We start from the raw sequence: 112,907 nt of genomic DNA, 5'->3' as shown, positions 1-112,907 counted from the left end.
TCGTCACGGCTCGGCCGCTGTCGTTGTGCTGTATAGACGCGGATGAGGTACCGGCCGAATGCACTCCGGCCCGACACGTACATGTCGCGCTGTCGTTTGGATTTCGAACCCTTTGGCCGTGAGCCGACATAAGCGACGCGCGCCAGCGGGGCACGCTCCTCTGGCGGCACCGCCCACGGTTCACGCAAGTGCTGCTCGGACAGCAGCTGCGTGGTCCGGAATCCGGGCTCTGTGAGATAGGGAACGTCGATAACAAGAAACCGGCGTAGCTCGTCGAGAAGCGACGCGGCGACCCGGCCGCGGAAGACACCATCGGCGTTGCGCAGCAAGTGGTGCGTCCCGGACCATAGGCTCTCGTCGGCGGCGACCTCGTCAAGACGCGCGTAGCCGATGCGCAACAATCCCGTCTGCTCGAGGTTCGGCATCGTGACCCGCCAGCCTCGCTCCAGGTCGAGGTATAGCCGGTACCCCACGGTCTCCCGCAGGGCACGGAAAGCCTCATCGCGCACGTATTTGCCCTGCGACTCTTCACGGGCAAACTCAGTCACATCGAGATCCAGAGCTTCGGTAACACGCTGGGCGAGCACTTCGTGACCAAGGCCGTCGGGTTCGTCGCGCATTGCGCGGTAAAGCGCGCTGCGCAGCTGTGCCACCTGCATCAAGTCGTTGAAGTGACCCGCTTGCAGCGATGCGTCCTGGCGAGCATCCACAAACGCGAGCAACTTCTTGGCCTCATCGTCCAGATTGGAGCCGACCTCACGGAGCGAAGAGACCACGCTGGTGCTGATGATCGATACGGCCGAGCTACGCCCCTCGGCAGAGAGTTTCGCCAGCCTACCGAAATCCTGACTGCCTGACTGTTCGTACGAGACTTGACATTGAAGGCAGAATGGCAACGGACTACGGATGAACGCGGCCGCCGTGCCTTCGTCCCCGAAGTCCTGCCGTCCGTCCGACGCAACGCGCAGCGACTCGGGAAGATGTCCTGCTTTGCCGGGCAGCAGCATCGGTGCACCCGTCGCATCGGCAGTTACCCAGGTATACGGCAGGCGTCCATCAGCCAAGACCACATCGACTGATGTGGGCCACGGCGCGTCCGTACTGATGTAGAGGTAGCCGATCTGCGTCTCATCGCCGCCATGGTCAGTGTCCCGCCGCGCCTCGAAAATCGTCGTGCCGGACTGACGACGGCGCCGCACTGACAGGTACTCCTGGCCACACTCTCGGCAGAACGCGAACGGCACGAGAATCTTGGCGGGTGCGCCGACGATCGGCGCGAGCCGCTGGTATTTGCTGGTGATATGCCGTTGGTCGGGAAGCTCAAGTGTGCCGAAGACGTCGTCGCCTTTGGAGAGGAACTGATGCAACCGAAAAGCGAAGACAGGACGGCCGGTTTCCGGGTTTTCGATGGCGGCCCCGGCCTGCAGGACGCCGGTAATCGCGTGCTGACATTCCTGCTCTGCAAGTCCAGTGGTCTGGGCTAGCCGACGAGTCGCCTCGGGCATCGTCAACGGGGTACGGCGCCGGATCGGCGACCGGTTGGCGAGCTCACCATCTTCGAATCCGAGAGTCTGCTCGACCCAGGCTGTCAAGGGATCGATGACGAACGAGTCGAAGGTATCGGGCGGCGTGCCTCGACGTACCGCAGCGATCAAGGCCGCCGCTTCGACAGCATTCTCGTCGGTTACTCGGGCCAGCGTTTCCCCGATGACATGTTCACCCTTGACGGGTGTGCCGAATAGACGGCCGGCGATGAACGCCACCTGCTCACGCTGACTCTCCTGGTCGCCCTCTGTGGTTATCGTGGCTGACGTGCCTACACACTGCACGTCGTCCGCTCGGCACGCCTCACGCAAACGTCGCACCAGGAGCGCGACGTCGGCGCCCTGCCGCCCGCGGTAGGTGTGCAGTTCATCAAGGACGAGAAACCAAAGGTCCCGTGCCGCTTCGATCAGTCCGCGGTCTCTGGTGCGGGTTAGCACAAGATCAAGCATCACGTAGTTGGTCAGGAGGATGTCCGGCTTGCTTTCGATAATTCGTTGGCGATCGCCATCGCTCTCCTGGCCAGTGTATCTCTCGAAGGTAACCGGTGCGCCATCGGGAAAACCCAACTCGAGGAACTTGTGCAGCTCACGGTATTGGCTATTCGCCAACGCGTTCATTGGATAGACAATGATGGCCTTGATGCCTGGTTGGTAGGCACCCTCAGAACGCGCTCGAAGGATCCGGTCCACGATGGGGATCAAGTAGGCGAGACTCTTGCCGGATCCGGTGCCAGTGGTCAGCACATAACTGTGCCTACTGCGGGCGATCTCGATGGCCTCCCGCTGGTGCTGATGGAGCCGGAGCACCCGGCCGCTGCCCGACTCATCCTTCAGTCGAAAGATCCGCTCGCAGTCGGGGTGCAAGTCCTCCGCCGCGACCAGTTCGGTGATGGTGCGCCCGGAAGCGAAGTTGGGGTTCAGCGACAGCCAGGGGTCTGGCCATTGATACCCTTCGGCCATTCGTGCACTCACGTGGCCACGAATGCCGTCGTCCCGGATCTCGACGAAGCTTTCGGTGAATTCGCGGTAGTCGCACACAAGCTCGTCGCGAACCTTGAACACATCCATCGCACCGTCCTGCTGTTTCCCTCGTTATGGCTGCGACCAGCTTGCGCGCTCAACATGAGCCAACAAGACCCGCGCAGATTCACACGTACGAGGCTATCGGGTCAACGCCCCTTCTGGTTACACGCGAGGGTCTCCGAGTATCGGGCAGTTGCAGAGAGTAGTCGCTCGCGCGGATGTACCTCTGCTGGCCTTCACGGTTGCGCGAGAGAATGAACTGAACCACTCACCACGACCGTGACGCCTTCAGGGAGGTTACTTGCCCAGCGCATCCACGCCGGCCTGGGCGAACGACTCGTCCTGGGCACCCGACGGCGCACCCGCGACGCCCACCGCCGCGATCGGGGTGGAACCCGCCGCGAACGGCACCGCGCCCGCCAGGAACAGCGTGCCGTCGATGTCCTTCAGCGTCGGGTTCTGCTGCAGGCGGCCGACCAGCTCCGACGTCTTCGCGTTCCACGAGACCGCCGTGAACGCCTTCTGCTGCGCCGAGCTGTAGGACTGCGGGCCCGCGCCGTCGCCGCGCAGTGTCAGGACGGTGTTGCCGTCGCGGTCCACCACCGCCACCGACACGTGCTGGCCCGCCTTCGTGGCCGCGTCCAGCGCCGCCTGGGCCGCCTTCTGCGCGGCGGCGATCGTCAGGTGTGACGTCTGCACGAGGTTCCGGGCCGGCGCGGGAGCCGCGACGGCCGGGGCCGCGACCGCCGAAACGGCGGCGAGACCGGCGGCAACGGCGGCGATCCGGGTGCGGGTCGAGATCATGGTGCGCTCCTTGATGTCGTGGGGTTCGATGGCTCCAGCTTCACCCCGCGACCAGGTCGTTCCGGTCATCGTCCCGGCCGACACCGAGGTCATCCGATCGGCTGATGCGCGGACCGCAAGCCCGGTTGACGCTGGTGCCGAGAGAGGAGGAAACCGGCATGACGACCGACACGCGGTGGCTCGCCGCGGCCATGCACTCGGCCTTCTTCCTGCTGGTGCTCGGCTCCGCGGTCCGCTTCCTGACGCGGCACGAAGGCACCGCGCTGGCGCCGTGGGTGATCGCGCTGACCGCGGCGCTCGTCCTCGCCTACAGCGCGGGCCTGCTGTTGAAACCCGGCCTGGCCTGGCTGCTCGTGGTCCTGCTCTTCTGGGTCGTCCTGGTGGTGCTCGCGCCGAGCTTCGCCTGGTCGGCGATCCCGCTCTTCGTCACCGGCCTGCGCACCCTGCCGACCGGCCCGGCCCTCGCGCTGGTCGCCGTGGTCACCGCGCTCGTGGTCGTCTCGCAGAACCGGCTGTCCGACGGCTTCGACCCGAACCTGACCGTCGTGCCGATCGCCATCGCCGTGGTCACCGCGGCGGTGATCACCTTCATGCGGCGGCAGGCCGAGCGGCTGCGCGAGTCCGAACGGCAGGCGGGCGTGCTGGCCGAGCGGCACCGGGTGTCCCGGGAGATCCACGACGCTCTCGCGCAGGGCCTGTCCAGCCAGGCGATGCTGCTGCAGGCCGCCGACCAGGCCTGGGACCGGCCCGAGCTGGCCCGCGAACACCTGCGGTCCGCGCAACGCGTCGGCGTCGGGAGCCTTTCGGAAGCACGCCGGCTCGTGCAGGACCTGGCGCCCGCCGACCTCGCCGACGCCACCCTCGAAGAGGCGCTCCACGCCGTGGCCGGGCGGCAGGCCGAGCTGCCGGTCGAGGTGCGGGTCGATGGAACCGGGCGGCCGCTGCCCGAGCGCGTCGAGTCCGCACTGGTCCGGATCGCCCAGGGCGCGCTCGCCAACGCCCTCGAGCACGCCGGCGCCGGACGCGCCGTCCTCACCCTCACCTACCTCGACGACCAGGTCGTGCTCGACGTCGCCGATGACGGCCGGGGGTTCCACCTGACGGAAAACGACCCGGGCGAACGAGGTCACGGGCTTCCGGCCATGCGGGCCAGGGCGCAGCAGCTCGGCGGCCGCCTCACCGTCGAATCCGCCCCCGGCCAGGGCACCGTGATCTCGGCCGCCATCCCGTTGGAGACTGCCTCATGAGCATTCGTGTCCTGGTCTGCGACGACCACGCCGTCGTCCGCGCCGGGCTGCGCGCCCTCCTGGCGGGCGCGGACGGCATCGAGGTCGTCGCGGAGACGGCGACCGGGGAGGAAGCCGTCGCGACCGCGGCCACCACGCATCCGGACGTCGTGCTGATGGACCTGCAGCTCGGCGCCGGCATCGACGGGATCGAGGCGACCCGGCGGATCCGCACGGGTCCCGGCACGCCCCGGATCCTCGTGCTGACCACCTACGACACCGACGCGGACATCACCCGCGCCATCGCGGCCGGCGCCACCGGGTACCTGCTCAAGGCCGGGTCCGCCCACGAGCTGTACGCCGCGATCGAGGCCGCGGCGGCCGGGCGCACCGCGGTGTCGCCGCCGGTCGCCGACCGGATGATGGCGCAGCTGCGCACCCCGCGGCCCGCGCTCACCGATCGTGAGCGCGACATCCTGCGGCAGCTCGCGCAGGGCCTGGGCAACCGCGAGATCGCCCGTGCGCTGTTCATCAGCGAGGCGACGGTCAAGACCCACCTGAGCCGGATCTACGGCAAGCTCGACGTCGACACCCGGTCCGGCGCGGTCGCGGTGGCCAAGGAACAACGGCTGCTCGACTGATCACGCCCACCGCGCGCCGTAGGCCATTCCCGGGGTGAGGTGCTGGAACCGCAGGTGCACCTCCCCCGCCGGGTCGACGTCGTGGCGGCGTCCGCGATAACCCGAGTCGGACACGTCGCGCTGGAACGCCCCGTCCAGGGCCCACACCTCCCGCGGGCGCTCGGGGCCGAACCGGACCCGCAGGTCGAACACGTCACACGCGTGCCGCGGCACCGACACCATGTACGGCCGCAGGGACGGCGGCCGGAACAGGATCGCCACCTCCCACGACTCGCCGCGTGACAGCGGCCGGGGCAGCTCCAGGCCGTAGCCCCACCGGTCGGTCGCCTCCATGCCGCGGTCCACCAGCGTGCCGCCGTACAGCACGGTCACCTCGAGGTCCGCGCGCCCGGCGGGGAGGGAGATCGCGAGGTCGAGCGACCGGAGGCCGTCCTGGTCCGCGACGATCTTGCGTTGCTCCAGCACCGACGGCCGCGGCTGGTCGAGCACCATCGCCACCGCCAGCGACGTCGTGTGCCAGCGGTCGGCCGGCACAACGACCGGGGCCTCCGGTGATCCCGCCGCCAGCTCGGCGAGCAGGTCGATCGCCTCGTCGACGCGTCGGCGGACCGTGCGCGGGTCGCGGTCGACGCGGCGCGCGGCCCAGCGGACGCGGTCCTGGTACAGCGGCTGGTTGGCCTCCGCGGCGATCGCGAAGGCCGCCAACGCCGCCAGGCGCAGGTCCTCCGGCAGGTGTGCGGCCAGCTCGGACAGCCGGCCCGCCACCTTGTTCCGGATCGCCACCAGGCCGTCTTCCTCCGAAACCGAGCACGCCGTGCGGAGACCCGGGCCCACCCGTTCCTCGATCCGGCCCTGCAGGCCACGCCCTTTGCGGAGGGTCTTCAGCTCCTGAACCAGCTCAGAACGCTCCACGATGGTCTCCTTCAGTGCGTTTCCATGACGTCTCCTCTCCGCGCAGGGTGCGTTCGGCCGGTGGACGGGAAGTGGACAGAACGTGCATCACCGACGCGATCAGCGCGGTTCCCATGCGGACGCCGTCGCGGCCGAGGTAGGTGCGGTAGGTGCCGATGCGGCCGAGCGCGTCCTCGTCCGCGTCGCCGACGCCGAACGCGACCACGTGCGGGCGGCGCGCCCACGCCGGGTCGTCGAGCGTCGCGAACGCCGCCGGCCAGGTCACCGGGTCGGTCGGCTGGCCGTCGGACAGGAAGAACACGACCGGGCGGCGCACCCGCATCCGGTGCTTCTCCAGCGCGCCGACGTCGCCGTCGATGACCTCGCGCAGGAACGTGAACGCCGGTCCGAAGTTGGTGCCGGCGCACGCGCGGGGCGCGGGGAGCTCGGCGAGGTCGTCCATCGGCAGCAGCGACTGCACCACGTGCGGTGTCTCCCCGAAACCGACCACGCTGCAGAGGACCCGGCCGGTGACCGACGCGTCGGCGTGCACCGCGCCGCGGAACTCCCGCAACCCGGTGTTCAGCTCGTCGATGTGGTCGGCCATCGAAAGCGACACATCACAAGCGACGTAGCACGGCAACACATCGGACCCCATTCCGGTTTCTCCTTCACGCCCCTGGTTCACCGGTGCAGGGTGGCAAGCCGGTGTGTATCGAACGTGGAAGAAATGCGGATTTTCGAAACCCTTACGGCCGATTGCGCGATGTCAATCACGGACAGCAAGCTGACGGCCGGGGAGGCTGCGTGGAGTTTCGGATGCTCGGCCCGCTGGAGGCGTGGCACGACGGCGTCCCGGTGCCGCTGGGCGACCAGCAGCAGCGGTTCGTCCTCGTCGTGCTGCTCCTGAACGCGAACAAGCCGGTGTCGACCGCGCGGCTCACCGAGATCGTCTGGACCGGCCGGGAAACCAAGCCGACCCTGGTGCGCGGCTACATCAAACGCCTTCGCGACGTCGTTCAGGACACCGACGTCACCATCGAGACCACGCCCACCGGGTATCTGCTGCGGATCGGCGACGCCCAGCTCGACACCATCCGGTTCGCCCGGCTCCGCGCCGAAGCCGGGCGCACCGACGACCCGCGGCGGAAGATCGAGCTGCTGCGGGAAGCCGTCGGCCTGTGGCGCGGGACCTTCCTCGAGGACATCGACATCGATCGCGTCGGCGGCCCGGAGGTCGTCTTCCCCGAGGAGAGCCTGCCCGACGCCGTCGGTGACCTGGCCGAGCTGGAGCTGGAAACCGGCGACCACCGCTCGGCGCGTGACCGGCTGCGGCCGCTCGTCCGCTCGGACCCGGCCGGGCAGAAGCACGCCGAACTGCTCATGCGCGCCCTGGTCGCCGGCGGTGACCGGGTCGGCGCGCTGCGCGTCTTCAACGGCACCCGCGACGCCCTCGCCGAGCTGCGGATGGAGCCGGGTCCGGTGCTGCGCAACCTCGCCGCGCGGGCCGAGCACGGCGAGCCGCCGAGCTCACTGCCGTCGCGGCCCGGCGGGTTCACCGGCCGCGCGGCCGAGCTCGCGGCGATCGAGACGGCCGCCGCGACCGGGCGCCGCGCGGTCTGGGTCAGCGGCGCCCCCGGCGTCGGCAAGTCCGGGCTGGCGATCGAGGCCGCCCATCGCCTGCGCGACCGGTTCCCCGACGGCCAGCTCCTCGCCCGCCTGAACGGCTTCACGCCGGGAGTGGCCCAGACGAGCGTCGGCGACGCGCTCACCGAACTGCTCGTCGAGCTCGGCGTGCCGGCCGAGCAGATCCCGGCCACCGTCGGCCGGAAGGCCACGCTTTACCAGACGACATTGTGGGGCACGCGCACGATGATCGTGCTGGACAACGCCGCGACACCCGAGCAGATCCGGCCGCTGCTGCCCGAGGCGGACGGCTGCCTCGCCGTCGTCACCAGCCGCCGGATGGGCGACGCCGACACCGGCGACTCCGTCCGGCTTTCCCCGCTTTCACCCGAAGAAGCCGTCGACCTGTTCCACGCGCTGACCGAGCCGCAGCGGGTGCGCGGCCGGGCGGCCGCGGTCGCCGAGGTCGTCAAGCGGTGCGGGTACCTGCCGATGCCGATCCGAGTCGCCGCCGCGCTTTTCCGGCGGCACAGCGGATGGCCGCTGGAGCACCTGCTCCACCTGCTCGAAGAGAGCGGGCCGTGGGGCGAGGACGACGGCATCGCCGCCGTGCGGGTGTCGTTCCAGCAGCTCGGGGAGCCGCAGCGGGTGATGTTCCGGCTGCTCGGCAGCCTGCCGGGGCCGGATGTCGACGTCACCGGCGGCGCGGCCCTCGCGGGCTGCGACGTCGGTGAGGCCCGGTCGCTGCTCGACGACCTGCACGAGGTCAGCCTCCTGGAGGAGGCCGCGCCCGAGCGGTACCTGATGCTCGACCCGCTCAAGGAGTTCGCCGGCGCCGAGCCGGCGTCCCGGCAGGCGCTGGTGCGGCTGCTCGACTTCTACCTGGTCACGCTGGCGGCCGCGGTCGGCGCCGCTTATCCGTTCGACCGGGCTCAGCTGCCGGAGACGGACCGGACTTCCCTGGTGACGCCGGTGTTCGCCGACCCCGCGGCCGGACTGCGGTGGATCGTCGCCGAGCGCGACAACCTCGTCGCCGCGATCCGGTACGCCGCCAAGCACGAGCTGCCCGAGCACACCTGGCGGCTGGCGGTGCTGCTGTGGCGGTACTTCAACACGACGAACCAGTTCGAGGACTGGATCGGCACGCTCGAGCTCGCGTGGGAGACCGTCGCCGCCGACGCGGGCAACAACTACGGCCAGGCACACGTGCTGCTGCGGCTGGCGACCGCGAACGACCGGCGCGGGCAGCTGTCCGAAGCCCTCGAACTCGCGGCCCAGGCCCTGCCGAAGTGGCGCCGCCTCGGTGACGTCCGGGGTGAGGCGGCGACGTTGTGCGCGCTCGCCATCCCGACGATGGAGCTGGGCCGCCACGACCAGGCGATGGCCCACCTCGAGGCCGCGCGCGAGAAGTACGAGCAGACCGAGGACCGGCGGGGCGAGGCCCACGCGCTGAGCATGCTCGGGTACCTCAACGAGCAGCACGGCAACTTCGCCGTGGCGCTGGAGCAGAACGCGGCGGCCGCGCGGATGCTGCGCGAGGTCGGGCACATCCAGGGCGTCGCGCACGCGCTGAACAACCTCGGTGCCGCGCAGGAAAAACTGGGGTTGCTCACGGAGGCACTGGCCAGCTACACGGAGGCGCACGGCCACGCGGCCGAGGTCGGCGACCACTGCGTCGAGGCGTACGCGCTCAACAACATCGGCAACGTCCACCGCCAGCAGGGCCGGTTCACGAACGCCGTGCGCTACCACGACAAGGCCCGCGAGGTGGCGGCGAACGTGCCCGACGCCGACCTGCGCACCCAGCTCTACCTCGACCGCGGCGCAACGGCGTTCGCCCAGGGCGCGCATCGGGACGCGCTCAACGCCGGCAAGTCGGCACTGGACCTGGCCGCGGGCCATGGGAACCGCGCTTATGAGGCTCGCGCGCACCACGACGTCGCCAAGACGTTGCATGCGATGGGTGCGCACGAAAAAGCTGTGACGCATTGGGCGTCCGCCGAAACGCAGTTCGCCGAGCTTGATCTGCCCGAGGCGGTTCAGGTGCGTGCCGAGCGCGCCGCTTTGGGGTGTGCCTGCGGTGACGTCAGGGCCGGTGCAGGACGCGGCTGAGCTCGGGGTAGATCTCGCGGACGGTGTGGTGGCCGCGCCAGCGGCTCAGGCAGCGGCCCAGCTCCCGCAGGTCGGTGCGCACGGTCGCGGAGTCGACCTGCGAGACGTCGTTGATCGTCTCGGCCAGCGTCCGGCAGCTTTCGTCGATCTCGCCGTCCAGCGCGTGGGCGAGTGACCGGCGGACGCCGAACCTCGCCCGGGTGCGGCGATTGCCGATCGGGACGCGGGCAAGCTCGTCACCCAGCAGCGTTGCCGCTTCACCGGCTTGGCCGAGATCGGCCAGCGACCAGCCGCGGGCGAGCGCAAGCGGATCCGGCGCGGTCGAGCCGAGCACCGGGTACCCGTCGGCTCCAGTGTCCACAGTGGACTCCGTGGCGCGGTCCATCGCGCGTTCGAAGGCGTCGCGGTCGCCGGCCAGCGCGTGGCCTTGCGCTTCGCGGCGGGCGGCCAGGCCGTACGTCCGCGACCCGGCGCGGCCGAGCTTCTGCGCCTGCTGGGCGAGGCCGATCGTGCCGAGCGCGTCCTGGCGGTACAACGCGAGCCCGGCCTCCCGGACGTAGGCGTAACTCGCGATTTCCCGGTCTCCGGCGGCCCGGCCCAGCTCCGCGGCGTGGCGCGTCCACTTCAGCGCGTCCTGCTCGTGGCCGGCTTCCTGGCTCAGCCACCCGGTGTACTCGGCCATCCGCGCGGCGAGCAGCAGCAGGCGTGTCCGGACCGGCTCCGGGTTGCCCCGCGCCAGGCCGTGCACGGTGTGCGTCTGGGTGACGACGGATTCGAGGATCACCGCGGGGCTGGTCTGCATGCCGAGCGTGCGCAGGTGCTCGAAGGACGCGCGCAGCCCGGTGACGACGTGGTCGTCGAGGATCGGTCTCGGGCCGCCGGACAGCGCGATGCCGAGCACCGCCCCGCCCGCGCCGGCGAGCATCTGGCGGCGGTCCAGGGTGTTGGCGGCCCGGCTCCGCGCTATCACCTCCTGCGCCGAGTCGACGAGCGCGCCGCCGGCGTCCAGCACGCGGTCGCAGAGCCGGGCCAGCGTCGCGTTCGGCGGTTTGAGGTCGTTTTCGATCTTGCTGATGTAACTCTTGCTGTAGTTGACCCGCCTGGCCAGTTCCCCCATCGAGATCCCGGCCGAAGCCCGGCATTCCCGCAACTGCGCGCCGAATGTCCCGGCCATGCGGACCTCCATTCCTGCCACCTCCGAGTACACCATTTTCGAGTCCTATACGCAATTACCGGACCGGCCGTGAACCCGGCACGGCCGGCCCGGTGACGCGTCAGCCGTGCCAGGGGTTGCCGTTGGTGCCCGCCGGGGGCGGCGTGCTGGTGGTGGGCGGCGGCGGGGTGCCACCGTCGCCGTCCGCGTACGCCGAGGTCGCGCCGATCACCGGGGCCGCCGCGAGGATGCAGAGGGCGAGGATCGGACCACCGATTTTGGCCAGCTTTTTGGACATGGCGAATCCTCCTTGGAGAGGGTGATTGTTCAGGGCTTTCGCGGTATTTCCGCGCCCTGCAACCAGGATTCGTCATGCGCTATTCGACAACAAGGAGTTGACCGTTTCCCGCTGCGGTGGGAAACGGTCAACGCACAAAGAAGGCCGCGTTCCCCCTCGGAACGCGGCCTTCTCCGTCAGCGACCGTCGCGGGCCCGGTCGAGTACCTCTTCCAGGCGCAACGGGCTGGGTGGGTGGTGGCTCAGGCACAGCGGGGCCCGCATGATGCGGAACCCGAAGGTCTCGCCGGTGACGTAGAACTGCCCGCGTTCCAGCCGCGAGATGTCCCCGACGGTGCTGCCCTTGGCCCTCGCCATCTCGTTCGCCGCGGCGACCTGGGCCGGGCTGTTCAGCCGGCCGAAGAACTGCGTCGTCGCGTTGCCGGTGACCTGGTTGTGCAGGCCTTTCGGCGCCTGGGTCGCGAGCAGCAGGCCGAGCCCGTACTTGCGGGCCTGCGACGCGAGCAGGATGGTGCTCTGGGTGCTGGCCGTCCGGCTCCCGGACGGGGCGATCGTCTGGGCCTCGTCCATGACGAACAGCCCGCCGAGCGGCCGGTCGGCCGCGGGGTGGCGCTTGATCCAGGCGAACACCTCCAGCTGCAGCTGGCTGACAAAGCCCTGCCGCTGCTCTTCGGAGGCCAACCCGACAAAGCTGACGACCGAGATCCGCGCCCGTTTGCCCGGCGACGGCGTCAGCAGCACGGCGGGATCGGCCGGTTCACCGCTCCCGCCGAGCAGCGGATCGTTGACCATCGCGGCCCGCAACGTCTCGGCCAGGTCGGCGGCGGTCTTCGTGCCGGTGGCGAGCTTGCTGACCCCGACGGGCAGGTCGGCGAGCAGGTCGACGAACCCGGACAGGCTGCGCGACTCCTGCTGCGCGAAGTGCGTGAGCGCCTCGCGGAGGACGGCCTGCCCACGAAGGGCGCCTTTGGTGCTGCCACTCAGCCGGGCGTGCGGCACAAGCCGCGCCACAGCCGCCTCGACAGCGGCGGTGAACTCGTCTTCGTCGTCCCGAACGCCGGCGAAGTCCGGCAGGGGGTGGAAACTGAGCGGCCGCCCCCCGGCGCGTCCGGGAGTCCAGATGACAACTTCGGTGTGCGCGAGGTAGTCGGCGGCACTGTCGGCGTCCCCGGCCCGCCACCCGTCGGGTGCCTGCGGCCAGGCATCCCCGAGCCGCGCGAGGTCGTTGTTCGGATCAAGCACGATGGCGGAAACCCCGTGGAGGGCGCACTCCTCGATGATCCTGCGGAGGAGGACGGTTTTGCCGGTGCCGGAACCGGCGAAGATCACGGCGTGCTTGCGGAGGGACTCGAGCTCGATGCGGATCTCACCGTCGAGGCCGAGAGTGAAAGCGTTCTCCTGGTGTGCCACCGGTTCCGGCTGCAACTGCCGCCTCGCAGCGGGCTCCTGCTCGGTCGCCTTCGGAGCTTGTACTTTCGGCGATTCCGGCGGAGGGCGGGTCTCCCGCTGATTGCTGCGGCTCTGTCCGGAGTCGGGGAGAATCTGCCGCAGCAGACCGGTCCGGCTGGCCGGTTTCCGGGCAACGAGCCAGTTCAGCAGCTCGAAGCTCTGCTTGGTGAGCAGCTGCCTGAGCGCCCAGAACGTCCTGACATCGTCATCTTTGATCTCGACCCGCGGACTGCCCACTCGAGCCAGATCACCGACCAGCACTCGGGTTTTGCCACCGGTCCAGCCTTTTGTGCCGTGGTGGATCAGCACCAGGTGCCGGTTGCGCACACCGTCGCGGATACCGGCGGCCTCCTTGGCATCCCGGATCCGGCGCAGGATCCCGTTGCCGTGCCGGGGCGCGATAGCACGGAACGCCCAGCGCTCGGCGATGTCCCGTTCTTCGTTCAACACCCGTCGCAACCCCGCGTGGAGCTGAACACCGCCGTCGGGGGGCGGCTCGGTCGCCCACGACTGGTCGTCGTTGCCGACCTCGGTGATCCACGACCACAAGCCCGCGTGCAGCAGCTCGGGCATGATGTCGTCCTCGGTGTGCTGGTTCAGCGCCGCGTTCACGTCGGCGCTCTTCCACAGCTCTTGGAACTGCCGGTCGAACTCCGCGAAGTAGTCCGGCTCCGAATCGACCGGCCGGGGCGGCTCGACCGGCTCGACCTTCGCCTCCGCGAAGGATTCGAGCTCGTGGATCTTCCCGTTCAGGCAAGCTTCGGCGTGCTCCTGCACCCTCCTCAGCAGCTGCCTCGGGGTGTAGGTCTGCCAAGCTTGGCCGAACGCGCCGGGCGCGACCGGCCAGGTGGAGTGCGGTGGCACGAACCCTTTGCGGTCGTAGATCGTAGCCAGCCACTTCGCCACCAGAGCCTTACCGAGCTGCGGGTCGGCGATGGCACCCAGGAGCGGGGTCCTCATGAATCGGTCGGAGACCGTGCTGGTGATCACGGAGTTGAGCTTGTCCCAGGTGTCGGGCAAACACGCGACGAGCGACAGAGTGCGTCGTGTCGTCTCGCGCAGCTGCATCAACCCGTCGGCGATCAGGGTGAGCTCGCCGGCTGTCTCCGCGTCCACCTGTTCACCGAACGCGGAGTTCGCCTTGTTGACCAAGGAGTCGAGCTGGTCGATCGCGGCCACGCTGTACCCGGTGAGCGCGAGCACCCGCGAGATATCCTTGACGAGCGTCCGGTGTGACTTCGGCCGCGGATGTACGTTCCAAACTTGCCGCTCGCCCTCAACCGCCTCCGCCAGACCCGTCAGATAGTCGGTTCCGATCTTCATCTGCTTGCTGTCGAGAGCCGCGTAGAGCACAAGTGCACGAATCGTATCCGCGCACTCGACTGCGACCTGGGCGTCAACCCGACGTAAGGCCCCGACGAACCCGTGCAGGTCGTCGGCGGTGAGCGACGTGCGGCCGAGGATCGCTGCGGCCACCGGCTCGGACACCTCTGCGGCCTCGCACAACCTCTGCAGCAGCTTGTTCAGTTGGAGCTCACCGTTGTCGTCCTTGCGCAGCAGTTCGCCGCGCATCGCGCGAGCGACGTCCTCCCAGAACGCGGCACCGGTGGTGAGATCGATCAGGAAGAAGTAACCACCGTCTCGTTGCGCGGCCTGCCTGATCCTCCCCAGCAGATGCGTCTTGCCGACTCCTTTCTGTCCCTGCAAGGTGAGCCCGACCGGACTCGGCCCCCGGCTGGCCTTCGCATCGGACATGCTCGCGTGGATGCGCTGCTCAGCTCTCGTGTGCAGCCCTTCGACGTGGAACGGCGACACGGTCCAGACGTCATCCGGGGTCTCGGCGGAGTTGAACCGCACGGCGGCGAGCGCCTGACGCAGTTCCCCGGTCATGATTCCTCGATCGCCACGAGATGCTTGTCCTCGCTGCCGATCCGGATGGCGGCGGCGTGGTCGTCCTCGGACAGGGCCTTGCGATTGGCGGACTGCGCGAGATGGACCAGCCCCGTCCTGGTCATGGCGAGCAGCGTTTCGTCGACCTCTTTCCGGCCGGCGCCGTTCAGCTTGGGACGCAGCTTGGCCAGCCGCACCCAGTCCTGCGGCTCATCCGAGAGTTCCCTGTACGCGGCACGAATCATGGCCTCGAGGCCGCCGCCGTTCCCGTTCAGTACAGAGCGAAGGGGAATCTTCTCGTCCCGCAGATAACACGCGATGCTCCGGAGCCACTCGAAGCCCACCCGAGCCAGCGCACTTACCCTCGCCGGTGTCTCGATCGTCGCCAGTGCCTCTTCACACCAGTTCTCCCCAGCCGAGGTGATCTCATGGACCAGCGGCCTGCCCGGCCGGGTCACAAGCAGGCCGTCCTTGTTCAGCTTGGCGCGGCCGGCCGGAGTCAGCTCGATTCCGTGCACCTTCCTGAGTTCCGGGTTCGGAATCGCCCTTCCTTCGACCAGCAGCACCAGGAGCGCCGCCCGCTCTTGTGGTCCGTACTTATCCACCATTCCTCGCTCCTCACTTGGTGAACACGCCGATCCGACGGTCGAGCCGGGCGATCAATGCGTCGATCTGCCCGCGCAGCCCGAACGGCGGCCCGAAGTGGGCACCGTTCGCACGGACGTCGTTCAGCAACTCCAGATCGACCGTCAAGTCTTTGAGAGACGGCACATCACCGTCGTCCAGCGCCGTGGTCATGTCGTGCACGGTCTGCTCGACGATCGCCCAGCGTCCGTGGTGTGCCAGCTCCTCGGGCACCTTGCGCAGCGCGGCCGCAGCCTGCTGCAACACCGCTTGGCCGGTGTCGGCGCGGCGCGGCGATCCGTTCGTGATGATGTCGTGGAGCTGTTGCGCCACCTGCGGAGGCCGCGAGGTCACGTCCAGTTCGAACAATCGGAGGTTCTTCAGGAACGACGGCAGCCGCTCCCGGTCCGTCCGGCCTGTCAACACGCAGAACAGCTGCCGGTCACCAGCGTCGAGAGCGTGCCGGAGGAAGCGCTCAGCCTCCGTAGCCTGCCAACGACTTACCTCGCCGTCGACGACGAGGCACAAGTGCTCGGCTGGGTCACTGCTCTGTTCGAGCAATTCGGGATCACCGGACATCGACCGGTCGACCCGCAGACCGAGCGCCGTCAGTTCCTTGATGAGCTGGATTGCCGTCCGCTGTGCTGGACGTGGGCTCGATACCAGCAGGTCGAGGCTGTACGAACGGCGGTGCGAGCGTGCCGCGGCAACATACGCGTCCCGGTTGTCGGCGAGCAGCGCAGTGCGGTCGAACTGGTGTGCGAGCACCGCCGCGACCGTCTCGAGCGAGAACGAAACCTGGTCCGCCGAAGGCGAAAGCTCTTCAAGCACCGGCAACTGCTCACCGAAGCTCCAATAGGACACATAGGGAACCGTTGTGTGCCTGAGCATGAGCTCCTGCAGCACACTCTTGTCCAGCCAGTTCCGGTACAACGACGCAGTGGCTTCGGCGCACCGTTCCTGCCACGCTTCGGCTCGTTCGTACTCCACCCGGTTGTCCAGCCGGGACAGGATCGGCAATACGAGGTGTGATGGCCGGTCATAGGGCAGGCGGTCGCGAGCGACGTCCGCACGCCGAGCGATGTCCACGACGCCATCGACGCTCTGCTGGTTGGCTGTGAACAGCAACACCAGCCAGTCGGGCAGGTGTGCGGTGCAGATGCCGGCGCTGTCCGAAATGCCCGTCCGGCTGTCGATCAGCACGAAGTCGTAGTCTTCGGTCCATTCGGCGCGGCACCGCTCCAGAAACTCGGCGAAACCCTGGCGGTACAGGGCCTCCCAGTCGAGGGCCTGCACTCGGCTCGTGTAGCCCGGGTCGTCGCGGCCCGCGGCCAGCAGTGCCACCGAGCCGTCCCCGGTCAAGTCCAACGGGACCGCATGGCTGTTCGGCCGCTCAGCACCGGCCAGGAAGTCGTCGGCGAGGTCGATCACCCCTCCGCGGGGTGTCATCGGCAGCAGCGATCGAAAGTAGTGGTGGAGGCCCGGCGCTTCCAGGTCCCAGTCGACAGCGAGCACCCGGTGCCCCCACCGCGCGAGGAGAACGGCGACATTGGCCAGCGTGAAGCTGCGCCCGACGCCGCCCTTGTAGGAGTAGAACGTCACGACAGTCCCGGTCATAATCCGAACCTCGGAATCGGCGGCGCCGGCATCAGAACCGGATCGGGACGCTCGACGTCCGGCCAGTCGGACTGCCACGGCGGCACCTGCTTGATCAGTTCCGACAGGTCCTTCGCGAGCTCGAGCACGGTGTGGTGGAACATGGGCCAGTCCCGGCTTTCCTGGAAGACAGGCTCAGGCATCGAAAGCTTTTTGAAATCCCACCAAGAGCGCCGAAGGCCCTCCTCTTCCGGGAAGTTTTCGGAATCCGAATACAAGATCGGATAGATCAGTCCTTGCGGCCGCTCGGAACTGGCCAGGCCGAGCTGCCGTTCCCGGGCACGCATGCTCCGCAGCTCCGCCATGCACCACGCCGACTCGAAGTAGCGTGGCGTGAGCACGGCAATCATGATCCTGCTACGACGCAAGGCTCTTTCCAGCGCGGCCGGCCAGTCGACCGCGCGTTCCATGGCCTTGTCCATGAAGATCTTCGGCGTGGATGTCATATGGTCGGTCAGACAGTCTTCGACCTTCGGGTAGAAATGGTTCTTCAGCCACTTCGGCGCACTTCCATGACGGCTGTAGCTGATGAACACGTCGTACTCGTATCCCGGCACGCGGACGATGATAAGCAGGCCGAACAGTGCGGCACCAGGACAAAAAAGTGGCCAATAACCGCGGGAATGTCCAAAAACGGGCTAAAAAGTGGACACGATCGCCGCGCCGGCTGCGAGTGCCGCTGCGGCGACCGGGAGGGCCCAGCCTGTGGGTGCCAGGGCTCCCAGGATCGCCACGCCCAAGGCCGCGCCCGTCTGGCGGGATGCGTTCAACGCCCCTCCCGCGGTGCCGGCCAGCTCTGGTGGGGCTGAGCCGACCACTGCGGTCAGCAGTGCTGGGATGGCCAGCGAGACCCCGAATCCCAGTGCGGCCAACGCCACCACCGACAACGCCGGGGCGAACGCTTGAAGCAGCGTGCCCAGCGCCATCAGGAGGAAGCCGGACACCGCTGGGGTGCGGGGTCCGATTCGGGCCACCAAGCGGCCGGTGAAGATCGGGTTGAACGCCGTGGGGATCGTCAGCGGGAGGAATGCCAAGCCCGTCGCCGATGGGGAATAGCCGCGCGTCTCCTGGAAATACAGCGACAGTACGAACAGCACTCCCGACAGTCCGAAGTTCACGATCGCGCCCGCCAGGAGGTTTCGGGAGACCAGACCTGGCGGGAGCATGGCGACCGGGCGACGCTGGGAGATCACCAGCACCGCCGCTGCCAGCGCCGTCGGCGCCAAGGCCCACCAAGCGTGCTCCACCAGCGCGTATGTCAGTGTCGACAAAGCGACTATTGCCGAGAGCTGGCCGGTCAGATCAGTGCGGGTCGGGCGAGCCGGCGTGCGTGGGGCCGCGAAAGACAGAGCCAGGGCCATCAGGGCCACCGGGACGTTCACCAGGAAGATCGCCCACCAGCCGAACGCCTCCGTCAGGACGCCGCCCAGCAACGGGCCCGCCACCAGGCCTGTTCCGCTCAGCGCCGCCCACACCCCCATCGCTTTCGCGCGCGACGCCGGTGCCGGGTACGCCGCGGTGATCAGGGACAGCGACGAAGGCGCCAACAGCGCTCCGGCGACTCCCAGCAACGCTCGCAAGGCGATCAGCATCGCGGCGGAAACCGACAGCGCCGACAACAGAGACAGCGCCGCAAACGAGATCAGGCCCGTGAAGAACATCCGGCGGGCGCCGAAGCGGTCGGACCACGCTCCCGCCGTCAGCAGGAACGCCGCGAACGTCAGCGTGTAGCCGTTCGAAATCCATTGCTGCGCCGCCAACGAGGACGACAGCGACGGGAGCGCCACCGTCACGATCGTCGTGTCCAGCATGACCAGGAAGTAGCCCAGGGAAAGGCCGATGAGGAGTCTTGCCACACCCCAACCCTGGACGCTCCGTGACAACGACGGAAGCAGGGAGTTACGATGACGAGTATCGGGAACTCCGATGGGGGACACCATGGAACTGCGCCACCTGCGCACCTTCCGCGTCGTCGCGCGGACGCTCAACTTCACCCACGCCGCGGCCGAGCTGCACTACGCGCAGTCCAGCGTCACTGAACAGATCCAGGCCCTCGAGGCCGAGCTCGGGTCGAAGCTCTTCGAACGCGGTCGACGGCTGCGGCTCACCGCCGCCGGGGAACGGCTGGTCGGGTACGCCGGTCAGGTGCTATCGCTCGTCGAGGAAGCCAAGGCCGCCGTGGACGAAGAACGCGGTGAACCTGAGGGCGACCTGACCGTCGGCGCACTCGAAACCCTTTGTGCGCACCGGATGCCCGGGCTCCTCAGCGCCTACCGGGACCGGTGGCCGCGCGTGCGGCTCTCCCTCAAGGAAGGTGGACGCGGCGAGCTCTACCAAGCCGTGCGAACGTCCGAAATGGACGTCTGCTTCACCTTCGGGGACGCGCCGGACGATCCCGCGCTCGCCAGTGCGACGCTCGGTGACGAGCCACTGGTTGTCATCGTTCCGCCCGCGCATCCCTTGGCGGGCAAAGAAGAAATCCGGACGAGCGATCTCCGCGGAGTCGGCTTCCTGGCCACCCCGCAGGGCTGCGGCTTCCGGGAGATGCTCGACCGGCTCGACGGGCCCGTCGTCGACACCGAGGTCGGCAGCCTCGCCGCGCTCGCGCGGTGTGTGGCCGCCGGGATGGGGTGCGGGATCGTGCCCGCCGTCGTCGACCACCCGGGGGCGGTCGCCGTGCCGCTGGCGGGCGAGACGACGACCGTCACCATGACCTGGCGACGGCGCGACGAGCACAAGCCGAGCATCGCCGCGCTGCTCTCCTACGCGTTGTCCAATATGGACAGCTGCTCGTCCGAAAGCTCCAAAGTGAACGCCGGGGCGATCGAAACGTAGTGTTCCCAGGTGCGCGGGCCGATCAGCGGGATCACTCCCTTGTGAAGCAACCAAGCCAGCGCCACCTGGTTGCCCGTCGCCCCCAACGATGACGCCACCTTGGCCACCGCGGCCAGCCGCGCCTCGGAATCCGGTCCGGCGTACGCGCGCCACACCGGCGTGGATTCGCGATAGGCCGCGTCGTCGTAAATTCCGCGCAGCAAAGCGGAGTACGCCGCGAGGGAGACGTCCGAGTGCGCCGCCAGCCAGTCCAGTAGCTCGCCGCCCGCGATGGACGACGTGTCGCCGCCGGTCGGGCGCAGGTACGAGTGCTGGACCTGGACCGCCACCGGCGGTGACCACCCGTGGGTCAACGCCAGTGTGTGGATCTGCTCCAGGCGCCACGTGCGGACGTTGCTCCAGCCCGTGTAACGGACCTTGCCGTCGCGCACCAGAGTGTCCAAAGCGGACAGTGTCTCTTCCAGCGGCTCACGCCGGAGGTCGACGTGGATGTAGTACAGGTCGATGTGGTCCGTTCCCAAGCGCCGCAGGCTTTCCTCCACCGAACGCCGGATCACCGCGGCGCTCGCCCCTTCGTACGTGCGCTCCCGTGCTTCCCAGTCCGTCGTGCCGTCCGGGCGGGCCGCCGCGCGCGCCGCCGGGAGGTCCGTGGGCTGCGCCGACACCTTCGTCGTCAGGAAAACGCGGTCCCGGCGGCCCTTCAGGAGACGGCCGAGGAGAGCTTCACTCTCGCCGCCGGTGAACGAAGGGCCCGCCCACCACGAGTAGCAGTTCGCCGTGTCCAGGAAGTCGCCGCCGGCGTCGAGGTAGGCGTCCAGGATCCGCGCCGAGGTCTGTTCGTCCGTCGACGTCCCCATCGTCATGCAGCCCAGCGACACCTGGCTCACCTGCTGCCCGGTCCGGCCCAGTTCCACCTTCTTCATACCGAAAACGCTAACCAAGAATCGGTCCGGTACTACAGTCCAATCCTGTGGCTGGATCACAGACCAATTGGGACGTCCTGTTGGACCTGAGCGGGCCAGGACCAAAGCACGACCGGCTCGCCCGCGCCCTGCGCCGGGCGATCCGCGGGCTCGACGACGGCGTCGCCGTGCCGCCCAGCCGGCAGCTCGCCGCCGACCTCGGCTGTTCGCGGTGGGTCGTCACCCAGGCCTACGCCCAGCTCGTCGCCGAGGGCTACCTCGACGGGCGCACCGGGTCGGCCACCCGCGTGCGCCGCGTCGCGAGTGAACCGCCGCCGAAAGCCCCCGCGAGGAAAGCGCCGCCGCCGCGGTACGACCTCGCGCCCGGACTGCCCGACCTGCGGCACTTCCCGCGGCAGCGGTGGGCGGACGCCGTGCGCGGGGTGCTCACCACCGCGCCGCACGCCGACTTCGGGCTCCCCGACCGGGCCGGTCACCCGCGGCTGCGCACCACCCTCGCCGGGTACCTGCGGCGGGTCCGGGGCGCCGAAACGGACGACGTCGTGATCTGCGGCGGCGTCACGGACGGCGTGACCCGCGTCTGCCGGGCCCTGCAAGAGAACGGCGTCACGCGGCTGGCCGTGGAAGATCCCGGCTGGACGCGGTTGCGGCACGCGGCCGCGGCGACCGGGATGACGATCGACCCGGTGCCGGTCGATGAAGAAGGTATCGATCCCGGACGGATCCCGCGCGGGACGCGGGCCGTGCTCGTCACGCCGGCGCACCAGTTCCCCACCGGCACCGTCCTCTCGCCGCGACGGCGTGCCGAACTCCTCACCTGGGCGCGGGACGTCGACGGGCTGATCCTCGAGGACGACTACGACGCCGAGTTCCGGTACGACCGGCGGCCGGTCGGCACCGTCCAGGGCATGGATCCGGCGCGGGTCGCGCTGCTCGGCTCGGTCAGCAAGACGCTCAGCCCGGCGCTCGGGCTCGGCTGGGTCGCCCTCCCTCCACAGTGGACGGTCCAGGGTCACGCGCCGCCGGTGGTCGACCAGCTCGCGCTCGCCGCGTTCGTCGAGAGCGGCGGCTACGACCGGCACCTGCGGGCCGCGCGGCTGCGGTACCGCGCGCGGCGCGACCGGCTCGTCGAGGCGCTCGGGCCCGCGCGGCTTTCCGGCGTCGCGGCCGGGCTGCACCTCGTGCTGCACCTGGAGCGCGACGCCGGCGCGGTGGTGCGCAAGGCCGCGGAAACCGGCGTCAAGGTGGCGGACCTCGACGGCTACCGCGTGGCTCCCGGCGAGCCCGCGCTGGTACTCGGATACGGCAATCTCGCCGACAACGCTGTCAGTGACGCTGCCCGGTTACTGCGCGAAGCGGCCGGTTGAGGGCTTCTCAAACGCCCATCGAGGTGGAAAGCTGCTGACCGGACCGAGGGCCTGACCAAAGGTCCGCTTCTGACAACGTTGTCATCTCCTGGGAGGTGCGCCCATGTGGTCGCAGAGCAGACGGTTGGCCGCCGCGGTGGCCGCGGGGGTGGTGGTCGCCGGCCTGGCGCCCGCCGTGGCGCAGGCCGCGCCCGCGCCGGTGGATCCGGTGAGCCTGGTCAACCCCTTCGTCGGCACGCAGAACTTCGGCAACACGTTCCCCGGCGCGAGCGCGCCGTTCGGAATGGTGCAGGTCAGCCCGGACACCGGCGGGCAAGGCGGGTACGACTACCTGCAGAACGCGATCTACGGCTTCAGCCAGACGCACCTCTCCGGCGTCGGCTGCGGTGTGATGGGCGAACTGCCGATCATGCCGACCACCGGCGCCGTCGACAACGTTGACAAAGACGCCTACAAGTCCGAGTACAGCCACGACGACGAGCACGCCGAGCCCGGCTACTACCGCGTCGGCCTCAAGAAGTACGGTGTGAACGCCGAGCTGACGGCGACCGCGCGCACCGGCTGGCAGCGCTACACCTTCCCCTCGACCGGCCAGGCGAACGTCCTGTTCAACACCGGTCAGGCCAACCAGTCCGTGAAGGACTCCGAGATCCACGTCGTCGGCGACCGGACGCTCGAAGGGCGGGTCAAGGCCGGCGGGTTCTGCGCCGGGCACGACGAGCACACCGTCTACTTCACCGCGACCTTCGACCGGCCGTTCAGCTCGTACGGCACCTGGCGCGGCTCGACGCGCACCGAAGGCAGCCGCGACGCCGCGGGCACCGGCGGCAACGGCGCCTGGGCGAGCTTCGACGCGTCCACCGATCACGACGTCGTCCTCAAGGTCGGCCTGTCCTACACCGGGCTCGACGGCGCGCGGAAGAACCTCGCGGCGGAGACCAAGGACTTCGACTTCGACGCCACGAAGGCCGCGCTGCACCAGCAGTGGGCCGACCGGCTCGGCGCGATCAAGATCGGCGGCGGCACGACCGAGCGGCAGACGGCGTTCTACACGGCGCTCTACCACTCGCAGCTGCACCCGAACCTCGCCGGCGACACCGACGGCGCGTACACCGGCTTCGACGGCAAGGTCCACACGGCGAGTGGTTACACGCCGTACCAGAACTTCTCGCTCTGGGACACCTACCGCCCGCAGAACCAGCTGCTCGAGATGCTCGAACCGCAGGTCGCGCGGGACGTCGCGCTGTCGGTCGTCGCCATCGGACGCGACGGCGGGTGGCTGCCGCGCTGGGCGCTGGCCGAGAGCGAAACCAACATCATGACCGGCGACCCTGTGACGCCGTTCCTCGTCGAGGCGTGGTCGAAGGGCCTGCTCGCCGGGCACGAAGAAGAGGCGTACGGGCTGCTCAAGAAGAACGCGACGAGCACGCCGCCCGCCGATTCGCCGTACAACGGGCGCTCCGGCGTCAACTACTACAACGACCGCGGGTACATCCCGAGCGGCCTCGTGCTCGGGAAGGACTGCGCGGCCAAGGGCGGCGACAACGACTGCGAGCACCCCGCGTCCGCGACGATGGAGTACTCGGCGGCCGACGCGGCACTGGCGCTGATGGCCCGCGGGTTGAACCACCAGGCCGACGCGCGGATGTTCGCCGACCGCGGCCAGTGGTACAAGAACCTCTGGGACTCCTCGACGCAGCAGTTCCGCCCGCGCACGACCGAGGGCACGTTCCTCACGCCGTACAACCCGGTCGACGCCGACCACCAGTTCCACGAAGGCGGCGCCTACCAGTACCAGTGGCTCGCGCCGCAGGACCCGGCCGGGCTCGTGTCGCTGATGGGCGGCAAGAAGACGACCGAGAAGCGGCTCGACTCCTTCTTCGCCTACGGCAACCTGCTGAAGGACCCGGCCGGCACCGCGCGCAACGACTGGATCTCCAGCCCGTACGACTACTACGGCAAGGCGACGTACAACCCGAACAACGAGCCCGACCTGCTCGCGCCGTACATGTACAACTGGGTCGGCGCGCCCGCGAAGACCGCGACCGTCGTCCGCGCGGCGATGACGCTGTTCACCACCGGTCCCGACGGCATGACCGGCAACGACGACCTCGGCACGATGTCCGCGTGGTACGTCTTCTCGTCGCTCGGGCTGTACCCGACGATGAGCGGCGCGAACTTCCTCGCGGTGTCGAGCCCGCAGTTCGAGTCGGCGACCGTCCGGATCGGACAGTACGGCCGGTCGCAGGGCGGCACGCTGACCGTGAACGCGCCGGGGGCTTCGGACACGAACCGGTACGTCCAGAGCGTGTCGCTGAACGGCCGGGACGTCCGGCAGCCGTCGCTCGACTGGTCGGCCGTCGCGCACGGCGGTGTCCTGAACCACAAGCTCGGGTCGAAGCCCTCTTCGTGGGGGATCGGTTCCGAGCCGCCTTCGGTGAACAACGCCGTCGGTGACCTGCGGCGGCACGTCGACGCGTCGCTGCGGCAGACGTCCGTGGTGATCCCGGCGGGCGCGGCGCAGCAGGTGCACCTCGACCTGGACGTCCTCGCGCAGAACCCGCTCCTGCAGCCGGTGACGATCACCGCGACCGCGCCGGCCGGGTGGAAGACCAAGGTCCAGCCGGTCGACGTGATCTGGTCGGGACGGCTGCCGGTGCAGAAGACGGTGCCGATCACGGTGACGGTGCCCGCGGGTGCCGCCGCCGGGACGTACCCGGTGCAGGTCAAGGTGTCCGGGCTGGGCGCGAACAGCGTTTCGCGATCGGCGACGATCGAGGTGCGGACGCCGTCGGCGTGCGTGACCTCGGGGACGCAGTGCGCGGTCGACCTCGGCCGCGACTACAACCACGACGGCACGGCAACGGTAGCGGCGTCCACCGAAGGCAACTTCGACGGCGGCGGCTGGAGCTACGACGCGTCACTCCTCCCGGCGGCCGGCCCGGTGACCTGGGACGGCGTCACGTACGCGGCCCCGGACGCCTCGGGGACGGCGGCGAACTTCGTCGAAGCGCGCGGGCAGTCGCTGCTGCTCCCGGCGGGACAGCACACGGCGCTTCGGCTGGTCGGGTCGTCGCACAACGGACCGGTGACCACAACGCTGACGGCGCACTACACCGACGGCACGAGCGCCGACCTGGCCGCAACGTTCGGCGACTGGGCCGGCTCGGGTTCCCCGGTGGTGCTCGACATGCCGCACCGCATCAAGGCGGGCAGCGGCGTCGGCGGCCCGCCGGTCCGGCTGTTCGGCATCTCGGCGGCGCTGGACGGCGGTAAGACGCTGCAGTCGGTGAGCCTGCCGAACGACCCGCGGGTCGAGGTCTACGTGCTCACCCTGGCGTGATGGTTCGGTTCGCCGGGGCGCCGGCGAACCGTTCCACCAGGTCAGGGAAGCGTTCCGTAATGATTCGCTACCCCGCGTAGCATGTTAACTAGCATGCGAACTAGCATGTTCGCTGACATGGTGCCGGCGCGACGGAGCAGAGGGTGCAGGACGAGGAACTCGTCGAGATCGTCGACAACCTGCGAGCTCTCGGCAGCGACGTCTCCGACGTCGAGGTCAAGAAGGCTGCAGGAGGCCTCCCCCGGTCGGCGCGGGAATCGCTCGTCGCGTTCGCCAACACGCGGGGCGGCACCTTGATCCTCGGCCTGGACGAGCAGGCCGGCTTCGAAGCGACCGGCCTGTCCGACCCGGCGAAGATGTCCGCGGATCTCGCCGACATGTGCTCCGCCGAGATCGAGCCGACCCTACGCCCGCACATCGGCATCCACGAATTCGAGGGCGCCCGCGTACTCGTGGCGGAGATTCCCGAGCTCCCGCCGGACCGCAAGCCTTCCTTCAGCCGCGGCGCCGGAATCAGCCAAGGCAGCTTCGTCCGCGTCGGCGACGGCGACCGGAAGCTCACCAGCTACGAAGTCCACCTGCTGCTGGCGAACCGCGGCCAGCCGCACGAGGACGAGGCTCCCGTGCCCGGCACCGGCACCGCCGACTTGGACCCGGCCTTGACCGGGGCGCTCCTGAGTCGCCTTCGTGCTCGCCGCCCGTACGCTTTCGGCACGCTGGACGACATCTCCGCGCTGCGAAGGGCGAAGGTTCTGGTCCTCGACGACAACGGCGCCGATGTCGCGAGCGTGGGCGGACTGCTTGCGCTCGGCCAGTACCCCCAGGAGCACTTCCCGCAACTGATCCTCACCTTCGTGCACTACCCGACCCCGGACGGCGCGGATCTCGCGACCGGCGAGCGGTTCGTCGACAACGTCGTGGCCGAAGGGCCGATTCCCGTGATGGTCCGCGACACCCTCCTCGCGGTGCGCAAGAACATGACACGACGATCCGTGGTGCACGGCGCCGGTCGGGCGGACATCTGGCAGTACCCCGAAACGGCCCTTCGCGAAGCCATCGTGAACGCACTCGTCCACCGGGATCTTTCGCCCGACGCGCGCGGAACCCAGGTGCAGGTCGAGATGTATCCCGACCGGTTGACGATCCGAAACCCGGGCGGCCTCTTCGGTCCGGTGACCGAGGAACAACTGGGCGTCGAGGGAGTTTCGTCGGCCAGGAACGCGAGTCTGCTCCGCATCCTCGAGGACGTGCCGCTGCCGGGAGAAACCCAGACGATTTGCGAGAACCGCGGCTCGGGCATCCGCACCATGATCAGCGCACTCCGAGCCGCGCGCATGAGCCTGCCGGAGTTCAAGAGCCGCATCAGCACCTTCACCGTCACCTTCCCGAACCACACCCTGCTCGGGGACGAGACGATCGAGTGGATCAACTCCCTCGGCGAGCACGGACTGTCCGAGAGCCAATGCGTCGGGCTGGCCATCCTGCGGGACGGCGGTCACCTCGACAACCAGGCTTACCGGACGGAGACCCGCGTCGACTCCCGGGTGGCGACCCAGGAACTGCGGGACCTCCTCGCCCGCGAACTGGTGGTCCAGACCGGCAATCGGCGGTGGACGAGGTACCAGCTCACGCCCGCACTCCTGCCCGGCTCCGGCCTGACCGCGAGCTCCGCCCGGCGGCGCGCGAACCGCCGCGGAGAGGTACTGGCCGCTCTCGGCGACAGCGAAAGGTCAAGAGGAGAACTCGCGAAAGCGACCGGTCTGACGGACCAGACGGTGGCCAGGTGGTTGCGCATCCTCAGGCACGAGGGCTTGGTCGAGACGACCGAAGACAACGTCCGGAACCCCGCCACGAGGTACCGCCGCACCGGCCAGATCGCGCTCGACGAGTAGCCGGCCACCTTCAGACGCGGCCGGCGAACCGTTCCACCAGGTCAGGGAAGCCGAAGACGGTGATCCGCGCGATGCCGCCGCCGGCCAGTGTCAGCACGGCGATGCCGTATGGCTCGCCTCGGTAGCGGGTCACCACCGCGGGCTGGCCGTTCGCGCGGGTCGGGGTCATCTGCCAGTCGCCCCGCGAGCCGATCACGTTCTTCAGGAACGCAACACACGTCCGCTTCCCCGACCTCCGCCGCCGGGAACGCCAGGACCTCGCGCAGGATCAGCACCGCTCGCTGCCTCGGCGGGAGCAGCTGCAGGCCGGCGCTACAGCCACGACCGCACCGACGCGGCCCTCGAAAGCGTCGAACGCCCGCCAGGCGCGCAGGTGGGTCTCCTGGACGACGTCCTGGGCCTCGTCGGGCGTGCCGAGCATGCGGTAGCAGTGCGCGAGCAGCTACACCGGTACGGCTCGAAATCCACGGTCACCTTCCTTCGACCGGCCGGGCGGGCAAAAGGAATCGGTCAGGCGCGGACTTCCGGCGCCTGCGGTGGCCGGTCGAGCTTGCGGAACTCCACCCACTGGCGGCTGGCGTCGGCCCAGGTGGTCTGGTGCCGGTCGAAGTACTCCTCGAGCCGCTCGCGGGTCAGCTCGGCCGTCGGGGTCCCGACGAGGTAGTAGTCCATCTCGTCGCGGATGCGGTTGAGGTTGTAGCGGGTCTCCTCCATCAGCACCCAGCGCGAGCGCCAGTTGAAGAACGTCTCGAGCCCGCCGAGCACGGTGACCAGCGCGACCATCGGCAGCGCGATCGACGCCCGGGCCGGGATCTCCTGGATGCCCAGCACCACGGTCGACGCGGCGGTGAGCAGCAGCGCGGCCACCCGCACCGCCGACGCGCGCCGGCGGAACCGGCGCTTCCGGCTGTCGGCCCAGTCCATGTCGGCCGAGACCAGGTCGCGGAACCCCAGGAGCTGGTCGCGCAGCGGGCGGTCCGGTTCCCGCCCGGCGACTTCGAGGAACCCGCGTTCGGAATCGAGAGGGGACGCCATGGCGTCAGGTTGGCGGAGCCGCGGCCGCCGCGGCAAGCCTCAGGCGACGATGCGGGGTTCCGACGCCAGCCGCGAAAGCACGTTCGTGAGCCGCCGGGCCGCGACGTCCCACTCCTCCAAAGCGCTGCCGCGGCCCAGCGCCGCCGTGCGCAGGGAGCGCCTCAGCTCCGGGTCCGCATACCAGCGGTGCAGCGCGTCGGCGAGCGCGAACGGGTCGTTCGGCTCGACGAGCAGGCCGGGCACCTCGCCGTCGGCGTCCACGCCGAGCGCGTCGTAGACCCCGCCGACCTCGGTCGCCAGCACCGGGATGCCCCGGGCCAGCGCCTGCGCGACGAACATCCCCGGGGTCGCCGCGCGGGCCGGGACCACCAGCAGGTCCGCGGCGTTGTACGCGGCGCCGAGGTCCACCGAGTCGCCGGCCAGCGTGATGCGGCCGCCCAGGCCGAGGCGTTCGATCGACCAGCCGAGCTCGTCGACGAACCCCGGGTCCGCCTCCAGCGACCCGGCGAACACGCAGGACAGCGCCAGGTGGTCGATCTCGCCGAGGGCCTGGACCAGCAGGTCGTGGCCGTTGCGGCGGGTGACGTCCCCGACGCACAGCAGCCGCGACACGCCGTCGGCGCCGGCCGCCAGCGGGGCCGCGTCGGTGCCGGGCTTGGCGACGAAGACGCGGCCCGGGTCCAGGTCGTGGCGGTCGATCAGCAGCCGGGCCAGCCACGGGCTGGTCGCGACGACCATGCCGGCCATCCGCAGCGTTTCGCGCTCACACGCGTCCAGCTCGGCGGCGTGCGCCGGGTCAAGGCCGGGCTCGTCCGCGAGGGCCTGGTGCACCAGCACGGCCAGGCGCAGCCGCCGCGCGTGCGGGACGACGATCTCTGGCACGCCCGAAGCGATCGTGCCGTCGAGCAGCACGACCGTCCGGTCCGGCAGGGCGGCCAGGGATCTCGCCAGCCGGCGCCGGGACGTCGCGTCCGGCGCCGGCCAGTCCCCGGCGATCGGCAGCTCCAGCACCGGCTGGCCGACGGCCGGGAGGTTCTGGCACATCCGCTTGTCGTAGGTGTCACTGCCCGGCGGCGCGGCCGGGAGGATGAACACCATCGGGTCGGCGGGCCTCATCGCGCGCGCCCGAACAGGGTGGGAACGGACACGGCTACCTCCAGCGCGGGTCGACGGCGGTGACGGCTCATACGTCACACGCGCCCCGGCGCCGAACGGTTCAGTTCTGCGCGTCGATCATCCAAACACCGTTCACCTGGACCATGGTGAAGGTGTCGTTCTCGGCGTTGCCGCCGTCGTAGACGACGTGCGCCGTGACCCGGCCCGGCCCGGCTTCCTTGACGCTGGTCGCGGTCACCACCTTGTACCGGCCCCAGAAGCTCGTGTACTTCTCGTACGTCTGGCTCCGCGACGCCTTGAACTTCTCGGTGAGCAGCTTCCACGCCTCCGCAGGGTTGCCCGGCAGCAACGCGTAGTAAGCGGACAGCGCGTCCGCGGCGGACTTCGTCTGGGCGACGGACGAGACCGTCGGTGACGTGGTCGGCGGGGCCGACGAAGGGGACGGAGAGGGCGACGGCGTCGCGGACGGGGTCACGGAAGCCGAAGTGGAGAGCACCGGCGAGGCCGGCGGGGCGGCGTTGTCCTGCGGGGGTCTCTGGCGCACGACCAGCAGGATCGCGACGACGACCGCGACGCACAGCAGCGCCGCGCCCGCCCCGACGGCGATCATGCCCTTGCGCACGCCCGGCGACACCGCGCTGACCTGACCCTGCCCGGCCGGCACGGTGACCGCGGCCGGCACCGTCGGCATCAGCACGGGGGCCGGCGCGACGTCGGCGTCCGGGACCGTCGGCGCGAGCACCGACTCCCCCGGCTCGGCGTCGTTCAGCAGCGCGCGCAGCTCGCGCTCGACCTCGTCCATCGACGGCCGCCCGGCCGGGTCGGTGGCGAGCATCCGCTCGAGCAGCGGGGTCAGCCGCTCCGCCTTGGCCGGCGGCTCGATCTCGCCGCTGGAGGCCTTGTAGAGCAAGGCGATCGGGTTGTCCGCCGTGCCGTACGGCGGCTGCCCCTCGACGGCGGCGTACAGCGTGGCGCCGAGGGAGAAGACGTCGGAGGCGAAGTCCGCGTCCTCGCCGCGGGCCACCTCCGGCGCGAGGTACGCGGGGGTGCCCGCGATCTCCCCGGTGGCCGTGAGCTTCACGTCACCGATCGCGCGGGAGATGCCGAAGTCGGTGATCTTCGCCGTGCCGTCGTCGGAGACGAGGATGTTGGCCGGCTTCACGTCGCGGTGCACGATCCCGGCGCGGTGCGCGCCCGCCAGCGCCGAGCTGATCTGCGCGCCGACGCGGATCGTGTCGTCGACCGAGACGGGCTCCTCGCCGATCACGACGGCGAAGCTCTTCGACGCCAGGTACTCCATCACCAGCCACGGCCGGTCCTCTTCTTCGAGGACGGCGAACACGGTGATCGCGTGGGAATGCTGCAACCGGGCGGCGATCCGCGCCTCGCGCATCGCGCGGTTCTTCGCTTCTTCGGTGCGGTGCTCGTCGTGGTCGTGCGGCAGCAGGAGTTCCTTGATCGCCACCGTGCGGTCGAGCCGTTCGTCCTGCGCGCGCCACACCGTGCCCATCGCGCCGCCGCCGATCGGCTCGATCAGCCGGTACCGATCGCGGATCCGGCGACTTTCCACGAGCATCCACCATTCTCCGAAGCGGCCGAGATCCGGTCAGCATGCCAGGCTCACGCGCCGACCGGTACCAACGTAACCGAAAACCTTGCGCGGACAGCGCAATCGCGCGCTGTGGCGCTGCCCACCGTGTACCCCGGAAGCTTAACGAACAACCCCGTACGCACGATCAAGCGCGTCCACGATCTCCTTGCGCAGCCCGGCGCCGACGGCGATCGTCGCCGACGAACCCACCGTGTGCTCGCTGCCGTCGCGGTCGACGACGGCCCCGCCGGCCTCGCGCACGAGCAGCACACCCGCCATGGTGTCCCACGGTTTGTTCGCCAGGATCAGTGCGGCGTCGAGCTTTCCGTCCGCGACCCAGGCGAGGTCGACCGCCGCGCTGCCGTACATCCTGATCTTCTGCGCCCGCGCGCCGAGATCGGACAGCAGCAGGAGCCGCGCGCGGTTCTTCTCGTCGGCGAGCTCGCCGATCGCGAAGTCACCGACGGCGATCATCGCGTCGGACATTTCCGTCGCCGTCGAAGCGGCGATCCGCTTTCCATTCGCGAAGGCGCCTTCCCCGCGTGACGCCGTATACGTGACGTCGAGGTACGGCAGCGTGATCGCGGCGACCGTGCTGTGCTCACCGTCCACCAGGGCCAGGGAAATACCGCAGAGCGGAATTCCGCGGGCGAAGTTCGCCGTCCCGTCGATCGGGTCGAGCGCCCACCAGCGCCCGCCGTCGTCCCCGCTGCGGCCGCGCTCCTCGCCGAGGATCCCGATCTCCGGCGTCTCGGCCGCGAGGAACTCGCGCAGCGCGTCCTCGACCGCCATGTCGACGTCGGTCACCAGGTCACGATCGCCTTTGGCGGAAACGGAAAAACTCGGGCGCGACCGGATGATCGCGGTCGCCTTCGCCACGGCTTCGCGCGCGACGTCGAGTAGTGCGGCATGCTCGCTCATGGACTCCAACCTAGTGAAGGGACGTGCGCATGACCGACCTCTTCCCGCTCGCGACCACCGAAGACGAGCGGCGGCGGGGCGCGGCGGTCGCGGTGCTGCCGGTCGGCAGCTTCGAGCAGCACGGCGCGCACCTCCCCCTGGTGACCGACACGGTGATCGCGGCGACCCTGGCGAAAGCCATCGCCGCCGCCTACCCCGTCCTCCACCTGCCGCCGCTGCCGATCTCCTGCTCCCAGGAGCACGCCGCGTGGGCCGGCACGGTGAGCATCTCGGCCCGCACGTTGCACGCGGTGGTCACCGACGTCGCCGCGTCGCTGAAGGCGTCCGGGATCGACCGGCTCGTGCTGGTCAACGGCCACGGCGGCAACTACGTACTGTCCAATGTGGTCCAGGAGGCGGCCGGGTCGATGGCCCTGTTCCCCGGGGTCGCGGACTGGCAGGCGGCGCACACGGCGGCCGGCCTGCGCACGTCGCTGGACGACGACATGCACGCGGGCGAGCTGGAGACGTCGATCCTGCTGCACGCGCACCCGCACCTGGTGACCCCCGGCTACGAGACGGCCGACCACGTCACCGATCGGGACCACCTGCTGACGCTGGGCCTGCGGGCGTACACGGAGTCGGGGGTGGTCGGCCGTCCTTCGCTGGCAAGCGCCGCGAAGGGGCACGTCGTGCTGGACACGCTGGTCCAGCGCTTCGCCGGGGTGCTCGAGGTGGTCACCGGGATGTCGTGAGTGGTAATTCGGGTTAGAACCCTAATTACCACTCACGACGTCAGGTGCGGGAGCAGGTGGTCCATCCGCTCGGCCTTCGTCCGGAGGTAGCGCAGGCTCTCCGGGTTCGGCGGAACCAGCAGCGGGACCTGCTCACTGATCCGGATTCCGTAGCGGGTGAGCTGTTCGACCTTCTGCGGGTTGTTCGACAGCAGCCGCACCGACCGGACCCCCAGGTCCTGCAGGATGCCCGCCGCCGCGTGGTAGTCGCGGGCGTCGACCGGCAGGCCGAGCGCCACGTTCGCGTCCACCGTGTCGAGGCCCTCGTCCTGCAGCCGCATCGCCTTGAGCTTCGCGAGCAGGCCGATCCCGCGGCCCTCGTGGCCCTGGACGTACACCAGCACGCCCGAGCCCTCTTCGACGATCCGCTCGAGCGCCGCCGCCAGCTGGTCGCCGCACTCGCAGTGCGTCGAGCCGAAGACGTCGCCGGTCAGGCACTCGCTGTGCACGCGGGTCAGCGTCCCCAGCTCGGCGATCTCGCCGTAGACCAGGGCGACCTGCTCGGTGCCGGCGCGGTCGAGGTACCCGACCGCGCGGAAGACCCCGTGCCGGGTCGGCAGCCGGGTGTCGACCACCCGCTCGACCACGGGCCGGTGCGGCAGACCCCCCGCAAGGTCGGTGACGTCGCTTGCTGTCATGCCTTCCACCTCTCTAACCCGCAGCTTTCACGTGAAAGCTCCGGGCTGGTCGTGCGGAGCTTTCACGTGAAAGCTCCGTCCGGCGCATCGCGGCGACGCTCCGGACGAGCAGGACACCGGCGCCGGGCAGGCTCGCGACGAGCGTGAGCACGCCGTAGACCACGGCGACGGTGACACCTTGGGCGGCGCCCAGACCGGCCGCGCCGAAGAGCAGGGCGCAGACGCCCTCGCGCGGGCCGAAGCCGCCGACGTTGAGCGGGAGACCCATCGCGAGCAGCGCGAGGATCATCAGCGGCACGAGCTGCCCGACCGGTGCGTCGACCCCGGCGACGCGGGCGGCGACGACGAACAGCGCCAGGTGCCCGGCCAGCGTCGCGGCCGACAGGAAGCCCACGCCGGGCCAGGTCTCGCGGGTGAACAGACCCAGCCGCAGGTCGGCGAGGGTGACGGCGAAGCCGCGCCGGACCCTCGACTCGCTGTGGATCCAGCGCCCGCCGAACAGCCGGCCGGCGACCAGCGCGGCGACGGTCACGAGCACGACGACGATCCCGGCGATGGTCACGACCTCGCGGAACGCGCCCGGCACGACCTCCGGCGCGGCCAGCACGACGGCGACCGCGGACGCGATCAGCACGAGCTGCCCGGCGGTGCGCTCCAGGACGACGGCGCGCACGCCGCGCGGCACGTCCCCCGAGTCGCGGCCGTGCTGCACCGCGCGGTGGACGTCACCGAGCACACCCGCGGGCAGCACGCCGTTGAGGAACAGCGCGCGGTAGTAGTCCGCGACGGCGGTGCGCAGGGAAAGCCGCAGGCCGAGGCGGGTGGCGACGATCTGCCAGCGGCCCGCGCTGAACAGCGTCGTCGCGAACCCGATGCCGAGCGCGGCCAGCACGCCGACGGTGTCGATCCGGCTCAAGCCGTCGAGGAAGGCGCCGCTGCCGAGCTGCCGGACGAGCACCCCGAGGATCGCGAACGCGCCGAGGATGCGCAGCCACGCGAACAAGCGCTTCACGCCGCCACCTCCAGGCTCGGCGGCAGGACCAGCAGGTCGCCGTGGTGGATCACCGCGTGCAGCTCGCCGGCCGTGGCCATTTCCCGCCGTCGCTGCAGGTAGACGTCGGCGGCCGGACGCAGCTCCGGCAGCTGCTCGACGGCGGCGCCGACCCAGCCTTCGAGCCACTGCCGCTGCAGTTCGGCCTGGTCGGGCCCGAGCCGCCACGCGCTCTCGGCGCGGACGACGGTGGCGCCGAGCCGGCCGAACGCGGTCGCGGCGACGTCCACCGCGGTGGGGCCGAGCAACCGGCGCCCGCCGGTGAGGCGGCGCTGGTGGGCGTTGAACGACGCGCAGACGGTGGGGTCGAGCGGGTCGGCGGGCGAGAGCTCCACCCGGCCGGTGACCGAGAGCATCAGCAGCGCCGCGCAGCCCGCTTCGACGATCGCCGTGGCCAGCGTCGTGACCTCGTCCCTGGTCAGCAGGTCGAGCAGCGCGGACGCGGTGACCAGCGACGTGCCGGCGAGGTCCGCGGCGCGCAGCGCGGTGACGTCCCGCTGCTCGGCGACGACGTCGACCGGGCTGCCGTCGAGCGCGGCCACCGGCAGGCTGGCACGGGCGCGGGTCAGCAGCTCGGCGTCCTCGTCGTGCAGGATCCAGCGCTGGGCGCCGGGCAGCCGCGCGACCAGCCAGCGGCCGAGCGAGCCGGTGCCGCAGCCGAGGTCGCGGATGACGAGCTCGTCTTCCGGGAGGTGCTCGCGCAGCGTGTCGACGAGCTCGGTGGCGCGGGCCGCGGCGTCGGCGGGTTCCCGCAGGTAGAGCCAGTCCGGGGCGAACGCGGTCATGCCGCCGCCTCCTGCCGCTGCAGGATCTCGGCGATCCGGCGGGCGGTGTCGTCCCAGCCGGTCAGGGTCTCGCGGCGCAGCTTCGCCGACGCGCGCAGCCGCGTCCGCAGGGCCGGCTCGGTCAGCCAGCGGCGCAGGGCCGCGCCGAGCGCGGCGACGTCGTCACCGGGCACGAGCATGCCGGGCACCGAGCCGTCCGGCGCGACGCCGACGGTGTCCGGCAGCGCGTCGACGTCGGTGGTCAGCACCGGCACGCCGTGGGCGAGGGCTTCGGTGACGACCATGCCGAAGGTCTCGGCGCGCGAAGGCAGCACGAGCAGGTCGGCGGTGTGGTAGGTCGCGGCCAGCGCCGCGCCGGTGCGTGGGCCGGTGAGCGTGAAGCGGGCGCCGAGCCGGTGCTCGCGCAGCCGCTCGACGTACTTGGTCTCGCGGCGGATCCCGCCGACACATTCGCAGGTCCAGCGCAGGTCGGCGACGGTTTCGAGGGCCTGGGCGAGCACCCCCTGGCCCTTGCGCGGGGTCACGTTGGCCACGCAGACCAGGCGGGACACCCCGTCGGTGCCGATGGCCGGCGGGACGGGGTCGACCCCCGGCGGCACGGCGTGGACGCGGTGCGGCGCGAGGCCGTGGTGGCCGATCAGCCGGCGCGCGGCCCACTCGCTGGTCGCCACGACCGAGCCCACGGCGTTGAGCGTCTCGCGCTCGAGGGCGTCGAGCTCGGCGGCGAGCGCGGGCGGCAGGCCGGTCTCGTCGGCCAGCGGCAGGTGCACCAGGACCGAGAGCGAGAGCCGGCGCGCCTGCGGGACGATCACCTCGGGGACACCGCACGCGACCAGGCCGTCGAGCAGCACCGCGGACCCGGTCGGCAGCTCCGAGAGCAGGTGCCCGAGCACCGCGCGGGCCTCGGTGTCCGGCCGCGGCCAGCTGCCGGAGACGGCGATCTCGTGCACGTCCAGGCCGGCTTCGGTCAGCCGGTCGCACATCCGGCGGTCGTAGGTGTTGCCGCCGCTCGGGACGGACGTGTCGTCGATGTCCCCGGGGAGGACCACGTAAAGGCTGTTCACAGCGCACGCTCGTAACTCGCCCAGGCGACGTGCGACTCCTTCAGCGAGACGGCGATGCCTTCGAGGCCACGCGCGCCTTCGCCGAGGCGTCCGGCGTGGACGGCGTCGGCGAGGCGGTCGGCGATGACCTTCGCGAGGAACTCGGTCGAAGTGTTGATGCCCTTGAACACCGGCTCGTCGTCGAGGTTGCGGTAGTTCAGGTCGCTCAGCACCGCCCCGAGCTCTTCCGTGGCCTTGCCGATGTCGACGACGATGTTGTCCTCGTCGAGGTCGGTGCGGCGGAAGGTGGCATCCACCACGAAGGTCGCGCCGTGCAGGCGTTGCGCGGGTCCGAAGACTTCTCCGCGGAAGCTGTGGGCGACCATCACGTGGTCACGGACGGTGATGCTGAACACCCAGACCTCCGATGCGTTCGGGTGGACGTGGTCACTGCGGCTGATACATGACACGGAGGCAGAGGGCGGAAAGTTCATTCGCGGCCAGCCGGGGTAACACGGCCGGAAGATCTTCAAACCCGCACTCGGCGCTGACCAGTGCTTCGAACGCCGGATCGGCGAGCAGCTCCAGGGCGACGCCGAGCCGTTGGGCGTAACTGCGGTCCGGACGCGCGACCGTCCCGACCTGGCTGCTGCGGATCGTCAGCCGCCGCGAGTGGAAGTTCTCACCGAGCGGCACGCTGACCTTCCGATCGCCGTACCAGGACAGCTCGACGACCTCGCCCTCCGGCGCGAGGAGCTCGAGGGCTTTCGCGAGCCCGGCTTCGCTGGCGCTCGCGTGCACCACGAGGTCACAGTCGGTTTCCGCGGCTTCGGGGGTCGAGAAGCCAACGCCGAGGGCTTCCGCGGTCTCGGCTTTCGCCGGGTCGACGTCGATCAGCTGCACCCGCGTGGCCGGGAAGCCGCTGAGGAGTTTCGCGACGCTGCAGCCGACCATGCCGGCGCCGATGACGGCGATGCGGTCGCCGAGCCGCGGCCGCGCGTCCCAGACGGCGTTGACCGCGGTCTCGACGGTGCCGGCGAGGATCGCGCGGCTCGCCGGGACCGCGTCGGGCACCAGCGTCACGGCGCTCGCGGGGACGACGTACGCGGTCTGGTGCGGATAGAGGCAGAAGACGGTCTTGCCTACGAGGTCGTCCGGGCCGGCTTCGACAACACCGACGTTGAGGTAGCCGTACTTGACCGGCCCGGGGAAGTCGCCCTCCTGGAACGGCGCGCGCATGACGTCGTGCTGGCTCGCCGGGACCCCGCCGCGGAAGACGAGGGTTTCGGTGCCGCGGGAGACGCCGGAGAAGAGCGTGCGGACGCGGACTTCGCCGTGTTCCGGCTCACGAAGCGTCACGGGCCGGAGCGCGCCTTCGTCGGGACTTTGAACCCAGAAAGCCTGTTCCACGTGTTCTCCCTTGCAGGCGACCGGAGGCTGTGTCGCCGCCACCCTATGAGCAGCCGTGCCGATTCACGGAGTAAAAGATGATCAAGAACGGACTTCTCCTGCGCTCGGCGGTCCCGGCGTGGGCGCTCGCCGCCGGGGCCGGGTTCCTTTCCCCGCTCGCCTGGACGACCGGGGCCGTGTACGGCGTCGCGCTGGTGCTGCTGACGGGCTGGGGCCTGCGGCAGAGCGGCCGCGGCAAGTTCGGGCCGGCGGACTGGATCACGTTTTCCCGGGCGGTCCTGGTGGGGTGCGCGGCCGAGCTCATCGCCGACGGCGGGCACCCGCTCTGGCTCCTGGTCGGCCTGACCGCGGTGGCACTGGCGATGGACGGCTTCGACGGCCAGGTCGCCCGCCGCACGGGCACGGCGTCCGAGTTCGGCGCGCGCTTCGACATGGAGGTCGACGCGTTCCTGATCCTGCTGCTGTGCCTTCAGGTGTCCCGCACGCTGGGGCTGTGGGTGCTGGCGATCGGCCTGATGCGGTACGCGTTCGTCGCGGTGTCGTGGGCGCTGCCGTGGCTGACCGCGCCGCTGTACCCGAGCATGGCCCGCAAGACGGTGGCGGCCGTCCAGGGTGTGGTCCTGGTGGTCGCGGTGTCCGGGCTGCTGCCTTCGGCTCTGGACTTCGCCTTCGTGGCGGCGGCGCTGGCCGCGCTGGTGTGGTCGTTCGGCCGCGACGTCGTGTGGCTGGCCCGGCACCGCGTCAAGGTGCCGGTGCGGTCCACCGCCCCGGCCCAGATCGTGGACATCAGCCGCGCGACGCTGCGGCGGTCGTTCGGCGCCGGAACCGCGCGGCACGGCCACAACCAGGCGGCCTAGCGGCTCAGTCCGCTTCGCGAGCCGCCCTCGCGCGCCGCTTGCCCTCGTGCATCGCCACCACCCGGGCGATCGGGATCGTGTGGCCCTCCGCCACCAGGTCCTCCGGCAGCACGAACGGCTCCGGCATCTCGTCGGTCCACGGGTCACCGTCGGCGAGCAGGTCCGTCGCCGTGTGGACCGTGAAGTCGGCGGGCTTCACTCCCTCGAGGTCGGCCCAGCGGACCGGGAACGACACCGGGACGCCCGGGCGGTGGCGGGGGCTGTAGACCGACACCACCGTCGCGCCGCCCGCGCGGGTCGAGTCCAGGAACACCTTGCCCTCGCGGCGTTCCTTCACGAACTCCGTCGTCCCGCGGGACGGGTCGATGCGCTCGGCGCGGGCCGTGAGCGCGCGGGTGGCCGCCGCGATGTCCTCGGTCGACTGGCCCGGCGCCAGCGGCACGAACACGTGGAGACCCTTCGAGCCGCTGGTCTTCACCGCGCCGTCGAGGCCGTCGTTGCGCAACGCCTCGCGCACCAGCTGCGCGGCCGCGATGGCCAGCGAGAACGCGCCGTCCTCGGGCGGGTCGAGGTCGAGGATCAGGTGCGTCGGGCCGTTCTCGGGCTCACCGCGGTACAGCGCCGTGTGGTACTCGATCGCCCGCTGGTTGCCGAACCACATTAGCGTGCGCAGGTCGTTGCACAGCGCGTACGACACGTCCCGCTTGGACGAGTACGACCACATCGTGGTCCGCTCGACCCAGTCCGGGGTGTACTTCGGCAGGTTCTTCTGCATGAACGGCCCTTGCCCGCGCAGCACCCGCAGCACGGTCAGCGGCCGGTCGCGCAGCTCCGGCAGCATCCGGTCGGCGACGGCTTCGAGGTAGTCAAGCAGCTCGCGCTTGGTGACTCCGGCGTCCGCGAAGATTTCCTGGTCGAGGCTGCTCAGCTTGACGCCGTGGCGCTGTTCGTCGCTGCTCATCGGCCCACCTTCGCGTTCCCGCGCGAAGCGGTCAACTCTCAGAAAGGCAGCTGCGAGCGCAGCCGGTCCAGCCAGCGCTCGACGGTGTCCTCCGCGCGGTCCCGGTCGTTGACCTGCCGGGCCGCGTCCGCGCTGGCGCGGACGTGTTCACCGATCGTCGACGCGTACTGCGGCAGCGCGTAGACGTCCTGCCAGTACCCGGCGCGCATCTCGACCGTCGCGACCTCCTGGTAGCCCGCGGTCGCCGCGGCGAAGTCGAAGCCGTAGCGCTTGCCGACCGGGTCCGGGCCGTTCGCCGTCACGACGATCACCGTCGGCCGCGCCTGCATGACGACCTGGGTCGGGTCGGCGCCGCGGGCGATCGCGGCGTCGTTGAGGCCGATGTAGTCGATCGACCGCCAGCCGCTGTAGTACGGGATCGCGCCGGCGTCGGTGACGGCGAGGCTGCGGGCCGGCGCCGGGACGTCGGCCTCGGCCAGCCCCTTGCCGATCGCGATGTGCGCGCGCTGCAGGTCGGGCCCGTAGTTGGCGATCACGCCGAGGTCGGGCGCGGTCGCGCCGGCGACGGCCGACCAGCCGACGGCCACCAGCCCGAGCAGCGCGCCGAGGACGCGCGGCGCGAAGGTCCCGGCGGCGAGCCCGGCGCCCAGGCACAGGACGGGGATCGCGTGGTCGGCGAAGCGGTCGAGGTAATCCATAGTCGGGCCGGAAACGGCATAGGTGACGTACGTGACCGCGACGGTCACCACCAGCAGCGCGCCCATCGCCCGCGTCGCCTTGCGGAACACCAGCGAGAGCGTCAGCAGCAGGAGCGGGAGGAGCAGCAGCGTCGTGTGCTTCGTCCACACCCAGCCGGAGTCGAGGTTGCCGAACTTGACGTAGAAGGTGTTCGGCAGCAGCTGGCCGTAGTACTGCCAGCGCCAGACGAAGTACCCGGCGCCGACGACGACCGCCGCGCCGCTCCACCACCAGCGCGCCGGCCCCCGCGTGCGCGAGAACCAGAGCAGGAACACCGGCAACGCGGCCAGCACGCCTTCCGGCCGGAGCATGCCGAGCAGGAGCAGCAGCACCGGCGGCTCCCAGACGCGCACCCGCTCGCCGTTCAGCACCCGCAGCCCGAGCACGACGACCCGCAGCAGCACCGCGGCGAACGCGGCCGTCTCCAGGCCCGCGGTGATGTGGAAGTAGGTCGGCAGGAACACGACGTACGCGCCCGCGCCGACCAGGACACCGGTGAGCCCGGCGCGCTTGTGGCCCTCGCGGATCAGCAGGTACAGCGTCCCCAGCCCGAGCAGCAGCGACGTCACCTTGGTGAACAGCGGCAGCGCGACCCCCAGCACCGCGCCGAGGCCGGACCAGACCACCCAGGCGAAGTTGGTGAAGCCTTCGACGCGCGGCCCGTCGACGTTCCACACCGGCCCGTGGCCGTCGGCGAGGTTCGCCGAGTAGCGGAAGCTGATGAACGCGTCGTCGATCGTGAAGAACCAGGCCGCCCAGGCGCCGACGAGGAACACGGCGAGCAGCACCACCGACACGACGACCAGCGGCGCACGGCGGGCGGAACGGACCGGGGCGGGCTGGCCGGACTCGACGTCCGCCTGGATCGCCGTCATGGAACCCCCTCGGGTGGCTGTGCCGACCCGACACTGTAACCGGGGTGGCTCAGACCAGGGGACGCCCGGTGCGCAGCCGCCGGCGCAGGTCGGCGGGGGGTCCACGGCAGCCACACATAGCAGTCCGGGTGGACGTCCGCCCGGTATGCGGCGCGCTTGCCGCTGTCGACCTTGCTCTCGAGCACGCCGTGCCCGAAGAGCGCGCGCCTGTTGACGGTGTCAAGAGCGGTAGGCGGCCCGGGCGAACGCGATCAGCGCCCGCGCGGCCGGGCTCAGCGGGCCGTCGGTCCGCCACGCCAGCGCCAGCGCGCCCCGCAGCCCCGGCCCTTCGATCTCGACCACCCGCAGCTCCGCCGCGTGGTAGCGGGCCAGCGACTCCGGCACGACGGCGACACCCAGGCCGCGCATCGCCAGCTGCACCAGCACGTTCGGGTCGGCCGCCTCGAACGCGATCCGCGGGGTCAGCCCCGCCCGCGCGAACGCGGTGTCCAACGCCGTCCGCAGGCCCGTTCCCTTCGGCAGCGCCATCAGCGGCCGGCCCGCGAGATCGGGGATCGAGACCGCCGTCCGGTCGGCGAGCGGGCCGCCGGGCGCCGTCACGGCCAGGAACGGCTCGTCGAGCAGCACCTGCGTCGCGATGCCGGCCGGCGGATCGGTGGCCAGGCCGACCACGGCCAGGTCCAGCCGTCCTTCGAGCAGCCCCGCCAGCATCGTGTCGGAGTTGGCTTCCGACAGCGTGATCTCGACCGCCGGGTACCGCTCGTGGAAGCCGGCCAGCAGGTCCGGCAGCCCGACCGGGCCCGCCGACGTCACCGCGCCGATCGCGACCTGGCCGCGGACCAGCCCGGCCAGCTCGTCGACGGCTTCGCGCACGCCCTGCACCGCCGCGAGCGCGGCCCGGGCGTGCGGCAGGGCCGCGGCGCCGACGTCGGTGAGCCGGACCGCGCGGCCCGACCGGTCCAGCAGCTCCTGCCCCAGCTCGCGCTCCAGCCGCCGGACCTGCGCGCTCACCCCGGGCTGGGCGACGTGCAGCCGTTCCGCCGCGCGCGTGAAGTTGCCTTCCTCGGCGACGGCGACGAAGTACGCGAGCTGGTGCAGTTCCATAAGCTTTGATTCTAGACGGTAGACAAATCAGATCTTGGACTTCTGGTCGAATCCGTCCGAAGCTGGACGCAGACGAAAGGAGCCACCATGGACGTCACCCAGCTCACCGGCGAGATCTTCCAGCCCGGCCAGGACGGTTACGACGAGGAGGTCGCGGGCTTCCAGCTCGCCGTCCCCAGCCGGCCCGCGGTGGTGGTCGGCGCCACCACCACCGCGGACGTCGTCACCGCCGTCCGGTTCGCCACCGCGCACGGGCTGCCGGTCGCCGTCCAGGCCACCGGGCACGGCCGGACCGCCGCCGCCGACGGCGGGCTGCTGATCAGCACCCGCCGGCTGACCGGCGTCGAGGTCGACGCCGAGGCCCGGACCGCGCGCGTCGAGGCCGGGGTCCGCTGGGGCGCGGTGCTCGAAGCCGCCGGGGCGCACGGGCTGGCGCCGCTCAGCGGCTCGTCGCCGGACGTCGGCGTGGTCGGGTACACGCTCAGCGGCGGCTTCGGGCTGATGGCCCGCCGGTACGGCCGCGCCGCCGACCACGTCCGCGCCCTCGACGTCGTCACCGCCGACGGCGAGCTCCGGCAGGCCGAGCCGGGGTCCGACCTGTTCTGGGCACTGCGCGGCGGGCGCGACAGCTTCGGCGTCGTCACGGCGATCGAGTTCGACCTGGTGCCGGTCACCGGCCTCTACGGCGGCAGCCTCACCTTCGACACTCCCGACCTCGCCACGGCGCTGCGGGCCTGGCGCACGTGGTCGGCGGCCGCGCCCGACACGCTGACGACGTCCCTCGCCATGATCGAGTACCCCGACCTGCCGGTGCTGCCGGAACCGCTGCGCGGCAAGCACATCGCGCAGATCCGGATCGCCTACCTCGGCGAGGACGGCGACGACCTGGTCGCGCCGCTGCGGGCCGCCGCGCCCACCCTGATGGACACGCTGAAGCCGATGCCGTTCACCGAGTCCGGCTCGATCGCGGCCGAGCCGCGGCAGCCGCACGGGTACCAGGGCGGCAACGCGACCGTGTCGCAGCTCAACGACGCGATGCTCGGCGCCGTCCTCGAGCACGCGGGCCCCGGCGCGGCCGTGCCGACCGTCCTGATCATCGACCGCCTGGGCGGCGCGCTCACCCGGCCGCCGGAAACGCCGGGCGTCGGCTGGGACCGCGACGCCGAGTTCATCGTCCGGACGCTGTCGGTCGTCGGCGACGACGACGTGCCGTCGATCCGGCGCGCGCACGCGAAGCTGTTCGACGCGCTGGCGCCGTGGACGACCGGGCGGCTGCTGCCGTTCGTGTACGGCGAGCACGCGCCGGCGGAGGTCGCCGAGAGCGTCCACCCGGCCGCCGACCTCCGGAAGCTGCGGGAGCTCAAGCGCCGTGAAGACGCCGGCGGCGCCTTCCGCCCGGTCGGCTGAGCACCCGGCGACCGTCGGCAAAGGACCGGTAATCCAGGCCATATACTCGCCCCGACGATCACACTGACGGGGGAACCGCCTTGCGCACGATGAGCCACGAGGACTATCTCGGCAGCCGCCGGTTCCCGGGGCTCGACGGCCTGCGCGCGATCGCGGCGACCATGGTCATCTTCTACCACTTCGGCGGTCCGAACTGGACCTTCCTGTCGGGCTGGGTCGGCGTTTACATCTTCTTCGTGCTGTCCGGGTTCCTGATCACGACGCTGCTGCTGCGTGAGCAGGACCGGACCGGCCGGATCTCGCTGTCCAACTTCTACATCCGGCGCGTGTTCCGGATCCTGCCGCCGTACCTGGTGATCCTCGGCGGGATCGTGGCGTTCGTGCTGCTGCGCGCGGAGTTCCTCTCGCGCGACTTCCCGCAGGCGCTGAAGTACTACCTGACGTTCCTGAACGAGTTCCTGCCCAAGGTGACCACGGGCGAGGACAACTTCTTCAGCGGCTCGTGGACGCTGGGCATCGAGGAGAAGTTCTACCTCGTCTGGCCGTTCCTGCTGGTCGCGATCGGGATCGGCGCGGCGAAGCGCAAGTTCCTGCTGGTCGGGACCGCGATGGTGATCCTGCTGGCCCTGGTCCCGCTGACCACCGGCGGCTGGACGCTCGACGGCTCGAAGACCGCGATCTACCGGTCCACGATCCACTACTTCATCCTCGCGGGCGGCTGCCTGCTGGCGATCCTGCTGCACTACCGCCGCGGCTACGCGGTCCTCAAGCCGTTGACGCACCCCCTGGCGGCGATCCCGATCGTGGCGGCGTTCGCCCTGATGACCGCGAACCTCGACCGGCTCTGGACCGAGACGGGCCAGAACCTGTTCCTGCTCGTCGGGTACGCGGTGCTGACGATGCTGCTGCTGATCGTGCTGGTGAGCCCGGGCCCGTTGCGCTGGCTGCTGGGCACGGCGCCGATGCGCTTCGTGGGCGAGCGGTCGTACTCGCTGTACCTGCTGCAGGGGCCGGTGCACTTCGTCGTGGTGCAGGCGGTGCCTGGGCTTGCGGAGCACCGGACGGTGTCGGGGCTGACGGTGTTCCTCGTCGGGTTGGCGATCGCGGATCTGATCCACCGGTGGGTGGAGAAGCCGCTGATCGGTGTCGGGAAGCGGATCATCAGCCGGAAGGAAGCCCGGCGGGAGTCTCGGGAGGCTGTCGCTCCGCCGGCTGAGACGCGCGCGGAGCCCGCTCCTGTGGCGTCGTCGGCGTCTTAGCGCTCCGGGACCACGCCTGCGGTTCTGCCCTCCGCGGTCCGGTCTCCGGACTCCGCGCTGCCCCGGCCGGACCGACCTCGACCGCCACGCCGCCGATCGTGGCGCCTCCGCCACGATTTCGGCGGTGGGCTTCGCCGGGTTGACCTGGTCGCGGACCAGGCCGCAAGACCGTCGCCGCGATCCTCGGCCGCCAAGCCGCCACCCGGTCTTCCCGTTCGCGGACCCGGCCACCGCCGCTCCGCTACGATTTCGCCGCGATGCTGCCAGCCACCAAGGGGATCTTCGACCGGCTCACCCGGCGCGGGCGCCTGATGACCAAGCGGGCCTGCGACCGGCAGGGCCATGTGGTGCGCAGCGGGCGCTTCCTCTTCCGGACCCCCACCGCTTGGGAGTACGCCGCCGCCGTGGCGTGTGGGAGCGACCCCGCCGCTCAGCGGTGGCTCGGGTGGCAGCAGGACTCCATCGTCGCGCGGGGGGCGCGGGCCGATGCCATGCGGGTGGTGCCCGGGACCGGGCCGGACTGGGTTTCGCCGGATCCGCAGTCGCTCGACCTGGTCATGATCGACGTCGAGGCCAACCGGTGCGTCGGCCTGGTGAGCGTCCACACCGGGGAGGACGGCGGCCCCGAGACCGGCGGCTACCTCGCGCCGGACTACCGCGGGCGCGGGAACGGCCGGGTGCTCTTCGCGGCCGGGCTCGTGCTGGCCCACGAGCACCTCGGCCTGCCGCGGGTGCGCGCCGGCGCCGAGGTCGGGAACATCGCGAGCGCGCGGTCGCTGCAGGCCGCCGGGCTCGCCCGCGTCGCCGGGCCGCCGACCTACCGGCTGCCCGACGGCCGCGTCACCGCGGCGTGGTGGTTCCAGCACGACGTCCCGCGGCCGGACCAGTGCGGCGGCCCGCAGGCGACGTGGTTCCCGCCGCCGCGGCTGCTCTGAAACTTCGGCCGCCGCCGACGTTTCCGGTGGCTACCTTCACGCCATGACTTCGCTGGCCGCCCCGGTTCCGCCCGTTCCCGCCGACGGTCCCGAAAGGAGCGTCGCCTGGCTGCGCGCGTCCGTCGCCCGCTTCAGCAACGGCTCCGACCACACCCGGCGGCGCGCCCTCGCCGTCGGGCTGCTGGGCCGCGTCGATCCGGAAGTGTTGCGGCGCAAGGCTTCTGAGGCGGACGGCGACAATCATCGCCTGGTCGTCGTCGGCGTGCTGGCGGGAGAGCTGGGCCTGCCGGTGGCGGCCTCGGACGTCGTGGCGGTCGCGGCCGCCTACCACCCGCACGTGACGCCGTCCGCCGAAACCGAAGCCGCGCTGGGGCGGCTGGTCACGGCGTGCGGCGGGACCGCCGACGAGCTCGTGGCCGCGCGGATCTGCCTGCTGGTCCAGGCCTGTGAGGCCACCGCCAGGCTGATCGGCGCCGCGGTTCCGTTGGTGCTGGCCGGAAAGCCGCCCGAGGACGCGGTGGCGGATGTGCTGCGCGGGGACCCGCCGGTGGCGCAGACGCGCCGCCGGATCAACGGCGAGGACGTCTCGGTTCCGTTGACCGGCAGGCCGTTCGGCGAAGGGCCGCGCGAATGTCCGGGGCCGGCGCACGCCGTCGCGATCGCGACCGGTGTGCTCGAAGCGGTGCGGGTGACCCGCGCCACGACCGACGGCGGCCTCTGCTAAGACTTACCGCGTTCACTTCTGGGGAAGGTGCGGTAATTGCTGTACATGGATGGCCTGCTGGGCTTCGTCACGCTCGGGTTGTGGATCTTCTGTCTCGTCGACGTGATCACGACCGACGAGTCGTCCTGCCGCAACCTCCCGAAGCTGCTGTGGCTGCTGCTCGTGCTGGTGGTGCCGCTGGTCGGGTCGATCGTCTGGCTGGTCGCGGGCCGGCCGCAGCACGCGACGCGGGCCCACGGGGCGTACGAGCGCAACGCGCCCGCGTATCCGGAGTACGACCGCCCGGGCCGGTTCGCGGCGACGAGCGCGGACGACGACGAGGAGTTCCTCCGCAAGTGCCGGGAACGCGCGGAGGCGCAGCGCAAGCTGGCCCGCGAGAAGCCCGCCGAGGACTGAGCTAGCAGCCGGGACCCTCGCAGGTGCCGCGCTCGTAGGCCTCCAGGGTCGAGATCACCAGCTGCCGCTCGGCCGGGCTCAACGGCGCCAGCGCGTCGCTCCAGGCCTTCGCGCCCCGGGCCAGCCAGGCGTCGACCGCCGGGCGGCGGTCCGGGGTGATGCTGACGATCGTGCGGCGCCGGTCGGCCGGGTCTTCGTCGCGGTTCAGCACCCCCTGACGGCTGAGGTCGCCGACCATCAGGCTCGCCGTCGTCGGCGCCACCTGGAGGCGGGTGGCCAGCTCGGTGACGGTCATCGGGCCGTCGAAGAGCAGGTACGACAGCAGCGACAGGTGCCGGGGCGCCAGCGTGCAGCCGTTCAGCTCGTCGGGGACCGGGGTGCGCTTCGCCCGGCCGACCAGGCGTGGCATCAGGAGCAGCAGCTGACGCACGCCGTCCTCGACACTCGGCCCGGCTTCCGTTGACATGACGCTCGTCCCGTCGGTAGCTTTGTTTGCAAAGCAAACGCTTCGAACGCTCCCGAGCCTACCTCGGGGCACCGATCGAGCGTACCGGCTGGAAACAGGGGTTGAGATGACATCCGAGGTCCCGGGCCTGAACGAAGTTCGCGAGATGAACAAGGGGGTCACCGAGGAGTTCCGCGCGAACGCGGGCGTGGTCGGCGGCATGTTCGCGGGCAAGAACGTGCTCCTGCTCACGACCACCGGCGCCAAGAGCGGCGAAGCGCGCCTTTCCCCGCTGGTCTACACCCGTGACGGTGACCGCCTCGTGATCGCGGCGTCCATGGGCGGCGCGCCGAAGAACCCGGCGTGGTTCCACAACCTCGTGGCGAACCCGAAGGTCACGGTCGAGGTCGGCGAAGAGACCTTCGAGGCGACGGCCACGGTGATCGAGGACCGCGCCGAGCGCGACCGCCTGTACGCGGGGATGATCGCCCACGCCGAGGGCTTCGCGGACTACGAGAAGAAGACCACGCGGATCATCCCGATCGTGGTTCTGGAGCGCTAGGACGGTTGCCGGGGCTCGGCGCGGAACTGCCGGCGGCCGAGCGCCGGCACCATCCGGTTCTGATCCCCGGAACAGCATGCCGCCTGCATCGCGGCGAAATCATGGCGGAGGCGCCACGATCGGCGGCGTGGCGGTCGAGGTCGGTCCGGCGGGGAAAGCGCGGAGTCCGGACCGCGAAGGGGCAGAACCGCAGGCCCGGTCGCCAGGACGGTCCGCCTGGAGTTCTGCGCGGAACCATCAGCGGCCGAGCACCGGCACCATCCGCGTCAGGAGATAGGTGCATGCCCATCGCGACTCGGTGCCTTTCGGGTTGATCGCACCCTTGGCCAGCTTCGGCGCGAGCTTCTGAGGCTCCGGGATCGTGGTGGGGTCGTCGGCCCCGGCGAGTGCCGTCTTCCAGTCCAGCTGCGTGAGCCGGGAAATCTCCGAGGCGAGGATCAGCCGCCTTACCTTGGGATCGTTCTCCAGCACCCGAATCACCAGTTCGGCATTCTGCCGTCCTGGGAGCTTGGCGATCACGCTCAGCGAGTTCGTACGCAGAGTCGCGGTATCACCTTCGACCGCCCATTTCCGAAACCACTCAGCAGCCTTGTCGGAAACGACGCTCCCCAGGCTGACGTCCGTCCGATGCGCGGTCGGTGTGTCTCGCAACGCCCCCGGATCACCCTGCTCGACACCGGCGAGCAGCGAGGCCCGGCTCGTCTTGTCGACGATCAGCAGGTTCGTGTGCGTGATGTCTTTGCGCCACATGTCGACTCCCAGAACTCGTTCGTACGCGTCGACAAGCTCGGTCGAGGCCGTGCGCCGGCCGGTCTCCACCATGCCGAGCAGCGACTTCGAAAACTTGATCTTCTTCGCCATCTCGGTGAGCGACAGGCCGGCGTCCTCGCGTTCGATTCGGAGCCGGGAGCCCGGAACGGATGTGGACACTCTGTGGACCCTTCTCCACTTCATCTCACAATGGGTGATGCCGAGACTACTCGTGTGACGAAACGCAATGGGGACATGCTCTCCCGCGAGGGGAGCTACGAGCAGCCGGCTGTCGGACGATGGGAATGGCACGTCTTCAGGGCGGACGATTGGGCCCACCTGTACCGGGTAGCCGACCTGGCGAATACACAGCTGGCCATGGTGCGTCCGTGATGCCTGCTCCGCGCACCGTTTCCGCTGGAGCACGATCGCCCGAGCATCGATCCTCGCCGGCTCGCGACGGTGAACCGGACGGAGCGGCCTGAACGTGTGTGATCCCATCGACCGGCCCACGATCGTCGCCCTGGCCGGGGGACTCCGCGAGGCCCGCCACCGGCGCGGCATCAGTGTCCGTCGCCTCGCCTGCCTGGCCGACCTCCATCCCGGCGTGCTTTCCAGTTACGAGCTCGGTCAGCGAACACCGCCCGAGCACGTTGTCGCGTTCATCCTCGGCGTGTTGCGGGCACCGAGAGCCGAGTGGGAGCAGCTCTTGGACTTTGCCCGCCGGCCACTACGAAGACCTCCTGCGAGCAACCTACGGACAACGATCGACGCACGTGCCGCGGTACACCTACCTCGTCGGCGAAGCCGCTGGCGAGCTGCGCCGTCTGACAGACGTCGCGGCGCAGCACTCGCGCGTCCGCCGCGTCCCGGCCGCCGGTTGCGCGCCAGGCTTGCTCGAGCCCTTCACTCTGTACGAGCGAGATGGAGGCGCCTTCGCGGTCGCTGTGCGGCTTGGCCAGGGCAGCGTGTTCTTCACTCACGAAGCCGCCGTGACGACATTCACGAAGATCGCCAAGTCGCTGGAACAGCACGCCGCCTGCATCGCGGGGAAGCCGTAACGCCGCTCGAGTGATCGCCGACTCCTGCGGGTACACCCGACGGAAAGGCGGCCCGCGTGGGTCTCATCCGCAAGTCCCTCATGATCGGCACGGCCGGGCTCGTGCGCGGCAGCAGCAAGAAGCAGCGTGTCGCCAAGAAGTCGCTTCGCGAGCTGCAGGCGCAGACCCGGCTTCAGCGCCAGGCTATCGCGCAGCAGGCTCAGGCGCCCGCCGCTCAGCCTCCGGCCCCCGCCGGGCCGCCCGCCGGCTGGTACCCCTCACCGCAGCAGCCGAGTGCGACGCAGTGGTGGGACGGATCGCGGTGGACCGAGCACTTCAAGCCGGTCGGCTAGCAGGCACCTCGACCAGCTGAAACACCCCCTTCACGACCGCGCGCCCAAAACGTGCTCTTCCCCGGGGCGGCCCAGCCGTTATTGTGGCCCGATGACGGCCGTACCCGAGGCGACCGACCTGGACGGCTCCGGCCGTGCGGCGCAGCCTCGTCAGCTCATCGTGACGGTGTACGGCCTCTACTCGCGCACCGAAGGCGGCTGGCTCTCCGTCGCCTCGCTCATCGACCTGCTGGCCGCCGTCGGGGTGGACGAGCCCGCCGTGCGGTCCTCCATCTCCCGGCTCAAACGGCGCGGCATCCTCGAAGCCGTGCGCCGGGACGCCACCGCCGGGTACGAGCTGTCCGACGAAGCCCGCGAGATCCTGCGTGAGGGTGACGAGCGCATCTTCCGCCGCGAGCGCGCGACTCCCGCCGACGGCTGGCTGCTCGCCGTCTTCTCCGTGCCCGAGACCGAGCGGCACAAGCGGCACCTGCTGCGCACCCAGCTCGCGCGGATGGGCTTCGGCACCGCCGCCTCCGGCGTCTGGATCGCGCCGGCCCACCTCCACGACGCCGCCGCCGAGGCGCTGACCCGGCTCGGCCTCGCCGGGTACGCCGACCTCTTTCGCGCCGACCACCTGGCCTTCGGTGACGTCGCCGCGAAGGTCCGGGACTGGTGGGACCTCGAGCGGCTCGACGAGCTCTACACGACCTTCCTCGACGAGCACGGCCCGGCGCTGCGCCGCTGGCAGCGCCGCAAGTCCGTGGCCGAAGACGAGGCCTTCGCCGACTACGTCCGGGTGCTCACCGGCTGGCGGCGGATGCCCTACCTCGACCCCGGCCTGCCCGCGGAGTTCCTGCCGGACGACTGGTCGGGGATCCGCGCGGCCGAGCTGTTCTTCGAGCTGCACTCCCGCCTCGAGACCCCGGCGCGCGCGTACGTCGCGAAGTCGATCAACGTGGGCTGACGACCGCGAAGCCCTGCACCTCGACCAGGGCCTCGTCGTCCCACAGCCGCGAGACGCCGATGCCGGCCATCGCCGGGTACTCCGTGCCCGCGAGCCGCCGCCAGACCGCGCCGATCTCGCGCGCGTGCGCCCGGTAGTCAGGCATGTCGACGATGTAGATAGTCACGCTGCAGAGGTCTTCGGGCGTGCCGCCGGCAGCGCGCAGGGACGTCAGCAGGTTGCCGAGCGCGCGTTCGAACTGCTCCACCACGCCGTCGCCGACGATCTTGTTCGACGCGTCCAGCGCGGTCTGCCCGGCGAGGAAGACGACCCGCCCCTCCGCCACCACCGCGTGCGAGAACCCGGACGGCTTGCCGAGCTCGGGCGGGTTGATGCGTTCCATGCCCGACACCGTAACCCATCTTTCGCCTCATTGACGGTCGTACCGCCGACGACATACCCTGGGCGGCGTGCGAATCGGTGTGATCGGCGGCGGCCCGGCAGGCCTGTACTTCGCCGCGCTGGCGAAACAGCTCGGTCCCGGGCACGACATCACCGTCTGGGAGCGCAACGCCCCGGACGACACGTTCGGCTTCGGGGTCGTCTTCTCCGACGAGACGCTCGGCGGCATCGAGCACGCCGACGCGGCCGTGCACGAGGCCATGCGCGCCGAGTTCGCGCGCTGGGACGACATCGACGTCCACTACCGCGGCACGGTCACCACCTCGGGTGGCCACGGCTTCGCCGCGATGAGCCGCAAACGTTTGCTCGGCATCCTGCAGCACCGGTGCGCCGAGCTGGGCGTGGCGCTGCGCTTCCGCGAGGAGGCGCCCACCGACCTGTCCGGTTACGACCTGGTCATCGCCGCCGACGGGGTCAACTCCGCGGTGCGCGCGCGGCACGCCGAGCACTTCCGGCCGAGCGTCGAGACGCGCCGGTGCCGCTACATCTGGCTCGGCACGGACCTCGTGTTCGACGCCTTCAAGTTCTACGTCCTCGAGACGCCGGCCGGGATCATGCAGATCCACGGCTACCCGTACGGCCGCGACGGCAGCACGTTCATCCTCGAGGTGCAGGAGGACGTCTGGCAGCGGACGTTCGGGCCCATCGCGGCCACGAACCTCAAGCCGGGCGAGAGCGACGAGAAGTCGATCGCGCTGATCCGCGAGCTGTGCGCCGACGTCCTCGACGGCCACGGCGTCATGGCCAACAACTCGAAGTGGGTCTCGTTCGGCACCGTGCGCTGCGAGAGCTGGGTGCACGACAACGTCGTCCTCCTCGGCGACGCGGCGCACACCGCGCACTTCTCGATCGGCTCCGGCACGAAGCTGGCGATGGAGGACGCGCTCGCGCTGGCCGCCTGCCTGCACGAACACGAAGGTATCGCGGAGGCGCTCAAGGCCTACGAGCTGGAACGGCGCCCGGTCGTCACGTCGACGCAGCGCGCCGCCCAGGCGAGCCTGGAGTGGTTCGAAAACATCGCGCAGTACGCCCACCAGGAGCCGCCGCAGTTCGCGTTCAACATCCTCACGCGCAGCCGCCGCGTCACCTACGACAACCTCCGCCTGCGTGATCCGGAGTTCGCCACCGAGCTCGACCACTGGTTCGCGCGGTCGCTCGGGACGACGTCGCGGCCGCCGATGTTCCAGCCGTTCAAGCTCGGTGAGCTCGAGCTGGCCAACCGGATCATCGTGTCCCCGATGGACATGTACTCCGCGGTCGACGGCGTGCCGGGCGACTTCCACCTCGTGCACCTGGGCAGCAAGGCGCTCGGCGGCGCCGGGCTGGTGATGACCGAGATGGTCTGCGTCTCCCCGGAAGGCCGGATCACGCCCGGCTGCGGCGGGTTGTACACCGCCGAGCAGGAGGCGGCCTGGAAGCGCGTCGTGGACTTCGTGCACACGCAGTCACCCGCGCGCATCGGTGTCCAGTTGGGACACTCCGGCCGCAAGGGCTCGACCAAGCTCATGTGGGACGGCATCGACGAGCCGCTCCCGGACGGCAACTGGGAGATCAGCGCGCCCTCGGCACTGGCCTACTCCGACCGGAACCAGGTCCCCCGCGAACTGTCCACAACGGACATGGCCGGGATCAGGGACGAGTTCGTTGCCTGCGCCGAAGCCGCCGGGCGTGCCGGGTTCGACGTGCTCGAACTGCACTGCGCACACGGCTACCTGCTGTCGTCTTTCCTTTCCCCGCTGACGAACCGGCGTCGTGACGAGTACGGCGGCTCGCTCGAGAACCGGCTGCGGTTCCCGCTCGAAGTCTTCGACGCGGTCCGCGCGGTGTGGCCGGCCGAGCGGCCGATGACCGTCCGGATCTCGGCGACCGACTGGGCCGAGGGCGGCATCACCGCCGACGACGCCGTCGAGATCGCCCGGGCCTTCGCCGAGCACGGCGCGGCCGGCATCGACGTCTCGACCGGGCAGGTCGTCTGCGACGAGAAACCGCAGTACGGCCGCAGCTACCAGACGCCCTACGCCGACCGGATCCGCAACGAGATCGGGCAGGAGTACGGCATCGCGGTGATCGCGGTCGGCGCGATCTCGTCCTACGACGACGTGAACGCGCTGATCCTGGCTGGGCGCGCAGACCTCTGCGCGCTGGGCCGCACCCACCTCTACGATCCACAGTGGACTCTGCACGCGGCGGCCGAGCAGGGGTATCCGATGCCGTGGCCGAAGCCGTTCGCCGCGGGTAGCCGCAAGCCGCAGACCGGCCGGAGTGACGGCCCGGAGCCGCGGCTCGACCTCGTCCGGTCGGGGCCCACCGGCACCGCCCATGCCCGCTGGCGACCGGGAGCCTCGTCATGACCGCTTTCGCCCTGACCCCGGAGCAGAAGGAGTTCGCCGGCGAGGTCCGGCGGCTGGGCGAGGAGCAGCTGCGCCCGCTCGCCGAGTCCGGTGTGGAGGGTGCGGTCAACCGCCCGCTGCTCAAGGCGATGGGCGCGCTCGGCCTGCTCGCGCGGCTCTTCCCCGGCGTCGCCGACGGAAAGCCGTCGCGCCAGGCGGCCGCGACGGATCTCTGCATCCTGCGGGAGAACCTCGCCACGGTGAGTACCGAAGCCGAGACGGCGCTGGCGTTGCAGGGCCTGGGAAGCTACCCGGTCCTGCAGTCCGGACAGGACGGTCAGGTCGACAGGTGGCTGCCCGCCGTCGCGGCCGGGGACGCCGTCGCCGCGTTCGCCCTGACCGAGCCGGACGCCGGTTCGGACGCGGCCGCACTGTCGCTCGCCGCGGAGCCCGACGGCGACGGCTGGCGGCTCACCGGCGAGAAGATGTGGATCTCCAACGCGCCCGAGGCCGACTTCTACACGGTGTTCGCGCGCACGGCCGAAGGCCTGGGTTCCCGCGGGGTCAGCGCGTTTGTGGTCCCCGGCAACCGGCCCGGGCTCGGCGGTGAGCACCTCGACCTGGTCAGCCCGCACCCGATCGGCACGGTGACGTTCGACGGCGTCGAGGTCCGGCGCGAGGAATTGCTGGGGGAAGAGAACCGCGGCTTCGCCGTGGCGATGCGGACCCTCGACCTCTTCCGGCCGAGCGTCGGCGCGTTCGCCGTCGGGATGGCGCAGGCCGCGCTCGACGCCACTGTGGACCACACGGGCGAGCGGGAAGCTTTTGGTGGCCCGCTGATCAAGCAGCAGGCGGTGGCGCACATGCTCGCCGAGATGGCGACCCGCACGGAAGCCGCGCGGCTGCTGGTGTACGCCGCCGCGGCCGCCTACGACGCGGGTGAGCCGAACCTCGGCGGCCGCGCGGCGATGGCGAAGCTGTTCGCCACCGAAGCCGCGCAGTTCGTCGTCGACTCCGCGGTGCAGCTGCACGGCGCGCGAGCCCTGCGGCGAGGGCACCTCCTCGAGCACCTCTACCGCGAGGTCCGCGCACCGCGCATTTACGAGGGCGCGTCGGAGATCCAGCGGACGATCATCGCGCGATGGCTGGCTTCGGCTTCCGGTCGAGCCACCACTGGCTGAGCAGCAGCAGGCTGAGCAGGCTCATCGTAGATCCGGCCGACCCGGCGGTGCACCACCGGATGGGTGCGCCGCAGCCACGGCCAGACCTGCAGGAGCACACCGGACGGTCATGGCCAACCCCCAAGTCGGCTACTCGTCCGACGCTAGAAGCGTGCCCCACCCGGAACCATCCGGCGCACCACCGGCCACACGGTGGGGCTCGCCCTACAGCCGAAAAGCCGTGAAGGCCACCTCGAGGTTTCGAGGCGGCCTTCACGAACCTGGGGTCAGCTGCCGCGGACCCGCCGCACGGTGTCGCGGTAGAAATACCCGCTCTGCTTGATCGTCCGCTCCTGCGTCTCGTAATCCACGCGGATCAGCCCGAACCGCTTCGCGTAGCCATAAGCCCACTCGAAGTTGTCCAAAAGGGACCAAGCGAAGTACCCACGCACGTCCGCACCGGCATTGCGCGCCGCCGCCACCGCGGCGATGTGCGAGGCCAGGTAAGCCGTTCGCTGCTCGTCGCGGACGAAACCGGACGAGTCCGGGTCGTCCTCGAACGCCGAGCCGTTTTCCGTGATGTACATCGGGAGACCCGGGTAGTCACGCCCGAGGCGGGTCAGCAGCTCGGTGAACTTGTCCGGCAGGATCTCCCAGCCCATCGCCGTCGTCGGCTCGCCGAACGGGACCACCCGGGATGCCGGTGCCCCCTCCTCGTCCACGGAAGAGCCGTTCTCGTCGACACCCGAGAACTGCTGGCCGAAGTAGTAGTTCACGCCCAGGAAGTCCAGCGGGGTCGAGATGACCGACAGGTCGCCGTCCTGGATCGGCAGCTTCACGCCGCGGGCCTCCAGGTCCTCGACCACGTCCGACGGGTACTCCCCGCGGACCAGCGGGTCCAGGTAGATCCGGACACCGAGGCCGTCCGCCTGCCGGGCCGCGCGAACGTCCTCTTCGGACTCCGTCGCCGGGTCGGCCGTGCACATGTTGAGCGTGATGCCGAACTCCGTGTCCGGCGGTGCGGCCTCCCGCATCCGCTGGGTCGCGAGACCGTGGCCGAGCAGCAGGTGGTGGACCGCGTGCAGCCCGGCCGCGTAGTCACGCCGGCCCGGCGCCATCACGCCGTGCACGTACCCGTGCATGGCCGAGCACCACGGCTCGTTCAGCGTCGTCCAGTGCCGCACCCGGTCCTTGAGGCGGTCGAACACCAGCATCGCGTAGTCGGCGAAGCGGTACGCCGTGTCGCGCGCCGGCCAGCCACCCGCGTCTTCGAGCTCCTGCGGGAGGTCCCAGTGGTACAGCGTCAGCCACGGCGTGATGCCGCGCTCGAGCGTCTCGTCGACCAGCCGCTCGTAGAACCCCATGCCCGCTTCGTTGACCCCGCCGCGCCCGCGCGGCTGGATCCGGGGCCACGCCACGGAAAACCGGTAGGTGTCGGCGCCCAGCTCGCCGACGAGCCCGATGTCCGCCGGCATCCGGTGGTAGTGGTCGCACGCCACGTCGCCGGTGTCGTTGTTGTCGATCGCCCACGGGACCTGGCAGAAAGTGTCCCAGATGGACGGTGTGCGCCCGTCTTCGGAGACCGCGCCTTCGATCTGGTACGCGGCGGTGGCCACGCCCCAGCGGAAGTCCGACGGCAGGCTGTCGATCAGCGCCTGCTGCTGCGCGGTCGCGGCTGTGGTCTCGGTCAAGGCAGGTCTCCTCCAGTGGTGCCGGACAGGGACGGACGGCGTTCAGGGAGTGGCGACCGGGTGCAGGAAGCAGGCCACTTCCCGGCTCCGGTCACCGCCGGGCAAGCCCAGCTCGGGCACCTTCGAGTCGCACGGCTCGAAGGCCTTGGGACACCGCGGGTGGAACGCGCAGCCGGCCGGCATGCCCCGCGTGTCCGGCGGTGAGCCCGGGATCCCGGCCAGCTCGCGGCGCGGACCGCGCAAGGCCGGGAACGAGTTCAGCAAGCCGTGGCTGTACGGGTGCAGCGCGTCCCGGTAGAGGTCCGACGCCGGCGCCTGCTCGACGATCCGGCCGCCGTACATGATCGCGATCCGGTCCGAGAACTCGACCAGCAGCGAAAGGTCGTGCGTGATGAACAGGACCGAAAAGCCCAGCCGCTCCCGCAGTTCCACGAGCTGGCCGAGGATCTGGCGCTGCATCACGACGTCGAGCGCGGTGGTCGGCTCGTCCATGATGACCACGCGCGGTTCGAGCGCCAGCGCCATCGCGATCATCACGCGCTGCCGCATGCCGCCGGAGAGCTGGTGCGGGTACGCCTCCAGCCGGTCGGCCGAAATCCCGACCAGCTTGAGCAGGTCGCGAGCGCGAGCCACCCGCCCCGCCTTCGTCGACCGCGGCTCGTGCGCCTTGATGACGTCGACGAGCTGGGTGACGACCTTGTGCACCGGGTTCAGCGAGTTCATCGCGCCCTGGAACACGATCGACGTCTCCGCCCACCGGAAGTCCCGCAGCTGCTTGTCCGTCAGCTTCAGCACGTCGTAGGGTTCGCCGTCGCCGGGGTGGTAGATCACCTCACCACCGCGGATCACGCCCGGCGGCGCCAGCAGCCGCGTCAGCCCGTAGGCCAAAGTGGACTTACCGCTGCCGCTTTCCCCGGCCAGGCCGAGGACTTCGCCGCGGTGCAGCGTCAGGTGCACGTCCCGGACCGCGCGCACGGCCTCGTCGCCGACGCCGTAGTCGACGTCCAGGCCCTTGATCTCCAGGACCGGGTCCATCATGGCTGTTCCTCCCGCCCGAGCACGGGCGTGAAGCCCACGCGCATGCGATGCGTCCGCCCGTCGGCGCCCTTGACGCGCGCCTTGCCGCTGCCGCGCAGCCGCGGGCTGACGAACTCGTCGATGCCAAAGTTGAGCAGGGACAACGCGGTGCCGAGGATCGCGATCGCCAGCCCGGCCGGCACGAACCACCACCACGCGCCCTGCGCGAGGGCCTGCTGGCTCTGCGCCCAGAACAGGATCGTGCCCCAGTTCCAGTTGGACAGTCCCGAGACGCCGACGAACGCCAGCGTGATCTCCGACATCACGGCGAAGATCACCGTGCCGACGAAGCTGGACGCGATCACCGCGGTCAGGTTCGGCAGGATCTCGAAGAAGATCAGCCGCCACGTCGACTCGCCGGTCGCGCGGGCCGCTTCGACGTACTCCCGGCCACGCAACGAAAGCGTCTGCGCTCTGAGCACCCGCGCACCCCACGCCCACGACGTGAACCCGATGATCACCGCCACCAGGAAGTCACCGCCGGTGGGCACCGCGCTGCCGATGATGATGATCAGCGGCAGCGCCGGGATCACCAGGAACACGTTGGACAGCGCGGAGAGACCCTCGCCCGGCGTGCCGCCGAGGTAGCCGGAGGTCACACCGACGACCACCGCGAGGATCGTCGCCACCACCCCGGCGGCCAGGCCGACGAGCATGACGCTGCGCGTGCCGACCACCACCTGGCTGAAGATGTCCTGGCCGAGGTGGGTGGTGCCGAACCAGTGCCGGGCCGACGGCGCCTCCAGCAGGTCGCTGCTGCGGGCCGACGGGTCGTACGGCGCGATCCACTCGCCGATGATCGCGAGCACCAGGAAGAAGACGATGACGGCGAGGCCGGTGACCGTCTTGCCGCCGGTCAGGAACCGGAACCGGCGCCGGCGCACCGGCGCGCCGACCGGCAGGGCCTGCACGGCCTTGACGTCCGCTGCGGGCACAGCCATGTCAGCCCTCCTTCCGGGTGCGCGGGTCGAGCGCGAGGTACGCGACGTCGGCGAACAGGTTCGCCACCAGCACCGACAGCGTGATGATCAGGAAGATGCCCTGCATCAGCGGGTAGTCCTGCGAACCGACCGCCTGGAACAGCTGGTAACCGACGCCGGGGTAGGAGAAGACGATCTCCACCAGCAGCGTGCCACCGACGATGAACCCGAGGGCCAGCGCGAAGCCGGACACGCTCGGCAGCAGCGCGTTGCGGGCGGCGTACCCGACCATCACCCGGCGTTCGGGCAGGCCTTTGGCGTGCGCGACGGTGACGTAGTCCTCCGACGCGACGGTGACCATCATGTTGCGCATGCCCAGGATCCAGCTGCCCATCGAGCTGATCAGGATGGTCAGCGCGGGCAGCAGGCTGTGCTGGATCGCGCTGCCGATGAACGTGCCGTCCCAGCCGGGCACCGTGCCCGGGTCGTACCCGCCGGACGACGGGAAGAAGCTGCCCGGGCCGGCCAGCAGCGTCAGCGCGATCAGGCCGAGCCAGAAGTACGGGATCGACGAGAGGAACGTCGTCACCGGCAGCAGGCCGTCGACCCACGAGCCGCGCTTCCAGCCGGCGAACACGCCGAGCCCGGTGCCGATCGCGAAACCGACGATCGTGGTGATGCCGACCAGGATGATCGTCCACGGCAGACTGTCGCCGAGCAGCTCGGACACCGGCGTCGGGAAGAACGTGAACGAGATCCCGAGGTCACCGCGGAAGAGCTGGCCCCAGTAGTCGAAGTACTGGGAGATCAGGCTTTCGTTCTTGTCGAGTCCGAAGAGGACGTACAGCGACTGGACGGCGTCCTGGCTGATCATGCCCTGGTTCTTCGCGATCAGCGACTGCACCGGGTCACCCGGGATCATCCGCGGGATGAAGAAGTTGATGGTGACGGCGGCCCACGCGGTGAAGACGTAGAAGACCAGCCGTTGCAGCAGGAACCTCATCGGGCGGCCCCGTCGTAGAGCCAGCACGCGGCCCAGTGGCCGGGCGCGTCGTCGACCTCGAACCGCGGCGGCAGCTCGGTCTTGCAGCGTTCCATCGCCACCGGGCAGCGAGGGTGGAACCGGCAGCCCGGCGGCGGGTCGATCAGGCTCGGCGGCTCGCCGGCCCCGCGCTCGGCGGGCACCTCACCGGGCGCGAGCTCGGTGTCCACGGCGCCGACCTGGAGCCGGTCGGGGTCGGGGGCGGAGTTGATGAGCAGCCGGGTGTACGGGTGCGCCGGGTTCTGCGTGATGGTCTCGCTGTCGCCGCCTTCGACCATGCGGCCCGCGTACATCACCATCGTCTCGTCGGCGAAGTAGCGCGCCGACGCGATGTCGTGGGTGATGTAGAGGATCGCCAGGTGGAGGCGTTCCTTGAGGTCCCGCAACAGGTTCAGCACGCCGAGCCGGATCGAGACGTCCAACATGGACACCGGCTCGTCGGCCAGCAGCGCCTCGGGGTCCGCGCCGAGCGCCCGCGCGATCGCGACGCGCTGGCGCTGCCCGCCGGACAGCTCGTGCGGGAACTTGTCGATGTACCGTTCCGGCGGCGTCATCTGGACGCGCGCGAGCAGCTCGTGCAGCGACTTCTCCAGGTCGTCGCCCGCGCGGCCGTGGATCTTCAGCGCCCGTGTCAGGTGGTAGCGCACGGTGTGCACCGGGTTCAGCGACGCGAACGGGTCCTGGAAGATCATCTGGACCCGGCGGCAGTAGGCCCGGAACGCCTTGCCGTGCTTGACGTTCACCGTCTCGCCGTGCAGCCGGATGTCCCCGCCGGTGCGCGGGTAGAGCCCCGCGAGCAGCCGCGCGACGGTCGACTTGCCCGAGCCGGACTCGCCGACCAGCGCGGTGACCCGGCCACGCCGCAGCGTGAGGGTCACGTCGTCGACGGCCTGCACGGCGCGCCGCGGGCCGGTGAGGGCCGCGCGGCCCTTCCGCCGGACCGGGAAGTGCTTCGTGAGCCCCGCCGCCTCCAGAACGACGGGGAGGTCCCCCTCCGACCCGACGGCGACGGGGTCGGAGGGGGCGGGGGCGGCCGCAGCGTCGCCGCGGCCGTCCCCGTGTTCCGTCATGATCGAATCCGCCATCAGGCCGCGGGCTTCAGGTGGAGGACGATGTCCAGCGCGTTGCGCAGCGTGGGCTGCGCCGGGCCGTAGGGGTTGGCCTCGTCCGGCCAGCCGACCCAGTTCTTCGTGCTGTACTCGCCGCCGGAGTTCGCCGCCGACGTCGGGATCATCGGCTGCTGGTCGATCATGATCTTCTGCAGCGTGGCCATCGCGGCGGTGCGGGACGCGTCGTCCTCGGCGTTGGCGTAGGTCGCCAGGGCCTGGGTCGCCTCGTCGTTCTTGTACCGGCCGTAGTTGCCGTTGATGCCACCCTGGCCGGTCGGCTTGTAGCGCGAGCCGTCCATCACGTCGCGGTACATGTCGTACGGCGTCGCGCCGTCGTTGGTCCAGTGCATCAGACCCTCGAAGTCACCGGTGTCGACCGACTTGATCCACGCGTCCTGGTTCATCTTCTCGACCGTGGCGGTGATGCCGATCTGCGCCAGGTTGTCCTTGATGATCTCCAGGTCGGTGATGTAGTCCGACCAGCCCGACGGGACGGTGAGCTTCAGCGTGACCGGCTTGCCGCTCGGGTCGGCCAGCTTGTCGCCGTTGAACTTGTACCCCGCGCCCGTGAGCAGCGACTTCGCGCCCGGGACGTCGACCTGGACCGACTGGCCCTTGTACTGCGGCGCGATGAACGGGTCGCCCGCCGGCGTCGGAATGCCGGTGACCTGGTCGTTCTTCGGGTAGAAGTACCCGGCCTCACCCTGGTTGAAGATGTCGTCGCGGTTGATGACCTTGTTGACGGCCTGACGCAGCTTCGCGTCGTTCCACGGCGCCTTCTCGGTGTTGAACCACAGGCCGTGCACGGCCAGCTGCGCCGGGAACCACAGCTTGTAGTGCTGCGGGTCCTTGTTGGTGTAGACGGCCTTGTAGTTCGGGATGAAGACGAAGCTCCACTCCGACGCCCCGCTCACCAGCGCGTTGACCTGCGCGTTGTTGTCGGTGTAGGAGGTGTAGCGGATCTCCTTGACCTTCGGCGCTTCCTGCCAGTAACCGGTGTCGCGCCGGGTGACGATCATCGTCTGCGGCGTCGCCGACTTCAGCGTGTACGGCCCGGTGCCGATCGGGTTCTTCACCGTGTCGAGCGCCGGGTCCTTGATGGACTGCCAGACGTGCTTCGGCACGACGAGCGTCTGCAGGATCTTGACCTGGTTGACGAACTGGGAGCCGTCGAAGGCCAGCGTGACCTGGTTGCCGGCCGGGGTGATGTCCTTGTACGGCACGGCGTCGACGTTCAGCGCCTTGTTGTCGCGCAGCAGCTGGAACGTGTAGGCGACGTCCTCGGCGGTCATCGGCTGGCCGTCGGAGAACTTGACGCCGTCACGGACGGTGAGAACGAGCTTCTTGTAGTTGTCCGACCAGTCCCACTTCGTCGCCAGCCACGGCTTGCCGGGCTCCTGCGGCTTGACGCGGTTCAGCATGACCAGGGGCTCGTAGATCATCCACCGGTAGCCCATGTTCGACAGGGCGGACGTCTCGAGGAACGGGTTGTTGTTCTCCGACTGCGGGCCGTCGGGCTTGCCGACGTTGAGGACCGCGTCGGGGTTGCCCTGCCCGGCGCTCGAGCTGCCTCCCCCGCACGCGGTCAGGCCGGTGACGGCCATCAGTCCGACTAGCGCTGCGACGATGGAGCGCTTGACTCGCATCGGTTCCTCCTGGTCATCGACGACGTGCGTGATGTCGACTGGTAGCGAGCCCCGACCGCCGGCGACCGAACGACGCCCCGAAGTCAACCCGGGTGACTCGGGTCACGTCAATAACACGCGGGTAACGTTTTGTACCTAAGTTTAAGTACTAAAAGAACTGGATGGTTGGACCACTTGGCGGTGCTACTCCTTGCGACGCAAGGGTTTCAGCCGGTCCGGCCACCCGTCGCGAGCAGCTGCGCGACGGGCAGCGTCGCCGCGCCGAGCGCGACCGCCTCGGGCCCGAGCCGGCCGAGGACGACCTCGGTGCGCTCGGCGAGGTAGTCCAGGGCGTGCCGGCCCACCGCATCGCGCACCGCGGGCAGGATCGCCGGTCCCATGATCGCCCCCGCCGAGCCGGAAAGCACCACCCGGTCGGGGCTGAGCAGGTTGATCAGGTTCGCGATGCCGATGCCCAGGTACTCGCCGGTCTCGGCGAGCACGTCGGCGGCGGCCCCGCCCTGCTCGGCCTCGGCGACGATCCGGGCCAGCTCGGCGTCGCTTTCATCCCCGATGACCGGTTCCTGGCCGACCCGGTCGGCGTAGTGCCGGACGACCGCCTCGGTGCCGACGTAGGCCTCCAGGCAGCCGTGCGAGCCGCACCGGCAGGCCGCGCCGGCCGCCTTGACGACGGTGTGGCCCCACTCGCTGGTGGTGATGCCGGGGTGCGACGGCCCGGCCGTCGCGACGGCGGCCCCGACCCCGACGCCGAGCAGCGCGACGATGGCGCGTTCGGCGCCCCGGCCGGCGCCGCGCCAGGTCTCGGCCTGGCCGAGCGTGCGGGCGCGGTTGTCGAGGTGGAGCGCCATGAGCTCACGACCCGGCCGCGGCCCGGGCCCCGGCGGGAACAGCGCGTCGATGTGCGGCCGGATCAGGCCGGCGAAGGCGACCCCGCGCCAGCCGAGGGTGGGCGCGTGCACGATCCCGCCGTCGCGGACCGCGCCGGGCACCCCGATGCCGACCCCGAACACCGCGCCCGGTTCGCCGTCTTCGAGCACTTCGGCGATGCCGGTTCGCACCAGTCCGGCCACTTCGTCCGGATCGAGCCGGGTGCCGACGAGCGGGTGCCGTACCGTGCCGAGGGTCCCGAGGGCGCAGTCGAACAGGCCGACTTCGACGTGCGTCTCACTGACGTCGACGCCGACGACGTGCCCGAAGTCCGGCCGCACGGCCAGCAGCGTCCGGGGCCGTCCGCCGTCCGATTCAACCGATCCCGCCTCCGCGACGACGCCGTCCGCGATGAGCTCGGAGACGACGTTCGTAACGGTGGCGGCCGACAGTCCCGATTCAGCTACTAGTTCCAGTCTGCTGACGGGGCCGCGAAGGTAGAGGGAAGACAGGAGGGCCGCGCGGTTGTGCCGTCGGAGGTCTCGGGTCGTCTGGCGTACCACCTGGGTCACCTGGGGGATTGTGCCAGAGACTGACCGTGCGACCATCAGTTCGGGACTTAGTTCACTACTTAATACATAGCCACAACTTACGGTGATCAGGCATCCTGTCAGTGAGCCGGTAAGAGTTCAGATGGGTTGCCCATGGCGAGCAAGCGCACCACCGTCCGCGATCTGCGGCGGCACAACCGTTCCCTGCTGCTGTCGAAACTGTACTTCGACGGCCCGCTGTCGCGGCACGAACTCAGCCAGCTCACCGGATTGAGTGCGGCGACGGTCAGCAACGTGACCGCCGAACTGGGCGAAGAGCGCCTGATCACGGAAGCGGGCCAGGTCGAGTCCGACGGCGGCCGGCCAAGGGTGCTCCTGCGCGTCGACCCGGCGTACGGGCACGTCGCAGGGGTGGACATCGGCGAAACCGGCGTCAAGGTCGAGCTGTTCGACCTGGCGATGAACCGCCTGGCAACGGTCGAGCACCCGCTCCCGAAGGCCCCGGACCCGGCAACGGCGGTCGAGCAGGTGACGTCCGGACTGCGTGAGGTGTTCGCAAGCGCGGGCATCGACGACTCGGCGGTCCTCGGGGTCGGAATCGGCGTCCCGGGCACGGTCGAGCAGGGCGCGGAGGTCCTGGTCCACGCCCCCACGGTCGGCTGGGAGGCGGTCCCGTTCGCCTCGCTGTTGCACGAAGCAGGAGTGACGCTCCCCCTGTTCGTCGACAACGGCGCGAAGACACAGGGGCAGGCAGAGATGTGGTTCGGCGCAGGCCGCGGAGCAAGGCACGCGGTGATAGCGCTGATCGGCTCAGGCGTCGGCGCAGCGGTGGTAACGGACGGCACGACGTACCGAGGTTCGACGAGCAGCGCGGGCGAGTGGGGCCACACAACAATCGCGTACGGAGGCCAGGACTGCCGCTGCGGCGCCCGAGGCTGCCTGGAGGCGTACATCGGAGCGGGCGGGGTCCTGGCGAGGTACCGGAAGGTCCGCGGCAAGGAGGTCCCGGGCGAGGACGAGCAGGCCCAGTTCGCGGCCCTGTTGGAGGCAGCGGCCAAGTCCAAGACGGCAGCCCGAGTCCTGGACGAGACGGCGGGCTACCTGGGCGCAGGCATAGCGAACTTGATCAACCTGTTCAACCCGGAGCGCATAGTGATCGGCGGCTGGGCCGGGCTGGCCCTGGGCGAGCAGCTGCTCCCGCGCATCCGCTCGGCGGCGGGCGAGCACGCGCTGCGGCACCCGTTCAGCCAGACATCGATCCAGCTGGGGTCATTGGGCCTGGACGCGGTGGCAACAGGAGCGGCGACATTGCCGGTGGCAGACCTCCTGGAGCAGGGAGCAACATCAAGACTGGCGAAGCCAGGAGCCCCCGACTCCGACGCGGCGTAAGGCGAGAGCACGCAGGCGAGTTACACGAGAACAGACACCAACGAGCACCCAGACCCCCCGCACCCCGATCCGAAGCCAGAACACGGCCGGCGGCGCCGGGTCAAGGCATCTTTCCCGCCTTGACGCGGTGCTGCCGGCCGTAGTCACAATCGGGCTTCGGGGTGCCGGAGAGCCAGGAGGGGCAGGGGCTTCGGGGTGCTGCGGAAGGCACGAGCCACCGGAGCCGGAGGGCCAGGTGGGGCCTCGGGGTGCCAGAGGGGCTTCGGGGTGCCGGAAAGCCAGAAGGGGCCGGAGGGCCAGGAGGGGCTTCGGGGTGCCGGAGAGGCAGGAGGGGCTTCGGGGGTGCCGGAGGGCCAGGAGCCACCCAAGCAGAGCCCGCCCTCCCAGGGCAGGGTTCCGGCAAAGTCGGATTCGCCGGTCAGCTCGCAGCGCGGACGGCCAGGTACACCACACCGGAGGTCGCGGTAGCGGCCCGGGAAGGTCGTGAATGACTCATTCATGACCTCTGACGAGGTGAATGAGTCATTCACGACATCGCAGCGGCCCGCCGGTCACGTTCGCCCCGACTTCGCCGGAACCCCCGCCCTCCCTGGGGGGCGTGCCCTTGTCCAGCGTATCCCCACCACCCGTCAAAACCCCGCCAAAGCCCCCCGCCCCACCCCACCTGTCCACAACTCACCCGCCCTGTGGACAACCGCATGTCCCGCCCATCGGGAACCCCCTCCCGCAACCCACCCACCCTTAATTCGGGTTGAAAAAAAATGACCGCCCGACGGTTGCCCGGCTTGTCTGGACCATGCATACTTTGTTGCCAAGCACAACAAAGGTCTGAACCACTTCGCGACCCATCCCCCGCCCCCGGGTCGCGAAGCCGGTCGCGCCTGCCGCCGCCCCGGCATGCGAGGCCACCTCCCCCTCCCCGGCGCTTCGTGCTGCGCGCGGAACGCCGGTCCCCACGGTGAGAGAGGCGACAACGATGTCCACCTCGTTCCGCAAGTTCCGAAGAGCAGCGGCGCTCCTGGCCACCTGCTCCCTGCTGCTGCTCGGGCAGCAGGCGCTGACCGCCCCCGCGGCCGAAGCCGCGGCCACCTTCACCGACGACTTCAACGGCCCCGCGGGCGCCGCCGTCGACGGCTCGAAGTGGCAGCTCGAAACCGGTGACAACGTCAACAACCACGAACGCCAGTACTACACGTCGGGCACCAACAACGCCCAGCTCGACGGCCAGGGCCACCTCGTGATCACGGCCAAGCGCGAGAACCCCGGCAACTACAACTGCTGGTACGGCCGCTGCGAGTACACCTCCGCGCGGCTGAACACGGCCGGCAAGTTCACCCAGGCCTACGGCCACTTCGAGACGCGCATGAAGCTCCCGCGCGGCCAGGGCATGTGGCCGGCCTTCTGGATGCTCGGCGGCGGCAACTGGCCGACCGACGGCGAGATCGACATCATGGAGAACGTCGGGTTCGAGCCGAACACCGTCCACGGCACGATCCACGGCCCGGGTTACTCCGGCTCCGGCGGCATCGGCGCCGGGTACAGCGGCCCCAACTTCTCCGACGACTTCCACACCTACGCCATCGACTGGTCCCCGAACCAGATCAAGTGGTACGTCGACGGGAACCTCTACCAGACGCGCACGCCGTCCGACCTGAACGGCAACCGCTGGGTCTACGACCACAACTTCTTCATCATCATGAACCTCGCCGTCGGCGGGTACTGGCCGGGCGACCCCAACAGCAGCACGCAGTTCCCGCAGCAGCTGGTCGTCGACTACGTCCACGTCACCAACGACACCGGCGGCGGCACCCCGCCGAGCGGGCGCACCGGGCGGATCACCGGCATCGGCGGCAAGTGCGTCGACGTCGCGGGCGCCAGCACCGCCAACCTCACGCCGATCCAGATCACCGACTGCAACGGCAACGCCGCGCAGAACTGGACGATCGCCAGTGACGGCACCATCCGCGCGCTGGGCAAGTGCATGGACGTCAACGCCGCGGGCACCGCGGACGGCACGGCGGTGCAGCTCTACGACTGCAACGGAACCGTGGCCCAGAAGTGGGTCGTCAGCGGGGCCAAGGACATCGTGAACCCCAACGCGAACAAGTGCCTGGACGCCACCGGGAACTCGAGCGCGAACGGCACCCGGCTGCAGATCTGGACCTGCGGCGGCGGCGCGAACCAGAAGTGGACCACTCCCTGACCCGCTCCCCTCGTGAGTGTTTAGGGCGGTTCTAACCGCCCTAAACACTCACGACCCCTTTTCCCATAGGAGAAACCCAGTGCGGCGATTCATCGTCGCGCTAATGGGGTGTGCCCTGTTAGCGCTTTCTTTCCTCAGCACAGGCTCGGCCCAGGCGGCCGTCGAGGCGGGACCGTCCGCGAGCCAGCTGCTCGCCAAGACCACGTCCTGCCAGCAGATCTCGAACGGCAAGTACTCCTTCGACGAAGGCGGTGCGGCCACCGTGCCCGTCTGCCAGGCCAACGGCGCGGTCTTCTTCAAGGCCGACATGGACATCGACTGCGACGGTGTCCGGACCAGCCAGTGCAACGAGCAGACCGACTGCTGCTTCTACCCGGACACCGCGTTCCACACCTCGACGGACCAGCCGCTCAACGCCGCGCAGCTGCCGTACATCGTGTTGCCGCAGCCGACGTCCACATGGGACTACCGGAACTACGGCATCGACGGCGGTTCGGTTGTGGCGGTGATCTACAACAACCAGGTCACCTACGCCGTGGTCGGCGACACCGGTCCGACGAGCATCATCGGTGAGGCGTCCTACGCGACGGCCGTCAACCTCGGCATCAACCCGGACCCGTCGAACGGCGGCACCGAGGGCCCGGTGACCTACATCGTGTTCCCGAACACGCACGTCAACCCGATCGAGAACCACAACAACGCCACCAGCCTCGGTGAGCAGGTCGCCACGCAGTTCGCCGGCGGCACCACCACTCCGCCCGCCGGTGGCGGCGGCCGGATCACCGGCATCGGCGGCAAGTGCGTCGATGTCAACGCGGCCAGCAACACCAACGGCACCGCCGTTCAGCTGTACGACTGCAACGGCTCGACCGCTCAACAGTGGACGGTCGGCTCCGACGGCACGGTCCGCGCGCTCGGCAAGTGCCTCGACGTCACCAGCGCGGGCACGACGAACGGCACGCCGATCCAGCTGTGGGACTGCAACGGTTCCAACGCCCAGAAGTGGACGGCGAACGGCTCGCAGAACCTCGTGAACGCCGGGTCCGGCAAGTGCCTCGACGCCACCGGCAACTCGAGTGCCAACGGCACCCGGCTCCAGATCTGGACCTGCGGGTCCGGTGCGAACCAGAAGTGGACGCTGCCATGAGAAAACGCTCTCTCCTCGCCCTCCTCGGCGTGACCGCGCTCGCCGCGGCCACCTTCGCCGTGCCCGCGCAGGCCGCGGGCGAGACCGTCAACGTCTGGCTGACCACGACCAGCGACTCCGGCGGCCGGACGGTCACCCGCGGTCTCCAGCAGCAGACGCCGGTCACCTTCGCCTCGGGCACCGGCACCGGCGGCGTGACCATCAACGTCAACGAAAACACCACCTACCAGCAGTTCGAAGGCGGTGGAGCGTCCTTCACGGACACCGCGGCCTGGCTGATGAACTCCAGCGGCGCGCTGTCGCAGGCCACCCGCGACGACACGATGCGCAAGCTGTTCGACCCGAACAGCGGCATCGGGCTGAGCTTCATCCGCAACCCGCTCGGCGCGTCCGACCTGGCCCGCTACAGCTACACCTTCGACGACATGCCGGCCGGCCAGACCGACCCGAACCTGACGCACTTCTCGATCGCGCACGACCAGGCCGACGTGCTGCCGCTGACCAAGCAGGCCAAGCAGCTCAACCCGCAGGCCAAGGTGATGGCGTCGCCGTGGAGCGCGCCGCCGTGGATGAAGGACAACGACAGCTACCTGCTGGGCTGGGTCGAGTCGCAGTACTACCCGGCGTACGCGCAGTACTTCGTCAAGTACCTGCAGGCCTACCAGGCCGCGGGGGTGCCGATCGACTACGTCTCGATGCAGAACGAGCCGACGTGCTGCTCGAGCTACCCGTCGACCAACTGGAACGGCGCGGGCCTGGCCTACTTCGCGAAGAACAACCTGCTGCCGGCCCTGCAGGGCGCCGGACTGTCCACAAAGGTCCTCGCGCTCGACTGGAACTGGGACACCTACGCGTCCTACGGCGCGCCGACGCTGGACGACTCGGCCATCCGCAACCACCCGAACTTCGGCGGTGTCGCCTGGCACGGGTACGGCGGGAACATCGCGCAGCAGACGACCACCCACAACCAGTACCCGAACGTCAACGCCTACTCGACCGAGCACTCCGGGGGCACCTGGATCTCGAACCAGCAGGCCGAGGACATGAACAACATCGTCGACTACACGCGCAACTGGTCGAAGAGCGTCACCAAGTGGAGCCTCGCCGTCGACCAGAACATGGGCCCGCACAACGGCGGCTGCGGCACCTGCACCGGCCTGATCACCGTCCACAACGGAGACTCGCGCAGCGGGCAGGTCGACTACACCGTCGAGTACTACACGATGGGGCACCTGACGAAGTTCGTGAAGCCGGGCGCGTACCGGATCGACTCGAACGACAACTCGACCGTCCGCAACGTCGCGTGGAAGAACCCGGACGGCTCGAAGGCGCTGATCGCGTACAACAGCGGCACCGGCAACCAGAGCGTGCGCGTGAACTGGGGCAACTCCTCGTTCACCTACACGCTGCCCGGCCACACGTCGGCGACGTTCACCTGGGCCGGCAACCAGGGCACGGGCGGCGGTGGCGGCAAAACCGGCGCGATCACCGGCCTCGGCGGCAAGTGCCTCGACGTCGCGGGCGCGAACAGCGCCAACGGCACCGCGGTCCAGCTCTACGACTGCAACGGATCCGGCGCGCAGCAGTGGACGGTCGGCACCGACGGCACGCTCCGCGCGCTGGGCAAATGCCTCGACGTCACCGGACAGTCCACAGCGGACGGCGCGTTGCTGCAGCTGTGGGACTGCGGCGGGACGGCCAACCAGAGATGGTCGGCGACCGCGGCCAAGGACATCGTCGGGGCGGCCTCGAACAAGTGCCTCGACGCGACCGGCAACTCCAGCGCGAACGGCACCCGGCTGCAGATCTGGACCTGCACCGGGGCCGCCAACCAGAAGTGGAACGTGCCCGCATGAAAAGACTCGCAGCATTCGCTGCCCTCGTAGCGGCCGCGTCGGCCCTGGTGCTCGCGCCCGGTGTCGCGCAGGCGGCGACCGGTCCGATCACCGGCCTCGCCGGCAAGTGCGTCGACGTCAACGCGGCGAGCACCGCGAACGGCACGGCCATCCAGCTGTACGACTGCAACGGCTCCGGCGCTCAACAGTGGACGGTCGGGTCCGACGGATCCCTGCAGGCGCTGGGCAAGTGCCTCGACGTCACGAGCGCCGGCACGGCCAACGGCACCACGATCCAGCTCTGGGACTGCAACGGCTCCAACGCCCAGAAGTGGACGGCCAACGCGGCGAAGAACCTCGTGAACACCGGGTCGGGCAAGTGCCTCGACGCCACCGGCAACTCGAGCGCGAACGGCACGCGGCTGCAGATCTGGACGTGCGCGACCAGCGCCAACCAGCAGTGGACGCTCCCGAGCGGCGGCACGACCCCGCCGCCGTCCGGCCCGGGCGTGATGGCCGTGGCGCCGTACCTCTACAACGGCTGGGGCAACCCGCCGAGCCCGCAGACGATCCAGAACGCCACCGGCGTCAAGTGGTTCACGCTGGCGTTCATCCTGTCCAACGGCTACTGCAACCCGATGTGGGACGGCGGGCGCGCGCTGACCGGCGGCGTCGACCAGAACACGATCAACGCGGTGCGCGCGGGCGGCGGCGACGTCATCCCGTCGTTCGGCGGGTACTCCGGCAACAAGCTGGAGTCGTCGTGCGGCAGCGCGGGTGAGCTGGCGGCGGGCTACCAGAAGGTGATCAGCGCCTACGGCCTCAAGGCGATCGACATCGACATCGAGGCCGACGCCTACAGCAACCCGACGGTGCAGCAGCGCACGGTCGACGCGCTGAAGACGGTCCGGGCGAACAACCCGGGCATCAAGCTGTACGTCACGTTTGGCACCGGACAGTCCGGTCCGGACAACAGCCTGGTCAACCGCGCGGCGCAGTCCGGCCTCACGGTCGACGGCTGGGTGATCATGCCGTTCGACTTCGGCGGCGCGGGCCAGAACATGGGCACGCTCACCCAGCGCGCGGCGGAAGGCCTCAAGAACGTCGTCAAGTCGGCTTACGGTTACGACGACGACACGGCCTACCGGCACATGGGCATCTCGTCGATGAACGGCATCACGGACAACAGCGAGACTGTCACGCTGAACGACTTCACCACCATCCTGGCCTACGCGAACCAGCACCACCTGGCCCGGTTGACGTTCTGGTCGGCCAACCGCGACCGCCCCTGCCCGGGCGCCTACCCGAACGACGACACGTGTTCGGGTGTTTCCCAGCAGGCGTGGGACTTCACGAGGATCTTCGCCCGCTACGCCGGCTGACGCACCATCGGAAAGCTTTGAAGGCCTCTTCGCCAGCACAAGAGCCGGCGAGGAGGCCTTCACGGCGTCAGGGCCGGAAGAGTGCCACATCGACCGGCCAAATCAGACAAAGGCGACCGTGCGGCCCCCTCGGGTCCGGAGCCGCCGGGCCGCAACACTGGGGAGGCCGCGACCCGGCAGCCGGACGGTCCGCAACCGCTGGGGGTACTCCGGCCGCGAAACCGCATCGAGGTTATCCAGCCGGGCCCGGCGAAGACGAGCACTCGGCCCGTCCGGACGGGGACGGTGCCCGAACGGCCACTACTCCGACATCGCCGCCCGGGCCACCGCGGCGCGGTCGGCGTAGGCCCCGACCAGCTGTTCTTCGGCGTCTTCGAGGTACTTCATCAGCAGCCGCTCGGCGCCCGGGCCGTCCCCGGCCTCGATGCGGTCGAGGATCTCGTGGTTGCGCGGCAGGTAGCGCTCGTGGAAGCGCCGGGGCTCGGCCATGATGTGGAAGACCAGCCGCAGCTCGGCGGTCAGCCGGCCGACCAGCTCGTTGACGCGCTCGCTGCCCGACAGCGCGGCGAGCTCCTGGTGGAACCAGACGTTCGCCGTCCCGAGGTCCTTCCAGTTGCCGCTGCGCGCGGCCTCGTCGCCGATCTCGACCTTCTCCCGGATCTTCGCGAACGACGCCGGCTTCGCCGTCACCCCGCGGACCGCCGCGCACTCGATGATCTTGCGCACCCGGTAGATGTCGACGACGTCCTCGACGCTCGGGATGCGGACGAAAACCCCGCGGTTGAGCTCGTGGGCCAGCAGCCGCTCGTGCGTGAGCAGCCGGAACGCCTCCCGCAGCGTGTTGCGCGAGACGCCGAGCGCGTTGCCGATGTCCTGCTCCGAGAGCCGGCCGCCGGGCAGGAAGAAGCCCTCCGCGATGCGCTTGCGGAGGACGCCGGCGACCCGCTCGGCGGTGCTCTTGCGGCTGACCAGGCCACGATCGGCCTCCAGGCCCGGAACCACGCTGTCTTCGATGACCACGTCACGGATGGTACCCGTCACACTGAGGACGATGTAATTGCCATCTTGTGGAATTGTTCAACAATCCCTACTGTGTGAGGCACGCCACGATGAGACACTGGCCAGGAGGTGCCCGACATGACTGCCACAGCAACCGAGGCCCGGCCGTTCGACTGGTTCCGCACACTCGGCAAACGCGGACGCCGCGCCTTCGCGGGTGCGTTCGGCGGCTACGGCCTGGACTCGTTCGACTACCAGACCCTGCCGCTCGGCCTCGCCGCGATCACCGCGTACTTCGGCATATCGAGCGGCGAAGCCGGCCTGCTCGGCACCACGACACTGGTCGTGTCGGCCATCGGCGGGGTCGGGGCCGGCATGCTGGCCGACCGGATCGGCCGCGTCCGCACGCTCCAGATCACCATCGCGATGTACACGATCTTCACCGTGCTCTGCGGGTTCGCGCCCAACTTCGAGACGCTGCTGATCTTCCGCGCCCTGCAGGGCCTGGGCTTCGGTGGTGAGTGGGCGGCCGGCGCGGCGCTGGTCGCGGAGTACTCCTCGGCCCGCTACCGCGGCCGGACCGTGGCGTTCGTGCAGAGCGCGTGGGCGGTCGGCTGGGGCCTGTCGGTGATCGTCTACACCGTCGTCTTCAGCGTCGCGAGCGACGACGTCGCCTGGCGCATCATGTTCTGGACCGGTGTCATCCCCGCGCTGCTCGTGCTGTGGGTGCGCAAGAGCGTCAAGGACGCGCCGCGCGCCGAGGAGCGGCTGAAGACGGAACGCCCGAAGGGCACGCTCGTCCAGATCTTCAAAGGTGACCTCCTGCGCACGACGTTCTTCGCCGCGCTACTGGCCACCGGCGTCCAGGGCGGCTACTACACGATCTCGACGTGGCTGCCGTCCTACCTGAAGAAGACGCGCGAACTGACCGTGATCGGCACCGGCGGTTACCTCGCCTTCCTGATCACCGGGGCGTTTGTCGGGTACGTCTGCGGCGGGTACCTCACGGACCTGATGGGGCGCAAGAAGACCTTCCTGACCTTCGCGATCCTCTCGGCGGGCCTGATCGTCGCGTACACGCAGATCCCCAAGGGCGCCAACGGCTTGATCCTCGTGCTCGGCTTCCCGCTCGGCTTCTCGATGTCCGCGATCTTCAGCGGTTTCGGCGCCTACCTCGCCGAGCTGTACCCGACGACGTTGCGCGGGACGGGACAGGGCTTCACCTACAACTTCGGCCGCGCGGTCGGCGCGATCTTCCCGACCGTCGTCGGTTTCCTCGGCGCGGGCGGCGCGATCGTGTTCGGCGCGCTGGGGTACGGCATCGCCGTGCTCGCTCTGCTGGGGCTCCCGGAAACCCGGGGCATCGAACTTGTCGACTGAGGGGGAGCTCGTGACGACTTTCGACGAACCCGCGACGTTCAGCCCGGCGCAGGCGCGCTCGGTGTTCCGCCGCGGCAACGCCCGCCCCACCACGGGCTGGGCCGACGGCTTCACCCAGACCAACCTGATCGCCGTGCCCCAGGACTGGGCCTACGACGTCCTGCTGTTCTGCACCCGCAACCCGCAGCCGTGCCCGCTGCTCGACGTCACCGACCCCGGTGACCCGGGCACGCGGCTCGCCGAGGGCGCGGATCTGCGCACCGACCTGCCGCGCTACCGGATCTGGCAGAACGGCGTGCTGGCCGGCGAGGTGTCGGACGCGACCGGCCTGTGGCGCAGCGACATGGTCGCCTTCTCCATCGGCTGCAGCTTCACCTTCGAGACGGCGCTGGCCGCCGAAGGTGTTCCGCTGCGGCACGTCGAGCAGGGCCGCAACGTCGCGATGTACGTGACGAACCGGCAGTGCGAGCCCGCCGGGCGGCTCTTCGGCCCGATGGTGGTCTCGATGCGGCAGATCCCCGAGGAGCGCGTCGACGACGCCATCCGCGTCACCCGCGCGATGCCGGCCGTGCACGGAGCTCCGGTGCACATCGGCGATCCGCGTACGCTGGGGATCGAAGACCTTTCCCGGCCGGACTTCGGTGATCCGGTGGACGCGCGCCCTGGTGACGTCCCGGTGTTCTGGGCCTGCGGGGTCACCCCGCAGGCGGCGCTGATGGCGTCGCGTCCCCCGTTCGCGATCACCCACGCACCGGGGTACATGTTCATCACCGACTCCCGCGACAGCGAATACCGGGTGGGTTGAGATGGATCTGAACAGCGATCTCGGTGAGGGTTTCGGCGCCTGGAAGATGGGCGACGACGAAGCCATGCTCGACATCGTGACCAGCGCGAACGTCGCCTGCGGCTTCCACGCCGGCGACCCGTCGGTGATGCGGCGGGTGTGCGACCTGGCGGCCGAGCGCGGCGTCGCGATCGGGGCGCACGTCGGGTACCGCGACCTGGCCGGGTTCGGCCGGCGCGCGCTCGACATCGCGCCGGCCGACCTGGCGGACGAGGTGCTCTACCAGATCGGCGCGCTCGACGCGTTCGCCCGCGCGGCGGGCAGCCGCGTGACGTACGTGAAGCCGCACGGCGCGCTGTACAACACCGCGGCGGTGGACGTCGAGCAGGCCGCGGCGATCGTCGACGGCCTGCGCCGGTACGACCCGGCGCTCGCGCTGCTCTGCCTGCCGGACTCGGAAATGCAGCGGCAGGCGGAAAAAGCGGGTGTGGTGGCGTACGCGGAGGCGTTCGCCGACCGCGCGTACACCCCGGAAGGCCGGCTCGTGTCGCGCAAGCAGCCGGGCGCCGTCCTGCACGACGCGGCCGCCGTGGCCGAGCGCGCGGTGACGATGGCGTCGGGCGGCGGGGTGGTCACGGCCGACGGCGGCAAGCTCGACCTCCGCCCGGATTCCCTGTGTGTGCACGGGGACACGCCGGGCGCGGTGGAGCTGGCCCGGCGCATCCGCGACGGCCTCGCCGCCGCGGACGTCCCGCTCGGCGCGTTCACCGGATGACCGTCCGGCTGCTGCCGTGCGGGCGGCGCGCGGTGCTGGTGGAGCTGGAGGACGTGCTGGGGTTCCAGGCCGCCGTGACGTCGCTGGACCTGCCCGGCGTCGAAGAGCTGGTCCCGGCGGCGCGGACGTTGCTGGTGCGCTTCGACCCGAAGGTGACGGACGCGGACCGCTTGGGCGCGGTGCTGCGTGAGGTGTCCCCTGTGGACAGTGCGGTGTCCGCTTCGGCCGAGGTGGTGATCCCGGTGGTGTACGACGGCGAAGACCTGGCCGACGTCGCGGCCGAGGCTGGCCTGAGCGTCGCCGCGCTGGTCGACCGGCACAGCTCGGGTGCGTACGTCTCGGCGTTCTGCGGTTTCGCGCCGGGGTTCGCGTATCTGTCCGGTTTGGACCCGGCGTTGCACGTGTCGCGCCGGTCGTCACCCCGGACGCGCATCCCGCCGGGTTCGGTGGCGATCGCCGGCGAGTACAGCGCGGTCTACCCGAGCGCGTCCCCCGGCGGCTGGCGGCTGCTCGGCCGGACGGACGTGCCGGTGTGGGACGTCGACCGCGACCCGCCGAACCTGCTGCCGCCCGGCACGCGGGTCCGGTTCAGGGCGGTGCCGTCGTGAAAATCGAAGTCCTCCGGCCGGGCTTCGCGACCACGGTCCAGGACCTCGGCCGGCCGGGCCACGCCGCGCTCGGCGTCGGCCGCTCGGGCGCCGCGGACCGGGGGTCGTTCCAGCTGGCCAACCGGCTCGTCGGCAACCCGCCCGGCGCCGCGGCCCTGGAGGTGACGCTCGGCGGGCTGGTGCTGCGCGCGTCGAGCGTGACAACGGTGGCGGTGACGGGCGCGCCGTGCCCGCTGTCGAAGGGCGGGCTGAACGCGCCGATCACGCTGTGGCCGGGCGAAGAACTCGCGCTGGGCACGGCTTCCTCGGGTCTGCGGTGTTACGTCGCGGTCCGCGGCGGGATCGACGTCGCGCCGGTGCTGGGTTCCCGGTCGACCGACACGCTCGGCAAGCTGGGCCCGCCCCCGCTCGCCGCCGGGATGCTGCTGCCGGTGGGCACCCCCGGCGCGTTCCCGGTGGTCGACCTGGCGCCGCGGGCGGGGTTGCCCACGTCGCCGGTCCTGCGGGTGACGCCGGGACCGCGTCGCGACTGGTTCGTGTCCCCGGACGAGCTGCTGTCCACTGTGTACACGGTGTCGCCGGACTCGGACCGCGTCGGCATCCGGCTCACCGGGCCGCCGCTCTCGCGGGTCCGCACCGACGAGCTGCCGTCCGAAGCGTGTGTGCCCGGGTCGCTGCAGGTGCCGCCATCGGGCCGCCCGATCCTGTTCCACGCCGACCACCCGACCACCGGCGGCTACCCGGTGATCGCGGTGGTCGAGGAGGAGGACCTCGACCTCGCGGCGCAGCTGCGCCCGGGCCAGACCGTGCGCTTCCGCCCAGCGTCGTGAGCGGCGGGCTTCACGGCCTGCCGCTCACGACCACCAGCCAGGCGACGTTCGTGAGGACGATCGCCAGCCACAGCGGCCACAGGCGGCGGCCCGGCACCCTGCCGGGTTCGACCAGGTAGGAGTCCAGCGCTTCCGCGACCTGGTCGTCGATCTCGTCGCGCAGCTGCGGGCTCAGCTCAGACATGCGCCGGCTCCCGCCGCGGGACCGCCACCGACAGGCACACCAGCGCCAGCGGCACCTCCAGGCCCGCCATGAGCAGCGAAAACACCACGTCGTCCCCCGCCGTCACGACGTCGAACCAGGCGTCCGTCAGCAGCAGCGTCGCCGTGGCCATGGCCGCCAGGAGCGCCCGGGGGTCGAACAGTTCCGCCGCCCCGAAAAGTCTTCGCCTTGTCCCCATGCGAGCCACGGTAGCGATTGCAGAGATTCTTTGCAAACATCCTCTGTAGTACGCTCCGCCCATGGTCGAACGTCCCGAACGGCGCGTCCTCACCGGCGCGGATCTCAAGGCCTTTTACAAGGCCCTGGCCAACCCGGTGCGCCGCGACATCCTGTCCTACCTGGGCAAACACGGTGAAGCGAACTCCACGAGCGTCGCGAAGGCCCTCGGCGAAAGCACCGGGACGACCAGCTACCACCTCCGCAAGCTCGCCGACCTCGACCTCATCGCGGAGATCGAGGAGCGCTCCACCGGCCGCGAACGCTGGTGGAAGTCGCTGATGAAGGACATCTACACCCCACCGGGCCTCGAGATGACCCCGGACGAGCGCGAAGCGGCGACGAAGCTAGGCGCCCTGAAGATGAGCCACGACCTCGGCCTGGTCACGCGCGCGTACGCGGGTTACGACAACTCCAGGGGCTGGAACCAGATCTACCGCGCCGGCCTGCACCTGACGAAGGAGCAGGTCACGTCGTTCGTCGAGGAGTACCAGAACCTGCTCTGGAAGTACGTCACCGAACCGGGAAAGCACCCGGAAGGCTCTCGCGGCCTCGCGGTGCGGCTGATCGTCGTGCCCGAGGAAGAGTCCACGGAGGACTAGAGCCCGGACACCCGCAGCGTGATGTTCAGCCGCCCGGTCAGGCCCAGCGCCGGGTCGGCCGTGCCCGCCAGCGTCCGCGGCACGCCGTGGTACGCGAAGCGGGACGCGCCACCGAACACGAACAGGTCACCCGAGTGCAGTTCGACATCGGTGTACGGCTTCGCGCGCGACTCTGTGTTGCCGAAGCGGAACACGCACGTGTCGCCGAGGCTGAGGGACACCACCGGCGCCGGGCTCTGCTCGTCCTTGTCCTGGTGCTGCCCCATCTTCGTCTTCGCGGCGTAGAAGTTGACCAGCGCCGTGTCGGGCTCGTAGTCCTCGGCCGGCTCGCCGTACGCGTCCGCGAGCGCGCGGCGGCCGAGGTCGCCGAGCCACTCCGGGAACGGCAGCACCGGCTTGCCCTCGTCGGTCGTGCGCGAGTAACCGTACGGGTACCAGTGCCAGCCGAGGCAGACCGTCTTGACCGACATGACGCCGCCGTTGGGGTACGTCGTGTTGCGGTAGCCGGGCCAGCCGCGGCAGGCGGCGACGAGCTCACGCTGTTCGTCGAAACCGAGCCAGTCGGGCACGTGCACGGCGCCGGGCGCGAGTTCGGCGCGGGGGCGCGGCAGGAGGGCGTCCATCACCTCGATTGTGCCGGAGACTCCCGACGCACACTCTCGGTCACCGGCGAAGGGACAACCCGGTGACCGCGGACCGTGACACCCGCAGCGGCGTACAGCCGCAGGAGGCGTCCCAATGGACCAGCGGGACGCTCCTGCGGCCTATTCCCCTCGCGTTGGGCCACCATCGCTAGACGTTCCCACACCTGAATGTCACAAGACCAGCGTCGATCAGCTACGAACGGGTCACTTGACCGGACGCCGCGATTCAGTCACCGAAGGTCACCACGGTGACCCCCGCCTGCGCCGGGACGGGGTCGTTCATCGCGGCCAAAGCGGCCGGGACGTCGTCGAGCCCGATCCGGCGGCCGATCAGCGCGGCGAGGTTGATGCCCGCCGCGTCCACGACGCGCAGGAGCTCCGGGTACTCGTGGGCCTGCAGGCCGTGGATCCCGACCAGCTCCAGCTCACCGCCGATCACCCGATGCATCGGGATCGGCGCGACACCCTGCGCGGGCGGCATGAGCCCGGCCTGGACGTGCCGCCCGCGCTTGCGGAGGCTGCCGACCGACGCGGCACACGTCGACGGCGCGCCGAGACAGTCGAGCGAGACGTGCGTGCCGCCGCCGGTCAGCCCCCGCACGTGCTCGGCGACGGCTTCCGGGCCGTCGAAGGCGGACGAGTCGACGGCGTGGACGGCGCCGGACTCGGCGGCCAGCCGGAGCGCGGCCGGCGAGACGTCGACCGCGACGACCTTCGCGCCCGCCGCGACGGCCAGCAGCACCGCGGAGATCCCGACCCCGCCGCAGCCGTAGACCGAGACCCACTGCCCCGCGCTGACGCGGCCCTGCCGCAGCACCGCGCGGAACGCCGTCCCGAACCGGCAGCCGAGGGCGGCGGCTTCGGCCGCGCCGAGGGAGTCCGGCAGCGCCACCAGGTTCGCCTCGGCGTGCTCGATCGCGACGCGCTCGGCGAACGACCCCCAGTGCGTCGCGCCGGGCTGGAACTCGCGGTCGCAGATCTGCTGGTCGCCGCGGGCGCACTGGGCGCACGTCCCGCAGGCGCAGACGAACGGCAGGGTGACGCGCGCGCCGAGCTCCCACCCGCGCACGCCTTCGCCGAGCGCGACGATCCGGCCGGCCAGCTCGTGCCCGGCGACGTGCGGCAGCTTCACCGCGGTGTCGTGGCCCTGCCAGGTGTGCCAGTCGCTGCGGCACACCCCGGTCGCGTCGACCTCGATCACCACGCCACCCGGCGCGGCCACCGGCTCCGGCACGTCCCGCACCACGGGCGGGCGACCGAACTCCTCCATCACGACAGCTCGCATGCGCGCGAGCCTACGTGCTCGCCTGAGCGGTTTTTCGTTGGTACCGCTCAGTTGAGCGGCGGTTGCCGAACGTGGAAGCGCGTTCTGCCGCGCGGCGGCCCGAGGAGCCTGCTGAGCGAGCCGTCCGGCACGTTCAGGATGTCCTCGAGATTCCGCAACGCCTCCAACGATTCCGGCCGCTCGGGCCGGCACCGCCCGGACTGCCAGTGGCTGAGGGTGGCCAGGCTGACCGTGGTTCCCCTGCCGCGCAAGCGATAGCGGATCCGGTCGAGGCCGAGCCCACGGGCCCGGATCGCCGCCCGCAGGGCCAGGTCGAACGGCCCGGCGGCGAGCAGCTGGCTCAGCTCCGCCTGTTCCCCCCGGTCGATGGTGCGTGTTCGCTGACCGGTCATCACAACGCTCCGAAGCACTCCCGAATACGGAAAATTGGAGCGTAGGCCCAGCGTCGCAAGATCGGAAGGGCCCTCACCCACCTGCCGTGCGCGCCTCGGCCGCGATCGCCGCGAACGGTTCCGCGTAGCCCGAGTTGATCGTGACGTAGGTAATCCCCCACCGATCCCGCCAGCCGAGAAGCCTTTCCACCGCTTGACCTGGATCTTCGGGCAGCACGGTGACGGCGCCGGCCGCGGCGAGCTCGGGCACGTCGACCCCGGCCCACCGAGCGATCCCCGGCGCCGGCGCATCCCCGACGGCCATGAGGTTCAGCCCGAGCTCGATCTCCGGCAGCCGCGCCCCGGCGAGCGCCCGGAATCGATCCACAATGGACTGCGCCTGGGCCTCGGTGGTCGTCGGCGCCCAGGTGAAGGTGACGGTGTCGGCTTCTTGCGCGGCGAGCGCCAGCATTTTCGGCCCACCGCCGGCGAGAACCAGCCGCGGGCGGTCGATCGATCGCTTGAAGTACGTGATCGTCTCGGCCATCCGTGTGATGCGCTCACCCGGTGAGGCGAATTCCCGGCCGAGGTCTTCGGTGTGCTCCTTCGCCCCGGGCCGCCCGACGCCGAGCCCGAGCTCGAACCGCCCACCGGTCTGCTGGTGCAGGGTCCGCACCTGCCAGTCGAGGGCGCGGGCGTCCCGGAAGGGATCGGCGAGCACGAAGGTGCCGAGGCGCAGGTTGGTGGTGACGGCGGCCGCGGCCCCGAGCAGGACGAAGGGATCGGCGGCACCGACGGGATCGGTGGCGAGCAGGGTGTCGAAGCCGAGATCTTCGGTCCGCCGGGCTTGAGCGGCCCAGGCGGCCAGGTCGGGCGCGTAACCGGCGACGATGCCGAAGCGGAAGGGAGTCATGCGGGCCATGGTCGGCTTCGCGGGCCGGTCACCACATCCGCTTCAGGACGTCATCCGCGCGTACGCAGCTCAGCGCAGAGTGACCGACAACGCCTGCGCGATCTCCTTGCCAATGGCATGCGTAGCCGCATCCGGCGGGGAACCCACCTTCACCACCAACGGCCCGCCAAACGGCTGCCGCTCCACGACCTCGATGCGTTCGCCCAGGTTGATCGCGTGCTCCGTCAAATACCGCAGCAGCTCGGGGTCCGTGTCCCACACCCGGACGATCTCGCCCACCGCGCCCGGCTCGAGGTCGTCCAGGATGCGGACCGACAGCTCCTCGACGCTGCCGTCCGGGGCCGGGATCGGGTCGCCGTGGGGGTCGCGGACCGGGTTGCCGAGCTTCGCCGCGATGCGCTCGACCAGCCGGTCCGACACCGCGTGCTCGAGCGCGTCGGCCTCCGCGTGGACCTCGTCCCACGTGTAGCCGAGCTCGGAGACCAGGTACGTCTCGATCAGCCGGTGGCGCCGCAGGACCGAGCGCGCGAGCAGCCTGCCGTCCGCGGTCAGCTCGATCCCGCGGTACGGGACGTGCGTGACCAGCCCGAGCTGGGACAGCTTCGTGACCATCCCCGACGCCGAGGACGGGCTGACCTCCAGCCGACCGGCGAGCGAGGTGTTCGTGACCGCCTCACCCCGCTCGACCAGGCCGTAGATCACCCGGACGTAGTCCTCGACCGACGAGGACCTCCGGACCGAACCATCTCCCATGCCGCATACGATACGGGGCCGGGTTCTTTCTCGTGAAAGTTCACGGCCGCCAGCGGTAGCGGATCCAGCCGGGCACCGGTTCCGCGCCGAGCTGGGCGTAGAACGCCTCGCCCTTCTCGTTGCCCGCCTGCATGTCCCACTCGACGCGGCCCGTGGTGCGGTTGCGCAGCTCGTTGAGCAGCTCGCCGCCGAGGCCGTGGCGCCGGTGGGCGGGCCGGACGAACACGTCGTCGAGCCAGATCCCCGGCCGGGCCTCCCAGGTGGAGAAGTTCCAGCTGCAGAAGGCGAAGCCGGCGACCGTGCCGGGCTCACCCGGCGGGGTCGCGATCAGCACCCACGCCTTGGGGTCGGGCCCGAACAGGTGACCGCTCATCTCGGCGCGGTCCAGCTTCAGGTCGTGGTTGTCCTCGTAGACGGCGTGCTCTTCGATGAGCGCGCAAATCTCTTCGATGTCTTCGAAGACGGCGTCGCGGACGGGCATCTCGCCTCCCGTTTCTGTCGGTGGTGGTCGTTACTGTCGGATCCGGAGGTGGTCGATGTCACCAGAGGAGCGGTTCGAGGACCTGGTCGAGGAGTACACCGGGCGCCCGGGCATCACGCCACCGGGCGCGACCGGCGGCTTCGGGCGTTCGGCGCTGCGCTCGCACGGGCGGATCTTCGCCATGTTCGTCCGCGGGCAGCTGGTGCTCAAGCTGCCGAAGGCGCGCGTGGACGAACTGGTCGAAGCCGGCCACGGCGTGCGCTTCGACGCGAACAAGGGCACCCCGATGAAGGAGTGGCTGGCGCTGGCGAACGACTCGCCCGAGCCGTGGCGAGAGCTGGCGGACGAGGCGCTCGAGTTCGCCGGCGGCGCGCGATGAGCGAGCACGCCGGCTACCGGAGGGCGGTGATGCGTCACGACGGCGCCTGATAACGCAGTTCGCCACCCACGGCCGTGCCCAGCACACGCAGGTCGTCCAAAGCGGACTCCTCCAGCGGCGACCCGGAAAGCACCGCGAAGTCGGCGAGCTTCCCCGGCTCGAGCGTGCCCAGCTCTCCCTCCGCGAAGGTCGCGTACGCCGAGCCGTACGTGTACGCGCGCAACGCCTCCTCCGGCGTTAGCGCCTCTTCGGGCGAGAAGGGCGCGCCAGACGCCGTACGCCGGCGCACCATGTCGGCCAGCGCGAGCAGCGGAGCGCCGTTCACTACCGGGCGGTCCGAAGACGCGGGAAGCACACAACCCGCGTCCAGCACGCTTCGCAGCCGGTAGCACCACGGCACGCGTGCCTCGCCGAGTGCTGCGCGCATGCCGTCGCCGAGCTCGTTGACGAACCGTCCCTGCGGCGAAGCGAGCAACCCCAGCGAAGCGAGCCGAGACAGCTCCGCAGGCTGAAGCACGGCGCAGTGCTCGATGCGGTGCCGATGGTCCGTACGCGGCGAAGCGGCCAACGCGGCTTCGTACGCGTCGAGCACGACGGTGATCGCGCGGTCGCCGATCGCGTGCGTCGCGATCTGCCAGCCCGCGTCGTGCGCGCGCCGGATCGTGGTCGCCAGGGAGTCCTCGGGCACCTGGAAGTAGCCGCGGTTGTCCGGCTCGCCGTCGAACGGCTCGTGCATCGCGCACGTCCGCCCGACCAGCGAGCCGTCCGCGAAGAGCTTCATGGGCCCGACGCGCAGCCAGGAGTCGCCGAGGCCGGTGCGCAGGCCGAGGTCGAGGCCGAACCCGGCGCCGTCGGGCAGGTCGTGCAGCACGCTCGCGGCGACCATCACCGTGCTCCGCACACGCAGCACGCCGGCCTCGCGCGCCTCCTGGTAGGCGGCCAGCTCCGCGGGGGTCTCCCCGACCAGCCCGCCGCCGATCCCGGCCTCCTGGACGCTGGTGATGCCTTCCGCGAGGTACTGCTCGGAGGCCCGGTCGAGCCCGCGCACCACCCGCGAAACCGGCGTCGGGTAGATCAGCGGCCGCAGCAGCAGCTGGGCCTGCTCGCGCAGCAGCCCCGTCGGCGAGCCGCCGGCGTCGAGCACCACGTCCCCGCCGACCGGCACGTGGGCCAGGTCCAGCTGGTCGAGGACGGCCGAGTTGACCACGGTCATGTGCCCGGACGTGTGCTTGAGCCGCACCAGCATCCCGGGCGCCGCGCGGTCCAGGCCGTGCCGGTCCGGGTGGCCGCCGACGAGCTTGTTCTGGTCGTACCCGCTCCCGACGACCCAGCTCCCGGCGGGCAGCGACGCGGCCCGCGCGGCGACGGCGTCGTAAACCTCCTCGACGCTGCGGCAGCTCCCCAGCGGGACGTCGTCCAGCGCCATCCCGAACCACGCCATGTGGTTGTGCGCGTCGTGGAACCCCGGCACGACGAACCCGCCCGCGAGGTCGACCCGCGTGCGCGCGGACAGCGCCCGGGCGTCGTCCCCCAGCGCAACGACCCGGCCGTGCAGCACGGCGACCGCACTGGTCACGCCCGTGCCCGTCCACACCGTGGCGTTCTCGTAAACCGCGTCGACCCGCATGAGTCGAAGGCTATCGATCGATCGATCGAACGTCTAGCATCGGCGTCATGCCCACCGTGGAGTTCGCCGTCGAGGACGGCATCGCGCAGATCCGGCTGAACCGGCCCGAGCGGCTCAACGCGGTCGCCGCCGTCCTGGTCGACGACTTCCTCACCGCACTCGACGCGGCCGCCCGCAGCGACGCCCGCGTCGTGGTGCTGTCCGGCAACGGCCGGGCCTTCTGCGCCGGTCACGACCTCAAGGAGCCCACCCCCGAGGGTGACTCGCGGGCCCGGCTGGACCGGCTCCAAGACGTCACACGGCGACTGCGCGCCCTGCGTCAGCCGGTGATCGCCGCAGTGCACGGCTACGCGATCGGCGCCGGCGCGGAGTTCGCGCTGGGCTGTGACCTCATCCTCGCCGCCGAAGACGCTGTGTTCGCCTTCCCGGAGGTCTCCCTCGGCCTGAGTGTCACCGGCGCCGCGTCGCGGCTGCTGCCGCTGCTCGTCGGCCCGCTCAAGGCGAAGGAGCTCCTCCTGCTCGGTGAGCGGTTCGACGGCCGGAAGGCCGCGGAGCTCGGCATGGTCAACGCGGCCGTGCCCGCCGACCAGCTCCAGGCCGAGGCGCGGAGCTGGGCGAAGCGGATCGCCGAGCACCCGCCGGCCGCCGCGGCGATGGCGAAGCGCGTGCTCGACACCCCGATCGACGTCGAACCCGCGCTGGAGCTGGAAGTCAGCCACGCCCTCATCACCGAGCACTCGGCCGCGGTCGCCGCGTCCACGGAGGCCTTCCGGAGCCGGACGTGACGCCGCTCGCCGACATCGGGACGCTGCACCAGCTCGTCACGCGCGCGGCCGAGCTCTGGCCGGAGCGCACGGCGTGGGTGTTCGACGAGAACGACCAGCGCTTCACCTTCTCCGACGTCGACCGGCTCAGTTCACACATCGCCGCGGGCCTGGGCCGGCGCGGCATCGGCCCCGGCGACCGGGTCGCCGTGATGCTGCGCAACCAGCCGGAGTTCCCGCTGACCTGGCTGGCGCTGGCCAAGCTCGGCGCGATCCTGGTGCCGGTCAACACGAACTACCAGGAGTTCGACGGCGCCCACGTCCTCCGCCACTCCGGCGCGAAGCTGGCCGTCGCCGCACCCGAGTTCACCGATCTGCTCACCCGGATCGGCCTCACCGACGTCGTCACCCCCGCGGAGCTTTCACGTGAAAGCTCCGACCAGGGGGCCGAGCTTTCACGTGAAAGCTCCGTTCCCGAGACGCCGGTGAACATCCAGTACACCTCCGGCACGACCGGCGCGCCGAAGGGCTGCGTGCTTCCGAACCGGTACTGGACCACGCTGGCTGTGGGCCTGGCCACGGACTTCCCGGCGATCGGCGAGTCCGACGTCATCCTCACCGCGCAGCCGTTCCACTACATCGATCCACAGTGGAACGTGGCGCTCGGGCTCGCGGGCGGCGCCACCCTCGTCGTGCTGGACCGCTTCCACCCCAGCACGTTCTGGGCGAAGGTGCGCGAACACGGCGTCACGTGGTTCTACTGCCTGGGCCTGATGCCGACGCTGCTGCTGCGCCAGGAGCCGTCGGCGGCCGACCGCGAACACCGGGTCCGCGCGATCTGCGCGTCCGCGATCCCGCACGACCTGCACGCCGAGCTCGAACGGCGGTGGGGCGTGCCGTGGTACGAGGCGTTCGGGATGACCGAGACCGGCGGGGACATCCGGATGGGCGTCGCCGACCACGACGAGACCGTCGGCACCGGCTGCCTCGGCCGCCCCAGCCGCGACCGCGAGGTGATGATCGCCGGCGACGACGGGAAACCGTTGCCCCGCGGGGAAACCGGCCAGCTGCTGATCCGCGGGATCGGGCTGATGCACGGGTACCACGACGATCCCGAGGCGACGGCGAAGGCGTTCGAGAACGGCTGGTTCCACACCGGCGACCTCGCCCGCGAGGACGACGCAGGCCGCGTGTACTACGTGGGCCGCACCAAGGACATGATCCGGCGCAGCGGCGAGAACATCTCCGCCGACGAGGTCGAACGGGCGCTGCTGCTGCACCCGGCGGTGCGGCTCGCCGCCGTCGTCGCGGTGCCCGACGAGCTGCGCGGCGAGGAGGTCAAGGCGTACGTCGTGTGTGACGGCGAGCGCCCGGACCCGGCCGAGCTGGCCGCGTTCTGCGCGGAAAAGCTGGCCTACTTCAAGGTTCCGCGGTTCTGGGCGTTCGCCGGCGAGCTGCCGATGACGCCGTCCGAGCGGGTCGCCAAGGGTGAGCTGCGGAAGGTGGCCGACCCACGCGCCGGCTCGTGGGACACGAAGGCGGAGACATGGCTGTGAGCAGCCGGGAACGGGTCCGCGCGGCGGCCGTGAAACTGTTCGCCACCAAGGGCTTCCACGGCACCGGCATCCGGGATCTGGCGCAGGAGGCGGAACTTTCGTCGGCGAGCCTGTACCACTACATGGGCACCAAGGAAGATCTGCTCGCGGAGATCATGCACACCGCGCTGAACCGCCTGCTCGACGCCGCCCGCGAGGCGACCGCCGGGAGCGCGGACCCGGTGCACCGGCTGCGCACGCTCGTCGCGCTGCACGTGCTCGCGCACGCCGTCGGGCCGGCGGAAACCCGCGTGGTGGACAACGAAGTCGACGTGCTTTCCCCCGCCGCGCGCGAACCCGTCGTGGCGCTGCGCGACGCGTACGAACGGCTGTGGGCCACGGCGATCGACGAAGGGGTCGCGGCCGGGGTGTTCCACACCGAACACCCGGCGGTGACGCGGCTGGCGCTGCTGGAGATGTGCAGTGGTGTCGCGCGGTGGTATTCGCCCCGCGGCCCGCTGGCGCTGGACCAGCTCGCCGAGCACTACGCGGAGCTGGCGTCGAGGGCTCTGGCCTGCACGTCGCCGCCCGGAGTCACCGACTTGCGACGCTGCCGGGAAATCGTCGCGAAAGAGTGGGGCATGTCCGTTTAGCGGCGCTTTTACCTGTGTACGCCTTGCTCAGAACGCGTGCGTGGGGGACGCTCGAAGGGTGACTGAGGAAACGATCCAACTGGAACTGGACGACTCGGGTCTCGCGCCGGGCCTCCCGGCGCCGGCACACCCCCGCGATCAGGTGCAGGACGTACCCTACCGCCCGGTCGAGTTCCGCGATGACGATCTCCCCACCGCCCTCGAGCGGTGCTCGAAGTGGCTACGGCAGGCTCAGGAGTGGCTAGGTGAGCCGCTCGACGTGCTGGCCATCCACCTCGACTACGACGACCGGCAGGGCTCGCCGTACTACGACGTGAAACTGCTGTGCAACGAAGAGGACCTGGCGGGCGTGCCGATCGCCATCCGCAACAAGAAGTAGCTCCGGCTTGCCGTCAAGGCCACCTCGCGGACGTCCGGGAGGTGGCCTTGACGCACTTCGCGGCCTCAGCCGAGGACGCCACCGACCTTCACGTGCCCCTTGAGCAGGTTGCGCGCGATCGTGCGGCGCTGGATCTCGTCGGTGCCCTCGTAGATGCGCAGCAGCCGCAGCTCGCGGTACCAGCGCTCGACCGGCAGTTCCCGCGTGTAGCCCATGCCGCCGTGGATCTGCAGGACGCGGTCGACGATTTCGTTGGCCTTCTGGCCGCCGTAGAGCTTCGCGATCGACTGCGCGTGCCGCGAGTCGACCCCCTGGTCGACCTGCCAGGCGGCGTTGAGCACCAGCCACCGCAGCGCTTCCAGCTCGACCCCGGAGTCGGCGATCATCCACTGGATCGCCTGGCGTTCCGCGATCTTCTGCCCGAACGTCTCGCGCGTGTTGGCGTGTTCGATGGCCATCGTGATCAGCCGCTCGCACGAACCGATCGCGCGCGCCGGCAGGAGGTACCGGCCCTGGCCGATCCACTGCATCGCCAGTTCGAAGCCGCGACCCTCTTCGCCGAGGATCTGCGTTTCGGGGACGCGGACGTCCTGGAAGATCAGCGACGCCGGACCCCACTCGCCCATGGTGTCGATGTATTCGGACTTCCAGCCGGCCTCGCGGTCGACCAGGAAGCACGTGACACCGCCGTTCGCGCCCTTTTCCGGGTCGGTGATCGCGAAGACCATCGTGAAGTCGGCCTCGTTGCCGCCGGTGATGAAGGTCTTCTCGCCGTTGATGACCCAGTCCGTGCCGTCCTTGCGGGCGGTGGTGCGGATGGCCTTCGCGTCCGACCCGGCGCCCGGCTCGGTGATCGCGAAGCAGGACTTGCGCTCGCCCGAGATGGTCGGCAGCAGGTAGGTCTGCTTCTGCTCTTCGTTGGCGTGAAACAGGATGTTGTCCGCGGCGCCGCCGAAGCGGAACGGCACGAAGGTGCGGCCGAGCTCGGCCTCCAGCAGCGCGGCCATCACGGCGGACAGGCCCATGCCGCCGTACTCCTCCGGCGTCAGCACGCCCCAGAAGCCGGACTCCTTGGCCTTCAGCTGGAGGTCCTTGAGCTCTTCGCCGGTGAGGCCGGGCTGGTGCGCGCGCTCGCGGCGGAGGACCTCCTGCTCGAGCGGGATCAGCTCGCGCTGGACGAACGTGCGGACCCAGTCGCGCACTTCACGTTCTTCGGTGCTGAGAGAAAAGTCCATCGGTGAGCTGCTCCTCCGACACTGGCTAAGCGCTTGCTTACATCGCCATTTTGCGCGCACCACCACCGGCATGCAAGGACACGACCGGATCGATCACGGAGTCGCCCCGCGCCGTCGCCGGCAAATTGTGAAATCGGACACATCGTACGTCCGGGATTGCCAGCCCGGTTCGCGGTCACGACCGACCTGGCGGTGGGCGCCGCCGCCGCGCACCACGGCACCTTGGCCGGGGCGCGCGCTCAATGCGTTGCGTGAGGGGAAAGCCCTTTCCGGCGCGGGAAGGTGGTGAGCGAGGTCAAGTCCGCCGTCGACTCCGTGTCGGAGAACAAGAAGGACACCGGTTTCGGCATCAACACCAGCGACATCCACCTCGGCTACTACCGGTGTTTCGAATCGTTCGTCAAGGCGGGCGACCTCGTGTGCTGGGAAGCGGCCGGCGCGCCCCCGAATTACCCCAGTCCTGCCCGCGGGTCCGTGACAACGGCTTCGGCGCCCGGAAGGATCGGGGACGTGATGGAGATCGTGGTCCGCTGGTCACCCCCGCTGCCCGCCGAAGAGCGCTTCCTGCGCTTGCTGGACGAGGTCGAGCAAGACCGGTTCGCGGCGTACCGCCAGGACGCGGACAAGCGGCGCTTCCTGACCGGCCGCGTGCTGGCCAAGACGGTCGCGGCGGAGTGGCTCGGCCTCGCGGTCGAGGCCGTGAAGTTCGACGCGACCTGCGAAGACTGCGGCAAGCCGCACGGCCGCCCGCGGGTCCCGGGCGCGGACCTGACGTTGTCGATCTCCCACTCGGGTGACCTGATCGGCGTCGCGGCGACCCCGTCGGTCCCGGTCGGCCTGGACGTCGAGACGGCCACCCGCACCGCCGACGAGAGGCTGATCGAATACGCGCTGAGCCCCGCCGAGGCCGGCCACCTGACCGGCCTGACCGAGGCCGAGAAGGCGAGCGCGTTCTTCGTCTACTGGACGCGCAAGGAAGCGGTGATGAAGGCCACCGGCAAGGGCCTGCGCATCCCGCTGCAGAGCATCACGTTCTCGCGTTTCGACGAGCCGGCGCGCCTGGTGTCTTCAGGCGACGCGGCGCTGGACCCGGCGAAGACGCGGCTGGTGGACCTGAAGGCGTCGGACGGCTACCGCGCGGCCATCGCGGTGCTGACCACCGACGAGCTGTCGGTGACCGAGGAGCACTGGGTCCCCTGACCGTTCAGCCCGGGATGTCCGCCAGGCCCATGGCGGCCAGCAGGGTCCGGAACTTCGCGGTCGTCTCGTCCAGCTCCGCCTGCGGGTCCGAAGCCGGGACGATCCCACCCCCGGCGTACAGGCGCATCGACGTCGACGCGATCTCGGCGCACCTGATCGCCACCGCCCACTCGCCGTCGCCGGCCGCGTCGACCCAGCCGACCGCGCCCGCGTAGTAGTCGCGGTCGAACGGCTCCAGCTCCTTGACCAGCTCGCGCGCGCCCTCGGTCGGGGTGCCGCAGATCGCCGGGGTCGGGTGCAGGGCCGCCGCGAGGTCGAGGGCCGTGACGTCCGGGTCGGCCAGCTCGCCCGTGATCGGGGTGCGCAGGTGCCAGATGGCCGGCGTGGTGACCAGCTCCGGCCCGGCCGGGACGTCCAGCGTCCGGCAGAACGGCCGCAGCGCCTCGACGACGTAGTCGATCACCACGGCGTGCTCCAGCTGGTCCTTGCGGGACGTCCGCAGGGCCTCGCCGTTGGCGCGGTCGGTCGCGGGGTCGGCCGAGCGCGGCATCGAGCCGGCGTGCGGTGACGAGAACACCGTGCGGCCGGTGCGGCGCAGCAGCAGCTCCGGCGTCGCGCCGACGAGCGACCGGCCGCCGGGCAGCTCGGCCGCGTAGGTGAAGTGCCGCGGGTTGCCGACGGCCAGGTTGCGCACGATCCGCTCGGCGGACACCGGCGCGTCGAACTCGAGGTCGAGGGCCCGCGCGAGGACGGCTTTCCGCAGGTCAAGCTCACGAAGAGCGTCGACGGCCGCGGCGACGGCGGACATGTGCTGCGCGGGGGAAGGCACCGCACGCACCCGCACGGGCGCGGGGAGGACCTCGCGCGGCAGGGTCGGCGCCCCTTCGGACCGGTGGACGGTCCGGGGCACCACGAGATGGCCCGGCACCTTCGTGTCGGGCCCGGTGTCGAAGGGCAGGACGCCGACGGCCAGCGGGGCGCCGGTCTCGGCCAGCACACCGGGAAGGACCGAGGCCAGCCGCCTCGGGTCCGTGTCGGTGACGGTCCGGATCGTGCCCTGCGCGAGGAGTGCGCGCGAAGCCGTCGTGAACAGGAAGTCGCCACGCTGGTAGCGGGCGGCGAGGTCTAGTGCCGGGGTCGCCGGATCAGGTGAGCTCACCTCACCAGCGTCCCAGGCTTCGGGAGATCCGCGAGGGGAGTGTCACGAGCGACACTCCCCTCGCGGGAGCTCCTGGTGACGGGCTACTTGAGCGCGTCGATGAGCGCCTCGCGCTGGCGCTCGCCCAGGCCGGCGGCGCGCCGGTCCGGGTCGATGCCGGCCTGCTCGAGCAGGGCGGCGACCTTCACCGCGCCGAGGCCGGGGACGGCCTTCAGCAGCTGGGTGACCTTCGTCTTCCCGATCGTCTTGTTCTCCTTGGCCTGCTTGAGCACCTTTTCGATGCTCTCCTTGCCGGACTTGATCGACGCGAGCAGCTCCGAACGCGCCTTGCGAGCCTCGGCCGCCTTGGCGAGTGCATCGGCGCGCTGCTCCGGAGTCAACGTAGGCAGAGCCAACGTAGTAGTCCTTTCCTCTCAGGTCTCCGCTTTCGCGGCCGACGGCTTTTGTGCGTGCTTGCTGCTGCAAGCGCTGGCCAGCCGTCTCTTACCACGGCCCCAGTAAACGCCACCGGGTTCAACGCCGTGCAACCGACACGCACTTATTACCCCCGGAGGTGACGGCGGGCAACCCGCTCCGGCCTGCGGAAACGCTCCCAAGAACCGTCCCGAGTGGCCATACTCACCCGGAAGTGAAGCCTCCGCTACACCGGGTTTCGCCGCGTATTTCCTTGCTTACAACGAAAAGCGCAAAAATAGTCGATCATGATCACCGTTCGGTCGTCGCCCGATCGCGGGACGACCGTGACCGAACGGAGCCGTTGTTGACCATGCCCGCTTCACCCGATCCGCACTAGAGTCGGCGCAACCCCAGTTCACCGGCGAACGACCCCCGGGAGCGACCATGTTGAGCACCATGCAGGACGGCCAGCTGTCGCTGGCGAACCTGCTCCGCCACGGCACGTCGGTGCACTCGGCGAGCGAAGTCATCACCTGGACCGGTTCAGAAAGCCGGCGCGAGACCTACGGCGACCTCGGCCGGAACGCCGCCCGGCTCGCGAACGCCCTGCGCGGCCTCGGCGTGACCGGCGACCAGCGCGTCGGCACGTTCATGTGGAACAACGCCGAGCACATGGCGGCCTACCTGGCCGTCCCGGCGATGGGCGCCGTGCTGCACACCCTGAACATCCGCCTGTTCCCCGAGCAGCTGACCTTCGTCGCCAACCACGCCGAGGACCACGTCGTCATCGTCGACGGCACGCTGGTCCCGCTGCTCGCGAAGCAGCTGCCGGAGTTCAAGACCGTCCGGCACGTCATCGTGGCCAACGGCGACGCGGCGTCGCTGCAGGCGCCCGACGGCATCCAGGTGCACGCCTACGCCGAGCTGCTGGCCGCCCAGCCGGACACCTTCGACTGGCCGGACGTCGACGAGCGCTCGGCTGCCGCGATGTGTTACACCTCGGGCACGACGGGTGACCCCAAGGGCGTCGCCTACTCGCACCGCTCGATCTGGCTGCACTCGATGCAGGTCTGCATGAGCGACAGCATGAACCTCGCGCAGAGCGACACGGCGCTGGCGATCGTGCCGATGTTCCACGCGATGGCGTGGGGCCTGCCGTACGCGGCGCTGATGGTCGGCGCGTCCCTGCTGATGCCGGACCGGTTCCTCCAGCCGGCGCCCATCGCGGCGATGCTGGCCGCGGAGAAGCCGACCTTCGCCGGCGCGGTCCCGACCGTCTGGCAGGGGCTGCTCGCCCACCTCGAGGCGAACCCGCAGGACATCTCGCACCTGCGCGAGGTCGTCGTCGGCGGGTCCGCGGTGCCGCCGTCGCTGATGCGCGCGTTCCAGGAGAAGCACAACGTGTCGATCCTGCACGCCTGGGGCATGACCGAGACGTCGCCGCTGGGCAGCGTCGCGCGGCCGCCCGCCACCGCGACCGGCGACGACGCCTGGCGCTACCGCTACACGCAGGGCCGCTTCCCGGCGTCCGTGCGGGCCCGGCTGATCGACGACGACGGCTCGGTGCTGCCCTGGGACGACGAGGCCGTCGGCGAGCTCGAGGTCCAGGGCCCGTGGATCGCCGGGTCGTACTACGGCGGGTCGGAAATCGACCCGGACAAGTTCCACGACGGCTGGCTGCGCACCGGCGACGTCGGCCGCGTCAGCCCGGACGGCTTCCTGACCCTGACCGACCGCGCCAAGGACGTCATCAAGTCCGGCGGCGAGTGGATCTCCTCGGTCGACCTGGAGAACCAGGTGATGGGGCACCCCGCGGTGGCCGAGGCCGCGGTCGTCGGCATCCCCGACGAGAAGTGGGACGAGCGGCCGCTGGTCGCCGTCGTGCTCAAGGAGGGCCAGAGCGTCGCCCCCGAGGAGCTGCGCGAGTTCCTCAGCGACAAGGTCGCGAAGTGGCAGCTGCCGGAGAACTGGACGTTCGTGGACGAAGTGCCCAAGACGAGCGTCGGCAAGTTCGACAAGAAGCGGATCCGCGCGTCCTACTCCGAGGGAAAGCTCGACATCGCGCAGCTCTAACGGGTAAATCTCCGGCGAGTCTTCATGTTCGTGGAGGCCACCTTGCGGAACCCTGTGTTCCTCATCGTGGCCTTCACGAACTTCACGGAGGGGTTCCGGGGATGCACAACAGGCGCAAGTTCCTGGCGCTGGCGGGCGTCGGCGCGCTTACGGCGGCCTGCGGGTCGAACACCGGGCGGCAGGGCGACCCGCCGCCGTCGACGGCCTACTCGGCGGGCCCGCCGCCGTCCGACGCGCCGAAGGTGACGCTGCAGCAGTGGTACCACGCCTACGGCGAGGACGGCGTCCAGGACGCCGTCAAGCGGTACGCCGCGAGCTATCCGGGCGCGAAGGTCGACGTCCAGTGGAACCCCGGCGACTACGACTCGAAGATCGTCACCGCGCTGCAGAACAGCAAGGTGCCGGACGTCTTCGAGGCGCAGGTCAAGATCGACTGGGTGCGGCAGAACCAGGTCGTCTCGCTCGACGACGTCATCGCGTCGGTCAAGGGCGACTTCAGCCCGGCCGTGCTCGCCGCGCAGACCGTCGAAGGCAAGGTCTACGGCATCCCGCAGGCCACCGACACGCAGGTGCTCTTCTACCGCAAGAGCCTGCTGCAGGCCGCCGGAGTGCAGCCGCCGCAGTCCGTCGACGAGCTGATCGACGCGGCGTCGAAGCTGACGAAGGACGGCGTCAAGGGCTTCTTCGCGGGCAACGACGGCGGGGTCGGGGTGCTCACCGGCCCGCTCCTGTGGTCGGCCGGCCTCGACTACCTGAAGAACGGCAACCGCGAAGTCGGCTTCGACGACCCGCGCGCGGCGACCGCGCTCGGCAAGCTGCACACGTTGAACACCAACGGTTCCCTGCTGCTCGGCGCGCCGGCGGACTGGTCGGACCCGGGCGCGTTCATCGACGGGCTGGCCGCGATGCAGTGGACCGGCCTGTGGAACGTGCCGAAGATCCGCGACGCGTTCGACGACGACTTCGGCGTGCTGCCGTTCCCGCGGCTCGACGGCACCGGCGCGCCTTCGGTCCCGGTCGGCGCGTACGGCGCGATGGTGAACGCCAAGAGCGTGCACGTCGGCGAGGCCAAGGCGTTCGTGAAGTGGCTGTGGGTCGACCAGACGCAGGACCAACTGGAGTTCGCGACGAAGTTCGGCTTCCACGTCCCGGCCCGCCAGAGCCTGGTCGCCAAGGCGGACAGCCTGGCTTCGGGACCGGCGGCCGACGCCGCCCGGTTCGTCAAGGAGAACAGCCACCTCGTCGGCGGTCCGGTGTGGACACAGCAGGCGAACACGGCGCTGTCGGACGCGGTCGCGAAGATCGCGAAGGAGGGAGCGGACCCGGCGGCGCAGGTCAAGACGGCGGTCGGAGTCGCGCGGGCTGAGCTGAAGCGCCTGTTCGGATGAACCGGCGCGACGCGCGGACGTTCTGGCTGTTCGTCGGGCCGTTCCTGCTGGGGCTGGCGGTTTTTGCGTACCTGCCGATCGGCTGGAGCGCGTACCTGTCCTTTTTCGACGCCCGGAACACGGTGACGCCGACGGAGTTCGTCGGGCTGGACAACTACGGGCACATGCTCACCGACGAGCCGTTCCTGTCGAGCCTGGGCACGTTCAGCGTGTTCGCGGTGTTCATCGTGCCGCTGACGTTCGTGCTGTCGCTGGCCCTGGCGCTGGGGGTCAACCAGCTGCGGTTCGCGCGGGCGTTCTTCCGGTCGGTGTTCTTCCTGCCGTTCGCGTGCTCGTACGTCGTGGCGTCGCTGATCTGGAAGACGTCGCTGTTCTCGGGTGTCCGGTACGGACTGGCGAACACGGTGCTCGCGCTGTTCGGCGCGGACCCGGTGGCCTGGACCGGGACGGTCAGCCCGCCGCTGTACTGGGTCGTGCTGGTGACGGCGCGGCTGTGGCTGCAGCTCGGGTTCTACATGATCCTGTTCATCGCGGCGCTGCAACGCATCCCGCGGCACCTGTACGAGGCCGCGTGGCTCGACGGCGCGAAGCCGGGCTGGCAGGTCTTCCGGCACATCACGCTGCCGCAGCTGCGCGCGACGGCCGTGGCGGTGCTGCTGCTGAACCTGATCAACGCGTACCAGGCGTTCGACGAGTTCTACAACATCATGGGCGACTCCCGTGGTTACCCGCCGTTCGCCCGGCCACCGTTGGTGTACCTGTATTACACGTCTTTGGGTTCGGGCGGCCAGGACCTCGGCCGCGGCAGCGCGGGTGCGGTGATCCTGGCGCTGATCATCGCGCTGGTGACGCTGCTGCAGGGCCGCGTGCTCCGCTTCGGGCGTGCGTCATGAAGGCGGTCCTGCGCTGGGCGTCCCTCGCCGTGGCGGCGGTCCTGTTCCTGCTGCCGTTCTACCTGCTGCTGCGCAACGGCCTGGCGTCCCGGGCGGAGATCACCGCTCCGGAGTGGACGTTCTTCCCGTCCACAGTGCACTGGGAGAACTTCTCGCGGCTGTTCTCCCTTTCGGACGTCCCTTTTGGACGGAGCTTGCTGAACTCGGCGCTGGTCGCGACCCTGCAGACGACCGGCCTGCTGGTGATCTGCTCGCTGGCGGGCTACGGCCTGGCGCGCATCCCGTACCGCCACTCACGAGTGGTATTCTACGCGGTGCTGGCGACGCTGATGATCCCGACGTCGGTGACGTTCGTGCCGAGCTTCGTGGTGGTCTCGACGCTCGGCTGGCTCTCGGACTTCCGCGGCCTGGTGATCCCGGGGCTGTTCAGCGCGTTCAGCGTGTTCCTGTTCCGGCAGTACTTTTTGGACTTCCCGCGCGAGCTGGAGGAAGCAGGCCGGGTGGATGGGTTGACGCGCTGGGGAGTGTTCTGGCGCATCGTGGTCCCGAACTCCCGCGGCTTCTTCGCGGCGATCGCGGTCATCACGGTGATCGGCAGCTGGAACGCGTTCCTGTGGCCGCTGATCATCGCCCAGTCCCCGGACTCGTGGACGGTCCAGGTGGCGCTGTCGGGGTTGTTGACGGCGCAGAACCCCCAGCTGAACCTGCTCTTCCTGGCGGCGGCGGTGTCGATCCTGCCGATCGTGCTGCTGTTCGTGTTCCTGCAGCGGTACCTGGTCCGCGGGGTGACGGAGTCCGGCCTGGGCGGGACCTGAGCCGCCACACCACGAGCACCACCGTCAGCACCAGCGCGCCGCCGTCCGTCACCAGCGACGGCAGCAGCCCCGCCCAGCCGTACAGATCCACCGTCGCCCGCCACACCGACGGCGGGATCACGAAGACGCCCAACGCCTGCGTCGCGTTCACCACCAGCACCACCCACCACACCCACGCGCGCCCGGTGAGCACCAGCAGACCCAGCAAGTTGCCCACCAGGTAGACGTCCCCCACCAGGCGCAGCCCCGTCAGGAAGCCGTCCGACGCCGGCGCTCCCGACAGGAAAGCCGCGCGGGCCACCAGTTCGGGTGAGATCACCACGAAGTTCTGCAGCGCCGTCCCGATCGCGAAAACCAGCGAACACCCGGCCACCCACCACCGCATCCCAGCCCCCTCTATCAGTGATAGAGACCAATCTACCACTGATAGAGTGCGCCGGGTGCCGCTCGATCGCCGCCGGATCACCGAAGCCGCTCTCGAACTGCTGGACGAAGCCGGCCTCGCCGAGCTGAGCACCCGGCGGCTCGCCGCCCGGCTCGGCGTCAGCTCGCCGACGCTCTACTGGCACGTCAAGGACAAGGCCCAGCTCCTCGACCTCCTCGCCGAAACCATCTGCGAAGACGCCTTCGAGATCGACGGCACCCGGCCGTGGCGCGACCAGCTCGAGCAGGGCCTGAACCAGTTCCGCGCGCTGCTCCTCAAGCACCGCGACGCCGCCACCCTGCTCCGCGACCGCCCGCCCGGCCCGAACCGGCTGGCCCACATCGAAACCACCGTCCGGATCCTCCGGGACGCCGGCTTCTCCCCCGAGGACACCGCGGGCATCTCGCAGCTGCTCACCGCGCACGTCCTCGGTTCGGTCCGGGAACGTGATCCCGAAGCGACACAGGCGTTCCAGGACCGGCTGGACGACTTCCCCGCCGTCAAGGCACTCGGCCCGGCCTTCGCCAAGACAACCGCCGACGCTCTCTTCGCGCTGGGCACCGAAGTCATCCTCGACGGTCTCGCCCACCGGCGGAAATGACCACGACCTTCGGCGGTACACCCACCCCGACACCTGTGACAGGGTACCTCGAAATGTCACGTTCACCGCCCGGACACCGGCGTCCGGCACGGTGCTGGGCAACCGAGAAACTGGGGAGCGAAAACACATGGCCGAACTCACCCGGCGCACCTTCGCCACCGCGGGCGCCGCCGGACTCGGACTCCTGCTGTGCACGCCGACCGCGAACGCCCTCGACCGCGCCCTGCGGCGCACCGCCACCCGCTCGGTCAGCACCACCGGGACCACGCTTGAACAGGTCGCCACCGGCGGCGGCACCGCGACCTACAGCCGGCTCAGCGCGGGCCCGGGCTGGCCGCTCGTCGTCCGCGGCGACCTCGCCGCCCCGCAGGCCGGCCGCGACGACCGGCGTCGCGCCCTCAGCGCGTTCGTGCAGTTCACCGACCTGCACATCACCGACGCCGAGAGCCCCGCGCGCTTCGAGTACCTGCACCCCTTCATCGGCTCCGCGCACCGGCCGCAGGAAGCTCTCGGCACCGTCGCGACCAGCGCGCTCGTCGAACGCGTCAACAGCGTTCGCCAGGGCCCCTTCACCGGACGGCCGTTCGACCTCATGGTCACCACCGGCGACAACACCGACAACCACGAGCTGATCGAGCTCGACTGGTTCCTCAAGGTCCTCAACGGCGGCAGCGTGACGCCGAACTCGGGCGACACGAACGCCTACGAAGGTGTCCAGAGCTCGGGCAACAGCGAGTTCTGGAACCCGTCGATCCCCGGCGTGGGTGACGACTACTCCGCGAAGGGCTTCCCGCAGCTGCCCGGCCTGCTCGAAGCCGGCCAGCGGACGTTCACCGCGCCCGGCCTCGACGTGCCGTGGTTCTGCACCTTCGGCAACCACGACGACAGCATCGTCGGCTCGCTGCCGGCGCAGATCCCGGGCATCAGCGCCTGGTACACCGGGAAGTACAAGGTCATCGGCAAGGACGAGGCCACCGCGAAGAAGCTCGCCGCCGCCGTCAAGAAGGGGTCGGGCGTGCCGGTCGCCGAGCTGTTCGGCGGCGGGGGCACCATCCGCGAGATCACGCCGGACGCGCGGCGCCGCCCGTTCGGCACCGCGGAGTTCGTCCGCGCGCACCTCGACCCCGCCAACACCGGCCCCGGTCCGGTCGGGCACGGCTTCACCAGCGCGAACTCCGACGGCAAGAACGTCTACTACACGTTCCGGATCGCGCCAGGCATCACCGGGATCAGCCTCGACACGACCACCGACGCCGGGCTCGCGGACGGCTCGATCGGCCTCGCGCAGTACAGCTGGGTCGAGTCGACGCTCAAGGCCGCCAGCTCGACCTACTACGACTTCTTCGGCCGCAAGGTCACCCACGGCGTCACCGACGAGCTGTTCGTCCTGTTCAGCCACCACACCAGCGGCTCGATGGGCAACCTGCTGCCGGACTCGCGCCACCTGCTCGACCCGCGCCTGGACGGCAACGCGTTCGTCGCGCTGCTCAAGCGGTTCCCGAACGTGCTGGCGTGGGTCAACGGCCACACGCACCTCAACAAGATCACCGCGCACGCCGGGAGCACGCCGAAGCAGAGCTTCTGGGAGATCAACACCGCGTCGCACGTCGACTTCCCGCAGCAGGCTCGGATCGTCGAGGTCGCGGACAACGCCGACGGCACGTTGTCCCTGTTCACCACGCTGATCGAGGCCGAAGCGCCGTACGCCGTGGACTACGACGCCCGGACGCCGCAAGCGCTTGCGTCGCTGTACCGCGAACTGTCGTACAACGACATCCACGTCGACCTCGGCCGCGTCGGCGAGGCCGTCGACCACAACACCGAGCTGCTGCTGGTGAACCCGCTGAGCTGACCCGCGTTACCCCGGAGGTAATCGCGCGGCGGCCCGGCGTCCGGCAAGCTGCGGGGCATGACCGATCCCGAGGGCACCGAGCTCTTCCACCGGACCATGCCGTTCGCCGAGCGCCTCGGCATCGAGGTGCTGGCGCACGGGCGCGAGCTCGTCCGCAGCCGGGTGAAGTGGGACGAGAGCCTCTGCACGCTCGGCGGCGTGCTGCACGGGGGCGCGCTCATGGCGCTGGCCGACTCGACCGGCGCCGTGTGCGCGTTCCTCAACCTGCCCGAGGGCGCGCAGGGCACCACGACCGTCGAGTCGAAGACGAACTTCGTGCGCGGCGTGCGTTCGGGCTACGCGACTGCGTCGTCCAGACCACTGCACGCCGGCCGGAGGTTCGTCGTGGTGGAGACGGAGATCCACGACGACAACGGCAAGTTGGTCGCGAAAGTGACACAGACCCAGGCCGTCCTCTAGGTACCTGTTTACATACCGGGCCCGACCGGCAAAAATCCCTGGCTACTGGGTGGGTCGAACGAGGAGCCGGGATGCGCGTACGCAGTCTGTTCACCTTATTGTCGGTTGTCATGCTGACCGCGGTAACCGCGCAGGTCGCCGAGGCGGTGCCCCGGGACGACGAGGCGATCGACTACCACGAATGGGCCGGCGGCCGCCTGCACGAGGGCAGCTTCGCCGGGCTCGCGCTCACCCACGACGGCCTGCGCATCACCCGCCCGGTCGGCACGGTCGAGCACACCGAGCCCGAGCTCGGCACCACGAAGACGTACGAGTACGGCCAGTGGACGTCGCCGTCCTACCGCCAGGGTTTCGGCGCGACACAGCTGGTCGCGTCCTGGAACGCGCAGACGCCGGCGAAGACCTGGCTGCAGGTCGAGGCGCAGGGCAAGACGTCGGCGGGCGCCGAAACGGCGTGGTACGTGATGGGCCGCTGGGCCAGTGGGGACGCCGACATCCTGCGCACCAGCGTCGACGGCCAGGACGACACGAACGCACTCGTCGACGTCGACACGCTGGTGACGAAGGCCGGCGTGACGCTGAAGTCGTTCAAGCTGCGGATCAGCCTGTACCGGGAGCAGGGCTCGCGCGCGACGCCGTCGGTGACGTCGCTGGGCGCGATGACCTCGGCCGTGCCGGACCGCTTCGACGTCCGGACGACGAAGCCTGGCCGTGCCACCGGGATCGAGCTGAAGGTGCCCGCGTACGCGCAGAACCTCCACAAGGGACAGTTCCCGCAGTACGGCGGGGGCGGCGAAGCCTGGTGCAGCCCCACGTCCACCGAGATGGTGGCCGAGTACTGGGGCAAGAAGCCGTCGGCGGCGGAGATGTCCTGGATCCCCGCGGACTACGTCGACCCGTCGGTGGCCTTCGCGGCGCGCTACACCTACGACCACGCCTACGACGGCACCGGCAACTGGCCGTTCAACACGGCGTACGCGGCGTCGCGCGGGCTGCGTGGGCACATCACGCGGCTGCACTCGCTGAACGAGCTCGAGACCTACATCGCCCGCGGCATCCCGGTGATCACGTCGCAGTCCTTCCTGTCCGAGGAGCTCGACGGCGCCGGCTACGGCACGGCCGGGCACATCATGGTGGTCGTCGGGTTCACGAAGGACGGCGACGTGATCGTCAACGACCCGGCGTCCAGCAGCAACGACCGGGTCCGGAACGTCTACAAGCGGGACCAGTTCGAGAAGATCTGGCAGCGGACGAAGCGGTACCGGGCCGACGGGACCGTGGCGAGCGGCCCCGGCGGGGTCGTGTACATCATCACGCCCGCGTAGTTCACCAGGTCTTGCCGGCTTGCTCCCGGATCGTGCGGTTGATCCGGTTGAAGAAGTTGGTCAACGCGATGTTCAGGATGATCGCGGAGAGCTGCTTCTCGTCGAACTGCCCGGCGGCGGCGTCCCAGATCTCGTCGGTCACGCCCGGCTCGCCGTCCTGGATCCGGGTGGCGGCTTCGGTGAGCGCGAGCGCGGCCCGTTCCGCCTCGGTGAAGAACGGCGTCTCGCGCCAGGTGACGACGGCGTGCAGCCGCTCGTCCGACTCACCCTGCCGCTTCGCCGCCTGGACGCCGACGTAGGCGCACGGGCTGCAGCCGTTGATCTGGCTGGCCCGCAGGTGGACCAGCTCCAGCAGCAGCGGGTCGACGCCGCCGGCGTGCACCGCCGCGAACAGCTGCTGGACCGCTCCGGTCACCTCGGGGCTGCCGGAGCTCTTCAGTCGTGCTTCCATCGATCCTCCATCGGTTACAAGATGCCCGACACCCTGGCCGAGGCGTTCGAGACCCAGCGCGACCGGCTGCGCACGGTCGCCCATCGCATGCTCGGCTCGCACGCCGACGCCGAGGACGTCGTCCAGGAGGCGTGGCTGCGGCTGTCCCGCCAGGACGCGGCGGCGATCCGGAACCTCGAGGGCTGGCTGACCACGGTGGTCGGCCGGATCAGCCTGGACGTCCTGCGCTCGCGCAAGTCGCGGCCCGAGTCGCCGTACGACGAGATCGTGGTGGCGGCCGAGGAGGGCCCGGAGGAGGACGCGGCGCGGGCGGACTCGGTCGGGCTCGGTCGGGCTCGCGCTGCTGGTGGTGCTGGAGTCGCTCAGGCCGGGCGAGCGGGTGGCGTTCGTGCTGCACGACCTGTTCGCGGTCCCGTTCGACGAGATCGCCCACATCGTCGGCAAGTCCCCGGGCGCGACGAAGATGCTCGCCAGCCGCGCCCGGCGCAAGGTGCGCGAGGCCTCCCGCCCGGCGACGCCGGGCCGCGAGCAGCGAAAGGTGGTCGAGGCGTTCCTGACGGCGGCCCGCGACGGCGACTTCGAGGGGTTGCCGCGGGTCCTCGACCCCCAGGTCCAGCTGACGGTCGACACCCCGGGCGGCGTGGTGGTGGTCCTGGGCGCGACGAGCGTGGCGGCGGGCGCACGTTTCGGCGCGGCTTCGGGCGGACGCGAGGTCCTGGTGGGCGGCCTGCCGGGAGTGGTGGCGTGGCGCCCGGACGGCAGCCCGCTGTCGGTGGTGGCGTTCACGGTGGTGGGAGAGCTGATTTCGGCGATAACGGCGGTCGCCGACCCGGCGCGGCTGGCGTCGATGGCGCTGCCGGAGCCACCCGGAACTGTCGGTGGGTCCCGGTAAACTGGAAGCCGGGGGCCGGAGGCCCGTGAAAGACTGCCGAAGCCATGCACCGGCCTCTGCTGTTCCTCGACGTCGACGGCCCGCTGATCCCGTTCGGGCGCAGCTCCGGCGAGTACGAAGTCTTCACGGACACCGGCCCGGGCAATCCGCTGCTTCGCCGGATCGACCCGAGCCTCGGCCCGCGGCTGCTCGCCCTCGGGTGCGACCTCGTCTGGGCCACCACCTGGGCGGACGACGCCAACGAGTGCATCGCCCCGTTGCTCGGCCTGCCGCCGCTCCCGGTGCTCGACTTCCCCGACGAGGACACCGGTCCCGGGACGCACTGGAAGACGCGGCGCATCGTCGAGCGGGCGGCGGGACGCCCGTTCGCCTGGATCGACGACGAAACCACCGACGCGGACCGGTCCTGGGTGGCGAGCCACCACCCGGGCCCGGCGTTGCTCCACACCGTCCCCGCGAGTGCCGGTCTGACGACCCGCGACCTGGATGTCATCGCGGCCTGGAGTTGCGGACTACGCAACCCGTTGCACCCTCACCACCGAACCTCACTCATGCGGATGTCGCCATCTCCGCATGATCCGTGATTAGCTGCGGGCAGCACCAGCAGCGCGGCCGGAAGGTGGATTCGCATGCCGTACGAGGTCCAGGGGGTCATTTCGCGGGCGAAGGGCGAGCCCGTCTCGCTGGAGACCGTCCTCGTCCCCGATCCCGGGCCGGGCGAGGCCGTCGTGAACGTGCAGGCCTGCGGGGTCTGCCACACCGACCTGCACTACCGCGAGGGCGGGATCAACGACGACTTCCCGTTCCTGCTCGGCCACGAGGCCGCCGGGGTGGTCGAAGCCGTCGGTGCGGGTGTGACCGATCTCGAGCCCGGCGACTACGTCATCCTCAACTGGCGCGCCGTCTGCGGCACCTGCCGGGCCTGCCGGCGCGGCAAGCCGTGGTACTGCTTCTCGACGTTCAACGCCGCCCAGCCGATGACGCTCGCGGACGGCACCAACCTCTCACCCGCCCTCGGCATCGGCGCCTTCCTCGAGAAGACGCTCGTCCACAGCGGACAGTGCACGAAGGTCAGCCGCGACGCCGAACCGGCCGTCGCCGGGCTGCTCGGCTGCGGCGTGATGGCCGGGCTCGGCGCGGCGATCAACACCGGCGCCGTCACCCGCGGCGACTCGGTCGCCGTCATCGGCTGCGGCGGAGTCGGTGACGCCGCCATCGCCGGCGCGAAGCTCGCCGGGGCCACCACGATCGTCGCGATCGACATGGACGACCGGAAGCTCGAGTGGGCCAAGGACTTCGGCGCGACGCACACCGTCAACAGCCGCGGGCTCAGCGAAGAAGCCGTCGTCGAGGCCATGCAGGACGCCACGAACTCCTTCGGTCCCGACGTCGTGATCGACGCCGTCGGCCGCCCGGAGACCTGGCGGCAGGCCTTCTACGGCCGCGACCTCGCGGGCACCGTCGTGCTCGTCGGCGTCCCGACGCCGGAGATGCGCCTGAACGACCTGCCGCTGATCGACTTCTTCTCGCGCGGCGGCTCGCTCAAGTCGTCGTGGTACGGCGACTGCCTGCCCTCCCGCGACTTCCCGATGCTCGTGGACCTCTACCTGCAGGGCCGGCTGCCGCTCGACAAGTTCGTCACCGAACGGATCGGTGTCGACGGCGTCGAGCAGGCCTTCGAGCGCATGCACCACGGCGACGTCCTGCGCAGCGTGGTGACGTTCTGACCCTGTTCACCGACGACGAGTACCCGGCCGAGCCCTACCCGGGCGCCCGGCCGGGTTTCTCGTTCGTGCACGTCGACGGCGTCGGGCACCCGCTCGACGCCGCGCCCGCGGGCTGGCGCGACCGGATGGCCGTGCTCGCCTACGGCTCGAACGCGAACCCGTCGAAGATCACCTGGCTGCGGGCGCGGCTCGGGCTCGAAGGCCCGGTCGTGGTCGCGCACGCGCGCTGCGGCGGGCTCGCCGCGGTGTGGGCGGCCGGCTTCCGCGTGGTCGACGACCAGCGCCCGGCCACCCTCATCGCGATGGACGGCGTCGAGGAGCACGCCGTCTGGTTCGTGACACCGGACCAGCTCGCGGTGCTCGACCGCTGCGAGGGCCGCGGCACGCGGTACCACCTGGCCCGGCTGACCGAGCCCGACATCACCCTCGAAGACGGCACGCGCCTGACCGAGGTGTGCAGCTACGTCGGCGCCGCGTCGATCCGCTATCCCCTGCTGGTGGACGGCAAACCGGTGCGCACCGCCGACGTCCCGCAGGCCGAGGCGGCCGCGCTCGACGGCGTCGCCGCGGACGGCCACGGTGTTCCCTGCGAAGTGCTCAGACCAGCTTCCCCGGGTTGAGGATCCCGGTCGGGTCCACAGTGGACTTCGCCGCGCGCAGGACCTCGACACCCAGCTCGCCGATCTCTGCCTTCAGGTACGGCGCGTGGTCGACACCGACGGCGTGGTGGTGTGAAATCGTGCCCAGGCCGGAGATCGCCTCGCACGCGGCCGCCTTCGCCCGCTGCCACTGGCCGACCGGGTCGGTCTCGTCGCGCGCGGTCAGCACGGTGAAGTAGAGCGACGCGCCGGTCTCGTACGCGTGCGAGATGTGGCACATCACGATCGCCCGCCCCAAGGACGCCGTCAGCGCCGCGCGAACGTCGTCACGCAGCTCGTCCACAGTGGACCAGTACGCTGCGGTCTCCAGCGTTTCGACGCAGACTCCTTGATCCAGAAGCATGTCCCGCTGCCGAGGACCGGCGAACCGGCCGTGGCGCCAGGACTCCCCGAGCGCCTTGCCGACCCGCACGGCGCCCGAAGCCTTGAGCCGGCGCGCGGTTTCCCGGCGTCGCAAGGCCACATCGTGCGCGGTGCCCTCCCAGCCGACGATGAGGAAACACGGGTGCGGCACACCGCGTGCCGCGAGGTAACGGCGCAGCGCCGTCGTTTTGAGTCCCGCGTTCAACGCCAGTGACACCGCGGTTTCGTCCCCATCGGACAGTCGTGTGACGTCGGCGAGCGCGTGGTTCTGCGCCAGGTCGCGCACGGCCTCCCGGCCCGCTTCCCAGCTGGGCAGCGCATAACCCTCGTACCGGCGGACCGGCGGTGCGGGCCGCACCTGCAGCGCGACCTCGGTGATCACGCCGAGCGCGCCTTCGCTGCCGACCGCGAGCTGGCGCAGGTCTGGCCCGGCGGCGGACGCCGGCGCGACACCGAGCTTCCACTCGCCGCGCGGGGTGGCCAGCCGCACGCGGGTCACCATGTCCTCGAACCGCCCGTACCCCGACGACGCCTGCCCGGCCGAGCGGGTCGCCGCGAAACCGCCGATCGTGGCCCGCTCGAAGGACTGCGGGATGTGCCCGAGCGTCAGGCCGTGTTCGCCGAGGAGGCGCTCGGCCTCGGGACCGCGAACCCCCGCCTGCAGCACGGCGATGCGCGACTCGGTGTCGACCGACACCAGCGCGTCGAGCCGGACGAGGTCGAGCGCGATCACCGACGCCTTGTCCCCGCGCAGCGCCGAGACGCCGCCGACCACCGAGGTGCCGCCGCCGAAGGGCACCACTCCGACGTCGTGCCGGACGCAGACGTCGAGTACGGCCTGGACCTCGGCCGGGTCGGCCGGCAGGACCACCGCGTCGGGGACCGGGAAGTCCGCCGACCCCGACCGGCGGCGCAGCAGGTCGAGGTAGGACAGTCCGGTCGCCCGCGCGAGCCGCGAAGCGTCGTTCACCAGCACGTTTTCCGCGCCGACCACCGCGGCGAGCGCCTCGGACGCAGGTTCGCCGAGTTTCGGTGACGGTATTTCCGCCGTCATTTCGGCCGCTGGGGCGGCGCCGGCCCCGATCGGACCGATACGCTGGTCGAGCCACTTGGCCGCCCGCGCGGGCAGCTCGGCGGCGTCGGCGGCTTCCGGGGTCCAGGACCGTCGGAGACGGTGGTCAATCAGCTCGTTCACGACTACAGTGTGACATATGGACGTGAAACGTCACACCACACAGAACGCGGGTTCCTCCGCGCTCGCGGACACCCGCAACCGCCAGACGGCGACGCGCGTGGCCGATGACGTGCTGCTCGACGCCGCGCGCTCCTGCGTGCTGGCCGTCGGTGTGCGTCGCACCACACTCGCCGAAATCGCCCGCACCGCCCGCGTCAGCCGGATGACGGTCTACCGCCGGTTTCCCGACGTCCGCAGTGTGCTCGCCGCCCTGATGACGCGGGAGTTCAGCGGACTGCTGCGCACCGCGAGCGAGCGCGGCGCCGACGCCGCGAACAGCCGTGAACGGCTGGTGCTCATCGCCTCGGCCGGCGTCCGCTCGCTGTCGGCAGACCCGTTGTTCCGCACGCTGCTCGACGTCGACCCGGAACTGCTGCTGCCGTACATCGTGGAGCGGCTCGGCGCGACGCAGAAGTTCGCCGAGCAGGCACTGCACCAGCTCCTCGAGGCCGGCCACCAGGACGGCTCGGTCCGGCGCGCGCCGGTCGCGGCGCAGTCCCGGTCGGTGCTGCTGGTGGTCCAGTCCTTCGCGTTCTCCCTGCGCCCGGCCACGGCGGACGTCGACGAGGAAGCGCTGCTGGCGGAGTTCACCCACGTGCTCGATTCGGCGTTGCAACCATGACGTCCGGCTCACTCAACGCCCGGCGCCGGGACCGCGAGCTCGCGGAGCTGGCGTCGGGCGAGCGTGTCGACGTGGTGGTGGTCGGCGGCGGTGTCACCGGCACGGGAATCGCGTTGGACGCGGCGACGCGCGGGTTGTCGGTGGCGCTCGTCGAGGCGCACGACCTGGCGTTCGGGACGTCCCGCTGGTCGTCGAAGCTCGTCCACGGCGGCCTGCGGTACCTGGCGCACGGCGAGCTCGGGCTGGCGCACGAAAGCGCTGTCGAGCGCGGCGTCCTGATGACACGCACGGCGCCGCACCTCACGCGGGCGATGCCGCAGCTGTTTCCGTTGTACCCCAGCACTTCCCGGGCCCAGCAGGCCATCGTGGCAGCCGGCCTGCACGCGGGAGACGGCCTCCGCCGCGCGGCGCGCACGCCGTCATCCGTGCTGCCCCGGCCGCGGTCGATCCCCACCGCCGAGGCGTTGGCGCTGGCCCCGGGGTTGTCGCCGGTGGGCTTGCGCGGCGCGCTCCTCGCGTACGACGGCGCGTTGGTCGACGACGCGCGCCTGGTGGTGTCCCTGGCCCGCACGGCGGCGACGTTCGGCGCGCGCATCCTGACCCGGCTTTCGGCGTTGTCGGTTTCCGCCGACCGGGTCCGGGTTCGCGACGGCGTTTCGGGTGACACACTGGACATCCACGCCCGCCAGGTGATCAACGCGACGGGCGTGTGGGCGGGCACCCTCACCGGCTCGGTGCGGCTGCGGCCGTCCCTCGGTTCACACCTGGTGCTCGCGCCGGGGACGGTGCCGATGGGGACCACGTCGGTGAACATCGGTGTGCCGGGCGAGACCAACCGGTTCGTCTTCCTGCTTCCTCAGCCGGACGGCCGGGTCTACTTGGGACTGACGGACGAGCCGGTCTCCGGCGAGATTCCCGATGTGCCAACCGTTCCTGAGTCCGATGTGGACTTCCTGCTTTCGTTGGCCTCTTCCGTGCTGGCGCGTCCGCTGACCCGCGCGGACGTGGCGGGGTCGTACGCGGGCTTGCGCCCGCTGGTGGAGGGCGGCGGCGGTCGGTCCGCGGACCTGTCCCGCAAGCACGCGGTGCTCGCCGGTTCCGACGGCCTGCTGACGGTGGTCGGCGGGAAGCTCACCACGTACCGGCGGATGGCGGAGGACGCCGTCGACGCGGCGGTGCGGCTGGCCGGGCTCACGGCGTCGCCTTGCCGGACTGCTCGCCTGCCGTTGCTGGGCGCGGCCGCGCGGTCGAGTTTGTCCCTTGTGGACGCTGCTCCGCGGCTGGTGGCCCGGTACGGGACGGAGGCCCCGCGGGTGGCGGCGTTGGGCGAGCTGGACACGGAGTTCGCGGCGCCGGTGGCCCCGGGAACCGAGATCACGGCGGCCGAGGTGGTCTGGGCGGTGCGGAACGAGGGGGCGCTGGACGTCGAGGACGTGCTGGAGCGCCGGACTCGGCTGGCGTTGGTCCCGTCGGATGCCGCTGCGGCTGCGCCGCGGGTTGCGGAGCTTGTCGACAAGTCGCTGGCCGGACTGACCTGACGGGTTGCGCGACCGGGGCACCAAACGTCGCGAATGACCCATTGGGGACATCTCGCGTCCCCCATGGGTCGTTCGCGACAGTCGACAGCCGTGGCCCGGGAAGCCTCCACCCGGGCAGGTCCGGCGCGAACAACGCCAACCTGGGCCGAGCAGTATCCCCACCCAGGCGGCCTCCCACTCCCGCCCAACGAGCCCGAGAACACCCGCGGCGTTGCCATGAATGACCCATTCACTACGTCCGACGCCAGGGTTCCGGCCAAGTCGGATTCGCCGGTCGGCTCGTAGCGCAGACGGCCAGGTACACCACACCGGAGGTCGTGGTCGCGGTCCGGGAAGGTCATGAATGACTCATTCATGACCTCTGACGAGGTGAATGAGTCATTCACGACATCGCAGCGGCCCGCCGGTCACGTCCGCCCCGACTTTGCCGGGACCCTGACGTCCGACGCCATGAATGAGTCATTCATGGCATGCGGGCCGGTCACCCCCTCATCCCCACCCAAATCCTTCTTGATGTTCTCTTGAGTTGACGACTCGTTGGGTTTTTGCAACAGTACGTTCCATGAGCCCGGTCAGACGCGGCAAGGAGCTGCCGATCTACAACCGGCTTCCCGTGCTTCGAGCCGAGCGCGGGTTGAGCAGGGCCGCGCTCGCCGATGCCGTCGAGGTCAACCCGCAGACCATCGGCGCGCTCGAGCGCGGGGACCACTATCCGAGCCTGGACCTGGCGTTCCGGATCTGCGCGGTGTTCGACCTGCCCGTCGAAGCGGTGTTCAGCCGCGCGCCGTTCACGCCGTTGTCCACCCAGGTCTACCGCGAGGGGGGAGCATGACCGAACGACCAGGCCGGCTCGCGGCCTACTGGGAACGTCAGCTGGACAAACTTGACGAACGAGAACGGCAGGCGGCGCGGCAGCTGCCCCGCTGGCGGACACGACGGCGACGGCGGTCGCTGGCCGTCGTGCTGGCCGGGGCCGATCTGGTGCTGATCGTCAGCGCCACCATGTTCACCGTGGCGAACGACTGGCTCTACTTCGGACTGTGGGCCGGCAGCATCCTGCTCGGCGGCACTGCTTTCATGCTGCTGCGGATCCTGACCGGCCGGATGAGCGGCGGCTTTTCGCGGCTGCTGGACGAACGCGAGCGCGAGTGGCGCCACCGCGTCACCTTCATCGGCTACCAGGCGCTGGCCTTCCTGATGGTCGTCGCGCTGATCTACAGCCTGGTGATCGCCCACGCCGAAGAGGGCGGCGTCCGTGGCGCGATGATGCTGTCCGCGCTGCTGGTCACCGGCACCACCGTCCCGCCGATCGTGCTGGGCTGGTCGCTGCCGGACGACGACCCCGAGGACTTCGAGGAGGGGATGGGGAATGAGTGAGGGGACACTGGAGATCGACACGGTCTCCAAGCGCTACGGCGCCAAGGTCGCGCTGGACGGCGTGACGTTCGACGTCCGGGCCGGGGAGCTGTTCGGCTTCGTCGGCAGCAACGGCGCCGGCAAGACGACGACCATGCGGATCGCGCTGGGGGTGCTGGCCGCCGACGGCGGTGAGGTGCGGTTCGGCGGCGAGAAGATCACGCACGAAGCGCGCACGCACATCGGCTACATGCCCGAGGAACGCGGGCTGTACCCGAAGATGAAGGTGCTCGACCAGCTCGTCTACCTGGCCGAGCTGCACGGCCTGAGCGCGAACGAGGCGCACCGCAACGCCGAGAACTGGATCACCCGGCTCGGGCTGGCCGAGCGTCGCCGCGACGAGGTGCAGAAGCTCAGCCTCGGCAACCAGCAGCGTGTCCAGCTGGCCGCCGCGCTGGTGCACGACCCGGCCGTGCTGGTGCTCGACGAGCCGTTCTCCGGCCTCGACCCGCTGGCCGTCGACGTGATGAGCGGGGTACTGCGGGAGAAGGCCGCCGCCGGGGTGCCGGTGGTCTTCTCCAGCCACCAGCTCGACCTCGTCGAGCGGCTGTGCGACCGGGTCGGGATCATCCGCAACGGCCGGATGGTCGCCGTCGGCACCGTTGACGAGCTGACGTCGGGGGCAGCCAGCAAACTGGTGGTCACCGCGCCGGCCGGGCGTCCGGGCTGGGCCGCGAGCCTGCCCGGCGTGCGTGTGCTGGAGGAGAACGGCGCCACCACGGTGCTCGAGCTCGACCCGAGCGCCGACGACCAGGCCGTGCTCGCCGCCGCACTGGCGACCGGGCCGGTCACCGAGTTCAGCCGTCGTCGCCGGTCGCTGACCGAGCTCTTCCGCGACGCCGTGGCCGACAGGGGGGAACCGCGATGAGGAAGCTGAGTGGCCGGCGGGCCGTCTGGCTCGTGATGAAGCGCGAGCTGAACACGCGGCTGCGCACCCGCTCGTTCGTGATCGGCACCGTCGTGCTGCTGGTGCTGCTGCTGGGGTACGTCGGGTTCCAGAGCTCGCTGGCGGGTTCGGCGGGCAAGAACAAGGTCGGGCTCACCGGCCAGGCGATCGGGATCGCCCAGCAGCTGCAGACGCAAGCCGCCTTGTCCGGGCGGGAGATCTCGACGGCCGTCGTGACCGATCCGGCGGAGGGCCGGAAGCAGGTCGAGGACGGCGACCTCGACGCGCTCGTCTCGGGCAGCGCGGCGAAGCTGACCGCCACCTACAAGTCCTCTTTGGACGACCAGCTGCGCCGGGTGCTCGACCAGGTCGCGCAGCAGCAGGTGCTCGACGGCGTGTTGTCGTCCGCGCAGCTCGAGCCCGCCGAGGTGATGGCCCAGGTCCACGGCACCCACGTCCAGGACGACGCTCTGTCGCCGGAGCCGGCCGATCAGACCCAGCGGCTCATCGTCGGCCTGATCGTCGCCTTCCTGCTCTACATGAGCATCATCACCTACGGGATGATGGTCGCCCAGGGGGTCGTCGAGGAGAAGTCGAGCCGGGTCGTGGAGATCCTGCTCGCCAGCGTCCGGCCGTGGCAGCTGTTGCTGGGCAAGGTGATCGGGCTCGGCCTGGTCGGCCTGACACAGCTGGTGATCCTCGGCGCGGCCGGCCTGGCGGCGGCGTCGGCGACCGGCGTGTTCTCGCTGTCCGGCTTCGCGACCGGGACACTGCTGTGGGGCCTGCTCTGGTACCTGCTCGGTTTCCTGCTGTACGCGACGATCTACGGCGCGCTGGGGTCGCTGGTGTCGCGGCAGGAGGACACGCAGTCGGTGGTCTCGCCGCTCAACATCGTCCTGATCGTCGGGTTCATCGCCGGGATCAACCTGCTGCTGCAGGACCCGTCGGGCACCGGGACCAAGGTGCTCTCGCTGATCCCGCTGCTCTCGCCGATCCTGATGCCGGCCCGCATCTCGACCGGCGCGGCGGCGGGCTGGGAGATCGCGCTGTCGCTGGGGTTGACGGTCGCGTTGGTCGCGCTGCTGACCTGGTTGGGCGGGCGGATCTACGGCAACAGCGTGCTGCGGATCGGCAGCCGCATCAAGCTGTCGGAGGCCCTGCGCGGCTGACGCCGTCGTGGGGGGGGTGGGGGGGGGGTTCCCCCCCCCCCCCCCCCCCCCCGCCCCTCCCCCCCCCCCCCCCCCAAACCCCACGCCCCTTCGGGTGGTTTGTCCCATACCCCCATATGGTCCCCTCG

Annotated in this window: 105 protein-coding genes and 3 pseudogenes (1 of these 108 cut by a window edge); 56 read left to right on the top strand and 52 right to left on the bottom strand. The window is 70.3% G+C overall.

Features of this window, described 5'->3' with window-relative positions; genetic code table 11:
* Positions 1–2,612, bottom strand: partial view of a DEAD/DEAH box helicase gene (locus tag ACZ63E_RS39120; RefSeq protein ID WP_465341368.1) — the 5' portion only. Its footprint begins 2,560 nt before the window's first position; the window shows 2,612 of its 5,172 coding nt (coding positions 1–2,612); the start codon lies at positions 2,610–2,612; its stop codon lies beyond the left edge, outside the window.
* A gap of 252 nt (positions 2,613–2,864) precedes the next feature.
* Positions 2,865–3,371 carry a GlcG/HbpS family heme-binding protein gene (locus ACZ63E_RS39115; protein ID WP_465341367.1) on the bottom strand — a complete coding sequence of 169 codons (507 nt, stop codon included), beginning with the start codon at positions 3,369–3,371 and terminating at the stop codon, positions 2,865–2,867.
* A gap of 158 nt (positions 3,372–3,529) precedes the next feature.
* Between ACZ63E_RS39115 and ACZ63E_RS39110 the strand changes: the two genes are divergently transcribed.
* Together ACZ63E_RS39110 and ACZ63E_RS39105 are read left to right on the top strand one after the other, a co-directional pair.
* Positions 3,530–4,618, top strand: coding sequence for a sensor histidine kinase (locus tag ACZ63E_RS39110; RefSeq protein WP_465341366.1), 1,089 nt, complete (start codon positions 3,530–3,532; stop codon positions 4,616–4,618).
* Positions 4,615–5,238: a response regulator gene (locus tag ACZ63E_RS39105; protein WP_465341365.1), complete on the top strand. Its 624-nt coding sequence runs from the start codon at positions 4,615–4,617 to the stop codon at positions 5,236–5,238. The genes ACZ63E_RS39110 and ACZ63E_RS39105 overlap by 4 nt, the downstream gene beginning before the upstream one ends.
* Here ACZ63E_RS39105 and ACZ63E_RS39100 read toward each other — a convergent pair whose 3' ends face one another.
* Together ACZ63E_RS39100 and ACZ63E_RS39095 are read right to left on the bottom strand one after the other, a co-directional pair.
* Positions 5,239–6,150: a hypothetical protein gene (locus ACZ63E_RS39100; protein ID WP_465341364.1), complete on the bottom strand. Its 912-nt coding sequence runs from the start codon at positions 6,148–6,150 to the stop codon at positions 5,239–5,241.
* Positions 6,137–6,787 carry a vWA domain-containing protein gene (locus ACZ63E_RS39095; RefSeq protein ID WP_465302197.1) on the bottom strand — a complete coding sequence of 217 codons (651 nt, stop codon included), beginning with the start codon at positions 6,785–6,787 and terminating at the stop codon, positions 6,137–6,139. The genes ACZ63E_RS39100 and ACZ63E_RS39095 overlap by 14 nt, the downstream gene beginning before the upstream one ends.
* A 149-nt stretch (positions 6,788–6,936) precedes the next feature.
* Between ACZ63E_RS39095 and ACZ63E_RS39090 the strand changes: the two genes are divergently transcribed.
* On the top strand, positions 6,937–9,867 hold the full coding sequence (locus tag ACZ63E_RS39090) for an AfsR/SARP family transcriptional regulator (protein ID WP_465341362.1): 2,931 nt from the start codon (positions 6,937–6,939) through the stop codon (positions 9,865–9,867).
* Here ACZ63E_RS39090 and ACZ63E_RS39085 read toward each other — a convergent pair.
* The 7 genes from ACZ63E_RS39085 to ACZ63E_RS39055 form a co-directional block, all read right to left on the bottom strand.
* Positions 9,842–11,041, bottom strand: a complete 1,200-nt coding sequence (locus ACZ63E_RS39085; RefSeq protein WP_465341361.1) for a helix-turn-helix domain-containing protein — start codon at positions 11,039–11,041, stop codon at positions 9,842–9,844. The two genes, ACZ63E_RS39090 and ACZ63E_RS39085, sit on opposite strands and share 26 nt — an antisense overlap.
* A gap of 100 nt (positions 11,042–11,141) precedes the next feature.
* The gene (locus tag ACZ63E_RS39080) at positions 11,142–11,318 is read right to left on the bottom strand and encodes a hypothetical protein (RefSeq protein WP_465302191.1); all 177 of its coding nucleotides are present in this window, start codon (positions 11,316–11,318) and stop codon (positions 11,142–11,144) included.
* Between the two features lie 176 nt (positions 11,319–11,494).
* Positions 11,495–14,656 carry a helicase HerA domain-containing protein gene (locus ACZ63E_RS39075; RefSeq protein WP_465341360.1) on the bottom strand — a complete coding sequence of 1,054 codons (3,162 nt, stop codon included), beginning with the start codon at positions 14,654–14,656 and terminating at the stop codon, positions 11,495–11,497.
* Positions 14,653–15,264 (bottom strand): hypothetical protein, encoded by a 612-nt coding sequence (locus ACZ63E_RS39070; protein ID WP_465341359.1) that lies wholly within the window; start codon positions 15,262–15,264, stop codon positions 14,653–14,655. Before ACZ63E_RS39070 ends, ACZ63E_RS39075 begins: the two co-directional genes overlap by 4 nt.
* A gap of 10 nt (positions 15,265–15,274) precedes the next feature.
* Entirely contained in the window at positions 15,275–16,882 is a 1,608-nt protein-coding gene (locus ACZ63E_RS39065; protein ID WP_465341358.1) for a CATRA system-associated protein, read from the bottom strand.
* A gap of 11 nt (positions 16,883–16,893) precedes the next feature.
* Positions 16,894–17,493 carry a TIR domain-containing protein gene (locus ACZ63E_RS39060; RefSeq protein WP_465341357.1) on the bottom strand — a complete coding sequence of 200 codons (600 nt, stop codon included), beginning with the start codon at positions 17,491–17,493 and terminating at the stop codon, positions 16,894–16,896.
* Positions 17,494–17,574: 81 nt separating this feature from the next.
* Positions 17,575–18,792 (bottom strand): MFS transporter, encoded by a 1,218-nt coding sequence (locus ACZ63E_RS39055; RefSeq protein ID WP_465341356.1) that lies wholly within the window; start codon positions 18,790–18,792, stop codon positions 17,575–17,577.
* Positions 18,793–18,862: 70 nt separating this feature from the next.
* Between ACZ63E_RS39055 and ACZ63E_RS39050 the strand changes: the two genes are divergently transcribed.
* Positions 18,863–19,771, top strand: a complete 909-nt coding sequence (locus tag ACZ63E_RS39050; protein WP_465341355.1) for a LysR family transcriptional regulator — start codon at positions 18,863–18,865, stop codon at positions 19,769–19,771.
* On the opposite strand, the gene ACZ63E_RS39045 is transcribed toward ACZ63E_RS39050, so the two are convergent.
* Positions 19,699–20,694, bottom strand: a complete 996-nt coding sequence (locus ACZ63E_RS39045; RefSeq protein WP_465341354.1) for an aldo/keto reductase — start codon at positions 20,692–20,694, stop codon at positions 19,699–19,701. The two genes, ACZ63E_RS39050 and ACZ63E_RS39045, sit on opposite strands and share 73 nt — an antisense overlap.
* Before the next feature lie 47 nt (positions 20,695–20,741).
* Here ACZ63E_RS39045 and pdxR point away from each other — a divergent pair, with 47 nt between their 5' ends.
* The 3 genes from pdxR (at position 20,742) to ACZ63E_RS39030 (ending at position 27,296) form a co-directional block, all read left to right on the top strand.
* On the top strand, positions 20,742–22,061 hold the full coding sequence (gene pdxR / locus ACZ63E_RS39040) for a MocR-like pyridoxine biosynthesis transcription factor PdxR (RefSeq protein WP_465341353.1): 1,320 nt from the start codon (positions 20,742–20,744) through the stop codon (positions 22,059–22,061).
* A 103-nt stretch (positions 22,062–22,164) separates the two neighbouring features.
* Complete coding sequence (locus ACZ63E_RS39035; RefSeq protein WP_465341352.1) at positions 22,165–25,404, top strand: GH92 family glycosyl hydrolase; 3,240 nt, start codon at positions 22,165–22,167, stop codon at positions 25,402–25,404.
* A 143-nt stretch (positions 25,405–25,547) separates the two neighbouring features.
* Positions 25,548–27,296 (top strand): ATP-binding protein, encoded by a 1,749-nt coding sequence (locus ACZ63E_RS39030; protein WP_465341351.1) that lies wholly within the window; start codon positions 25,548–25,550, stop codon positions 27,294–27,296.
* Between the two features lie 10 nt (positions 27,297–27,306).
* Here the strand turns inward: ACZ63E_RS39030 and ACZ63E_RS39025 are convergent, their stop codons facing one another.
* The 6 genes and pseudogenes from ACZ63E_RS39025 to ACZ63E_RS39000 form a co-directional block, all read right to left on the bottom strand.
* Positions 27,307–27,492, bottom strand: a complete 186-nt coding sequence (locus ACZ63E_RS39025; protein ID WP_465341350.1) for a hypothetical protein — start codon at positions 27,490–27,492, stop codon at positions 27,307–27,309.
* A 119-nt stretch (positions 27,493–27,611) separates the two neighbouring features.
* A pseudogene (locus ACZ63E_RS39020) lies at positions 27,612–27,738 on the bottom strand (sigma factor); the annotation flags it as partial.
* 68 nt (positions 27,739–27,806) lie between these two features.
* A complete protein-coding gene (locus ACZ63E_RS39015) occupies positions 27,807–28,331 on the bottom strand; it encodes a DUF4231 domain-containing protein (protein WP_465341349.1) in 525 nt (174 codons plus the stop codon).
* 39 nt (positions 28,332–28,370) lie between these two features.
* Positions 28,371–29,429, bottom strand: a complete 1,059-nt coding sequence (locus tag ACZ63E_RS39010; RefSeq protein WP_465341407.1) for a glycosyltransferase — start codon at positions 29,427–29,429, stop codon at positions 28,371–28,373.
* A 118-nt stretch (positions 29,430–29,547) separates the two neighbouring features.
* On the bottom strand, positions 29,548–31,023 hold the full coding sequence (locus ACZ63E_RS39005; RefSeq protein WP_465341348.1) for a serine/threonine-protein kinase: 1,476 nt from the start codon (positions 31,021–31,023) through the stop codon (positions 29,548–29,550).
* A gap of 135 nt (positions 31,024–31,158) precedes the next feature.
* The gene (locus tag ACZ63E_RS39000) at positions 31,159–31,959 is read right to left on the bottom strand and encodes an inositol monophosphatase family protein (protein ID WP_465341347.1); all 801 of its coding nucleotides are present in this window, start codon (positions 31,957–31,959) and stop codon (positions 31,159–31,161) included.
* Positions 31,960–31,988: 29 nt separating this feature from the next.
* On the opposite strand from ACZ63E_RS39000, the gene ACZ63E_RS38995 reads away from it, so the two are divergent.
* Entirely contained in the window at positions 31,989–32,693 is a 705-nt protein-coding gene (locus tag ACZ63E_RS38995; protein ID WP_465341346.1) for a creatininase family protein, read from the top strand.
* A 32-nt stretch (positions 32,694–32,725) separates the two neighbouring features.
* On the opposite strand, the gene ribA is transcribed toward ACZ63E_RS38995, so the two are convergent.
* The 6 genes from ribA to ACZ63E_RS38965 are packed head-to-tail and all read right to left on the bottom strand — an operon-like array spanning position 32,726 to position 37,659.
* On the bottom strand, positions 32,726–33,370 hold the full coding sequence (gene ribA, locus ACZ63E_RS38990) for a GTP cyclohydrolase II (protein WP_465341345.1): 645 nt from the start codon (positions 33,368–33,370) through the stop codon (positions 32,726–32,728).
* Positions 33,371–33,383: 13 nt separating this feature from the next.
* On the bottom strand, positions 33,384–34,382 hold the full coding sequence (locus ACZ63E_RS38985; protein WP_465341344.1) for a lysylphosphatidylglycerol synthase transmembrane domain-containing protein: 999 nt from the start codon (positions 34,380–34,382) through the stop codon (positions 33,384–33,386).
* A complete protein-coding gene (locus tag ACZ63E_RS38980) occupies positions 34,379–35,206 on the bottom strand; it encodes a class I SAM-dependent methyltransferase (RefSeq protein WP_465341343.1) in 828 nt (275 codons plus the stop codon). The genes ACZ63E_RS38985 and ACZ63E_RS38980 overlap by 4 nt, the downstream gene beginning before the upstream one ends.
* A complete protein-coding gene (locus tag ACZ63E_RS38975) occupies positions 35,203–36,270 on the bottom strand; it encodes a glycosyltransferase family 4 protein (protein WP_465341342.1) in 1,068 nt (355 codons plus the stop codon). Before ACZ63E_RS38975 ends, ACZ63E_RS38980 begins: the two co-directional genes overlap by 4 nt.
* Positions 36,267–36,665 (bottom strand): 6-pyruvoyl trahydropterin synthase family protein, encoded by a 399-nt coding sequence (locus ACZ63E_RS38970; RefSeq protein WP_465341341.1) that lies wholly within the window; start codon positions 36,663–36,665, stop codon positions 36,267–36,269. Before ACZ63E_RS38970 ends, ACZ63E_RS38975 begins: the two co-directional genes overlap by 4 nt.
* Before the next feature lie 31 nt (positions 36,666–36,696).
* The gene (locus ACZ63E_RS38965; RefSeq protein ID WP_465341340.1) at positions 36,697–37,659 is read right to left on the bottom strand and encodes a zinc-dependent alcohol dehydrogenase; all 963 of its coding nucleotides are present in this window, start codon (positions 37,657–37,659) and stop codon (positions 36,697–36,699) included.
* A gap of 77 nt (positions 37,660–37,736) precedes the next feature.
* On the opposite strand from ACZ63E_RS38965, the gene ACZ63E_RS38960 reads away from it, so the two are divergent.
* Entirely contained in the window at positions 37,737–38,516 is a 780-nt protein-coding gene (locus ACZ63E_RS38960) for a CDP-alcohol phosphatidyltransferase family protein (protein WP_465341339.1), read from the top strand.
* Between the two features lie 4 nt (positions 38,517–38,520).
* Here ACZ63E_RS38960 and ligD read toward each other — a convergent pair whose 3' ends face one another.
* From ligD to ACZ63E_RS38945, 3 genes are all read right to left on the bottom strand, one after another.
* Entirely contained in the window at positions 38,521–39,477 is a 957-nt protein-coding gene (gene ligD, locus ACZ63E_RS38955) for a non-homologous end-joining DNA ligase (protein WP_465341338.1), read from the bottom strand.
* A gap of 38 nt (positions 39,478–39,515) precedes the next feature.
* Entirely contained in the window at positions 39,516–41,090 is a 1,575-nt protein-coding gene (locus ACZ63E_RS38950; protein WP_465341336.1) for a hypothetical protein, read from the bottom strand.
* A 219-nt stretch (positions 41,091–41,309) separates the two neighbouring features.
* On the bottom strand, positions 41,310–42,194 hold the full coding sequence (locus ACZ63E_RS38945) for a LysR family transcriptional regulator (protein WP_465341335.1): 885 nt from the start codon (positions 42,192–42,194) through the stop codon (positions 41,310–41,312).
* 87 nt (positions 42,195–42,281) lie between these two features.
* On the opposite strand from ACZ63E_RS38945, the gene ACZ63E_RS38940 reads away from it, so the two are divergent.
* From ACZ63E_RS38940 to ACZ63E_RS38920, 5 genes are all read left to right on the top strand, one after another.
* Complete coding sequence (locus ACZ63E_RS38940; RefSeq protein ID WP_465341334.1) at positions 42,282–43,601, top strand: FAD-binding oxidoreductase; 1,320 nt, start codon at positions 42,282–42,284, stop codon at positions 43,599–43,601.
* Between the two features lie 89 nt (positions 43,602–43,690).
* Positions 43,691–44,860, top strand: coding sequence for an acyltransferase family protein (locus tag ACZ63E_RS38935; protein ID WP_465341333.1), 1,170 nt, complete (start codon positions 43,691–43,693; stop codon positions 44,858–44,860).
* A gap of 257 nt (positions 44,861–45,117) precedes the next feature.
* Positions 45,118–45,795 (top strand): GNAT family N-acetyltransferase, encoded by a 678-nt coding sequence (locus ACZ63E_RS38930; RefSeq protein ID WP_465302139.1) that lies wholly within the window; start codon positions 45,118–45,120, stop codon positions 45,793–45,795.
* A gap of 43 nt (positions 45,796–45,838) precedes the next feature.
* Positions 45,839–46,519 (top strand): cytochrome P450 family protein, encoded by a 681-nt coding sequence (locus tag ACZ63E_RS38925; protein WP_465341332.1) that lies wholly within the window; start codon positions 45,839–45,841, stop codon positions 46,517–46,519.
* Positions 46,520–46,555: 36 nt separating this feature from the next.
* Positions 46,556–46,915, top strand: coding sequence for a PLDc N-terminal domain-containing protein (locus ACZ63E_RS38920; RefSeq protein ID WP_465341331.1), 360 nt, complete (start codon positions 46,556–46,558; stop codon positions 46,913–46,915).
* Position 46,916: 1 nt separating this feature from the next.
* Here ACZ63E_RS38920 and ACZ63E_RS38915 read toward each other — a convergent pair whose 3' ends face one another.
* Positions 46,917–47,381, bottom strand: a complete 465-nt coding sequence (locus tag ACZ63E_RS38915) for a MarR family winged helix-turn-helix transcriptional regulator (protein ID WP_465302133.1) — start codon at positions 47,379–47,381, stop codon at positions 46,917–46,919.
* Between the two features lie 106 nt (positions 47,382–47,487).
* Between ACZ63E_RS38915 and ACZ63E_RS38910 the strand changes: the two genes are divergently transcribed.
* On the top strand, positions 47,488–47,922 hold the full coding sequence (locus ACZ63E_RS38910; protein WP_465341330.1) for a nitroreductase family deazaflavin-dependent oxidoreductase: 435 nt from the start codon (positions 47,488–47,490) through the stop codon (positions 47,920–47,922).
* Between the two features lie 237 nt (positions 47,923–48,159).
* Here the strand turns inward: ACZ63E_RS38910 and ACZ63E_RS38905 are convergent, their stop codons facing one another.
* Entirely contained in the window at positions 48,160–48,852 is a 693-nt protein-coding gene (locus ACZ63E_RS38905) for a helix-turn-helix domain-containing protein (RefSeq protein ID WP_465341329.1), read from the bottom strand.
* Positions 48,853–49,159: 307 nt separating this feature from the next.
* On the opposite strand from ACZ63E_RS38905, the pseudogene ACZ63E_RS38900 reads away from it, so the two are divergent.
* The 4 genes and pseudogenes from ACZ63E_RS38900 to ACZ63E_RS38885 form a co-directional block, all read left to right on the top strand.
* Positions 49,160–49,318: pseudogene (locus ACZ63E_RS38900) on the top strand (helix-turn-helix domain-containing protein); the annotation flags it as partial.
* A 130-nt stretch (positions 49,319–49,448) separates the two neighbouring features.
* Complete coding sequence (locus tag ACZ63E_RS38895; RefSeq protein ID WP_465341409.1) at positions 49,449–49,733, top strand: Scr1 family TA system antitoxin-like transcriptional regulator; 285 nt, start codon at positions 49,449–49,451, stop codon at positions 49,731–49,733.
* Between the two features lie 56 nt (positions 49,734–49,789).
* Entirely contained in the window at positions 49,790–50,065 is a 276-nt protein-coding gene (locus ACZ63E_RS38890; protein ID WP_465341328.1) for a DUF2510 domain-containing protein, read from the top strand.
* Between the two features lie 91 nt (positions 50,066–50,156).
* Positions 50,157–51,011 (top strand): PaaX family transcriptional regulator, encoded by an 855-nt coding sequence (locus ACZ63E_RS38885; protein WP_465341327.1) that lies wholly within the window; start codon positions 50,157–50,159, stop codon positions 51,009–51,011.
* On the opposite strand, the gene ACZ63E_RS38880 is transcribed toward ACZ63E_RS38885, so the two are convergent.
* A complete protein-coding gene (locus tag ACZ63E_RS38880; RefSeq protein ID WP_465341326.1) occupies positions 50,998–51,393 on the bottom strand; it encodes a RidA family protein in 396 nt (131 codons plus the stop codon). The two genes, ACZ63E_RS38885 and ACZ63E_RS38880, sit on opposite strands and share 14 nt — an antisense overlap.
* A 67-nt stretch (positions 51,394–51,460) precedes the next feature.
* Between ACZ63E_RS38880 and ACZ63E_RS38875 the strand changes: the two genes are divergently transcribed.
* Positions 51,461–53,803 carry a bifunctional salicylyl-CoA 5-hydroxylase/oxidoreductase gene (locus tag ACZ63E_RS38875; RefSeq protein ID WP_465341325.1) on the top strand — a complete coding sequence of 781 codons (2,343 nt, stop codon included), beginning with the start codon at positions 51,461–51,463 and terminating at the stop codon, positions 53,801–53,803.
* Entirely contained in the window at positions 53,800–54,963 is a 1,164-nt protein-coding gene (locus ACZ63E_RS38870; RefSeq protein ID WP_465341324.1) for an acyl-CoA dehydrogenase family protein, read from the top strand. Before ACZ63E_RS38875 ends, ACZ63E_RS38870 begins: the two co-directional genes overlap by 4 nt.
* A gap of 266 nt (positions 54,964–55,229) precedes the next feature.
* Here ACZ63E_RS38870 and ACZ63E_RS38865 read toward each other — a convergent pair whose 3' ends face one another.
* The 7 genes from ACZ63E_RS38865 to ACZ63E_RS38835 form a co-directional block, all read right to left on the bottom strand.
* A complete protein-coding gene (locus ACZ63E_RS38865; RefSeq protein WP_465341323.1) occupies positions 55,230–56,633 on the bottom strand; it encodes a GH1 family beta-glucosidase in 1,404 nt (467 codons plus the stop codon).
* A 42-nt stretch (positions 56,634–56,675) separates the two neighbouring features.
* Complete coding sequence (locus ACZ63E_RS38860; protein ID WP_465341322.1) at positions 56,676–57,671, bottom strand: ABC transporter ATP-binding protein; 996 nt, start codon at positions 57,669–57,671, stop codon at positions 56,676–56,678.
* Complete coding sequence (locus ACZ63E_RS38855) at positions 57,668–58,651, bottom strand: ABC transporter permease (RefSeq protein WP_465341321.1); 984 nt, start codon at positions 58,649–58,651, stop codon at positions 57,668–57,670. The genes ACZ63E_RS38860 and ACZ63E_RS38855 overlap by 4 nt, the downstream gene beginning before the upstream one ends.
* Before the next feature lies 1 nt (position 58,652).
* Entirely contained in the window at positions 58,653–59,633 is a 981-nt protein-coding gene (locus ACZ63E_RS38850) for an ABC transporter permease (protein ID WP_465302111.1), read from the bottom strand.
* Positions 59,630–60,742 (bottom strand): ABC transporter ATP-binding protein, encoded by a 1,113-nt coding sequence (locus tag ACZ63E_RS38845; protein ID WP_465341320.1) that lies wholly within the window; start codon positions 60,740–60,742, stop codon positions 59,630–59,632. Before ACZ63E_RS38845 ends, ACZ63E_RS38850 begins: the two co-directional genes overlap by 4 nt.
* A 14-nt stretch (positions 60,743–60,756) precedes the next feature.
* Positions 60,757–62,427, bottom strand: a complete 1,671-nt coding sequence (locus ACZ63E_RS38840; RefSeq protein WP_465341319.1) for an ABC transporter substrate-binding protein — start codon at positions 62,425–62,427, stop codon at positions 60,757–60,759.
* 206 nt (positions 62,428–62,633) lie between these two features.
* Positions 62,634–63,866 carry an ROK family transcriptional regulator gene (locus ACZ63E_RS38835; protein WP_465341318.1) on the bottom strand — a complete coding sequence of 411 codons (1,233 nt, stop codon included), beginning with the start codon at positions 63,864–63,866 and terminating at the stop codon, positions 62,634–62,636.
* A 132-nt stretch (positions 63,867–63,998) separates the two neighbouring features.
* Here ACZ63E_RS38835 and ACZ63E_RS38830 point away from each other — a divergent pair, with 132 nt between their 5' ends.
* The 5 genes from ACZ63E_RS38830 to ACZ63E_RS38810 all read left to right on the top strand — a co-directional run bounded on the left by ACZ63E_RS38830 (position 63,999) and on the right by ACZ63E_RS38810 (position 71,801).
* The gene (locus ACZ63E_RS38830) at positions 63,999–65,234 is read left to right on the top strand and encodes an ROK family transcriptional regulator (protein WP_465341316.1); all 1,236 of its coding nucleotides are present in this window, start codon (positions 63,999–64,001) and stop codon (positions 65,232–65,234) included.
* 976 nt (positions 65,235–66,210) lie between these two features.
* Positions 66,211–67,437 carry a family 16 glycosylhydrolase gene (locus tag ACZ63E_RS38825; protein ID WP_465341315.1) on the top strand — a complete coding sequence of 409 codons (1,227 nt, stop codon included), beginning with the start codon at positions 66,211–66,213 and terminating at the stop codon, positions 67,435–67,437.
* A 103-nt stretch (positions 67,438–67,540) separates the two neighbouring features.
* The gene (locus tag ACZ63E_RS38820; protein ID WP_465341314.1) at positions 67,541–68,584 is read left to right on the top strand and encodes an RICIN domain-containing protein; all 1,044 of its coding nucleotides are present in this window, start codon (positions 67,541–67,543) and stop codon (positions 68,582–68,584) included.
* Positions 68,581–70,440 carry a ricin-type beta-trefoil lectin domain protein gene (locus ACZ63E_RS38815; protein WP_465341313.1) on the top strand — a complete coding sequence of 620 codons (1,860 nt, stop codon included), beginning with the start codon at positions 68,581–68,583 and terminating at the stop codon, positions 70,438–70,440. Before ACZ63E_RS38820 ends, ACZ63E_RS38815 begins: the two co-directional genes overlap by 4 nt.
* A complete protein-coding gene (locus ACZ63E_RS38810) occupies positions 70,437–71,801 on the top strand; it encodes a ricin-type beta-trefoil lectin domain protein (RefSeq protein WP_465341312.1) in 1,365 nt (454 codons plus the stop codon). The genes ACZ63E_RS38815 and ACZ63E_RS38810 overlap by 4 nt, the downstream gene beginning before the upstream one ends.
* Positions 71,802–72,101: 300 nt before the next feature.
* Here ACZ63E_RS38810 and ACZ63E_RS38805 read toward each other — a convergent pair whose 3' ends face one another.
* Positions 72,102–72,821: a GntR family transcriptional regulator gene (locus ACZ63E_RS38805; RefSeq protein ID WP_465341311.1), complete on the bottom strand. Its 720-nt coding sequence runs from the start codon at positions 72,819–72,821 to the stop codon at positions 72,102–72,104.
* Between the two features lie 117 nt (positions 72,822–72,938).
* Here ACZ63E_RS38805 and ACZ63E_RS38800 point away from each other — a divergent pair, with 117 nt between their 5' ends.
* Genes ACZ63E_RS38800 through ACZ63E_RS38780 form a run of 5 tightly spaced genes read left to right on the top strand, consistent with a single transcriptional unit; the run spans position 72,939 to position 77,177 of the window.
* Entirely contained in the window at positions 72,939–74,180 is a 1,242-nt protein-coding gene (locus tag ACZ63E_RS38800) for an MFS transporter (RefSeq protein WP_465302088.1), read from the top strand.
* Between the two features lie 10 nt (positions 74,181–74,190).
* On the top strand, positions 74,191–74,985 hold the full coding sequence (locus tag ACZ63E_RS38795) for a putative hydro-lyase (protein WP_465341310.1): 795 nt from the start codon (positions 74,191–74,193) through the stop codon (positions 74,983–74,985).
* A 1-nt stretch (position 74,986) separates the two neighbouring features.
* A complete protein-coding gene (locus tag ACZ63E_RS38790) occupies positions 74,987–75,739 on the top strand; it encodes a LamB/YcsF family protein (RefSeq protein WP_465341309.1) in 753 nt (250 codons plus the stop codon).
* Positions 75,736–76,347: a 5-oxoprolinase subunit B family protein gene (locus ACZ63E_RS38785; protein WP_465341308.1), complete on the top strand. Its 612-nt coding sequence runs from the start codon at positions 75,736–75,738 to the stop codon at positions 76,345–76,347. Before ACZ63E_RS38790 ends, ACZ63E_RS38785 begins: the two co-directional genes overlap by 4 nt.
* On the top strand, positions 76,344–77,177 hold the full coding sequence (locus ACZ63E_RS38780) for a 5-oxoprolinase subunit C family protein (protein ID WP_465341307.1): 834 nt from the start codon (positions 76,344–76,346) through the stop codon (positions 77,175–77,177). The genes ACZ63E_RS38785 and ACZ63E_RS38780 overlap by 4 nt, the downstream gene beginning before the upstream one ends.
* Positions 77,178–77,187: 10 nt before the next feature.
* Here the strand turns inward: ACZ63E_RS38780 and ACZ63E_RS38775 are convergent, their stop codons facing one another.
* On the bottom strand, positions 77,188–77,361 hold the full coding sequence (locus ACZ63E_RS38775; RefSeq protein WP_465341305.1) for a hypothetical protein: 174 nt from the start codon (positions 77,359–77,361) through the stop codon (positions 77,188–77,190).
* Positions 77,354–77,578 (bottom strand): hypothetical protein, encoded by a 225-nt coding sequence (locus ACZ63E_RS38770; RefSeq protein WP_465341304.1) that lies wholly within the window; start codon positions 77,576–77,578, stop codon positions 77,354–77,356. The genes ACZ63E_RS38775 and ACZ63E_RS38770 overlap by 8 nt, the downstream gene beginning before the upstream one ends.
* Positions 77,579–77,639: 61 nt before the next feature.
* Here ACZ63E_RS38770 and ACZ63E_RS38765 point away from each other — a divergent pair, with 61 nt between their 5' ends.
* On the top strand, positions 77,640–78,218 hold the full coding sequence (locus ACZ63E_RS38765) for an ArsR/SmtB family transcription factor (RefSeq protein ID WP_465341303.1): 579 nt from the start codon (positions 77,640–77,642) through the stop codon (positions 78,216–78,218).
* On the opposite strand, the gene ACZ63E_RS38760 is transcribed toward ACZ63E_RS38765, so the two are convergent.
* The 6 genes from ACZ63E_RS38760 to ACZ63E_RS38735 all read right to left on the bottom strand — a co-directional run bounded on the left by ACZ63E_RS38760 (position 78,215) and on the right by ACZ63E_RS38735 (position 82,665).
* The gene (locus ACZ63E_RS38760; RefSeq protein ID WP_465341302.1) at positions 78,215–78,841 is read right to left on the bottom strand and encodes an alpha-ketoglutarate-dependent dioxygenase AlkB family protein; all 627 of its coding nucleotides are present in this window, start codon (positions 78,839–78,841) and stop codon (positions 78,215–78,217) included. The two genes, ACZ63E_RS38765 and ACZ63E_RS38760, sit on opposite strands and share 4 nt — an antisense overlap.
* A 247-nt stretch (positions 78,842–79,088) precedes the next feature.
* On the bottom strand, positions 79,089–80,147 hold the full coding sequence (locus ACZ63E_RS38755; RefSeq protein ID WP_465341301.1) for an alcohol dehydrogenase catalytic domain-containing protein: 1,059 nt from the start codon (positions 80,145–80,147) through the stop codon (positions 79,089–79,091).
* Between the two features lie 47 nt (positions 80,148–80,194).
* Positions 80,195–80,539, bottom strand: coding sequence for a transcriptional regulator (locus ACZ63E_RS38750; protein WP_465302070.1), 345 nt, complete (start codon positions 80,537–80,539; stop codon positions 80,195–80,197).
* A 73-nt stretch (positions 80,540–80,612) separates the two neighbouring features.
* Entirely contained in the window at positions 80,613–81,431 is an 819-nt protein-coding gene (locus ACZ63E_RS38745) for an LLM class flavin-dependent oxidoreductase (RefSeq protein WP_465341300.1), read from the bottom strand.
* Positions 81,432–81,500: 69 nt separating this feature from the next.
* Positions 81,501–82,184, bottom strand: coding sequence for a metal-dependent transcriptional regulator (locus tag ACZ63E_RS38740; RefSeq protein WP_465302066.1), 684 nt, complete (start codon positions 82,182–82,184; stop codon positions 81,501–81,503).
* 40 nt (positions 82,185–82,224) lie between these two features.
* Positions 82,225–82,665: a GNAT family N-acetyltransferase gene (locus ACZ63E_RS38735; RefSeq protein ID WP_465341299.1), complete on the bottom strand. Its 441-nt coding sequence runs from the start codon at positions 82,663–82,665 to the stop codon at positions 82,225–82,227.
* 55 nt (positions 82,666–82,720) lie between these two features.
* On the opposite strand from ACZ63E_RS38735, the gene ACZ63E_RS38730 reads away from it, so the two are divergent.
* On the top strand, positions 82,721–83,044 hold the full coding sequence (locus ACZ63E_RS38730) for a hypothetical protein (RefSeq protein WP_465302063.1): 324 nt from the start codon (positions 82,721–82,723) through the stop codon (positions 83,042–83,044).
* Between the two features lie 34 nt (positions 83,045–83,078).
* On the opposite strand, the gene ACZ63E_RS38725 is transcribed toward ACZ63E_RS38730, so the two are convergent.
* Positions 83,079–84,671 carry an amidohydrolase gene (locus ACZ63E_RS38725; RefSeq protein ID WP_465341298.1) on the bottom strand — a complete coding sequence of 531 codons (1,593 nt, stop codon included), beginning with the start codon at positions 84,669–84,671 and terminating at the stop codon, positions 83,079–83,081.
* A 47-nt stretch (positions 84,672–84,718) separates the two neighbouring features.
* Between ACZ63E_RS38725 and ACZ63E_RS38720 the strand changes: the two genes are divergently transcribed.
* Genes ACZ63E_RS38720 through ACZ63E_RS38705 form a run of 4 tightly spaced genes read left to right on the top strand, consistent with a single transcriptional unit; the run spans position 84,719 to position 88,002 of the window.
* Positions 84,719–85,456, top strand: a complete 738-nt coding sequence (locus ACZ63E_RS38720) for an enoyl-CoA hydratase/isomerase family protein (protein WP_465341297.1) — start codon at positions 84,719–84,721, stop codon at positions 85,454–85,456.
* Positions 85,453–86,991, top strand: a complete 1,539-nt coding sequence (locus tag ACZ63E_RS38715) for an ATP-dependent acyl-CoA ligase (protein WP_465341296.1) — start codon at positions 85,453–85,455, stop codon at positions 86,989–86,991. The genes ACZ63E_RS38720 and ACZ63E_RS38715 overlap by 4 nt, the downstream gene beginning before the upstream one ends.
* Positions 86,982–87,623: a TetR/AcrR family transcriptional regulator gene (locus tag ACZ63E_RS38710; RefSeq protein ID WP_465302056.1), complete on the top strand. Its 642-nt coding sequence runs from the start codon at positions 86,982–86,984 to the stop codon at positions 87,621–87,623. The genes ACZ63E_RS38715 and ACZ63E_RS38710 overlap by 10 nt, the downstream gene beginning before the upstream one ends.
* A gap of 58 nt (positions 87,624–87,681) precedes the next feature.
* Complete coding sequence (locus ACZ63E_RS38705) at positions 87,682–88,002, top strand: hypothetical protein (protein ID WP_465341295.1); 321 nt, start codon at positions 87,682–87,684, stop codon at positions 88,000–88,002.
* A 65-nt stretch (positions 88,003–88,067) separates the two neighbouring features.
* Here ACZ63E_RS38705 and ACZ63E_RS38700 read toward each other — a convergent pair whose 3' ends face one another.
* A complete protein-coding gene (locus ACZ63E_RS38700; protein WP_395920695.1) occupies positions 88,068–89,237 on the bottom strand; it encodes an acyl-CoA dehydrogenase family protein in 1,170 nt (389 codons plus the stop codon).
* Between the two features lie 513 nt (positions 89,238–89,750).
* On the opposite strand from ACZ63E_RS38700, the gene ACZ63E_RS38695 reads away from it, so the two are divergent.
* Positions 89,751–90,437: a 4'-phosphopantetheinyl transferase family protein gene (locus tag ACZ63E_RS38695; RefSeq protein WP_465341406.1), complete on the top strand. Its 687-nt coding sequence runs from the start codon at positions 89,751–89,753 to the stop codon at positions 90,435–90,437.
* Positions 90,438–90,441: 4 nt separating this feature from the next.
* Here the strand turns inward: ACZ63E_RS38695 and ACZ63E_RS38690 are convergent, their stop codons facing one another.
* Entirely contained in the window at positions 90,442–91,596 is a 1,155-nt protein-coding gene (locus tag ACZ63E_RS38690; RefSeq protein ID WP_465341294.1) for an isochorismate synthase, read from the bottom strand.
* An 83-nt stretch (positions 91,597–91,679) separates the two neighbouring features.
* Entirely contained in the window at positions 91,680–91,991 is a 312-nt protein-coding gene (gene mihF / locus ACZ63E_RS38685; protein WP_026468624.1) for an integration host factor, actinobacterial type, read from the bottom strand.
* 445 nt (positions 91,992–92,436) lie between these two features.
* Between mihF and ACZ63E_RS38680 the strand changes: the two genes are divergently transcribed.
* From ACZ63E_RS38680 to ACZ63E_RS38645, 8 genes are all read left to right on the top strand, one after another.
* The gene (locus tag ACZ63E_RS38680) at positions 92,437–94,065 is read left to right on the top strand and encodes a long-chain fatty acid--CoA ligase (RefSeq protein ID WP_465341293.1); all 1,629 of its coding nucleotides are present in this window, start codon (positions 92,437–92,439) and stop codon (positions 94,063–94,065) included.
* A 101-nt stretch (positions 94,066–94,166) separates the two neighbouring features.
* A complete protein-coding gene (locus ACZ63E_RS38675; RefSeq protein ID WP_465341292.1) occupies positions 94,167–95,453 on the top strand; it encodes an ABC transporter substrate-binding protein in 1,287 nt (428 codons plus the stop codon).
* Positions 95,450–96,346 carry a carbohydrate ABC transporter permease gene (locus ACZ63E_RS38670; protein WP_465341291.1) on the top strand — a complete coding sequence of 299 codons (897 nt, stop codon included), beginning with the start codon at positions 95,450–95,452 and terminating at the stop codon, positions 96,344–96,346. The genes ACZ63E_RS38675 and ACZ63E_RS38670 overlap by 4 nt, the downstream gene beginning before the upstream one ends.
* Entirely contained in the window at positions 96,343–97,161 is an 819-nt protein-coding gene (locus ACZ63E_RS38665; protein ID WP_465341290.1) for a carbohydrate ABC transporter permease, read from the top strand. The genes ACZ63E_RS38670 and ACZ63E_RS38665 overlap by 4 nt, the downstream gene beginning before the upstream one ends.
* A 440-nt stretch (positions 97,162–97,601) precedes the next feature.
* Positions 97,602–98,186 (top strand): TetR/AcrR family transcriptional regulator C-terminal domain-containing protein, encoded by a 585-nt coding sequence (locus ACZ63E_RS38660; RefSeq protein WP_465341289.1) that lies wholly within the window; start codon positions 97,602–97,604, stop codon positions 98,184–98,186.
* 127 nt (positions 98,187–98,313) lie between these two features.
* A complete protein-coding gene (locus tag ACZ63E_RS38655) occupies positions 98,314–100,038 on the top strand; it encodes a TIGR03767 family metallophosphoesterase (protein ID WP_465341288.1) in 1,725 nt (574 codons plus the stop codon).
* Positions 100,039–100,095: 57 nt separating this feature from the next.
* Positions 100,096–100,497 carry a PaaI family thioesterase gene (locus ACZ63E_RS38650; protein ID WP_465302028.1) on the top strand — a complete coding sequence of 134 codons (402 nt, stop codon included), beginning with the start codon at positions 100,096–100,098 and terminating at the stop codon, positions 100,495–100,497.
* 71 nt (positions 100,498–100,568) lie between these two features.
* Positions 100,569–101,822, top strand: coding sequence for a peptidase C39 family protein (locus ACZ63E_RS38645; RefSeq protein ID WP_465341286.1), 1,254 nt, complete (start codon positions 100,569–100,571; stop codon positions 101,820–101,822).
* A gap of 1 nt (position 101,823) precedes the next feature.
* Here the strand turns inward: ACZ63E_RS38645 and ACZ63E_RS38640 are convergent, their stop codons facing one another.
* Positions 101,824–102,273, bottom strand: a complete 450-nt coding sequence (locus tag ACZ63E_RS38640; RefSeq protein WP_465341285.1) for a carboxymuconolactone decarboxylase family protein — start codon at positions 102,271–102,273, stop codon at positions 101,824–101,826.
* 21 nt (positions 102,274–102,294) lie between these two features.
* Here ACZ63E_RS38640 and ACZ63E_RS38635 point away from each other — a divergent pair.
* The 4 genes and pseudogenes from ACZ63E_RS38635 to ACZ63E_RS38620 all read left to right on the top strand — a co-directional run bounded on the left by ACZ63E_RS38635 (position 102,295) and on the right by ACZ63E_RS38620 (position 105,512).
* A pseudogene (locus ACZ63E_RS38635) lies at positions 102,295–103,165 on the top strand (sigma-70 family RNA polymerase sigma factor).
* 44 nt (positions 103,166–103,209) lie between these two features.
* Positions 103,210–103,749 (top strand): HAD domain-containing protein, encoded by a 540-nt coding sequence (locus ACZ63E_RS38630; protein WP_465341284.1) that lies wholly within the window; start codon positions 103,210–103,212, stop codon positions 103,747–103,749.
* A gap of 45 nt (positions 103,750–103,794) precedes the next feature.
* Positions 103,795–104,892, top strand: a complete 1,098-nt coding sequence (locus ACZ63E_RS38625) for an S-(hydroxymethyl)mycothiol dehydrogenase (protein ID WP_465341283.1) — start codon at positions 103,795–103,797, stop codon at positions 104,890–104,892.
* Positions 104,893–104,957: 65 nt separating this feature from the next.
* Positions 104,958–105,512, top strand: coding sequence for a gamma-glutamylcyclotransferase (locus ACZ63E_RS38620; protein ID WP_465341282.1), 555 nt, complete (start codon positions 104,958–104,960; stop codon positions 105,510–105,512).
* Here the strand turns inward: ACZ63E_RS38620 and ACZ63E_RS38615 are convergent.
* Complete coding sequence (locus ACZ63E_RS38615; RefSeq protein WP_465341281.1) at positions 105,490–107,109, bottom strand: FAD-binding oxidoreductase; 1,620 nt, start codon at positions 107,107–107,109, stop codon at positions 105,490–105,492. The two genes, ACZ63E_RS38620 and ACZ63E_RS38615, sit on opposite strands and share 23 nt — an antisense overlap.
* A 97-nt stretch (positions 107,110–107,206) precedes the next feature.
* Between ACZ63E_RS38615 and ACZ63E_RS38610 the strand changes: the two genes are divergently transcribed.
* The 6 genes from ACZ63E_RS38610 to ACZ63E_RS38585 all read left to right on the top strand — a co-directional run bounded on the left by ACZ63E_RS38610 (position 107,207) and on the right by ACZ63E_RS38585 (position 112,779).
* Positions 107,207–107,770, top strand: a complete 564-nt coding sequence (locus ACZ63E_RS38610) for a TetR/AcrR family transcriptional regulator (RefSeq protein WP_465341405.1) — start codon at positions 107,207–107,209, stop codon at positions 107,768–107,770.
* Positions 107,767–109,308 carry a glycerol-3-phosphate dehydrogenase/oxidase gene (locus tag ACZ63E_RS38605; RefSeq protein WP_465341280.1) on the top strand — a complete coding sequence of 514 codons (1,542 nt, stop codon included), beginning with the start codon at positions 107,767–107,769 and terminating at the stop codon, positions 109,306–109,308. Before ACZ63E_RS38610 ends, ACZ63E_RS38605 begins: the two co-directional genes overlap by 4 nt.
* Before the next feature lie 562 nt (positions 109,309–109,870).
* Positions 109,871–110,140 (top strand): helix-turn-helix transcriptional regulator, encoded by a 270-nt coding sequence (locus ACZ63E_RS38600; RefSeq protein WP_465302014.1) that lies wholly within the window; start codon positions 109,871–109,873, stop codon positions 110,138–110,140.
* Positions 110,137–110,685, top strand: a complete 549-nt coding sequence (locus ACZ63E_RS38595; protein ID WP_465341279.1) for a hypothetical protein — start codon at positions 110,137–110,139, stop codon at positions 110,683–110,685. Before ACZ63E_RS38600 ends, ACZ63E_RS38595 begins: the two co-directional genes overlap by 4 nt.
* A complete protein-coding gene (locus ACZ63E_RS38590) occupies positions 110,678–111,592 on the top strand; it encodes an ABC transporter ATP-binding protein (RefSeq protein ID WP_465341278.1) in 915 nt (304 codons plus the stop codon). The genes ACZ63E_RS38595 and ACZ63E_RS38590 overlap by 8 nt, the downstream gene beginning before the upstream one ends.
* The gene (locus ACZ63E_RS38585; protein WP_465341277.1) at positions 111,589–112,779 is read left to right on the top strand and encodes an ABC transporter permease; all 1,191 of its coding nucleotides are present in this window, start codon (positions 111,589–111,591) and stop codon (positions 112,777–112,779) included. Before ACZ63E_RS38590 ends, ACZ63E_RS38585 begins: the two co-directional genes overlap by 4 nt.
* The last annotated feature ends 128 nt before the right edge of the window (positions 112,780–112,907 follow it).

Source organism: Amycolatopsis sp. NPDC104819 (assembly GCF_055583145.1).
The sequence above is the reverse complement of the archived record's forward strand: the minus strand, read 5'-3'. Positions and strand labels throughout refer to the sequence as shown.

Coding starts and splice junctions, on each gene's coding strand:
- ACZ63E_RS39115 (WP_465341367.1), bottom strand. CDS start 3,371: ATGATCTCGACCCGCACCCGGATCGCCGCCGTTGCCGCCGGTCTCGCC.
- ACZ63E_RS39110 (WP_465341366.1), top strand. CDS start 3,530: ATGACGACCGACACGCGGTGGCTCGCCGCGGCCATGCACTCGGCCTTC.
- ACZ63E_RS39105 (WP_465341365.1), top strand. CDS start 4,615: ATGAGCATTCGTGTCCTGGTCTGCGACGACCACGCCGTCGTCCGCGCC.
- ACZ63E_RS39095 (WP_465302197.1), bottom strand. CDS start 6,787: ATGGGGTCCGATGTGTTGCCGTGCTACGTCGCTTGTGATGTGTCGCTT.
- ACZ63E_RS39085 (WP_465341361.1), bottom strand. CDS start 11,041: ATGGCCGGGACATTCGGCGCGCAGTTGCGGGAATGCCGGGCTTCGGCC.
- ACZ63E_RS39080 (WP_465302191.1), bottom strand. CDS start 11,318: ATGTCCAAAAAGCTGGCCAAAATCGGTGGTCCGATCCTCGCCCTCTGC.
- ACZ63E_RS39075 (WP_465341360.1), bottom strand. CDS start 14,656: ATGACCGGGGAACTGCGTCAGGCGCTCGCCGCCGTGCGGTTCAACTCC.
- ACZ63E_RS39070 (WP_465341359.1), bottom strand. CDS start 15,264: ATGGTGGATAAGTACGGACCACAAGAGCGGGCGGCGCTCCTGGTGCTG.
- ACZ63E_RS39050 (WP_465341355.1), top strand. CDS start 18,863: ATGGGGGACACCATGGAACTGCGCCACCTGCGCACCTTCCGCGTCGTC.
- ACZ63E_RS39045 (WP_465341354.1), bottom strand. CDS start 20,694: ATGAAGAAGGTGGAACTGGGCCGGACCGGGCAGCAGGTGAGCCAGGTG.
- ACZ63E_RS39035 (WP_465341352.1), top strand. CDS start 22,165: ATGTGGTCGCAGAGCAGACGGTTGGCCGCCGCGGTGGCCGCGGGGGTG.
- ACZ63E_RS39015 (WP_465341349.1), bottom strand. CDS start 28,331: ATGGCGTCCCCTCTCGATTCCGAACGCGGGTTCCTCGAAGTCGCCGGG.
- ACZ63E_RS39010 (WP_465341407.1), bottom strand. CDS start 29,429: ATGGTGTTCATCCTCCCGGCCGCGCCGCCGGGCAGTGACACCTACGAC.
- ACZ63E_RS39005 (WP_465341348.1), bottom strand. CDS start 31,023: ATGCTCGTGGAAAGTCGCCGGATCCGCGATCGGTACCGGCTGATCGAG.
- ACZ63E_RS39000 (WP_465341347.1), bottom strand. CDS start 31,959: ATGAGCGAGCATGCCGCACTACTCGACGTCGCGCGCGAAGCCGTGGCG.
- ACZ63E_RS38995 (WP_465341346.1), top strand. CDS start 31,989: ATGACCGACCTCTTCCCGCTCGCGACCACCGAAGACGAGCGGCGGCGG.
- ribA (WP_465341345.1), bottom strand. CDS start 33,370: ATGACAGCAAGCGACGTCACCGACCTTGCGGGGGGTCTGCCGCACCGG.
- ACZ63E_RS38980 (WP_465341343.1), bottom strand. CDS start 35,206: ATGACCGCGTTCGCCCCGGACTGGCTCTACCTGCGGGAACCCGCCGAC.
- ACZ63E_RS38960 (WP_465341339.1), top strand. CDS start 37,737: ATGATCAAGAACGGACTTCTCCTGCGCTCGGCGGTCCCGGCGTGGGCG.
- ligD (WP_465341338.1), bottom strand. CDS start 39,477: ATGAGCAGCGACGAACAGCGCCACGGCGTCAAGCTGAGCAGCCTCGAC.
- ACZ63E_RS38950 (WP_465341336.1), bottom strand. CDS start 41,090: ATGACGGCGATCCAGGCGGACGTCGAGTCCGGCCAGCCCGCCCCGGTC.
- ACZ63E_RS38945 (WP_465341335.1), bottom strand. CDS start 42,194: ATGGAACTGCACCAGCTCGCGTACTTCGTCGCCGTCGCCGAGGAAGGC.
- ACZ63E_RS38940 (WP_465341334.1), top strand. CDS start 42,282: ATGGACGTCACCCAGCTCACCGGCGAGATCTTCCAGCCCGGCCAGGAC.
- ACZ63E_RS38935 (WP_465341333.1), top strand. CDS start 43,691: ATGAGCCACGAGGACTATCTCGGCAGCCGCCGGTTCCCGGGGCTCGAC.
- ACZ63E_RS38930 (WP_465302139.1), top strand. CDS start 45,118: ATGCTGCCAGCCACCAAGGGGATCTTCGACCGGCTCACCCGGCGCGGG.
- ACZ63E_RS38925 (WP_465341332.1), top strand. CDS start 45,839: ATGACTTCGCTGGCCGCCCCGGTTCCGCCCGTTCCCGCCGACGGTCCC.
- ACZ63E_RS38915 (WP_465302133.1), bottom strand. CDS start 47,381: ATGTCAACGGAAGCCGGGCCGAGTGTCGAGGACGGCGTGCGTCAGCTG.
- ACZ63E_RS38910 (WP_465341330.1), top strand. CDS start 47,488: ATGACATCCGAGGTCCCGGGCCTGAACGAAGTTCGCGAGATGAACAAG.
- ACZ63E_RS38885 (WP_465341327.1), top strand. CDS start 50,157: ATGACGGCCGTACCCGAGGCGACCGACCTGGACGGCTCCGGCCGTGCG.
- ACZ63E_RS38880 (WP_465341326.1), bottom strand. CDS start 51,393: ATGGAACGCATCAACCCGCCCGAGCTCGGCAAGCCGTCCGGGTTCTCG.
- ACZ63E_RS38870 (WP_465341324.1), top strand. CDS start 53,800: ATGACCGCTTTCGCCCTGACCCCGGAGCAGAAGGAGTTCGCCGGCGAG.
- ACZ63E_RS38860 (WP_465341322.1), bottom strand. CDS start 57,671: ATGATGGACCCGGTCCTGGAGATCAAGGGCCTGGACGTCGACTACGGC.
- ACZ63E_RS38855 (WP_465341321.1), bottom strand. CDS start 58,651: ATGGCTGTGCCCGCAGCGGACGTCAAGGCCGTGCAGGCCCTGCCGGTC.
- ACZ63E_RS38850 (WP_465302111.1), bottom strand. CDS start 59,633: ATGAGGTTCCTGCTGCAACGGCTGGTCTTCTACGTCTTCACCGCGTGG.
- ACZ63E_RS38845 (WP_465341320.1), bottom strand. CDS start 60,742: ATGACGGAACACGGGGACGGCCGCGGCGACGCTGCGGCCGCCCCCGCC.
- ACZ63E_RS38840 (WP_465341319.1), bottom strand. CDS start 62,427: ATGCGAGTCAAGCGCTCCATCGTCGCAGCGCTAGTCGGACTGATGGCC.
- ACZ63E_RS38830 (WP_465341316.1), top strand. CDS start 63,999: ATGGCGAGCAAGCGCACCACCGTCCGCGATCTGCGGCGGCACAACCGT.
- ACZ63E_RS38825 (WP_465341315.1), top strand. CDS start 66,211: ATGTCCACCTCGTTCCGCAAGTTCCGAAGAGCAGCGGCGCTCCTGGCC.
- ACZ63E_RS38820 (WP_465341314.1), top strand. CDS start 67,541: ATGGGGTGTGCCCTGTTAGCGCTTTCTTTCCTCAGCACAGGCTCGGCC.
- ACZ63E_RS38815 (WP_465341313.1), top strand. CDS start 68,581: ATGAGAAAACGCTCTCTCCTCGCCCTCCTCGGCGTGACCGCGCTCGCC.
- ACZ63E_RS38810 (WP_465341312.1), top strand. CDS start 70,437: ATGAAAAGACTCGCAGCATTCGCTGCCCTCGTAGCGGCCGCGTCGGCC.
- ACZ63E_RS38800 (WP_465302088.1), top strand. CDS start 72,939: ATGACTGCCACAGCAACCGAGGCCCGGCCGTTCGACTGGTTCCGCACA.
- ACZ63E_RS38790 (WP_465341309.1), top strand. CDS start 74,987: ATGGATCTGAACAGCGATCTCGGTGAGGGTTTCGGCGCCTGGAAGATG.
- ACZ63E_RS38785 (WP_465341308.1), top strand. CDS start 75,736: ATGACCGTCCGGCTGCTGCCGTGCGGGCGGCGCGCGGTGCTGGTGGAG.
- ACZ63E_RS38775 (WP_465341305.1), bottom strand. CDS start 77,361: ATGTCTGAGCTGAGCCCGCAGCTGCGCGACGAGATCGACGACCAGGTC.
- ACZ63E_RS38770 (WP_465341304.1), bottom strand. CDS start 77,578: ATGGGGACAAGGCGAAGACTTTTCGGGGCGGCGGAACTGTTCGACCCC.
- ACZ63E_RS38765 (WP_465341303.1), top strand. CDS start 77,640: ATGGTCGAACGTCCCGAACGGCGCGTCCTCACCGGCGCGGATCTCAAG.
- ACZ63E_RS38760 (WP_465341302.1), bottom strand. CDS start 78,841: ATGGACGCCCTCCTGCCGCGCCCCCGCGCCGAACTCGCGCCCGGCGCC.
- ACZ63E_RS38755 (WP_465341301.1), bottom strand. CDS start 80,147: ATGCGAGCTGTCGTGATGGAGGAGTTCGGTCGCCCGCCCGTGGTGCGG.
- ACZ63E_RS38750 (WP_465302070.1), bottom strand. CDS start 80,539: ATGACCGGTCAGCGAACACGCACCATCGACCGGGGGGAACAGGCGGAG.
- ACZ63E_RS38745 (WP_465341300.1), bottom strand. CDS start 81,431: ATGACTCCCTTCCGCTTCGGCATCGTCGCCGGTTACGCGCCCGACCTG.
- ACZ63E_RS38740 (WP_465302066.1), bottom strand. CDS start 82,184: ATGGGAGATGGTTCGGTCCGGAGGTCCTCGTCGGTCGAGGACTACGTC.
- ACZ63E_RS38735 (WP_465341299.1), bottom strand. CDS start 82,665: ATGCCCGTCCGCGACGCCGTCTTCGAAGACATCGAAGAGATTTGCGCG.
- ACZ63E_RS38730 (WP_465302063.1), top strand. CDS start 82,721: ATGTCACCAGAGGAGCGGTTCGAGGACCTGGTCGAGGAGTACACCGGG.
- ACZ63E_RS38725 (WP_465341298.1), bottom strand. CDS start 84,671: ATGCGGGTCGACGCGGTTTACGAGAACGCCACGGTGTGGACGGGCACG.
- ACZ63E_RS38720 (WP_465341297.1), top strand. CDS start 84,719: ATGCCCACCGTGGAGTTCGCCGTCGAGGACGGCATCGCGCAGATCCGG.
- ACZ63E_RS38710 (WP_465302056.1), top strand. CDS start 86,982: ATGGCTGTGAGCAGCCGGGAACGGGTCCGCGCGGCGGCCGTGAAACTG.
- ACZ63E_RS38700 (WP_395920695.1), bottom strand. CDS start 89,237: ATGGACTTTTCTCTCAGCACCGAAGAACGTGAAGTGCGCGACTGGGTC.
- ACZ63E_RS38695 (WP_465341406.1), top strand. CDS start 89,751: ATGGAGATCGTGGTCCGCTGGTCACCCCCGCTGCCCGCCGAAGAGCGC.
- ACZ63E_RS38680 (WP_465341293.1), top strand. CDS start 92,437: ATGTTGAGCACCATGCAGGACGGCCAGCTGTCGCTGGCGAACCTGCTC.
- ACZ63E_RS38675 (WP_465341292.1), top strand. CDS start 94,167: ATGCACAACAGGCGCAAGTTCCTGGCGCTGGCGGGCGTCGGCGCGCTT.
- ACZ63E_RS38670 (WP_465341291.1), top strand. CDS start 95,450: ATGAACCGGCGCGACGCGCGGACGTTCTGGCTGTTCGTCGGGCCGTTC.
- ACZ63E_RS38665 (WP_465341290.1), top strand. CDS start 96,343: ATGAAGGCGGTCCTGCGCTGGGCGTCCCTCGCCGTGGCGGCGGTCCTG.
- ACZ63E_RS38655 (WP_465341288.1), top strand. CDS start 98,314: ATGGCCGAACTCACCCGGCGCACCTTCGCCACCGCGGGCGCCGCCGGA.
- ACZ63E_RS38650 (WP_465302028.1), top strand. CDS start 100,096: ATGACCGATCCCGAGGGCACCGAGCTCTTCCACCGGACCATGCCGTTC.
- ACZ63E_RS38645 (WP_465341286.1), top strand. CDS start 100,569: ATGCGCGTACGCAGTCTGTTCACCTTATTGTCGGTTGTCATGCTGACC.
- ACZ63E_RS38640 (WP_465341285.1), bottom strand. CDS start 102,273: ATGGAAGCACGACTGAAGAGCTCCGGCAGCCCCGAGGTGACCGGAGCG.
- ACZ63E_RS38630 (WP_465341284.1), top strand. CDS start 103,210: ATGCACCGGCCTCTGCTGTTCCTCGACGTCGACGGCCCGCTGATCCCG.
- ACZ63E_RS38625 (WP_465341283.1), top strand. CDS start 103,795: ATGCCGTACGAGGTCCAGGGGGTCATTTCGCGGGCGAAGGGCGAGCCC.
- ACZ63E_RS38605 (WP_465341280.1), top strand. CDS start 107,767: ATGACGTCCGGCTCACTCAACGCCCGGCGCCGGGACCGCGAGCTCGCG.
- ACZ63E_RS38600 (WP_465302014.1), top strand. CDS start 109,871: ATGAGCCCGGTCAGACGCGGCAAGGAGCTGCCGATCTACAACCGGCTT.
- ACZ63E_RS38595 (WP_465341279.1), top strand. CDS start 110,137: ATGACCGAACGACCAGGCCGGCTCGCGGCCTACTGGGAACGTCAGCTG.
- ACZ63E_RS38590 (WP_465341278.1), top strand. CDS start 110,678: ATGAGTGAGGGGACACTGGAGATCGACACGGTCTCCAAGCGCTACGGC.
- ACZ63E_RS38585 (WP_465341277.1), top strand. CDS start 111,589: ATGAGGAAGCTGAGTGGCCGGCGGGCCGTCTGGCTCGTGATGAAGCGC.